Raw genomic sequence first — 111,558 nt, forward strand, 5'->3', positions numbered from 1 at the left:
CCTTCAGCCACTTGGTGACCTCCAGACCCGAGATTTCGGGCAGCTGGATGTCCATCAGAATCAGGTCTGGCTTGTTTTCGCGGGCAATGGACAGCGCCGACAGACCCTCACGGGTCTGCAGGGTCTCGTAACCCTGGGCTTCGAGCAGATCATGAAAGAGCTTCATGTTCAGCTCGTTATCCTCCACGATGAGGACCTTCTTCGTCATCCTTACCCCGACCATGCGGTCACGTGGCGACGCCTAGGGATTCGCGCCGTCTTCCAGAACCTGATCGCACGGATATCCTTAAGCCCGCGCTAATCGCGTTCAGCCCTAACGATCCGAGCTCATGGAACCGCGTTACTCCGACCTTCAGGCCTGCGTTATCTCACCCACCGCGCCTTTGGTCATCGTCGACGTCGACGAGGTCCTGGCGCAGTTCATGCGCGGGTTTGGCGCCTTCGTCGCCCGTCACGGCTTCGAGCTGCGCGTCGACCGCTTCGCCCTGTTCCAGAACATCTATCGGCCAGGGGAAAGCCAGCACCTGGACATGATCGCCGGCAAGGCCCTGTTCGACGATTTCTTCCGCGACGGGGCGGATGATCTGGACCCCGCGCACGGGGCGGCCGACGCCCTGGCCGACCTGTCGACCCGCGCCGAGGTGGTGATCCTGACCAACGCGCCCGAACACGGCCGCCTGGCGCGGGCCCGCTGGTTGAAGACCCACGGCTTGGACTATCCCCTGATCATCAACAGCGGACCCAAGGGCCCGCCCGCCGCTGATCTGGCGGCGCGCACGTCGGGTCCGGTCGTCTTCATCGACGACCTTTTGCCGCAGCTCGAATCGGTGGCGGAGAGGGCGCCCCAGATCGGACGCTTCCAGATGGTCAGCGATGAGCGCCTGCGCCCCTTCGCCCCGTCCGCGCCCGATCGTCATGCCCGTATCGATGAATGGCCGACCCTGAAGGTCGCCATCGAGGAGCGCCTTTTCCCATGATCCGTTTCGGCGTCGACTTTGGTGGCACCAAGATCGAGGTCGCCGCGCTGAACGCGGCCGGCGACTTTGTGGCGCGTGTGCGCAAGCCCAATCCCGGCAATTACGACGAAGCGCTTGAGGTCGTGGCCGCGCTGGTCGCGGACGCAGAGTCGATGGCCGGCGGCAGCTGCGCGCGGTTGGGTCTGGGCATTCCGGGTTCGATCTCGCCCCGCACCGGCCTGATCCGCAACGCCAACAGCACCTATCTGAACGGCCGCCCGTTCGGCGAGGACCTGGAGACGCGCCTGGCGCGTCCGGTGCGGATCGCCAACGACGCCAACTGCCTGGCTCTGTCCGAAGCCGCCGACGGCGCGGGCGCGGGCGCCTCCGTCGTCTTCGCCGCCATCGTCGGCACCGGCTGCGGCGGCGGAGTCGTGGTCGACGGCAAGATCATCAACGGCCACAACGGGATCGGCGGCGAGTGGGGTCACGCCCCCCTGCCCTGGCCCAAGCCCGAGGAGTATCCGGGTCCGGACTGCTGGTGCGGCCGCAAGGGCTGCCTGGAGACCTGGATCGCCGGCCCCGCCTTCGCCCGCGACGCCGGCTTCGCCAACGGACAGGCGGCGATGCAGGCGATCGGCGAAGGCGACGTGAAGGCCAGCGCGGCGCTGGATCGCTATGTCGACCGCCTGGCCCGCTCCCTGGCCGTGGTCTGCGATCTGATCGACCCCGACGTCATCGTCTTGGGCGGCGGCATGTCGAACGTCGACGCCCTCTACGAGCGCCTGCCCGCCGCCATCGCGCCGCACGTGTTCTCCGACATCTTCGAGACCCCGGTGCGCAAGGCTGTGCACGGCGACAGCTCGGGCGTGCGCGGCGCCGTCTGGCTCTGGCCGCCGGAGGTCTAGCCGCCACCATGAAGTCCCTGTGCCGCGACTGCGGGTGGACCGGCGCGACCAAGGTCGCGCGGTGTCCCGCCTGCGCCTCGCCGCGCACAGTGTTCCATGAAGAGCTGGGGACGCTCTCCATCGCCCATATGGACTGCGACGCCTTCTACGCCTCGGTGGAGAAGCGCGACGACCCGTCCCTGCGCGACCTGCCGGTGATCATCGGCGGCGGCAAGCGGGGGGTGGTCACCACGGCCTGCTACATCGCGAGGATGAGCGGCGCCAAGTCGGCGATGCCGATGTTCAAGGCGCTGAAGCTGTGCCCCGACGCCGTGGTCATCAAGCCCAACTTCGCCAAATACAAGGAAGAGAGCCGGCGCATCCATGAGAAGCTCGACAGGCTCACCCCGCTGATCCAGCCGCTGAGCCTGGATGAGGCGTGGATCGACCTGACGGGCACCGAGCGCCTGCATGGCGCAACCCCCGCCCAGATGCTGGCCAGACTGCAGGCCGAGATCGAGCGCGATATCGGCCTGACCGTTTCGGTGGGCCTGGCCCCCAACAAGTTCCTGGCCAAGATCGCCTCGGAGCTGGACAAGCCGCGCGGCTTTTCGGCCATCGGCGCGGCCGAGGCGCAGGCTTTTCTCGCCAACAAACCGGTCAGCATCCTGCCGGGCGTGGGACCGGCCACCGTCGCCTCCCTGGCCGAGATCGGCCTGCGCACCGTGGGCGACATCGCCGCCGCCGACCTGAAGCTGCTGGCCAATCGCCTGGGCTCGGGCGGCATGCGGCTGCACCGGCTGGCCCACGGCCAGGACAGCCGCATCGTCGATCCCGACCAGGCCCGCAAGACGATCAGCGCCGAGACCACCTTCAACGACGACCTGCACAAGCGCGAGGACCTAGAGGACGAACTCTGGCCGCTCTGCGAAAAAGTCGCCAAGCAGGCCCGCCAGGAAGGCGTCGCCGGCCGCGTGGCGACGTTGAAGCTGCGCACCCCCGACTTCAAGATCCATACCCGCCGCCGCACCCTGGCGGTGCCGACCCAGACGGCTCGCACCCTGTTCCAGGTGGCCCGCGAGCTCCTGTCCGCCGAACCGCGCGGTCTTGCCTACCGCCTGATCGGCGCGGGGCTGACCGAGTTCGTCGACGCCGACACCGCGGGCGCTGACATGTTCGCCGACGAAGAGCGCCGGGCCCTGAAGAGCGAAACCGCCATCGACGCCCTGCGCGGCAAGTTCGGCGCCGCTGCGGTGGTCACCGGTCGCGCGCTCAAGGGGCGGTGACGTCCAGCCTTGCACGAGGCGACCTTGAGCCCCATTTCGACGCTTCACCCTCGGAACCGTTCGCGCGCGGCCTTCGCTCTCCCAAACGTGAAGCCGAAAACCGAGGCGCCCCTGTGCTAAAGCGGCGCAGCGGTGCTTCGGGCTCTTCCAAAGCCGCCGCGTTTCCATATCTAATTCAGGCAGGCGGGTGATTTGCCCGCCGGGAGAGAACAAGTCGATGGCCGAGCGGAAGCAAGGCGGACAAGGCAACGGCGTTGGGTCGTCGGTCGTCACGGAAGTGAAGCCGAAGACGCAAAAGCCTTCGCTCTATCGAGTTCTGATTCTCAACGACGACTACACACCGATGGAGTTCGTCGTCTACGTGCTCGAGCGGTTCTTTAACAAGTCGCGTGAAGACGCTACTCGCATCATGCTGCACGTTCACCAGAACGGTGTCGGTGTCTGCGGTGTCTACACTTACGAAGTCGCAGAAACCAAGGTCGCGCAAGTCATCGACTCGGCGCGACGTCATCAGCACCCCCTGCAGTGCACCATGGAAAAGGACTGAGGAGCCTCCCCCGTTGCCCTCTTTTTCGCGCCCCCTGGAAGAGTCCCTGCACCGCGCCGTCGCGTACGCCAACCAGCGTAAGCACGAGTACGCCACGCTGGAGCACCTTCTGCTTTCCCTGACCGACGACGAGGACGCCGCCGGAGTCATGCGCGCGTGCGACGTCGATCTCGCCGCGCTGAAGAAGAGCCTGTCGAACTATCTCGACGTCGAACTGACCTCGCTGGTCGTCGACGACGAGGAGGACGCCAAGCCGACCGCCGGCTTCCAGCGCGTGATCCAGCGCGCGGTGATCCACGTCCAGTCGTCCGGCCGCGAGGAAGTGACCGGCGCCAATGTGCTGGTGGCCATCTTCTCCGAACGCGAAAGCCACGCCGCCTACTTCCTGCAGGAGCAGGACATGACGCGGTATGACGCGGTGAACTTCATCGCTCACGGTATCGCCAAGAAGGCCGGCGCCTCCGAGCCCAAGAGCGTCAAGGGCGCGAGCACGGGCTCCAACGCCACCGAGGAGGACGGCGACAAGTCGACCACCAAGACCGGCGGCGAGGCGCTCGAAGCCTACTGCGTCGACCTCAACGAGAAGGCCCGCCAGGGCAAGGTCGACCCGCTGATCGGGCGCGCCAACGAGGTCGAGCGCGCAATCCAGATCCTGTGCCGCCGCACCAAGAACAACCCGCTGCTGGTCGGTGATCCGGGCGTGGGCAAGACCGCCATCGCCGAGGGCCTGGCGCGCAAGATCGTCACCCATCAGGTCCCCGAGGTGCTGGAAGGCGCCACCATCTACTCGCTCGACATGGGCGCGCTGCTGGCCGGCACCCGCTATCGCGGCGACTTCGAGGAACGCCTGAAGCAGGTGGTCAAGGAGCTGGAGAACCACCCGAACGCGGTGCTGTTCATCGACGAGATCCACACCGTGATCGGCGCGGGCGCCACCAGCGGCGGGGCGATGGACGCCAGCAATCTGCTGAAGCCCGCCCTGGCCTCGGGCACGCTGCGCTGCATGGGCTCGACCACCTACAAGGAGTTCCGCCAGCACTTCGAGAAGGATCGGGCCCTGGTCCGTCGCTTCCAGAAGATCGACGTCAACGAGCCGACGGTGGAAGACACCATCAAGATCCTCAAGGGTCTGAAGACCTACTACGAGGACTTCCACAAGCTGAAGTACACGGCCGACGCCCTGAAGGTCGCCGTCGAGCTGTCGGCCAAGTACATCACCGACCGCAAGCTGCCCGACAAGGCGATCGACGTGATCGACGAGGCCGGGGCTTCGCAGATGCTGCTGCCCGAGAGCCGCCGCAAGAAGACCATCGGCGTCAAGGAGATCGAAAGCGTCGTCGCCAAGATCGCCCGCATCCCGCCGAAATCGGTCAGCAAGTCCGACACCGAGGCGCTGAAGGAGCTGGAAAGCGATCTGAAGCGCGCCGTGTTCGGTCAGGAAGAGGCCCTGAGCCAGCTGGCCGCCGCCATGAAGCTGGCCCGCGCCGGCCTGCGTGAACCCAACAAGCCGATCGGCTCGTACCTGTTCAGCGGCCCGACCGGCGTTGGCAAGACCGAAGCCGCCAAGCAGCTGGCCCTGACCCTGGGCATCGAGATGCTGCGCTTCGACATGTCGGAATACATGGAGCGCCACACTGTCAGCCGCCTGATCGGCGCGCCTCCCGGTTATGTCGGGTTCGACCAGGGCGGTCAGCTGACCGACGCGGTCGACCAGCACCCGCACGCCGTCGTCCTGCTCGACGAAATCGAGAAGGCGCACGGGGATGTCTACAACATCCTGCTGCAGGTGATGGACAATGGAACGCTCACCGACAGCAACGGCAAGAAGGTCGACTTCCGCAACGTGGTCCTGATCATGACCACCAATGCGGGGGCCTCGGACGCCCAGCGCAACTCGATCGGCTTTGGCCGCAGCAAGGTCGAAGGTGAAGAAGAGGCCGCCCTCAAGCGCCTGTTCACGCCCGAGTTCCGCAACCGCCTGGACGCCGTCGTGGCCTTCAAGCCGCTGAGCGCCGACATCATCCGACAGGTCGTGCAGAAGTTCGTCATGCAGCTGGAGGCCCAGCTGGCCGATCGCAACATCACGATCGAACTGTCCGACGACGCCGCCGACTGGCTGGCCAAGAACGGCTTCGACGAGCTCTACGGCGCGCGTCCGCTGGCTCGGGTCATCCAGGAGCACATCAAAAAGCCCCTGGCCGACGACATCCTGTTCGGACGCCTGGTGCGCGGCGGCCACGTCAAGGTCGTGCTGGTCAATGGCAAGATAGAGTTCGAGATCGACTCCTCGACCGCGCCGAAGGCCGGCAAGGCAGACGAGACCGAACCGGCCATGGCCGAATAGGCCGACTGTCAGCCCTCAAGCGAAAGACCCGGAGCGATCCGGGCCTTTTTGCTGTTCGCTCGCTGGAAAATTGTGGACGAAACGAGAACAAACGGCTAGCGTGTGGTCATGACCACGATCGGCTTCGACACGCTCAGCGCCTCCAAACGGCTTCGTGACGCCGGCATGGACCAGCCCGTGGCGGAGGCCATTGTCGAACTGGTGCAGCAGACGACCATGCTTCCCGACATCAGCGACCTGGCGACCAAGAGCGAACTCGCCGCAACGCGCGCCGATCTCCAGACGACCAAGGCCGAGCTTAAGGCCGACCTGAAAAACGAGATCGCTCTGGTCAGGGCCGACATGGCCTTGATGGAAAGCCGCCTGCGCGTCGATCTCAGTGAAAAGATCCGCCTTCAGGGCTGGGCGATCCTGGGCGGCGTGGCGGTGCTGATGACCATCTCCACCGCCCTGATCAAGCTGACCCCTTAGAGCCTGCCTGGTTTAGATGGAACCATCTAAACCAGATAAACAGGCTATAAAGTCAAACACTTAGCGCCGCGCTGATCTTGTCCGCCAGGGCTTTCAACTCGGCGACATCGGCCATGCCGCCTTCGCCGTGACGCCCAAGCGCCTCGCCCTCGTAACGGGGGATGACGTGGAAGTGCAGGTGAAAGATCGTCTGGCCGGCCGGCGCGCCGTTGAACTGGGTGACGACCACGCCGTCGGGCTTCAGAGCGGCGACCACCGCCTTGGACAGCGTCTGGGTCGCGGCGATCAGGTCGGCCAGCACATCGGGCTCGACCTCGAGAAGGTTACGCGCCTGGCTGACCTTGGAGATCACCAGGGCGTGGCCGCGCGACTGGGGGAAGACGTCCATGAAGGCCAGGACCTTGTCGTCCTCGAACACCTTCACGCTGGGGATCTCGCCCCGGATGATCTTGGCGAAGATGTTGCCCGTGTCGTAGCGTCCGTCGAGGCTCATGACCGTCTCCCTGTGCGGAACGGTGGTAGCAAACGCCAGGGGGCGCGCAAACCATGGACAGCAAGCCCCAGGGCCTGACCGAGCAGCAGCGGAAATGGTTCACCTCGGTTCGCGCCAATCTGGAGCGCGAAACCGGCAAGACCCTGGAGCAATGGGTCGAGATCGTCCGCCGCGAATGCAAAGAAACCAAGCCCAAGGCCCGCACCGACTGGCTGAAGGCCACCTACGGGATCGGCCAGAACCGCGCGGCGACGATCTTCGGCGTAGCCTTCCCGGCCGAAATGGGGTGGGACGACGCGGACGGCCTGCGTGCGGCGCTGTGGACCGATCCGGCCTCGACGGCTGTCCTGGCCGCCCTGGAGGCGGCGATCGCCGACCTGCCCGACGTCGTCACCGGTCAGCGCAAGGCCTTCACCGCCTGGTCGCGCAAGAGCCAGTTCGCCGCCGCCAAGCCGCTCAAGGGCGGCGGCGTCGCGCTGGGCCTCGCGCTGACGCCGGACACCTCCCCGCGCCTCGCCGAACCCCGCAATGAAGGATGGTCCGAACGCCTCAAGGCCAAGTGCGTACTGGCCTCGGCGGGCGATGTCGATGCTGAGCTGGCGTCGCTGCTTAAGGCGGCTTGGGAACGGTCGTAGAATCCCTCCCCCCTTCCCCATCAAGGGAAAGGAAGCACAGCCCTCCGGAGGATTTGCACTGTCCCTCCCTTGACTTCCGTAGCGAAAGAAAACGAACACTGTCGGCATGACGCTCTACACCGACCTCGTCGCGGCCATCGCCTCGACCGAAACCGGCTTTTCCGCCCATGTCTCCGACGACTGGAAGCAAGGCCGCACCACCTATGGCGGCTTGAGCGGCGCCTTGTGCGTCGAGGCCGCCCTGCGAGCCTTTCCCGAGGCCCCTCCTCTGCGCTCGGCGCAATTCGCCTTTGTCGGCCCGGCGGCCGGCGAGTTGGCGATCTCGGTGCGGCCGCTGCGGCAGGGCAAGTCGACGCTGTTCGTCGCCGTCGATCTGATCGGCGAACAGGGCGTGGCCACCCATGGCGTGCTCACCTTCGGCGCGGCGCGGACCTCAGCCATCTCGTACGAAGAAGTCCTCTGCCCGCCCGTGGCGCCGGCCGGCGCCTGCGAGCTGTTCTTCCCCGAAAATCGCCAGGGCGCGCCGCACTTCTCGGCCCAGTTCGAGGTGCGCAAGGCCGGCGGCACGCGCCCCCTCGCCGGAGGTGAACCGGAATACCTGCTGTGGATCCGCCACCGCGATCCGGCCGCGACCTCGATCTCGGCCCTGGTGGCGTTGGCCGACATGCCGCCGCCGCCGGCCATGGCGCTGTTCCCGCAGTTTGGGCCGATCTCGACCATGACCTGGTCGCTGGATATCGTGGGCCTGCCCGAGCCGGACGACGACGGCTGGCGGCTGCTGCGCACCCGCGCCGAGACCATCGGCGACGGCTATTCGACCCAGGAAATGCATCTGTGGGACGCCAAGGGCCGCCCGCTGGTCCTGGCGCGACAGAACGTGGCGATCTTCGTCTGATCACGCACGACTGTGGCGGTTGGCGCTTGGCGAGCGGAGATTTTTGACCCCATGCTCGCGGCCGTCCGGCCGCCGGAGTCGCGGCCGCGTTTGGGGAAACGCTTCATGACCAAGTTCGCCATCCTGGCCGGCGCGGCCGCTATCGCCCTGCTCGCCGGAAACGCCTGCGCCCAGATGTCCGAAGAGGCGACCAAGGCGGCCCTGGCCACGATCCAGCAGCGCAACCCCGTCCTGCGCGCCGTGATCGCCACCAATCCCAACGCCCTGAGCGACGCCCGCGCGCTCGACGCCGAGCGCAAGGCCGGCAAGGTCCGCTCGGCCCTGCACGGCGCGCCGATCCTCTTGAAGGACAATATCGAAAGCGCCGATCCGCTGCCCACCACGGCCGGCTCGCTGGCGCTGAAGGACAACATCACCGGCCGTGACGCGCCGGTGGCCAAGCGCCTGCGCGACGCGGGCCTCGTTATCCTGGGCAAGGCCAACCTGTCGGAGTGGGCCAATATCCGCTCCAACCACTCGATCAGCGGCTGGAGCGCGGTGGGCGGCACGGTGCGCAACCCCTACGCCCTGGACCGCAGCGCCTGCGGCTCGTCCAGCGGCTCAGGCGCGGCGGTGGCGGCGGGCCTGGCGCCGCTGGCCATCGGCACCGAGACCGACGGCTCGATCACCTGCCCCGCGGCGATCAACGGCCTGGTGGGCCTGAAGCCGACCGTGGGCCTCGTTTCGCGCACCCACATCGTGCCCATCAGCCACAGCCAGGATACCGCAGGCCCGATGACCCTGACGGTCGAGGACACGGCCAAGGTGCTGACCATCATCGCCGGCTCCGACCCGACCGATCCGGCGACCAAGGAGGCCGACGCCCGCAAGACCGACTATGCGGCGGGCCTCTCCAAGACCGCGCTGAAGGGCGTCAAGTTGGCCGTGGCCCGGTTCTACACGGGCTACTCGCCCAAGACCGACGCGGTGTTCGAGCGGGCGCTGAAGGACCTGGAGGCCCAGGGCGCGACCCTGATCGACGTCAAGGACTTCGACGAAGGTCCGATCGGCCGCGCCGAGGGCGTGGTGCTCTACACCGAGCTCAAGGCGGACTTAGCCGCCTATCTCGCCTCGACCGATCCCAAGAAGGTCCCCACCCGCACCCTGGCCGACCTGATCGCCTTCAACAAGGCGACCCCGAAGGAGTTCGAATGGTTCGGCCAGGAAAGCTTCGAGCGGGCCGAGAAGACCAAGGGCCTTGAAGATCCCGAGTATCTGAAGGCTCTGGCCGACTCCAAGCGTCTGGCCGGCCCCGAGGGCATCGACAAGATCCTGAAAGACACCGGCGCTGTGGCCATCATCGCCCCGACGACCGGCCCGGCCTGGACCATCGATCCGCTGAACGGCGACAACTACGGCGGCTCCTCGACCACCCTGCCCGCCGTGGCCGGCTATCCGCACCTGACCGTGCCGATGGGCGACGTATCAGGCCTGCCGGTCGGACTGTCGTTCATCGGTCCGGCCTGGAGCGAGAAGCTGCTGCTGAACCTGGGCTACGCCTACGAGCAGGCGACGAAGCACCGCAAGGCGCCGACCTTCAAGGCGACGATCGCGCCCTAGCTGCTGTGATCGGCGATGATGCGCCAGCCGCCGGGCTCCAGGGCCATGATCAGGCTGGTGTATCCCTTGGCCGAGGTCCCGTTGGGATAGGCCAGCGCCCACCGGCCCACGTACAGCGCGTGGGTCGGGTCCAGAAGGCGGAAGTCGACCGATGTGAAGGTCAGGACGCCGCGCTTGGCCGGGTCGCCGAAGTCATACTTGGCCTTGTAGCGGGCCAGCATGGCGGCCTTGCCGCGCACCAGGCCTTCCTCGGTGACGAAGCTGGTCTCGGGGGCGTCCGAATAGCTGGCCATGAAGCGGGCGACATCGCCGGCGTTCCAGCCGGCGGCGCTGTCGGCGATCACGGCTTCCACCGCCCGCTGCTGCGGCGACACCTCGGCGCAGGCCAAGGTCGGCGCAAGCAACAGCGCCAAGATCGACAGGAACTTCAGCATCAGGGCCTCTCCGGCGGACGCACCGCTCCGGTCAGTAGCGCGGCCGGATCGCCTCAATCGGCGGCGGCGGCGGCGTCACCTTGGCGCGGCTGGGGGTCGACGGCGACGGCGGACCATGGGGTCGCGGCGACGCGCAGGCCGTCAGGCCCGCCACGAGGACGCCGACGACCAGCACCGTCCTCAGCATCCGACGAGGCCCGCGCCGACGAAATTACGGTTCGCGCCGACGCCCACGCCGCCGAAGTGCTGGCCCGCAGCGATGCCGACGCCGATCGCGCCGGGCGGGGTGGCCAGGGCCACGCCATAGCCACCGGCGGGGGTGAAGATGCCGAGGCCCGACTTGAAGCAGCGGTTGTCGCCGCGCGGGTCCCAGACCTCGACCTTGCCGTCGGCGCGGGTGAAGGCCCAGCGCTCGCCGCGCTCGTCACGGCCCGAGACAACCAGCTGTCCCGGCCGCGTGGCGTCGACGCCATAGGCCTGGCGGCTGAAGCCGTCGACCGAGCAAGAGGAGACCAGGCCCGGACGGCTCAGATCGCCGGCGAACTGGGCGGCCGAACCCGTCTGGGCGTTGTAGGCCGAAACATCGGTGCCGGTTCCCCGGCCACTGTTGACGAAGACCTGCGTCCCGGTGGCGCTGTCATAGCTCATGATGTCGGGCGCAGCGCCCGTCATCGGCGCACCACAGACCTCGCGTCCACGGCCCGGACCGCCAGGACCGCCCGGACCGCTCTGGGCCCAGGCCTGCGTCGCCACGAGGCTGGACACCGTCGCCAGCGCGCAGAGGGAAACGGCCAGCCGGCTACGAACAGACTTGCTCATCGAGGAGCTCCCCCTTGTTGAGGCGCGGGAACAGGCTCGCCGGCGGGCGGCGGACCGGAAAGCTCGGCCGGCGCCTGGGCGGTGACCCCGGCGGCGATCGCCGGCGCAGGCCAGTAGCTGTCGAAATCCAGTCGAGCGCGGTCACGCGGCGTGCGGTAGAGCTCCGGCGCCTCGAACCACGGGCGGCAGGTCAGCTCGCCGTTGAAGAAGCCCGTGACCAGGGCGCGGCAACCTTCGGGGCGCGCATAGACGCGGTTGTCGACCGCGCGCACCTGACCGCCGGCGTCGGCGTAGATACCCGAGCGCATGACGCCCATGATCTTGTTGTTGGACGCGAACACGATGCCCGACGCGGCATAGATGCCCACATCCACGGCCTCGAGCTCACCCTCGACCACGCGCAGGTTGGCGTTCTCAAGCGTGACGGCCCAGTCGCTGTCGCGGACCACCGGACGCAGCAGCGTCGTCTCGTCGCCGCCGCCGACATAGATGCCGCGCGAGAAGCCGTCGACATACAGGCCGTCGATCTGGACCAGCTGCTGGCGGTTCATGCCGGCGATGATGAAGCCGGCGGAGTTGCGGGTTCGCGAGGAGCCCGTCCAGTCGCCCAGACGCACGACGCGGACGCCGCGCAGGCGGCTGTCGCCAGACGTTTCCAGGGCCGCGCCGATGGCGGTGGCGGCAATCTCGACGTCAGCGGCCATGATCGTGCCGGTCGCCTTGACCACCGGCTGGCGCGTACGGCCGATGAACGTGCTCTGGGCCAGCTCAATGCGGCTCTCGCCCACGTCGAAGGCCGAACCCTCGCCGTCATAGCGGACGGTCACGCCGCGCATCGCGATCTCGGTGGCGCGGCCGACAATGCACGAGGCGGCGCCGGCGCGGGTGGCTTCAATGCCCAGACCGTCCAGAACCACATACCGCACGCCGGGCTGGATCTTGATGCAGGGCTGACCGCTGCCGGCGATCAGGATCGGACGCGTGCGGCTGGGCGAATAGTCGCGCACCACGATGCTGATCGCCTTGGTGATGTTCAGCGAGTCGACGCAGGCGCCGCCATTGGTCGAGGTCAGGGTCAGCACGTCGCCTTCATAGAGGCGATAGAGCGTGTCGGAGATCTGGCCCGGATAGGCGTAGTCGCAGTTGATCTCGCGCGAGACATAGGCGTAGCCGCCATTGTTGTACGGAACAACGCAGCGGCCCTTCGAGCGGATCGTACCCCGCGGACAGGGCTTGGGCCGCACGTCACGCACCTTGCAGCCGTGAGCCAGATTGGGCTGCAGCAGCAGGCCAAAGCAGGGACGGATCTGCTGATCGATCTTGGCGTCCGGCGAGGCGACGGCCAGTTCGGGCGCGGAGGCGACGGCGGCGCCAAGGGTCAAGGCGGCCCAAAGCGCCAGCAGGCGGCTGAGGCGGCGCATCTAGTAATTCCCTTCGTTATACGGACGCCCGCCCCGGTCGGAGCCAGGCTGGTCCTGTCGCGGGTCACGGTCGTCGGCGCGCGGCGCGGCGCGGTAATCGTCTGCGCCATAGATCGGCCGCGGCTGCGGACGCTCGCCCGCCGCACGCGGCGGACGCGAGACCTGCGCCAGCAATTGCTGCAGACGCCAGGCCGAGGGCTTGAAGCCGGCCAGGGCGCCGTCGATCTGGTAAACCACCGCCTTGGCCCGGTCCTGGTCGGCCACGCCCTGCAGACCCAGCGAGAAGAAGGTCGACATGGCGTACTTGGCTTCCGCCGACCCCTGGCGCTCGGCCTCCTCGTACCAGTGATAGGCGCGGGCGTAATCGCGCGGCACGCCGACGCCCTCCGAGTACATCACCGCCAGCACCAACTGGGCCTTGGACGAGCCATTGACCGCCGCGTACTGCACGGCGCGCACCTTCTCGATCGGGGCAAGACGACCGGTGTTCGGACGACCGATCATGCTCTGCAGGGTCTGCACCTCGGTGACGCTGAGCATCTTCTCGTCCAGCACCGCCGTAGGGATCACCCGCAAATAGGCCAGCGACTCGCCAACATGGACGAACGGTAGTTCAGCGATGCGATAGAGCGCCGACTCGCGCGCCTCGCCCGACAGGTCCGCCTCGTCGGAGTGAGGAACGCCAGAGTCCGGCGATTCGGGCGGATAAAACTCGTAGGGCGGAATCCAGCGCTTGGCCTTGGTCTCCACGAACGAGCCGTAGGAAGCGCGCTGCGGCGAGGACCGTTCGAAGTCCTTCAGCATCACATAGGCCGACACGTCGCCGGTCTGCACCGCCAGGTAATTGTAGAGATAGGCGTCGACGTCGTTGCGGCGGAACAGATCCAGGGCCGCCGGCGCGCCAGGCTGGCTGGGCTTGCCGTAGGCCTCGATGGCCTGGAGGTTATCCGAGGGTTCCCCGAACGGGCCGAAATAGCCGTCGTGCATCCGCGCCAGGGTCCGGAACCCGTCAGCGCTCTGGGTCGAGAGGATGTAGATCACGCGGTTGCGGACCTTCTCGCGCTCCTCGGTCGACATGCGCGAGAGCAGGCGGTCCAGCGCGCCATAGGCGCTGCGTCGCTCGAAAGCGCGGCAATCGTCAAAGCGCGAAACCGCCCGCGATTCCTTGCCGCGACGCTCATAGGCGGCGATCGGCGCGTAGCCGCCGGAGTTGGCGAGCGCCATGGCGTACCAGACGGCCGCCTCGACCGGATCTTCCAGGTTCTTGTCGACGGCGCGCTGGCCCTCATAGCGTCGCGCCAGTTCAAGCTGGGCGAAGAAATCGCCTCGGAAGCCACCCTGGCGAAGCGCCCGGATTTCCTGCTGCTGCTGGTTGAACTGCCCCGAGACACCCTGCGCGACCTGCGGACGCGGACAGGCGCTGGCGCGCTTGTGGAACCAGAAGTTGGGGCCGGTGTCACACCCGACGAGCGGAATCACCACCGCTGCGACCACGAGCCCCACAGGCGCTCGGCGCAGCAAAGAGGCGCGGCTGGCGACCAGGCGCCCCGCTGCGTCGCGGAGCGTGCGAAGGCGCGCAATTGCGTCCCCGGCCTCGCGCATGAATCCCCCTTCAGCCGTCGCCGTTAACTATAAAACAACGATCTCTCATGTGCCCGGGATTGGCCACTGTCAAGGTCAGCTCAACCGACCGGGCAATGAAGTCTTCTTCGTGACAGCCAAGGTTCGCTTGGCACGCGAATTTGGGGGATTTTCGCACGTTTCCGCGCAGCGGAAACAACTAGACGAAGTGTCGACGAGCCGCCCACTAACCTAGTCAGCGGGCGACTCGCCTCGTTTCAAGTCGTGTGAAGATTCGACGAAATCAACGTCCGGTCGGCATGTCCTTGAAAGCGACGTCCTTGTCCACGCGAACATCACCCGGCAGACCAAGGACCCGTTCGGCGATGATGTTCTTCAGGATTTCGTCGGTGCCGCCGGCGATCCGCAGGCCCGGAGCCCACATCAGGCTTTGCTGGAAGGCCGCCTCGGCGGGCGCGACCTCGGGATCGGATAGGATGCCGTACTGGTCCTCCATCTCGACCGCCGTATTGGCCAGCTCCTGCAGCTGATTGGCCGAGATGATCTTGCCGATCGAGCTTTCCGGTCCCGGCGTCTGGCCGCGCGACAGTGCGGTCATGGTGCGGAAGCGCGTGAACTTCAGCCCCTCGGACTGCACGTACCAGTCGGCCAGCTTTTCGCGGAACGACTGATCCTTGAGCGAGGGGCCGGTGGGCCCCGCCAGCTCGCGGGCCAGTTTCATGATCTCGCGATAGTTGGGACCCGCCGAACCGCCGACCGCCAGGCGTTCGTTCATCAGCGTGACGAGGGCGACCTTCCAGCCGTCGCCGACCTCACCCAGGCGCTGGCTGTCCTTGACGCGCAGATCGGTGAAATAGACCTCGTTGAACTCGCGCCCGCCCGACATCTGGTGGATCGGCCGGCACTCGACCGCCGGATCCTTCATGTCGATCCAGAACATGGTCAGGCCCTTGTGCTTGGGCACGTCGGGGTCGGTCCGGGTCAGCAGGATGCCGTAGTCGCAATAGTGCGCGCCGGTGGTCCAGACCTTCTGGCCGTTGATGACCCACTCGTCGCCGTCCTTGACGGCGCGGGTGCGCAGGGCGGCGACGTCAGAGCCGCCCGCCGGTTCCGAGAACAGCTGACACCAGATCTCCTCGCCGCGCACGGCGGGGCTGACGAAGCGCTTCTTGGTCTCGCCGTCGGAGAAGGCCATCACCGTGGGCACGCACATGCCCAGGCCGATCGTGAAGTAGCCGTAGCCGAGCCCGGCCTTGGTCTCTTCCTGGCCAAAGATCACCGACTGGATCGGCGTGCCGCCGCCGCCGCCGATCGCGGCGGGCCAGGTGATGCAGGCATAGCCGGCGCTGGCCTTGGTGGCCTGCCATTCCTTGGCGGCGGCCATGTGCTCGGGCGTGTTCGGCTTCAGTTCGCCCCACTTGGCGCGGTGCGCGGCGGCGTTCTCGGCGAGCCAGGCGCGCGCCTTTTCACGATAGGCGGCTTCTTCGGTGGAATCGTTGAAATCCATGATCTTCCGCTCCTTAAGCCGCGTTTTTCTTTTCGAGTTCAGCCACCAGCCGCTCTTTCCAGACCTTCGGCGCCCCAGCCACGAGGCTCAGTTGGCGCGAACGGCGGTAATAGAGGTGGCAATCGACATCCCAGGTGAAGCCCATGCCGCCATGGACCTGGATGTTCTCCTTGCTGGCGAACCAGAAGGCTTCCGAGGCGGCGATGCGCGCGGCCGAGGCGGCGACCGGCAGTTCCGGCGCACCGTCGTTCAGGGCCCAGGCGCCGTAGTAGGCGTTGGAGCGGGCGACCTCGTTCTTGACGTACATGTCGGCCAGCTTGTGCTTGATGGCCTGATAGCCCGCGATGACACGGCCAAAGGCGTAGCGCCCCAGGGCGTACTCCTTGGCCATCTCCAGGCAACGGTCGGCGCCGCCCAGTTGCTCGAACGCCAGCAGTACGGCCGCGCGGTCGAGAATCCCCTGCACGACCTCGAAGCCCGCACCGGCGTCACCGACACGCTCAGCGGGCGCGCCGTCGAACGCGATCTTGGCGACGCCGCGCGTGGGCTCCAGGCTCTTGAGGGTCTCGCGAGACACGCCGGCGCCCTTCAGGTCGACCAGGAAGAGGCCCGGGCGGCCGCCTTCCGAGGCCAGCACCAGCGCGATATCGGCGACATCGCCGTCGGTGACAGGGATCTTCGTCCCGCTGAGCTTGCCGCCCTCGACGCGGCACTGCAGCGTCGCCGGCCCGACGACGCCGGGGCCTTCAGACGTCGCCAGGCAGCCGATGACCTCACCGGCGGCGATGCGCGGCAGGATCGACGCCTTCTGGGCGTCGGACCCGTAGGCCATCAAACCTTCGGCGAGCACATAAACAGTGGAGGCGAAGGGGATCGGCGCCACGGCGCGTCCAAGCTCTTCGGCGATCGCGCACAGTTCGACGCGGCCCAGACCCAGGCCGCCATGTTCTTCGGGGATGCAGGCGCCCAGCCAGCCCTGCTCGGTGACGCCCTTCCAGAGCTTTTGGTCGAACGAGCGGTCGGCGTTGTCGAGCACGCCGCGAACCACGCCGACGTCGCAATGCGCGGCAAGGAACTTGCGCGCCTCCTCCTTCAGGAACTTCTGATCGTCCGAATAGTCGAAATCCACTGGAACCTCCCTGACTGCGCTCTCTGGCGCGTCACACAAGGCACACTGAACGACGTTCACGCGAAGGGAAAGATTGACCCGGCGTCAAGAATTTCAGGTTCTTATGCCTACAGTTTCACAAGCTCGGACCCGTCGCGCGCCATGGCCAAGACCGTCTTCCAGAAGAACCAGCGGGTCTGGGTCGACAGCGTCGGGTGCTGGGCGGTCGTCGAGCGGATCGTCCCCGTCTGGGCCAAGGGTTTCGACGAGCCGGTTCGGGTGACATACGACGTCGGCCTGGGTCGCGAGTTTCAGGCTCAGGAACTGAAGCCCGAGGACAAGGTCGACCCGCAAGAGAGCGGCATGGCGTCGAACTGGCGCGTGCTTCGGGCTCGCAACAAGTGGCAGCAGGAGGGCGACTGCGCCCATCATCCCTATCCGGGGACCTATCCCGTCGTGGTCACCGACCCCAACGACTGGGGCGGCTGGCGGACCCCCGGCGCGGAGTATGATCGCGACCCGTACAAGATGGAGTATCAGGCGCGGCTGATCGCCAGTGCGCCCCGGCTTCAGGCGATCGCCCGTGAAATCCTGACCCTCGTGGCCGACAACCCCGAGGACGCGCCGCCCGCGCTAAGCGCCCTGGCGGAGAAGGTCATGACGGTGGAGCGCTACCTGCAAGAATCGCCGTCGGCGCCGCCCTCCGGCGACTAGGCCGTGTCCTGACGCGTCACCATTAATTCGATCCGGGTCGTCAAGGTCCCCTCGCGAAGGCCAGCCAGCGGGATTAAGTAGGACGAATGCGCACCGACACGCCCCAAGCCGTGAACCTCGCGGACTATCGCCCGTTCCCGTTCGCCATCGAGACCACGCGACTGGTCTTCGACCTGCACCCGACCCGGACACGCGTCAGCGCCGAGCTTTCGGTGCGCAGGACGGGCGGCAAGAACGAACCGCTCGTGCTGAACGGCGAACGGCTGAAGCTGGTGTCGATCGCGATCGACGGCCGCCCGTTGGCTGCGGGCGAGTATGGTGTCGATGCGGAACGTCTGACGATCGCCGAGGCGCCCGACGCCTTTGTGCTGACGACCGAGGTCGAGATCGATCCGTCGTCGAACAAGGCCCTGATGGGCCTCTACATGTCCGGCGGTCGCTTCTGCACCCAGTGCGAAGCCGAAGGGTTCCGCACCATCACCTATTTCCCGGATCGTCCTGACGTGCTGTCGCGCTACAGCGTCCGGATCGAGGCCGACGGCAAGTTCCCGCACTTGCTGAGCAACGGCAATCCTGTGTCTTCGGGCTCGCTGGACGGCGGGCGGCACTTCGCCGAGTGGTCCGACCCGTTCCCCAAGCCAAGCTATCTCTTCGCGCTGGTGGCCGGCGATCTCGACGTCCTGGCCGACAAGTTCATCACGATGAGCGGCCGCGAAGTCGCGTTGCGGGTGTTCGTGGATCCCGGCCAGGCCTCGCGCGCCGCCTATGCGCTGGACAGCCTGAAACGCGCGATGAAATGGGACGAAGAGGCGTTCGGTCGCGAATACGATCTGGATCTCTTCATGATCGTCGCCGTGCGCGACTTCAACTTCGGCGCCATGGAGAACAAGGGGCTGAACATCTTCAACAGCTCGCTGCTCCTGGCCGATCCCCAGACGGCGACCGACCTCGACTATGAGCGGATCGAGGCCGTGGTCGCCCACGAGTACTTCCACAACTGGACCGGCAACCGCATCACCTGCCGCGACTGGTTCCAGCTGTGCCTGAAGGAAGGCTTCACCGTCTTCCGCGACCAGGGCTTCAGCGCCGACATGCGCGGCGCGGCCGTGCAGCGGATCAAGGATGTCCGCGCCCTACGCGCCCGCCAGTTCGCCGAGGACGCCGGTCCCCTCGCCCACCCCGTCCGTCCGTCCAGCTATCTGAAGATCGACAACTTCTACACCGCGACCATCTACGAGAAGGGCGCGGAGATCATCCGGATGCTGAAGGCCATCCTGGGCGCGCCAGCGTTCCGGAAGGGCTGCGACCTCTACTTCCAGCGCCACGATGGCGAAGCGACGACGGTCGAGGCGTTCATCGCCTGCTTCGCTGAGGCGTCCGGCCGTGACCTCTCCGGCTTCTTTGGCTGGTACGAGCAGGCGGGTACGCCGTCGGTGATGATCGAGACGGCCTATGACGCCGCCGCCGGCGCGCTGACCTTGACCCTGACCCAGAGCACGCCCCCGACGCCTGGCCAACCTGACAAGAAGCCGCTACCGATCCCGATCGCCATCGGCCTGCTGGCTGCGGACGGACGCGTTCTTCGCGACACCGAGATCGTGCTTCTCGACCAGGCCCAGATGACGGTCCGTTGGGACAGCATCCCCGAGCCGCCGGTGCTGTCGGCGCTGCGCGGGTTCTCCGCGCCGGTGAACCTGTCGACCGACGCCCGCCCGTCGGATCGCTACGTCCTGTTCGGGTCCGACACTGATCTCTTCAATCGCTGGGAAGCCGGCCAGACCCTGGCGCGGGATCTGATCCTGACGCGTGCGGCCGGCGCACCCGATGAGGTGGGCGAGGAGCGCTACGCCGACGCCCTGGGCCGGGCGCTGGTCGATGACGCCGCCGAGCCGGCCTTCAAGGCCCTGTTGCTGGCGCTGCCCTCCGAGCCCGACCTCGCCCTGATGTTCGAGGCCGCCGATCCCGCCGCCCTGCACGCGGCGCGTGACCATCTTCGCACGCGCATCGCGGTGCACCTCGGCGACCTGTTGCGTCGCCTGCACGGCGAAATGCAGATCAACGGCGAGTTCTCCTCGGACGCGGCCGCAGCCGGTCGTCGAGCGCTGCGCAACGCCTGCGCCGAAGCGCTGTCGGCCGACCCGCACGCCGAGAACCTCGCGCGCCTGCTCGGCCATTTCGGCGCGGCCCGCAACATGACCGACATGATCGGCGGGCTCTATCCGATGGTCGCCATGGGCGGCGTGCCGCGTGAGAAGGCGCTCGAGAGCTTCCACCATGCCTGGCGGACCGAGCCTCTGGTGCTGGACAAGTGGTTCGCGGTGCAGGGCCGCGATCCGAACCCCGATGCGCTGGAACGCGTAATCGCCCTGACCCAGCACCCGGATTTCGAGCCCACCAACCCCAATCGGTTGCGCGCGCTGGTCTCGACCTTCGCCAACTTCAACCCGGCGCGGTTCCACGACCCCAGCGGCGCGGGCTATGCGTTCCTGGCGGACGAGATCCTCAAGGTCGACGCCTTCAACCCGATGACGGCGGCGCGACTGGTCGAGCCTCTGGGCGGGTGGCGTCGTTACAAGCCCGAACTGGGCGACCTGATGCGCGCCCAGCTGGAACGCATCGTGGCCCACCCCAACCTCTCCAAGAACGTCCTGGAACTGGCCAGCAAGGCGCTCGGCTGACGAGTCTTTTGCGATGGTCGGCCACTCGGGATTGCGACCAATAGGCTCAACCGTTCGAAATCCGCCGCTTCGGCGGTGACGCGAACGGCGGCGGTACGCTAGATTCACGACTTGGCGAAGTGACTCGCCATGGGGATCCACGGGAGTCGGGCGCGTTGAGCAAGGGCATGGGCAGACACGGGGGGCCGGCGGCAGCCGGGCCGACCGCGCCGTCGGCCGTGCGCGCCAAGGCTGTCAACGCGCCGTCGCAGGTGTTCGTCCGTATCGCGATCCTCGCGGCGCTGCTGCTCCTGGCGGTCTATACGGCCTTTGGCGTGCATCGCTTGCAACGCGAGGCCATGGCCCAGCCCGGCGGCGCACCGCTGGCGGCGAAGGCTGACCTGATCGCCGGCCGCGTGGACGCCAATCTGGCGGCGCAACGCGCGGGCCTCTCGGCCGCCGCCGACCTGCTGAAACGCGATCCCGGCGCGACGATGGACGCCGCCGAGACGACCCTGCGCGCCGCCGGCGGCGAAGCTGCGGCCGTGGCCGTCGTCAGCGAGGCCGGCGTTGTCGCGGTCGCCGGTCGCGACGACGGCGCGGATTGGAAGGCCGCCGCCCTGGCCGCCGGCGCTTCGGGCCGGACCAACTGGGTCGGCTCGGTCGGAGAGACGGGTCGTCTCTATGTCGCCACCACGACGAGCTTGGATCGTGCGCGCGCCTTCGTGATCGCCAGCGGCGACGCCTCGCGCCTAGTCGCCGATCCCGAGAAGGGCGAGAGCGGCGCCCTGGCCCTGCCGGACGGCAAGCTGATCGCCGCGCGCGGACGCGGCGTCCAGGGGGCCGGCGCGCTTCGCGAAGCCTTTGCGCTCTCGATCGAGGATCTGGGCGATGGCCCGGCCGCCGTACGCGGACAGGCCGCCGACGGCGCCTTGCTGGACGTCGCCGTTCGCCCGGTGGCGCAGGGCGCCCTGCTGGCGGTCGCCGCCGCGCCGACGCGATCGGTCGCCAACCTGGATCGGCAGGTCATGGAGGGCGCCTTCAGCCTCCTCGTGCCGCTGGGCGTCGGCATCGCCCTGGCGCTGCTGCTGATGATCCAGAGCCGCAAGGCCGAGGTGGCCCATCGCGAGTTCATCGACAGCGAACGCCGCTTCCGGCTCGCCGTGGAAGCCGCGCGGTGCGGGATTTGGGAATGGGACCTGAACGGCGACCAAGTCTATCTGTCCGATGTCACCGGCGCGATGTTCGGCTGGGGCGGCGGCGGCGTGGTCTCCGGCCAGGATCTTCTGGAACGGATCTCGATCGACCACCGCGAGCGCGTTCGTCAGGCGCTGGCCAACGCGGCGATGTACGGCGCGTTCGACGTGTCGTTCCGGGTCCCGGCGAGCGAACAGGGCGCGCGGTCCCTGTGGATCGACGCCCGCGGCCAGGGCTTTGGAAAGCCAGGCTCGGAAGGTCACGCCCGCATCATCGGCGTGGCGCTGGACGTCACCGAGGAGCGGATCGCCCAGGCCCGCGCCCAGGCGGCCGAGAACCGACTGCGCGACGCCATCGAGAGCGTGTCCGAAGCGTTCGTGCTCTGGGATCGGCAGGGTCGCCTGCTGATGTGCAACCGCAACTATCGCAGCGTCTTCTCGCTGGAGCCCAAGATCCTCAAGCCCGGCGCGGCCCGGGCCGAGGTCAACCGCTTCGCCGCCCTGGCGATCAAGCAGGACCACCCTGCGCCCGACGGCGCCAAGGGTGTTCGCGAAGCCGAAATGATGGACGGCCGCTGGATCCAGATCAGCGAACGCCGCACCGCCGAAGGCGGTCTTGTCATGACCGCCGCCGACATCACGGCCATCAAGACCCAGGAAGAAGCCCGTCGTCGCAACGAGGAACAGCTTCAGAACGCCGTCGCCGGCCTGGAACGCAGCCAGGAGCAACTGGCCGAGCTGGCGCGCAAGTACGAGACCGAGAAGGTCAAGGCCGAGAGCGCCAACAAGGCCAAGAGCGAATTCCTGGCCAACATGTCTCACGAGCTGCGGACACCGCTGAACGCCATCAACGGCTTCTCCGAGATCATGATGAACGAGATGTTCGGACCGCTCGGCGACCAGCGCTACAAGGGCTACAGCCAGGACATCCACTCGTCGGGCCAGCACCTGCTGGCGCTGATCAACGACATCCTGGACATGTCGAAGATCGAAGCCGGCAAGATGAACCTGAAGTTCGAGTCGATGCATCTGGAAGACGTCGCCGAGGACGCGGTTCGACTGGTGCGCAATCGCGCCGAGGCTGCGGGCCTCAAGCTGGACATCGACTTCCCGCAGCTACCCGAGATCGAAGCCGACTATCGCGCCGTCAAGCAGGTGCTGCTGAACCTGCTGTCAAACGCCATCAAGTTCACGCCGCGCGCCGGCAGCGTGACGGTGCGCGCCGAGGTCCGTCGCGATCCGTTCGGCGACCTGATCAAGGTCTCGGTGACCGACACCGGCATCGGCATCGCCAAGGAAGACCTGGCGCGACTGGCCAAGCCCTTCGAGCAGGTGGAAAGCCAGTTCTCGAAGACGACCCAGGGCACCGGCCTAGGCCTGGCGCTGACCAAGTCGCTGATCACCATGCACGACGGCGTGCTGGAGATGCACTCGACGCCGGGCGAAGGCACCACGGTCAGCTTCACCCTGCCTGTCCGCCACAGCGATCAGAAGATCACTCGCGACTTCGTGGCGGCCTGAGGCGAGACCTTCCCTGGGGCGGCCTTGGGGCTTTCATCGCAGCCAGACAGGCTCTAAGCGGAAAGCCGTGATCCCCGCGCTCGACATCGATAGCCTCGAACATCGCCTGGTCGCCGGCGACCGCGCCGCCCTGGCGCGCGCCATCACCCTGGTCGAGAGCCGCCGCCCCGATCATCAGGCCGCCGCGCGGACCCTGCTGTCGCGGCTGATGCCCCGAACCGGCCAAGCGCAAAGGATCGGGATCACCGGGGTGCCGGGCGCGGGCAAGTCGACGACGATCGAGCGCTTCGGCTGCAATCTCGTCGAGGCGGGCCACAGGGTGGCGGTGCTGGCCGTCGATCCCTCGTCCGGCCGCCACGGCGGGTCGATCCTGGGCGACAAGACCCGGATGGAGCAACTCAGCGTCCAGCCGAACGCCTTCATCCGCCCCTCGCCCTCGGGCGGCGCCCTGGGCGGGGTGGCGCGCAAGACCCGCGAGGCGATGCTGCTGTGCGAGGCCGCCGGCTTCGACGTGGTGATCATCGAGACCGTAGGCGTGGGCCAGTCCGAGACGGTGGTCGCCGACATGGTCGACATCTTCCTGGCGCTGCTCATTCCCGGCGGCGGCGACGAACTGCAGGGCATCAAGAAGGGCCTGATCGAACTGGCCGACCTCCTGGTCATCAACAAGGCCGACGCCGATCCGGCCAAGGCCGAGCGCTCGGCCCGCGACTATCGCAACGCCCTGCATATCCTCACCCCCGCCCATCCGGACTGGACGCCGCCGGTGCTGACCGCGTCCGGCCTGACCGGCCAGGGGCTGGATGTCCTGTGGACCCAGATCCTGCGCCATCGCGAGGTGATGAGCGCAAACGGGGCCCGCGCCGCCCGCCGCGCCGACCAGGACGCGCGCTGGATGTGGGCCATGGTCCGCGACCGCCTGGAAGACGCCTTCAAGACCGCCCCGGCCGTGGCGGCGCTGGTTCCGGAGCTCGAAACCGCCGTGCGTCAGGGCGAGGTTCCCGCATCGGCGGCGGCCGACAGGCTGCTGGCGGCGTTTGGGTTGTGAGGGACACCAATCCTCCCCCCAGCGGGGGAGGTGTCGGCGCAGCCGACGGAGGGGGAAGAGGCAGGGCTCGCAGAACTTCCCCCTCCGGCGCTTTGCGCCACCTCCCCCGCTAGGGGGAGGATTGGGTTATCGCGGGTTCGCGCCAAATCTCCTCCCGCTCTGATGGACGAGAAGACAAACCTCAACCCGCCTGCGCCGCCCGCTCCCACTCTAGGAACTCCGGCGTCTGCAGCAGGCGATCCGAATAGCCCTGCGCCGCGCCGGCGTCGCCATAGTCGGCCAGGCGGACGTCGTAGGTGCGGAACCGCGTCGCCACCGGCGTGTAGAACGCATCAGCGATCGACCAGTCGCCCAGCAGGAACGGACCATGCGAGCGGGCCAGCAGCCCGGTCCACAGCGCCACGATGCGGCGGACGTTCTTCTGCGTGGCTTCGGAGAGGTCGAGCGCCCGGGGCGGCTCGTCCAGCGCCATCGGGCATTCGCCGCGCAGCGCCTGAAAGCCCGAATGCATCTCGGCGCACGCCGAACGACCCAGCGCGCGCAGCACCGGATCGTCCGGCCAGAGCTTCGCGTCCGGATACCTTTCCGCCAGGTACTCGCAGATCGCCAGCGAGTCCCAGATCACCAGATCGCCGTCGCGTAGGGCCGGCGCCAGGCGGCTGGGCGAGATGCGGCCGATGTCGTCGCCGGTGGCCTCACCCCGGCGCAGCTCGACCTCGATCTCGGTGAACGCCGCGCCCGCGCGCTTGAGCGCCAGCCAGGGCCGCAGCGACCAGCTTGACCACCGCTTGGTGCCGATCACGAGTTCCACGCCACGCTCCTGAAAGCTGTTTCGAAAATGCCGGATGGCGTTCCGGCTTAGCCTGCGTTTATGGTGCGCTCAACGATTAGAACAAATGTTCGAGGGAGAGAGAGTCCATGGCGCAACCCGCCACGCCGTCGCCCGTTATCGCGCCCGTATCGACGGCCTATCGTCGATATGCCCTTTGGGTGCTGCTGATCATCTACACCCTGAACTTCCTGGACCGGCAGGTGGTCAACATCCTGGCCGAGCCGATCAAGCGTGACCTCGGCCTGGCCGACTGGCAGCTGGGCATGATGACCGGCCTGGCCTTCGCGATCTTCTACACCGTGCTGGGCATTCCGATCGCCCGGATGGCCGAGACCAAGAACCGCCCCTACATCATCGGCATCTCGGTCGCGGTTTGGAGCGCCTTTACGGTGGTCTGCGGCTTCGCCCAGAACTTCTGGCAGCTGATCCTGGCCCGGATCGGCGTGGGCGTCGGCGAGGCCGGCTGCACCCCGCCGGCTCACTCGCTGATCAGCGACTATGTGCCCAAGGAAAAGCGGGCCAGCGCCATCGCCTTCTATTCGATCGGCACGCCGCTGGGCACCCTGGCCGGCATGGCGATGGGCGGACTGGTGGCCGACGCCTATGGCTGGCGGGTGGCCTTCATGGTCGCCGGCGCGCCGGGCCTGCTGTTCGCGCTGGTCGCCGCCTTCACCCTGGTGGAACCGCGCAAGAAGCTGGCCGCCGAAATGGCCGCCCGCGCCAGCACTCAGATCAGCTTCGCCGCCGCCCTGGCGGTGCTGGCCACCAAGAAGACCTTCTGGCTGGTGGCCCTGGCCGCCTCGGTCAAGGCGTTCATCGGCTATGGCCACGCGCCCTTCACCGCCTCGTTCTTCTTCCGCGTCCATGGCGTCGAGATCGCCGAACTGGCCGCAAGCTTTGGCCTGAAGTCGGCCGGCTTCCTGGGCCTGGCCCTGGGCCTGATCGGCGGCACCGCCGGCGTGATCGGCGCCTGGCTGGGCGGGGTCTTCGCCGACCGTCTGGGGGCCAAGGATCTGCGCGCCTACGTCACGGTGCCGGCGATCGCCTCGCTGATCACGATCCCGATCTTCGTCATCGCCATGAGCCTTGAGGCGCCGATGGTGGCGATCAGCCTGCTGGCGATCAACGCCCTGCTGGGCACGCTCTGGTATGGTCCGGTCTATGCGACCGCCCAGAGCATCGTTGACCCGGCCCTGCGCGCCACGGCCTCGGCCGTGCTGCTGCTGATCATCAACCTGATCGGGCTGGGCCTGGGTCCGCTGGCCGTCGGCTTGCTCAGCGACATCCTGGCTGGACCGGTGGGACTGGGTGAGGCTCAGGGCGTGCGCTGGGCCCTGATCATCTCGGCCAGCCTGGGACTGGTCGCGTTCGGCCTGTTCTGGGCCGCCCGCAAGACCATCCGCGACGAGATGGTCAGCTGACTGAAAATCCTCCCCCAAGCGGGGGAGGTGTCCGCTCGAAGAGACGACGGAGGGGGAAGCGGCAGGTTCAACAGAACTTCCCCCTCCGGCCTTCGGCCACCTCCCCCATCGGGGGAGGATTTTACCGCCCGAAAATCCCCTCTGGCGCTTTGGCTTCCGCTCGGTCACAGTCCCTCAAACAATTAGAACAAATGTTTGAACGGGAGAGACACAGGATGGCCGAGGCCCACGCGTCCGGCGGTGATCGGCCGCTCTACTCCAATGGCTACAAGGCTGCGGTGCTGGGGCTGCTGCTCGCCACCTACACCTTCAACTTCATCGACCGGACCATCATCTCGACCATCGGTCAGGCCATCAAGGTCGACCTCAAGCTCACCGACACGCAGTTGGGCTTGCTGGGCGGGCTCTATTTCGCCCTGCTCTACACCATCCTGGGCATTCCGATCGCCCGCCTGGCCGAGCGCTTCAACCGGGTGACGATCATCTCGGTGTCGCTGGTGATCTGGTCGGGCTTCACCGCCCTGTGCGGCGCAGCCGCCAACTTCGCCCAGCTGGCCCTGTTCCGCTTTGGTGTCGGGGTCGGCGAGGCCGGCTGCTCGCCGCCCAGCCACTCGTTGATCAGCGACTATTACGAGCCCAAGAAGCGGGCCACGGCCTTGTCGATCTATTCTTTCGGCATCCCGCTGGGCACGATGTTCGGCGCGGTCGCCGGCGGCTGGCTGGCCCAGGAGTTCAGCTGGCGCGTCGCCTTCGTCATCGTCGGCCTGCCCGGCATCCTGCTGGCGGTGATCGTCAAGCTGGTCGTCAAGGAGCCGCCGCGCGGCCATTCCGAGATCGTCGAACGCCCGCTCGAAGCCGAGGACGTCGTGGTCGAGCCCGCCAAGCCGGCGTTCTCGATGGCCAACGAGTTCAAGGAGCTGTGGGCGGTCACCAAGATCCTGTTCGGCAAGTGGCCGGTTCTGCACATGGTGCTGGGCGTGACCATCGCCTCGTTCGGCGCCTACGGCTCGGGGGCCTTCGTGCCGTCGTACTTCGTCCGCGCCTTTGACCTGGGCCTGGCCCAGGTGGGCCTGATCACCGGCCTGATCGGCGGCTTCTCGGCGGGCGTCGGCACCCTGGTCGGCGGCTTCCTGAGCGACTGGGCCGGCAAGCGCAGCGCCAAGTGGTACGCCCTGACCCCCGCCATCGGCCTGATCCTGTGCACGCCGATCTATATTCTGGCCTATCTGCAGACCGACTGGCAGACCACCGCCCTGATCCTGCTGGTCCCCGGCATCTTCCACTACGTCTACCTCGCCCCGACCTTCGGCGTTGTGCAGAACTCGGTCGAGCCGCGCCGCCGGGCCACGGCGACGGCCCTGCTGTTCTTCTTCCTGAACATCATCGCCCTGGGCATCGGCCCGGTCTTCACCGGCTGGCTCATCGACCACCTGGCGCAATTCCACTTCAACAACCCCGGCGGCGGCGTGATCGCCAGCGTGCTGGGCTCGTTCGGCGGCGAAGCGGGCCAAAGCTTCGCCAGCGCCTGCCCGGGCGGCATCGCGCCCAAGGGCGCTTCGGCCGAGCTGGTCGCCCAGTGCAAGACCACCCTGTCGGTGGCCAGCCAGCAGGGCATCATCGTCTCGCTGTGCTTCTACGCCTGGGCCGGCCTGCACTACGCCCTGGCCGCGATCGGCATGGTCAAGCACTTCGAGGCGCGCAAGGCTTGAGGTTGAAAATCCTCCCCCGGCGGGGGAGGTGTCGGCTCAAAGAGACGACGGAGGGGGAAGAGGCGAGGTCGGCAGAACTTCCCACTCCGTCCGCTGCGCGGACACCTCCCCCGCTGGGGGGAGGATTGGCCTAAGTAATAAGCCTCTTCCCTTGACTCAGCGACCTGCCCGGCCGAAACGCCCGCCCATGATCAGCCGCTACGCCCGCCCCGAAGCCGCCGCCATCTGGTCCAGCCAGACCAAGTACAAGATCTGGTTCGAGATCGAGGCCCACGCCGCCGACGCCATGGCCGAGCTGGGAGTCATCCCCAAGCTCGCCGCCGAGACGATCTGGGAAAAGGGCCGCGACGCGGTCTGGGACAGCGACCGCATCGACGAGATCGAGCGCGTCACTAAGCACGACGTCATCGCCTTCCTGACCCACGTCTCCGAGATCGTCGGCCCCGAAGCCCGCTTCCTGCACCAGGGCATGACCAGCAGCGACGTGCTGGACACCTGCTTCGCCGTGCAGCTGTCGCGCGCCACCGACCTCTTGCTGGAAGACGTCGATCTGGTCCTGGCCGCGCTGAAGCGCCGGGCGCTGGAGCACAAGATGACCGTCTGCGTCGGCCGCAGCCACGGCATCCACGCCGAGCCGATCACCTTTGGCCTGAAGCTCGCGGGCTACTACGCCGAGTTCCAGCGGGCCAAGGAGCGCCTGGCGATGGCCAAGTTCGAGATCGCCACCTGCGCGATCTCGGGCGCCGTGGGCACCTTCGCCAATGTCGACCCGCGCGTCGAACAGCACGTCGCCGACAAGATGGGCCTGGTCGTCGAGCCGGTCTCGACCCAGGTGATCCCGCGCGACCGCCACGCGGCCTATTTCGCGGCCCTGGGCGTCGTCGCCTCGTCGGTCGAGCGCCTGGCCACCGAGATCCGCCACCTGCAGCGCACCGAGGTGCTGGAAGCCGAAGAGCCGTTCGATCCGGGCCAGAAGGGCTCGTCGGCCATGCCGCACAAGCGCAACCCGATCCTGACCGAGAACCTGACGGGCCTGGCGCGCCTGGTCCGCTCGGCCGTGGTGCCGGCCATGGAGAACGTCGCCCTCTGGCACGAGCGCGACATCAGCCACTCGTCGGTCGAGCGCGGCATCGGTCCGGACGCCACCATCCACCTCGACTTCGCCCTGCGCCGTCTGGCGGGCGTGATCGAGCGCTTCAACATCTATCCCGACAACATGGCCAAGAACCTGGACAAGCTGGGGGGTCTCGTTTTCTCCCAGCGCGTCATGCTGGCCCTGACCCACAAGGACGTCTCCCGAGAGGACGCCTATGCGGCCGTGCAGGGTAACGCCATGAAGGTCTGGCGCGGCGAGGGCCGGTTCCTCGACTTCCTGAAGGCCGATCCGGTCGTGTCCAAGGCCCTGACCGCGACCGAACTCGAAGAGCTGTTCGACCTTGGCTATCACACCAAGAACGTCGACGTGATCTTCCAGCGCGTCTTCGGCGAACAGGGCTGAGCATGAGCCAGCCGCCGGTCCTGCGCCTCAATCCCGCGCTGGATCCGGCGGCGTTCGCGCCCGCCTACGCCCGCGACGGCGTGGTGCGCATCCCCGAGGTGTTCGAGCCCGAGGTCGTCGATCGTCTGGCAGGCATCCTCGAACAGACCATCGACTGGGACATCATCTGCTCGAATGAGCGCGGCGGCGCCGAGGTGATCAGCCGCGCGCGCCGGGCCGAGCTGGGCGATCAGGCTGTGGCCGACCGCCTGCACGCGGCCACCCTGCGGGCCCGCAGCGGCTTCGCCTATGTCTATCTCGGCTATCCGATGATCGACGCCTTGGTGGCGGGGCGCGACCCCGGCCACCCGATCCACGCCCTGACCGCGTTCCTGAACAGCCCCGCGTTCATCGCCTTCGGCGCGGCCGTCACCGGCGAGACCGGCGTCACCAAGATCGACGGCCAGGCCACCTGCTATCGCCCCGGCGACTTCCTCACCCAGCACGACGACACCGGGGTCGGCGAGCGCCTGGCCGCCTACACCCTGGGCCTGACGCGCCAGTGGCGGCCAGACTGGGGCGGTCAGCTGCTGTTCCACGACGACCAGGGTGACGTGACGCGCGGCTTCGCGCCGGCGTTCAACGTCCTGACCCTGTTCAAGGTGCCCCAGTCGCACTCGGTGGCGCCGGTCGCGCCCTATGCCGGGGCCCTGCGCCTGACGGTCACCGGCTGGCTGCGCAACGATCCGCCCAATGGACGCGGCTAAGCGGGGCTTCCCGCCGGTCGTCGACGCCAAGACTCGCGTGCTGATCCTCGGCAGCCTGCCCGGCGACGCCTCGCTGGCGGCCGGACAGTACTACGGCCATCCGCGCAACGCCTTCTGGCGGTTGATGGAGGGGGTGATCGACGCGCCGCTCGTCGCGCGCGCCTACGAGGATCGCCTGGTCACGCTGCGGGCGCACGGCGTCGGCCTCTGGGACGTGATCGAGACGGCGCGGCGGCCCGGCAGCCTGGACGCGGCGATCCGCGAGCCCGCAGCCAATGACCTCATGGCCTTGATCGACACCCTGCCCGCGCTGCGGCTCGTGGCCTTCAACGGGGGAACCGCCGCCAAGCTTGGGACCCGGCTGATCGGCGACCGCGTCGCCACCCTGGCCCTGCCCTCCTCCAGCCCCGCCTATGCGGCGCGGACGTTCGCGCAGAAGGCGGCGGCCTGGGCCGCGCTCCGCGACGGGCTAGCCGAGACTTACAGTCGTCCTCACCCTGAGCCTGTCGAAGGGCCAGGACGGCCACCACGGCGTGGGCTCCCGGCGTCAAGACAGCCATAGAAAAAGGGCCGCCCCGGTTGGGAGCGGCCCCTTGTCTTGTCCAGAGCGACGCTCCGAACGCCTACTCAGACTTGATCTGCTCGCGGGCTTGGGCCAGCAGCTCAGCCATCTTCATGCGGACCTCGCCCTCGGTGGTCGAGACGCCGGCGCCCTTCAGGTCCTCGAAGACCTTGCGCAGCACGTCCTCGTCGCCCGGCTGTTCGAAGTCGGACTTCACGACGGCGCGCGCGTATTCTTCCACAGTCGCCAGGCCCATCAGGCCGGCGGCCCATTCGCCCAGCAGGCGGTTACGGCGCGCGGTCGCCTTGAACTCCAGTTCCTGGTCGTGCGCGAACTTGCGTTCGAAACCCTGTTCGCGTTCGTCGAAGGTGGTCATGGAAGCCTCAAAGTCGCCAGCCTGTTGAGTCAGATCGGTCGATCTGGCCCAATAGGCTCTAATTCCAAATCATTTTGAGCATGATGGTCGCCAAAACCGGCGTCCACTTTCGGCTATCATGCTCCTACGCGGGCTGCATATATCGTGGCGCTCGTCGCTGCAATCGGCGGATAAGCCGCAGGCGACGTTTCGTATCTATCGTAGACCAAACTCCCGCCGTTAGTTTGCGAACACCGGCTCATTCGGGTACGGTCGTGAGGAATTTTTAAGTGAGCGGCCTTGAGTCGAACGCCGCGCGCAGCTATCGGCCGCGCGCGCTTTTCGTTTTCCGGGAAGATCCTGGGCTGAGGCGGCGCGCGATTCCGGAAAGGGCCTCGACGAGAGCCATGACGACCCGTCGCAAGAAGATCTACGAAGGCAAGGCCAAGATCCTTTACGAGGGGCCAGAACCCGGCACGCTGATCCAGTACTTCAAGGACGACGCCACGGCCTTCAACGCTCAGAAGAAAGCCGTCCTCGAGGGCAAGGGCGTCATCAACAACCGCATCAGCGAGTACATCATGACTCGCCTGAACGGCATCGGCGTCCAGAACCACTTCATCCGCCGGCTGAACCTGCGCGAACAGCTGATCAAGGAAGTCGAGATCGTTCCGCTCGAGGTCGTGGTGCGCAACATCGCCGCCGGCTCGATCGCCACGCGCCTGGGCCTGACCGAGGGTCAGCCGCTGCCGCGCTCGATCATCGAGTTCTACTACAAGGACGACAAGCTCGGCGACCCGATGGTCACCGAGGAGCACATCACCGCGTTCAACTGGGCCGCCACCCAGGAAATCGACGACATGATGGCCATGGCCCTGCGGGTGAACGACTACCTGTCGGGCCTGTTCGCCGGCGTCGGCATCACCCTGGTGGACTTCAAGGTCGAGTTTGGCCGCATCTACGAGGGCGACTTCAGCCGCGTCATCCTGGCCGACGAGATCAGCCCCGACAGCTGCCGCCTGTGGGACACCGTGACCAACGAGAAGCTGGACAAGGACCGCTTCCGCCGGGATCTGGGCAATGTCATCGAAAGCTACACCGAGGTGGCTCGCCGCCTTGGCATCATGAAGGAAATGCCGACCGTCATTCAGGGCGGCGTGCACTAGAAGCCTTCGGCGTTCGTCGCGACGCCCGCGTCGCGAAGGGAGAAGTTAGAGTGAAAGCCACCGTCCACGTGTTCCTGAAGCCCGGCGTTCTCGACGTTCAGGGCAAGGCTGTCGAAAACGCCCTGCACGGCCTGGGCTGGCCGTCGGTCAAGGACGCCCGCGTCGGCCGCGTCATCGAGTTCGACCTGGACGCCACCGACGCCGAAGCCGCCAAGGCCGAGGTCAAGACCATGTGCGAGAAGCTGCTCGCCAACACGGTCATCGAAAGCTACCGCATCGACGTGGCCTGAGGGCTGTCACCAATCCCTCTCTCTTTGAGAGAGGGAGGGGCCCGCGCCGAAGGCGTGGGAGGGTGAGTGGTTTCGTCCTTCCGGATTTCGCTCTTTCAACTCGGTCGCGCGGCTTGACCTGTGCGGCGTCGTAGCGGGCAGCAGTGACGCTCCGCCTTGGTCCTCTCGTGGCCTTCCGATACGTCGTAACCACTCACCCTCCCACCGCTTCGCGGCGGGTCCCTCCCTCTCTCAAAGAGAGAGGGCTTCTGTTTTGCCCCCGAAACTGACCCGCAACGTCACCAGGCTGGTCCGCCGGATCGGTTCCAGGTCCATGCCGGGATCGATCAGCAGCTGGGTCGAGACACCCAGCAGCAGCGACCCCACCATCAGCGCCGCCGCGTCAGCGTCGAGATCCGGCCGGATGACACTCTCGGCCTGACCTCGAAGCACCATCGCTTCCAGACGCTGCTCGGCCTCCTTGTGGGCGGCGGCGAAGGGCGCGCGCAGGTCGGACATGTCGCCGACAGCCCCCGCCATCATCACGAAGTAAGCCCGTAGCTCCCCGTCCTGCGACAGGGTGGTCAGGAACGCGTCGACAAAGCCCAACACGGCCTCCAGACCGTTCATCTGGTCGAGACGCCGGTCGTCCATCTGCGCCTGAAGCCTAGCCTGCAGCCTGGCGATCAAGGCCTCGATCAGCCCGTGCTTGGACCCGAACCGCTGGGTGGCCAGACCCCGGCTGTACCCCGCCCGCGCGCCGATGTTCTCGAAGGTGGCCGCCGCCACCCCCTGTTCGGCGATCAGTTCGGCGGCGGCGCGCAGCAGTTCGGCCTCAGACTGCTGGCGGCGGTCGGACTGGGTGCGGCGCTCGGGGACCTTAAGGGACGATGTCATCTTGCCGAACTTAGTTATTTGTTGGACAACAAGCAAATAATTGAGATGGCCGCAGAGCCATCCTCGGGAGGAACCAGGAGGCCTGCATGACGATCTCGACCGACATCGCCAACACCATTATCGACCCCAAGGCCTATGCCGACGGCGACCGGATCGACCAGGCCTTCGCCCATCTGCGCCGCGAAGCGCCGCTGGCGGTCGCCCAGCCTGACGGCTTTGATCCGTTCTGGGTGGTCACGCGCCACGCCGACATCCTGGAGGTCGAGCGCCAGAATGAGCTGTTCCACAACGGCGACCGCGCCACCGTCGTCACCACCATCGAGGCCGACAAGAAGGTGCGCGAGATGATGGGCGGGTCCCCTCACCTCGTCCGCTCGCTGGTGCAGATGGATAACCCCGACCACTTCGCCTACCGCAAGATCACCCAAGGCGCGCTGCTGCCGCAGAACCTGCGGGCGCTGGAGGCTAGGATCCGCGAGATCGCCCGCGGCTTCGTCGACCGCATGGCCGAGCATGGCGACCGCTGCGACTTCGCCCGCGACGTGGCGTTCCTCTATCCGCTGCACGTCATCATGGAGGTGCTGGGCGTCCCCGAGAGCGACGAGCCCCGGATGCTGAAACTGACCCAGGAGCTGTTCGGCAACGCCGATCCGGACCTGAACCGCACCGGCAAGTCGGTGACCGACGTCGGCGAGGGCATCGACAGCATCCAGTCCGTGGTCATGGACTTCATGATGTACTTCAACGCCATCACCGAGGATCGCCGGGCCAATCCGCGCGACGACCTGGCCACCCTGATCGCCAACGGCAAGATCAACGGCGAGCCGATGGGGCACCTGGAGGCGATGAGCTACTACATCATCGCCGCCACAGCCGGCCACGACACCACCTCGTCGACCACCGCCGGCGCGCTGTGGGCGCTCGCCGAAAACCCCGACCAGTTCACCAAGGTCAAGGCCGATCCATCGCTGATCCCCGGCCTGATCGAAGAATCGATCCGCTGGGTCACCCCGGTGAAGCACTTCATGCGCACCGCCACCGCCGACGCCGAACTGGGCGGCCAGAAGATCGCCAAGGGCGACTGGATGATGCTGTCCTATCCGTCCGGCAATCGCGACGAGGCGGTGTTCGAAGACCCCTTCACCTTCCGCGTCGACCGCACGCCCAACAAGCACGTCGCCTTCGGCTACGGCGCCCACATCTGCCTTGGCCAACACCTGGCGCGCATGGAGATGCGGGTGCTGTGGGAGGAGCTCTTCGCCCGCCTCGATCATGTCGAGCTGGACGGCGCGCCCACCCGCATGGTCGCCAACTTCGTCTGCGGGCCCAAGTCCGTGCCGATCCGCTTCAAGATGCACTGAGGCGGCGGCGATGAGCGCGGAACCCTTCAAGGTCTGGCAGTGCCGCACCTGCGGCTACATCTATGACGAGGAACAGGGCGACCCCGGCGAGGGTCTCGCGGCCGGCACCCGCTGGGCCGACATTCCCGCGGGGTGGCTGTGCCCGCTCTGCGGCACGCCGAAGTCGGATTTCGACATGATCGAGCTTTGAGGGTCGACGGGGCGCTCCGGCGTAGGCGAAGCCGGTCTTTGGCCCTGTAAGCGGGCCTGTTGATGGTCTGGTTGAGTTGGGGAGCGAACCATGCTCCCTCTCCCAAAGGGAGAGGGTTGGGGTGAGGGGTTACGGTGTCTGACGGAGCGCCGGCACGCCGGATAGCCTCGTAACCCCTCACCCTCCCACCGCTTCGCGGCGGGCCCCTCCCTCTCCCTTTGGAAGAGGGATTCATATCCGCCCACGGTCGAAGTCCACCATCGGCATCCTGCCGACCACCGGACCTTAAGATCGTCACCGCCCGTCGGTTGACACCCGCCCTTATGGCGGGAACCTCTGGGTCAGCTGCCCGTGAGGCCCGAGCGGAAGGGAGACCGTCGATGAGCGCCAAGTTCCACTTGGCTCAGGTCAATGTCGGGCGGCTGAAGGCGCCGATCGATCATCCGATGATCAAGGACTTCGCCGAGAACCTGGATCGCATCAATGCGCTCGCCGAGGCCTCGCCGGGCTTCGTCTGGCGCCTCACGGGCGAGGGCAACAACGCCACGGACCTGGCGATCGACAGCGATCCGCTGTTCATCCCGAACCTGTCGGTCTGGAGCGACATCCCCTCGCTCGGCGCCTTCGTCTATCGCAGCGGCCACGTCGCGATCATGCGCCGCCGCCGCGAGTGGTTCGAGCATATGGACCTCTACATGGCGCTGTGGTGGGTCCGGGCCGGCCACACGCCCACCGTCGCGGAAGCCCTGGAGAAGCTGGCGCACCTGGAAGCCCACGGCCCGACGCCGACGGCCTTCACCTTCAAGGTCCCCTTCCCCGCCCCCGGCGGCGAGGCTGTGGCGCCTGAGCTGGATGAATGCGCGTAAGTCGCCAGAGCGCCCCCTCCGTCACGATGCTTATCCGCATCGCGACACCTCCCCCGTTGCACGGGTGAGGAGGACGGTCCTTTCTCCTGCCCCGCTTGCGGGGGAGGTGGCGCGGCGCCGATAGGCGACGTGACGGAGGGGGCGCTTTAAAGCGCTCGCCCCCTGACATCCCGCCCGAACGGTGCTACACGCCCGCGCCATGAAAGCCGCCGTCATCGTTTTTCCGGGTTCGAACTGCGATCGTGACTGCAAGGTCGCCATCGAGCGCTCCGCTGGGGCGCGTGTCGAAATGGTCTGGCACCAGGAGACGGCGCTGCCGGACGACCTGGACCTGATCGTCCTGCCCGGCGGTTTCTCGTACGGCGACTATCTGCGCTGCGGCGCCATGGCCGCCCAGAGCCCGGTTATGAAAGAGGTCGTCTCGGCCGCCGGCAAGGGCGTGGCCGTGGTCGGCATCTGTAACGGCTTCCAGGTGCTGACCGAGGTTGGCCTGCTGCCCGGCGCCCTGCTGCGCAACGCGGGCCTCAAATATGTCTGCAAGCCGGTCGAGCTGGACATCGTCAACGGCCAGACCCGCTTTACGGCGGGCTATGGCGAGCAGCGTCAGGCGGTGATGACCGTCGGCAATGGCGAGGGCAACTACTTCGCCGACGAAGAGACCCTCGACCGTCTCGAGGGCGAAGGCCAGGTGGTGTTCCGCTACAAGGAAAACCCCAACGGCTCGGCCCGCGACATCGCCGGCATCGTCAACAAGGGCGGCAACGTCCTGGGCCTGATGCCCCACCCCGACCGCGCCTTCGACGCCGATCTGGGCTCCGAAGACGGCGCGGTGCTGTTCCGCAGCATCTTCCAGAGCGCTTAGTCGCTCCGCCCCTAGATCGCGCGGGCGACACCCCAAGCATCCTCGCACCGCTGGTCGGCGCGATAGACGAAAAGGGCCGGCGGATTGACCGCCGGCCCCTTCTCGTTAGCGGCCGCCGGGCTTAGCCGCGTCCTTGCCAACGGCGTCCGGGCTGGGCGCCGTCTTGCCGGGAGCCACCTCGGCGCCGGGCTTGAGCCCCTGCTCGGCTTGGCGCTCGCCGGTCTTCTGTTGCTGGTCGGGCGCCTTGCGGTGCTGGTCGTTCGGTTGTTGTTGCGGGGTATGGGTCGGTTCGGCCATCGGACTTGTCCTTGCTGCTGACCGCGCGCTATCGACGCGGACAGGGAAAGAACGGCTCCGGGCGCTGCCTGTTCCTCCGAACAGGCCACTTAACTGCGGTTAAGCTTCAGAATTTTCGTGATTTTTTCGATCACCCACCCCTTTATGCAAGGCGCGTCCGCCCTGCGGCCCGTCGGCGCGCCCTGCCCCTCTCTCCAAGGCAAAGCTTCGCCTTACACGGGACAATCAGGGTTAACTCGCACCGCCTGAGGGAGATGTGTGGAACAAAAGTTCCCCCTCAGCGACACCTAGCGCCCAGAAAAAGAAACGGAAGGCTGCGGCGGGAGCCTTCCCCGACACGCAGGGTTAAAACACGATGGCCGATCCCGAAGTTCGGTTTCCCGAAACCTATGTCAGCGGCGTGCCCGTCTGGGCCCGGCGCCGAAAGCGCTCGGGTTTGCATCCGATCATGAGCACGCTCGTCCTGCTGCTGGCGCTGTTCGGCGCCGTGGTGATCGGCGTCTCCTTGCGTATGGGATCGGTCGAAAAGGGCGGCGTGGTCATTGATGGCTGGATCGCCTTCGCGCACCAACAGGCCAAGGCGACCTTCGGCGAGCTGTCTGGCGAGCCGGCCAAGGTCGAGACGCCGGACACGATGGACGAGCCCCCCGTCGGCCAGTCGGGTCGCAAAGGCGGCTGATAATCCCGTCACGACCTGGTCCTCGCCGGTGGCGGAATCCCTGGTAGCGCGCTAGAACGCGCCCCCATGAGCACCTCCTCCACGCCCTCCGCGAAGCCCATGGCCGAGATGGCCGCCGAGTTCGGCCTGAAACCCGCCGAATATGACGTTGTCCTCAAGCGCCTGGGGCGTGAGCCCAACCTAGTGGAATTGGGCGTCTTTTCGGTGATGTGGTCCGAGCACTGCTCGTACAAGTCCTCGAAGAACCAGCTGAAGAAGTTCCCGATCGACGGGCCGCGCGTAATCTGCGGTCCGGGCGAGAACGCCGGCGTCATCGACATCGGCGACGGCGACGCGATCATCTTCAAGATGGAGAGCCACAACCACCCCTCCTACATCGAGCCCTATCAGGGCGCGGCGACGGGCGTGGGCGGCATCATGCGCGACGTCTTCACGATGGGCGCGCGGCCGATCGCGCTCTTGAACGCCCTGCGCTTTGGCGATCCCAGCCATCCGAAGACCAAGCGTCTCGTCGACGGCGTCGTCGCCGGCATCGCCGGCTACGGCAACTGCGTGGGCGTGCCCACCGTCGCGGGCGAGACCAACTTCCACAAGGGCTACAACGGCAACATCCTGGTCAACGCCATGTGCGTGGGCCTGGCCAAGGCCGACAGCATCTTCTACTCGGCCGCCCCGGGCCCGGGCCTGGCGGTCGTCTATTTCGGCTCCAAGACCGGCCGCGACGGCATCCACGGCGCGACCATGTCCTCGGCCGAGTTCTCCGAGGACTCCGAAGAGAAGCGCCCCACCGTCCAGGTCGGCGACCCCTTCGCCGAGAAGCTGCTGATCGAGGCCACGCTGGAGCTGATGGCCACCGGCGCGGTCGCCGCCATCCAGGACATGGGCGCGGCGGGCCTGACCTCCTCGTCGGTCGAGATGGCCGGCAAGGGCGGCGTCGGCATCGAGCTGAACATGGACATGGTCCCGCAGCGCGAGACCGGCATGAGCGCCTACGAGATGATGCTGTCGGAAAGCCAGGAGCGCATGCTGGCGGTCCTCAAGCCCGGCCGCGAGCAGGACGGCCACGCCATCTTCGAAAAGTGGGGCCTCGACGCCGCCGTCATCGGCTACACCACCGACACCGGCCGCCTGGTGCTGAAGCACCACGGCGAGACCGTCTGCGACGTGCCGCTGGCCCCGCTGTTCGACGACGCGCCGCTGTATGACCGCCCGTGGGTCCAACCGGCCCTGCAGCCGCGCCTCGACCCCGCCGCCGTCCCCGCGCCGATCGACTGGAACGCGGCGGTGCTGAAGATCGTCGGCTGCCCGGACATGGCCTCCAAGCGCTGGCTGTGGGAGCAGTACGACCGTCACGTCATGGCCGACACGCTGGAAGACAGCGCCACCGGCTGCGACGCGGGTATCGTGCGTATCCACGGCACGGGCAAGGCCATCGCCGTGACCAGCGACTGCACCCCGCGCTATGTCCAGGCCGACCCCTACGAAGGCGGCAAACAGGCCGTCGCCGAAGCCTGGCGCAACCTGACGGCCGCCGGCGCCCTGCCGATCGCCATCACCGACAACCTGAACTTCGGCAGCCCCGAAAAGCCCGAGACCATGGGCCAGATCGTGCGCGCCACCGACGGCATGGCCGAGGCCTGCCGCGCGCTGGACTTCCCGGTCGTGTCGGGGAACGTGTCGCTCTACAACGAGACCAACGGCGTCGCCATTCCGCCGACGCCCACCGTCGGCGGCGTGGGCCTGCTGGAGGACTACGACCTGCGCACGGGCTTCGGCAATGTGGCCGAGGGCGACACCCTGGTGCTGGTCGGCGAGACGCGCGGCGAACTGGGCGCCTCGATCTATCTGCGTGAGATTCTGGGTCGCGAAGACGGCGCCCCGCCGCCGGTCGACCTGGCTCTGGAGCGCAAGACCGGCGACTTCGTGCGCGGCCTGATCAGCTCGGGTCTCGTCGCGGGCGTCCACGACCTGTCGGACGGCGGTCTGCTGGTCGCGGCGGCCGACGTGGCCCTGGCCAGCAAGATCGGCGTCACCCTGAACGCCACCAGCCAGACGCATGCTCACGCCTATCTGCTGGGCGAAGACCAAGCCCGCTATCTGATCGCCACGCCCGACCCGGACGCGGTGCTGGAAGCGGCGAAAGAGGCGGGCGTGCACGCCAACGTCGCGGGCGTCGCGGGCGGGGAAGCGTTCGCGTCGGATGGTCTGTTCAGCGTCTCACTGGACGCCCTGCGCGCCGCGCACGAGGCTTGGCTGCCGGGCTATATGAGCGCGCCGAAGGCCTGAGGGTTTACCCCCTGAGCGCGCGGCCTGTTCAGGCCGCGTGCGACCTTCCTGACCATCGCGCGACCGCCTCCAGCAGCTTGGCGGGGCTGATCGGCTTGCCCAGGTGGTCGTCCATGCCGGCGGCCATACAGTTGGCGACCTGTTCAGGCAGGACATTGGCGGTCATGGCGATGATCGGCGTCGAGGCGCCGCGGGCGCCTTCCATGGCGCGGATCTCGCGGGTTGCGGTCAGGCCATCCATCATCGGCATCTGCACGTCCATCAGCACCAGATCGTAATGCCCCTGGCGCATGGCCTCCACACCCGCGACGCCGTCATTAGCGGTCTCAATGGCGACGCCGAAGGGCTCTAGAATGGCGCAGATCAGCTCGCGATTGACCGCATTGTCCTCGACCAGCAGCAGCCGTACGCCCGCATCGGCGTCAAGGGGCGAGGTTTCCACAGCCTCCTGGGTCGGCAGGTCAGCCAGCGGGCCGCGCACCTCGAACCAGAAGGTCGAGCCCTGGCCCTCGACGCTGTCGACGCCGATACGGCCGTCCATCCGCTCGATGATCCGCCGCGAGATGGCGAGACCCAGACCCGTGCCGCCAAAACGTCGCGAGACGGCGGCGTCAGCCTGGGAGAACCGGTCGAAGATGTTCTCGCGATGCTCTGGCGCAATACCGATGCCCGTGTCGGTGACCTCGCCACGCAGCACGGCCTGATCGCCGTCGATCGTCTGGCGCAGGGCGACCGTGATGGCGCCGTGCGACGTGAACTTCACCGCATTGGACAGGAAGTTCAGCAGCACTTGGCTCAACCGTGGCCCATCGAGGTTCATCGGCTTGAGGCCCCGAGGGGCGCGCACCTCGACCGCCAGACCCTTGGCCTCGGCGCGTTCAGCCACAAGGCCCGCGCAGGACGACGCCATGGCGGCGGGATCGAACGGCGCAGGATCCAGTTCCAGCCCCCCCGCCTCAAGGCGGGAGAAGTCCAGCACATCGTTGACCACGCTGAGCAGGGTGTTGCTGGCGTCCAGGATATGGCCGACCTGACGGGCGGCGATCTTGTTGAGATTGCGCGAGCGACGCAGCACCTCGGCAAAGCCGATGATCGCCGTCAGCGGGGTGCGCAGCTCGTGGGTCATGTTGGCCAGGAAATCGGACTTGGCCGCCGACGCCGCCTCGGCCATTTGCAGGGCCTTGGCGATGTCCAGTTCAAGGCGCTTACGCTCGGTGATATCGCGCGAGGTGACCAGCAGAATGCCCGACCCGTCGCCCAGCAGAGAGTAGGTGCTTTCGACCCAGATCCGCGAGCCATCCTTACACAGGCTCTCGTAGTCGGCGCTGACCGGCTCACCGCCCGGTTCAAGGCTGCGGATGATGCCCTGCACCCGCCTGAAGTCAGCCTCGCCCACCAAGGCCGCGGGAGGCAGGGCCATGAACTCCTCAAGCGTATAACCCGTGATGCGCTCGATGCTGGGCGAGCTGTAGAGCCGCTCGCCCAGGGGGGACCAAAGGGCGACATGGTCGGTCAGATTGTCGCCCAGCAGGCGGTAGAGGCGATCGACCTCGCGATACTTGGCGAGCGCGACCTCAGCGTCCTCGATGGCGTCCTGCTTGGCGTCGAGACTGGCCTTGAGCTCGGCGTGCATGGTTTCGAGGCGCAGGCGCTGGCCTGCCAGCCAGTACGACAGAGGCGCGGCGATGATGGTCGAGATAACCAGCGTGGCTATCGGAACATAGGCCGCAGGCTCGTTCAGCAGCAGGATCGTGACGATGTAGTCCATCGCCATGGCGACGCCCACAATGAGGCAGACCGCGGGAACGGCTCTGAGGATCCGGACTCTGATGGCGGCCGGGTTGATCGCGGGGCTCCTGAGGTCGTCGGAATCACGATGACGCCCCAAGAGTAGGGACAGATGTCCCCCCCAGCCAGAGCGGAGACAATCCGTCGCGGCCAAGATCGTGGCCGAAAACAGCTAAATCAGCGGCCAGCGCTCTTGGCGACATCGTCCAGCGAGGCGTCCAGCGCCCGGCTGGCCTGCACCACCGTGGTCACCGAACGCTTGAAGAAGTCCTGCGGGATCGTCGCGAAGTCATCGCTCGGGCGGTGGTACTCGGGGTGATCCTCGACCCCGAAATAGACCCACGGCACACCCTTCTCGCCGAAGGCGTAGTGGTCTGACTGCGTGGTCCAGTTGTTCTGGGGTCCGTCGGCGTCGGTGTCATGACCCAATTTCAGCGCTACCGGCGCGGTCGCGGCGACGCGCTCTAGGATCGGACGCAGGACCGGGAACGGCGACGCGCCGGCGACGAAGAGTTCGTTCTTCGTGTTCTTGCTGAGCATGTCGAAATTGATGTTCAGCGCGATCGACTCCCGGGGAACCGGGGGCGCGGCCATGAAGGCCCGCGCGCCGCGCAGTCCGCTCTCCTCGGCGTCGACCACCGCGAAGAGGACATCGTGCTTGGGGCGCTTGGCCTTGAAGGCCTCGGCCACCGCCAGCAAACCCGCAACGCCGGACGCATTGTCGTCAGCGCCGTTGTAGATCTCGCCGTTGCGGACGCCCAGATGGTCGTAGTGGGCGGTGACCACCATGACCTTGCCAGGCTTGGTCCCCTTGATCCGGGCGATCAGATTCACGCCCTGCACGGTCGAGCCGTCTCGCTTGGAGAAGCTGAAGCCATGCTCAAACCGGTCGCCGACCGGCGCCAGCCCAATCTCGGCGAACCGCGAGAGAATGTAGGCGCGCGATTTTTCCGAGCCGGGCGTGGCCACGCCCCGCCCCTGCATATCGTCAGCCGAGAGGATACGGACATCGTCGAGCGCCTTGTCGCCAGGGCCAGCAAAGGCCGGGGACGCGAGCGTCAGGAAGACAGCGGCGAACAGACTCAAGGAACGGCGAGAAGCGATCATGGGCGCTACATGGCCCGGAGCGGGCGCCACATTCAATTAATTCTCGGTCATAACGATGAGTGGTTTTATAACTAGGGTTGTAACCTGTGGGCCCGGGGTATGGCCGTTTTTAAGGAATCCCGGTCACATAGGTCGTTGAAGGATCGGAGTAGCTGACCCGTGCCCATGTCTCACGCCGAGCTCGAAGCCCGCCTGGTCGCGGCCTTTCCGGATTCCGAGATCGTGCTGACCGACCTCGTCGGCGACAACGACCACTGGAGGGCTCGAATCGTGTCGCCGGCCTTCAAGGGCCTGCCGCGTGTTCGCCAGCACCAGCTGGTCAACCGAGCCCTGGCCGACGTTCTGGGCGGGACCCTGCACGCTCTGGCCCTCGAAACCGCCGCCCCCACCGAATAGGAGCCTTCGCACCGTGCGCTATCGTCCCTTCGGTTCCACGGGCGTCGCTGTTTCGGCGTTGACCCTGCGCCTGGCCGATAACCCTCGGCTCCGGGCCAATGATTGGCGCGCCCTTGTGTTCACGGCGCTCGAGAACGGCGTCAACAGCTTCCAGATCGACGGCGACGCGCCCGAACTGCTGAAAGGCGCGGGCGAGGCCTTTGCGTCGGTCGAGCGTCACCTGCTGTTTCTGACCTGGCGGCTCCGTGGCGACGCCAAGCAGCTTGGCCCGCATACGCTGGACGCTTTGAAGCGATCGGCCTTTGAGGGCCTGTCGCTGGACTATCTGGATCTGCTGCTGATCAACGATCCGCAATCGGCGTCGCTGCCCATGGCTTTCGAGTCCGGCCTCCAGGACCTGCAGAAAGGGCGTGCGCTCAGGGGGCTGGGCGTCGCCAGTCGCGGCGATATCGATCCGGGCCTCCTGGCCAACGACTTGGTGACCGCCGTCTCGTCGCCCTACAATCTCTCGTCGGGATGGGCCGAGCGCCACCGCATTCGCCAGGCCTCCCAGAACAATTTCGCGGTGATCGGCGAGGACTTCTGGCCCCAGGCCCTGCGAGAAGTCGCCGACAAGGCTCCGCCCAAGCCTTCGTTCTGGCAACGACGCACCGATCCGCTGGCCGATGTGGGCGGCTACGAGTTCCTGACCAACACCCCCGGCTGGAGCGCCGAGGACATCTGCCTCGGCTACGCCCTGACCGAGCCGTCGCTCGCGACGGTGCGCGTCACCGCCGATAATCGTCAGGAGATCGAGCGCCTGGCCGCCGTGGTCGAGCGCGACCTGCCCACCGGCGTGTGCGCCCAGATCGAGATGGCCCGTTTCTCGGCCCAGGAACGCGAGAAGGCGGCCCGTCGCCCTTGACCCCGGCGCGCGCGGCGCCTAGCTGACAGAAGTCTCCTAGGATACCGACATGACCGACGCCGCCGCCTCCCCCGCCCTGGACTTCATCGCCAAGACCGTCGCCGATCACCCGGTGGTGGTGTTCATGAAGGGCGTGCCGGATCAGCCGCGCTGCGGCTTCTCGTCGGTGGTGGTGCAGATCCTGGATCACCTGGGCGTCGAGTTCGTCGGCGTCGACGTCCTGCAAGACGAAGACCTGCGCCAGGGCGTCAAGACCTTCACCGACTGGCCGACCATTCCCCAGCTCTACGTCAAGGGCGAGTTCATCGGCGGCAGCGACATCGTCCGCGAGATGTTCCAGTCGGGCGAGCTGAAGACCTTCCTGACTGAACAGGGCTTGATCGCCGCCTAAAGGCGGCCGTCTCGGCATGAGCCGCCTGTTCGTCCCGCCGTCGGACGCCTACACCCTGACCTTCACGCCCAAGGCGTCGGACATCGACGCCAACGGCCATGTCAACAACGTGGTCTATCTTGGCTGGGCGCAGGATCTGGCCATCACCCATTGGGACGCCTGGACCACGCCGGAGGAGCGCGCGCCCTGGAGCTGGGTCGCGCGCCGGCACGAGGTCGACTATCGCCGCGAGCTTCTGCCCGGTGAAGTCGCTACGGGATACACGTGGGTGGGCGAGCTTAAGGGTCCGCGCTTCGAACGCTATATCCGCATCGATGGGCCCGACGGCGAGATGTGCGCCCAGGTCCGCACCGACTGGGTGCTGATCGACATCGCCGCCAAGCGACCCGCCCGCGTGCTGCCCTGGATGATCGAGCGCTTCACGCCGAAAGGCTGAAGTAGACGCCGCAAGCCTCCCGCCCCGCTTGCGGGGGAGGGCTCACGCTCGTCGAATATCTCAAATCGACCGACCTCCCCGGCGAATGCCGGGGCCCAGATTCATCCGGAGAGGTTTGGGCTGACGCGCCATCGGGACCAGCCAAGATCGTTCACGCTTGTGGGTTCGATCTGGATCCCGGCATTCGCCGGGAAGGTCGGGTTTCTGGAGGGGCTAGAGGCTGTTACCGACCCTAGCGGGACGCCCGGCGCCGTGCGTCCTTCGAGGCGCGCTCAGGAGCGCGCACCTCAGGATGAGGTGTTCAGCAAAGCCGTCCTCATCCTGAGGTGCGAGCCGCAGGCGAGCCTCGAAGGACGCACCGAGCCCCCGTCTGGGAGCGCCTCAGAACCTCTCCGCGCGTTCAGGTTCGTGGCGCGATGGGGTTGGCCACGACGATCCGATCCCGCGCCGAAAGACCAAGGTCCACGTAGCTGAATGACAGCGTCGCCTCCCCCTTGGCCCCGCGACAGGTCTCCAGCCGCCGACGCGCAAAGGCGACCACCGCGCGGCCCCGATCGCGATCGACCCGAAACACGAAATCAGACTTCGCCGCGCAGCCTTGGGATCGCACGCGGATCGACAACCCCTCGCGGCCAGGCGTCACGGACAGCAGGGGTTCAAGTTCCGGCCAGGTCTCGCCAGGTTCGGGCGTCGATAAGGTCGGCAGGGTCGCGCAGCCCGCCAGCGAGAGGGCGGCGAGCGTCCACATGAAAACTCTGCGTGAAGGCACGCCGCTCACCGATCCTCAAAGCGCATGATCCGCCTTGAGGATCGCAGCAGCGCAGCGCGCTGACCAGAGGCCCAGATCAGCTCCAGGGGCCGCCGCGCTCGCCGCTCAGCGGCACGCTGGACGACGTCGTCGCCGCCATAACCGGGCGACGCGCGCCCCGCTCCACGCCCAGGCGCATCAGGGCCTCGACGCGGTTGTGGGTCGCCGGGTGGGTCGAGAACAGGTTGTCAGCGCCCTTCCCGGCCAGCGGGTTGATGATGAACATGTGGGCGGTGGCCGGATTGCGCTCGGCCTGGACGTTCTCATAGCCGCCGCGGGCATAGGCCTCGATCTTCTGCAGCGCGCGGGCCAGAGACTCAGAGTCGCCGGCGATCTGCGCGCCGATGCGGTCGGCTTCGTACTCGCGCGCGCGGCTGATGGCCATCTGCACCAGCATGGCCGCGATCGGCGCCAGGATGGCGATCAGGATCGCGCCGATCATGCCGCCCAGGCCGCCGCCGTTGCCCTCTTCGTCGCGCGAACCGCCGAAGAAGAAGGCGAAGTTGGCCAGGGCCGAGATCGCGCCGGCGATGGTCGCCGTCACGGTCATGACCAGGGTGTCGCGGTTCTTCACGTGGGCCAGCTCGTGGGCCATGACGCCACGGATCTCCTCGCGCGTCAGAAGCTGCAGCAGGCCGGTGCTGGCGGCCACGGCGGCGTGATCGGGGTCACGGCCGGTGGCGAAGGCGTTAGGCTGGGCGCTGTCGATGACCGTGATGCGCGGACGCGGCAGGCCGGCCGAGCGGGCCATCTCGACCGTGTCGATCACATAGTTGCGGATCAGCGGCTCGGGATGGCTCTCGTCGACCTCGACCGCGCCATAGGTCCGCAGCACGATCTTGTCGGCGTTCCAGTACGAGAACGCGTTCATGGCCAGGGCGAAGACCAGCGCGATCATCATGCCGGTGGCGCCGCCGATCAGGAAGCCCGCGCCCATGAACAGGGCCGTCAGGCCCGCCAGCAGCGTGTAGGTCTTGAAGTGGTTCATCGTCTTTCGTCAGTCGAAGATGTCGAACAGGTCGAAACGCTTCTTCTTGTGGTGGCCATAGGAGCCCTGGCGACGGTAGTCGTCGTCGTCGTGGCGCTTTCCGCTATGCCCATGCCCATGCCCGTGGTCATGGTGATGATCGGGCCGGCTGTAGGGCTTGGGCTGGCCATAGACCGCCTGGGTCTCGTCACGCTCCATCGCCATCAGCTTCTCAAGCTCGCCCCGGTCCAGCCAGACACCCCGGCAGCGCGGGCACATGTCGAACTCGACGTTAGAGCGCTGCACGGACTGCATCGAAGCGTCGCAGTTGGGGCACATCAGAAGCGGCATAGGAACCTCCGGTCCAAAAAAGGATGCTCGGGTGTCCTCGATGCGAGGCGGCGCCTTTTGGGGAGGGGGGCTAGGCGGCCGGACCCAGACATCGAGAACACCCGATGCGGTCCGACATCACAAGCGCTTGCATCGCTCGCCAGAGGGGCCCGGTCCCGCTGAACCGCAATTAGGCGCCCGCGCGATCCGGTTCAAGGCCTTGGCGCAACAAAAAAGGCCCCGGATCGCTCCGGGGCCTTCTCCGTATCGGTTCGGATCCGACGCTTACGAAGCGTAGAATTCGACGACGAGGTTCGGTTCCATCTTCACCGGATACGGAACTTCCGAGAGTTCCGGAGCGCGGACGAAGGTGGCCGACAGGCTCTTGGCGTCGACCGAGACGTACTCGGCGAAGTCACGCTCGTTCGAGGCGACGGCTTCGAGGACCAGAGCCATGTTGCGCGACTTTTCGCGGACCTGGATCACGTCGCCGGCCTTGCAGCGGTACGACGGGATGTTCACGCGCTTGCCGTTCACGGTCACGTGGCCGTGGTTCACGAACTGGCGGGCGGCGAACACGGTCGGCACGAACTTGGCGCGATAGACGATGGCGTCCAGGCGCGACTCGAGCAGAGCGATCAGGTTCTCCGAGGTGTTACCCTTGCGACGGGCGGCTTCCTCGTAGGTGCGCGAGAATTGCTTCTCGGTCAGGTTACCGTAGTAGCCCTTCAGCTTTTGCTTGGCGCGCAGTTGCAGACCGAAGTCCGAAACCTTGCTCTTGCGGCGCTGGCCGTGCTGGCCGGGACCGTACGAGCGCGAGTTGACCGGGGACTTCGGACGGCCCCACAGGTTTTCACCCATGCGGCGGTCGATCTTGTACTTGGCGCTATGGCGCTTCGACATAGTCAGTCTTTCAAAACGATCCGGGCCGGCTCCCCTTTCGGGGCGCGATCGCAACGGCGGCTTCGGGTCAATCCGTCATAAGGTCATCGCGCCGCGCGGCGAGCCGGCGGCTTGAAGGCGCGGTTTATGGGGGAGCGGCGGCGGAGAGTCAATCTTCCGCCGCCCTTGGGCTTACGGCCGCACCAGCGGGTTGCGCACGCGGATCTTGCCGCCGCGCTCGACGCCGAACGCGTCCAGCGGATAGCGCAGCTCCACCCCCTCGGCGATCAGGGCGCGGCAGTTGTCGGGGCGCTTGCGCACGAACGAGAAGCTGGTCAGGCCATCGCGGCGCTGGGTCTCGACCGAGAAGTCCTCCTGGCGCGTGCAACCGTTGGAGCTGACACGCACCACCAGATCGGCGCCGTCGACCCGCGCGGCCATGAGGGGGTCAAGCGGCTGGCCGCTTCCCTGCACTGTCACCGGCTCATGCCGGACGTCGTCGGCGTCGATGATCACACAGGCCGAGGTGCTCAGGCCCAGGGCGATGACGGCGGCGATCGATGCGAGTTTCATGCTGGTGTCCCCTCTTTTTGGTCAGCTTGACCGTGAGAGGACCGCTCGCCGCCTGAACCCAGGATGAATTACGAAAAAGTCACAACCGGGCGGCGTGCCGGATGCGGACGATATGCACCAGATCGTCAGCCACATAGTAGCGGATCACATAGGGCGGAACGACGACCAACTCCCGGAGCGTCGCTGTTGCCAGGCGGCCGCGCTCGGGATGCTCCGCTAGGCTGTCAGCAGCGGTCTTGAGCCGTAGAGCCATGCGCTGGGCCGCGAGCGGGCTGAATTGGCCAATATAGTCGCGGATAGCCGTCAGATCGGCCAGCGCACGCCAAGTCCAGACTACTTGCGCCACGTCTCGGGCGCGGGCTTTTCTTCGGGCGTCCCCCAAGTGTCGAGCCAGGCGGAGACCTCTTCGTGGGGCACAACGCGGCCGGCTGCTATGTCAGCCATGCCTTCCGCATCGGCGGCCTCTTCGGCTTCCGCGTCAATCTCGAAGATGGACGGCTCGGGGACCATGAGACGAGCATAGCATATCGCCATACCCTCTCAATGCCGCCCCGGGGTCACAGCCTTTGAGCGTGAAACGCCAGGTGATCGCCGATGAAGGTCGAGATGAAGAAGTAGCTGTGGTCATAGCCGTCCTGTCGGCGGACCGTGACCTTGCGGCCGGCCTTGGCGGCGGCGGCTTCGATCAGCTGCGGCTTCAGCTGGTTTTCCAGGAAGCTGTCGGCCAGGCCCTGGTCGATCAGGATGTCGTCGAACCCAGCGCCCCTGCCGTCCTCGATCAGAGCGCAGGCGTCGTAGGGACGCCAGGCGGCGCGGTCGGGTCCGAGATAGGCGCTCAGCGCCTTGTCGCCCCACGGGCAGTTCAGCGGCGAGACGATGGGCGAAAACGCGCTGACCGACTTGAAGAGCTCGGGGTGCTTGAGCGCGATGGTCAGGGCGCCATGGCCGCCCATCGAGTGTCCGAAAACCCCCTTGCGCGCGCCGTCCAGCGGGAAGGCGCCCTCGACGGCCGCCAGAAGATCGCCGGTGACGTAGGAATGCATCATGAAGTGCGGCGCCCACGGCGCCTGGGTGGCGTCGACATAGAAGCCCGCCCCCTGCCCCAGGTCATAGGCCGGATCGTCGGCGACGCCTTCCCCGCGCGGAGACGTATCAGGCGCGACGATCGCGATCCCGTGCTTGGCCGCGTGTTCGTAGACCCCCGACTTCACCGTGAAATTGTCCTCGGTGCAGGTCAGGCCCGACAGCCAGACGAGGTACGGGAAAGGGCCCTGCCCGTCCGGAACCCACACCGTGAACTTCATCGGCGTGCCGGTGCTGGTGCTGTCGTGGCGGCAATAGCGGAGGGTTCCGCCGTGGACGCGGTGGGTGGAGAGGGTTTCGACGGTCATGGGCTTGCTCGATCGTTCCTTCTCCCCTTGCGGGAGAAGGTGGCCTGCGAAGCAGGTCGGATGAGGGGTCTCTCAGAACCGTCCGCGAAACCCCTCATCCGTCGCCTGCGGCGACACCTTCTCCCGCAAGGGGAGAAGGGGGAAGTTCCTAGAACGTCACCACGGTCCGGATGCTCTCGCCCGCGTGCATCAGGTCAAACGCCTTGTTGATCTCGTCCAGCGGCAGGACGTGGGTGATCATCGGGTCGATCTGGATCTTGCCGTCCATGTACCAGTCGACGATCTTGGGCGTGTCGGTGCGGCCGCGCGCGCCGCCGAAGGCGGTGCCCTTCCAGACCCGGCCGGTGACCAGCTGGAACGGACGGGTCGAGATTTCCTTGCCCGCCTCGGCCACGCCGATGATGATGCTCTCGCCCCAGCCGCGGTGGCAGGCTTCCAGCGCCGTGCGCATGACGCCCGTATTGCCGGTGGCGTCGAAGGTGTAGTCGGCGCCGCCGTCGGTGAGGGCCACCAGGTGCGCGACGAGATCTCCCGACACGTCCTTTGGGTTGACGAAGTGGGTCATGCCGAACTTGCGGCCCCACTCTTCGCGGTCCGGATTGATGTCGACGCCGACGATCATGTTGGCGCCGACCAGCTTCAGGCCCTGGATGACGTTCAGGCCGATGCCGCCCAGACCAAAGACGATGGCGTTGGCGCCCGGCTCGACCTTGGCGGTGTTGGTCACCGCGCCCACGCCCGTCGTCACGCCGCACCCGCAATAGCAGGCGGTCTTGAACGGCGCGTCGCGGCGGATCTTGGCGACCGCGATCTCGGGCAGGACCGTGTAGTTCGAGAAGGTCGAGCAGCCCATGTAGTGATAGATCGGCTGGCCCTTGTACGAGAAGCGGCTGGTGCCGTCCGGCATCAGGCCCTTGCCCTGGGTCGCGCGGATCGCCGTGCACAGGTTGGTCTTGCCCGACAGGCAGCTTTTGCACTGGCGGCATTCGGGCGTGTAGAGCGGGATCACGTGATCGCCGACCGCCACGCTGGTCACGCCCGCCCCGACCTCGACCACCACGCCCGCGCCCTCGTGGCCCAGGATCGAGGGGAAGATGCCCTCGCTGTCGAAGCCGTCCAGAGTGTAGGCGTCGGTGTGACAGACGCCGGTGGCCTTGATCTCGACCATCACCTCGCCGGCCTTGGGGCCTTCCAGGTCGACCTCGACGATCTCCAGCGGCTTCTTGGCCTCGAACGCAACAGCGGCGCGGGTCTTCATCGAGATGTCTCCCTCAGGGTGTTTCGGCGATCTTGGTACGCCTGTGCGGCCTTGTCGATAATCCCGCACGACGCAAAACATTGTTGCAATAGCGGGATAGTCAGCGCACCTGTCCGACATGAGCCGCTGGGACGGGATCGACGAATTCGTGGCGACGGCCGAGGCGGAGAGCTTCTCGCGCGCCGCGCGGAGGCTGGGACTGTCGACCTCCGGCGTCAGCCGCGCCGTCGCCACGCTGGAGGAGCGGTTGCAGACCCGCCTGCTCTACCGCACCACGCGCCGGGTCAGCCTGACCGACGCCGGGCGTGCATTTCTGGCCAGGGCGCGACGGCTGATCGCCGAGCGCGACGAGGCCCTGGCCTCGGTCGGCGAGGACGACGGCGATCCGCGCGGCCTGCTGCGGATGACCTGCTCGACGGCCTATGGCGAGCGCTTCGTGGTTCCGGCGGTGAACCGCTTCATGCTGTCCCACCCCAAGCTGGCCCTCGAGATCGACCTCGACGACGCGGTGCGCGACATCGTCAGCGAAGGCTTCGACCTGGCGATCCGTTTTGGTCGGCTGACCGACAGTCGCCTGATCGCCAAGCGCCTGGCCTCGCGCACCCGGCGTCTGTGCGCGGCCCCGTCCTACCTGACCCGGGCGGGGACGCCGCGCTCGATCGCCGACCTTGCGGGTCACGTCTGCATCCTGGGGGCGGCGGATACCTGGCCGTTCCGCGACGGCGAACGCGAGATCGCCTTCAAGCCGCAAGGACGCTGGCGCTGCAACAGCGGCCAGGCGGTGCTGGACGCCGCACTCCTGGGATTGGGCGTTTGCCAGTTGCCGAACTTCTATGTCGACGCGGCCATCAGCGACGGCCGCCTGGTTCCGCTGCTCGAAGCCAACCGGCCTGCGGACGAGGGCGTATGGGCCGTCTATCCGCACCTGCGGCTTCTGCCGGCCAAGGTCCGACTGCTGGTCGAGCACCTGGAAGAGGCTCTGAGCGGCCAGGGTTAGACCTTGACGATCGCGGGAAACCGGAAGCGCCCGTCCAGCATCTCGGCCTTGGGCAGATAGGCGCGAAGATAGAGGGCGAAGGGACCTGCCGTGGGCGCGGGCAGCCAGTTGGCCGTCTTGTCGCCGCCCGGATCACTGCGGCCGATCCAGATGTCCAACGACCCGTCGGCATTGCGCTGAAGGCCCTTTGTGCGGTCGCCGATCGTGTAGCGATGGATCGGGTTGTCGGTGAAGAAGAACTGGCCGTCGGCCGTCGCCTCGTACATCGACAGCGACCAGAAGCCGTCCAGCGGCAATTGCGCCGGTAGGGTCAGGCGATAGAGGCCCTCGCCCGCGAAGGTTCCAGAGCCATCGTCGCCCGCGGCTTTCAAGTACATGGCCTCGGCCACCGGCAGCGCGCCCAGCCCCTGCAGGGCGACGATGGCCCGATAGACATAGTCCTGGCCATAGTCGCCCAGATTGGCGCGTGGAGACGACCAGCCGTTGATGAAGGTCTGCCGCCCCTGGGCCAGAAGGGTGATCATCCGCGCCTGCTGGACCCCCGTCGCCGCAGCGGCCTCATCAAAGGGGCCCGCGCCCAGGAAGGCGGCGGTGCGCTTGAGGATCCGCAGGTCGGTCGGCGGGGCCGGATTGCTGGCCAGCAGCGCGCGCGCCGTGGCGAAGTAGTCGGCGGGCTTGGCGTCGCGCGTGGCGTAGGCGGCGACAGGCGCCCCCGCCGGTCCCTTGAGGCTGAAGCCGTCCTGCGCCTTGTGGGCGGCCACCAGATCCTCGCCGCCGTCGGTCAGGGCCCGGATCAGGAGCCAGGCATGCGGCGTCGCGATCCGCGTGGGATTGGGCCCGCTCGACGCCTGCCCAGGCCCGACCAGGGTGAAGGTCCCACCCTCGCCCCCGACGGTGCGGGTGCTCAGCACGACGTTGTTGTTGGTGAACATGTCCATCACCGCCACCGAATAGTAGCGCTGGCCCAGCGACGGGATGGTCAGGGTGACGGGCCCCTTGGTCAGGTCCAGGAAGGCCGACGAGTACAGCGTGTCATTATTGGGCGTGGTCACCCAGCGGGCCTTGTGGTCCGACAGGGTCCGGGTATGGGCCAGGGCGTTGATCGCCGCGCCGGGGTTTTTCAGCAGCCGCGCCCGCGTCGTGGCCATCTCGATCAGCGGCAGGGCGTAGAGATAGGCCTCCCGCGCCGCCTTGGCGTCGCCCTCGGCGGCCTGGACGGCCGACACAAGCGCGGGCGAAAGGCCCAGCGCGCCGGCCATGGCCAGCCATTCCCGACGGTTCATTCCGCCCTCCCCAACATTTGTTTGAGAGCAGTTGAACGCGGGACGTCGCACGGCGCAAGCGCCGTGCGACGCTGTTTGGGTTCAGGCGGCGTGCGAGAAGCGCGCGGCGTGGACGGCGGTTTCCAGGGTGATGATCGTGGCGTCCACCCGGTCGTGGGCGTCCGAGCCGGTCACCTTCTTGGCGGCGGCGGGCGACAGAGCCTCGCGCAGGTGGCCCAGGGCGCGCGGCGGCGCGATCAGGATCACCTGGTCGATGCTGTTGTGCGAGATCACCGCATCAACGCGCTTGGCGATATTGTTCAGAAACGCCTTTTCGGCGCGGTCGTGAGCGTCGCCGCTGTGGGTGATGTGGCTGGGCGCGCCGTGGTCGTGGTGCTCCTTGACGTCCGCAAGCCACTCGGGGCGGTCATGCAGCGGTCCGTCGATGCGACGCTGCTCCAGCAGTCGCGCGCGGCGGCCGTCGGCGACAACGACCAGGGTGATGGCGTCGGGGTTCATGGCAGGCTCCTTGCTGGATCACGAGCCTGACGGTGCGCCCGGAAAGACCGCGCGCGGATGATCGAGGTCAAAATCCGCGAGGCGGCGCGCCCTTAAGGAGCCTCTTTCTTGGCCTTCTCGGCGAGCTTGGCCAGCACCCGGCCACGCCCCTTGCTGAGCGCGGTGATCACGCCCCGGAAGGTGCGGACCTCCTGGTCGCTCAGACGCGCGCGCGCCAAGGGCGCCCGCAGGTTGCGGACCATCGACGGCTTCTTCTCGGGCGGATGGTAGAAGCCGGCCTTCTCAAGCTCGTCCTCCAGGTGCCCATAGAGACCCAGCAGCGCGGCCTGATCGGCGGGCTCCTCGACGTTCTGCTCGAACTTGCGCCAGGGACGGTCGTCCTGGGTCATCTTCCATTCGTAGGCGTTGATCGACACCGCCTGGGCCAGGTTCAGCGAGCGGAAGCGCTCGTCGATCGGGATCGAGACGATGGCTTGGCACAGGGCGATGTCATGGGTCTCCAAGCCGGCCCGCTCGCCGCCGAACAGCAGGCCGACGGCGCGCCCCTGGGCCACCTCTTCGGCCAGGTGGCCGGCGCTTTCACGCGGCGTGTAGACCGGCAGGCGCGTCTCACGCGGCCGCGCGGTGGTGGCGTAGACCAGCTTCAGGTCAGCGATCGCCGCCTCGAGCGTGTCGAACACCTTGGCGTCGTCCAGCGGCCAGTGCGCGCCCGAGGCGCTGGCCCACGCGCGCTCCTGAGGCCAGCCATCGCGAGGCCGAACCAAACGCAAGTCCGACAGGCCGAAATTGGCCATGACCCGGGCCACCGAGCCGATGTTCTCGGCCAGTTGGGGCTCGTTGAGGATCACGCAGGGCGGAACGGGCTTGGCGGGGGCGTCGGTCATGAGCGTCCTTTGCCGTCGACCGGCGGCTGGATGCAAGCGCTTCTAGCGATGCGCTCGCGCCAGCGCCTCCAGCAACTGGGCCGGATGCAGCGGCTTGGCCAGGTGCAGGTCGGCGCCCGCAGATCGCGCGGCGGCGACGTGCTCCTCCATCGCGTTGGCGGTCAGCATGACGACGAGGATCGGCCACGCGCCGGACGCCTTCTCCCGCGCGCGGATCGCGCGGGTGGCCGACAGGCCATCCATCACCGGCATCTGCATGTCCATCAGCACGGCGTCGAAGCGCCCCTGCTCCAGCGCGTCCAGAGCCGCCTGACCGTCCTCGACCATGGTGAGGTCCACCCCGAACGGCTCCAGCACGATCTCGACGACCTTGCGGTTGGTGGGGTGGTCCTCGGCCACCAGCACCCGCATGCCTTCCAGCGAGATCTCGCGATCCTCTTCGACCGCCACATCGGCGACCTCGGCGCAGCGCGGGAGCGGCAGGACGACCTCGAAGCGCGCGCCCTGCCCAGGCACGGCGTCGGCGCTGATCGATCCCTGCATCATCTCGGCCAGGGCCGCGCAGATCGACAGGCCAAGGCCCGTGCCGCCGAACTGGCGGGTGATCGACTGATCGGCCTGAACGAAGCGCTTGAACAGGCGATCGCGCACGGCGTCGTCGAAGCCCACGCCCGTGTCGCGAACCACGAAGCGAAGCGCCTCGCCCTGGCGGTCGACCTCCAGCGAAACCTCGCCCTTCGCCGTGAACTTCACCGCATTGGCCAGCAGGTTCGACAGGATCTGGCTGATCCGTCCCGCATCGCCGTCATAGGCCCCTTCGGCGTCGGGCGACACCGACCAGCGGAGCGACAGCTGCTTGGCCTTGGCCGCCGCAGCGTGCAACTCGGCCATGCTCCGCACCAGTTGCACCAGGTCGAACGGCGCGGGACTCAGCTGGAACTGGCCGGCCTCGATCTTGGAGACATCAAGGATGTCGCCGAGAACCTGCTCCAGCAAACGGCCCGACGAGGTTACGAGAGAGGCCAGTTCGCGGCGCGCCTGGGGGTCTTCCTCCTCGGCCAGGCGATCGCCGATGGCGATGACGCCGTTCAGCGGCGTGCGCAGCTCGTGGGACATGTTGGCCAGGAACACCGACTTGGCCTGGTTGGCTCGCTCAAGCTCGGCGGTGCGCACGGCCACCCGCTGCTCCAGCGAGCGGAGCAGTTCCTCGTTGCGCTCACGCTGTCGACGCAGCGCCCGGGCCAGGGACCCGATCTCGTCAGGCCGCGCCTCGAACGGACGCGCGGCGGCGGGGTCCCCCTGCTGCTGGGCGTCGGCCAGGGCTTCCAGCGGGGCGGCGACCATCTGGTGGGTCAGGCGGTAGAGCAGCAGCACCTGCAACAGGACGCCGAAGAAGCCGAACAGCAGCACCCAAGAGGCGGTCTTCAGCGACGACCAGACGATGTCGCTGGATGGAAAGCTCATCAGAAACCACCAACCCGGCTCCACCAGGCGGCCATAGGCCACCAGGCGATCGCCGTCGGGCGACAGCACCGCCCCCACGTCGCGCTTCTCCGCACGTATGCTGGCGATCAGGTTCTTGAGTTCGTTCTCAGCCTCGAACCGACGCAGCAGGTCCGCGTCGACAAAGCCGTTCCGCTGGAGGCCTTGCGCGGCCACGACCTCGCCGTCATCGGCGACGATCATGTTGGATCCGCCCGGCAAGGCGTCGGCGACGGCGCGCAGGAGGTAGGAGTCGAGCGACAGGCTGGTGCCGAACGCGCCCATGAACTGACCCTTGTAGTAGAAGGGCGTCATGCAGGCCGCGTTGAGCCCCCGGCCGCTGGGGTCGGAGATCAGCCGGCGCAGCTTGGTGCACTTCATGACCCGCTCCGGATTGTTCTCCGGCAGGGTCAGGGTGGTCATTTCCTCCTTGGAGATGTCCAGCGTGTTGGGCGCGTCACGCCGGTAGTACTGAAGCCGGTCCTGGCGAAGCGGCCCGAACATCACCAGACGCGTCTGCGGCGTGAAGAAATAGAAGTTGTCGTAGTGGCGGATCTGCGCCTCGCCCGTGGTCGCCACCACATCGGCGGCCGCGACGAACAGGGCCTGTTCCGGCGGGCTTATCGTCGCAGCATCGCGCAGATAGGCGCCAAGGCCATGGGTGTAGTGGCCGCCGGTGCGGACGCCGTCGTAAAGCTTCGGCTCCGAACGCCGGGTTCCGTCTCCCTTTTCGGGATAGAGGCGCTGAAACTCCGCCCCCATCGGCTCATTGGCCGTGTGATCAAGACGTCGGGTCAGCGACTCGCTGGCCGCGTCGTGAACCTTCACCAGATCGGAGAACAGCCGGTCCTCAGTCTTGACCCGCTCACCGACATATTCGGCCAGATGCCGCGTCTGGGTGTCGGCGGCGCTTTCGCGCACAAAGATGAAGGCCGCCGCCGTGGCGACGCTGGTCACGGCGATCGACAGGATCGCCACCGTGGTCAGCAGCCGCCGCGCCAGCGGCGCGGTCACTCCGGCGATCGCACCCGAACCTTTGTCCAAGCCTGCTCCCTGGCCCGCCCCGGACCTCTTCACCAAAAACCGGATACCGGAACGCTGAAGTTAACAGCGGCGTCGCACCGTTCGGCTTTTCCCCCGCGACGCAACAGTCTATAGCCTCCCGGTCCGCGCCGCGTGCTGGCCCTGTGCGCCAGAACGCCGCAGGCGCGCCACCGCCAGAGGAACATCCCCGCAATGGCCAAGATCAAAGTCGCCAATCCCGTCGTCGACATGGACGGCGATGAAATGACCCGCATCATCTGGAAGCTCATCAAGGACAAGCTGATCTTCCCGTACCTGGACCTGGAACTGGACTATTACGACCTGTCGGTCGAGAACCGCGACGCCACCGACGACCAGGTGACCATCGACGCGGCCAACGCGACCAAGAAGCACGGCGTGGCCGTCAAGTGCGCGACCATCACGCCCGATGAGCAGCGCGTCGAAGAGTTCAAGCTCAAGAAGATGTGGAAGTCGCCGAACGGCACGATCCGCAACATCCTGGGCGGCGTCATCTTCCGCGAGCCGATCATCTGCCAGAACGTGCCGCGCCTGGTGCCGGGCTGGACCCAGCCGATCATCGTCGGCCGTCACGCCTTCGGCGACCAGTACCGTGCGACCGACTTCAAGTTCCCCGGCAAGGGCACCCTGTCGATCAAGTTCGTCGGCGAAGACGGCCAGACCATCGAGCACGAAGTGTTCAAGGCTCCGGACGCCGGCGTCGCCATGGCGATGTACAATCTCGACGAGTCGATCCGCGACTTTGCCCACGCCTCGTTCGCCTACGGCCTGAACCGTGGCTATCCGGTCTATCTCTCCACGAAGAACACGATCCTCAAGGCCTATGACGGCCGCTTCAAGGACATCTTCCAGGAGATCTACGACGCCGAATACGCCGAGAAGTTCAAGGCCGCCGGCATCCACTACGAGCACCGTCTGATCGATGACATGGTCGCCTCGGCCCTGAAGTGGTCGGGCGGCTACGTCTGGGCCTGTAAGAACTACGACGGCGACGTCCAGTCGGACATCGTCGCCCAGGGCTTCGGGTCGCTGGGCCTGATGACCTCGGTGCTGATGACGCCGGACGGCAAGACGGTGGAAGCCGAAGCCGCCCACGGCACGGTGACCCGTCACTATCGCCAGCATCAGAAGGGCGAGAGCACCTCGACCAACTCGATCGCCTCGATCTTCGCCTGGACGCGTGGCCTGGCCCACCGCGCCAAGCTGGACGACAACCAGGACCTGGCCAACTTCGCCGCCACCCTGGAGAAGGTCTGCATCGACACCGTCGAGAGCGGCTACATGACCAAGGACCTGGCCCTGCTGGTCGGCGACAAGCAAGGCTGGCTGACCACCGAAGGCTTCCTCGACAAGATCGACGAGAACCTGAAGAAGGCCATGGCCTAAAGCCTCTGGGCTCATAGCCCGTGAGCGAAACGCCCCGGAGGTCCGCCTCCGGGGCGTTTTTCTTGGCCGCGCCTCAGGCGCCCCTGACGCGCGAGCGGTCTTGCGAGCCGGGCCGAGACCTGATCTATCCGGCGTTAACCATTCGGGGGCGTGGCATGACTCTGCAGAAGCGGATCTGGGACCTGATCGTTCTGGCGATCTTCGTGTTCGCCACCGCTTTCGCGACCGCGCCGTGGTTCGCCTTCCGCGCCCTGAAGGCCGCCGCCCAGTACGAGGACGTGCAGGCGATCGGCGAGCTGGTCGACTTCCCCTCCGTGCGCCGCAGCCTGACCGCGCAGCTGGTCGTCGACGCGCCGGCCGCCAAGCCCGAGGCCCCGTCCCTGTGGCGAGATCCGATGAGCGTCTTCAAGAAGGCCATCGAGCCGATCGCGCCGCCCGAGCCCAAGGTCGACCGCTACCTGACCGTGGCCGGCGTTTCTGCCCTGACGCGCGGCTATGCGCCCGGCAAGGCGCCGCCCGCCTCCGCCCGCGACGAGAGCCTCAAGGGCCAGATCCGCGACACCCTGCGCGGCCCCTATCCCGGCATCGCCTATTGGGATCCCAACCGCGTGCGCATCTCGGTCAAGCGCCCGGACGCCACCCGCAAGGTCACGATCTTCACCTTCGAGCGCAAGGCGCTGTTCACCTGGAAGCTCGTGCACATCCGCCTGCCGGGCGACGAGCGCCAGGGCTGATCGACGGATCGTGCTCGTCCTCGACGTCGCCGCCCGCGTCTGGCCGTTCTTTCTGCTCGTAGCCGCAGGCGTCGCCCTCAGCCGGCTGCGCCTGCTCGACGCGCGGATGACCCAGGGCCTGTCGGCCTATGTCTATTGGGTGGGCTTCCCGGCTCTGCTGATCCATTCGCTGTCGCGCCTGGGCCGGCCAGGCCCCGAGTTGTGGTCGGGACTTGCAGCCTATGCGGCCGTCGGGCTGGCGGTGATGGCGAGCCTGGTCGCCGGCGGTCGCGCGCTGGGCTGGAGCCGTCCTGAGCGGGCCGGGGCCGCGATGGCCGCCGGCGTGGGCAACAGCGCCTTCCTCGCCGTCCCCGTCACCGCCGCCGTCCTGGGCGCCGAGACCGCGCGCCTGGTGGCCGGCGCGATCGCGGCCGACTTCGTCGTCCTGGCGGCGGCGGGCGTCGGCCTTCTGGGTTGGGCCGCCGGACGCTCGGTGTGGCGTGCGATGGCGCAGGCCTTTCAGAACCCGGTCGTCATCGCTGCGCTGCTGGGCCTGCTGCTGGCGCTGCTGAATCTCGCCCTGCCCCAGCCCCTGGATCGCGCCATCGGCCTGGCCGCCGCCTCGGGCAGCCCGGTGGGGCTTGTGGCGCTTGGCGCGGCGCTGGGTCTTCCTCAGACCGAGGACGAGCCCGGCCCTCGCGCCGGGCCCGTTGTTCTGGCGGCTCTGGCCAAGCTCTTGGCGTTCCCGCTGCTGGTCTGGCTGGCGATCGGCCTGACCCCGGCCCCCGCCGAGTTCCGCGCCGGCGCGACCCTGGTGGCGGCCGCGCCGACGGCGGTGAACGTCTTCATCCAGACCCGCGCCTATGGCGTGTGGCCGCGCGGCGCGGCGCGGATCGTGGCGCTGACAACCGCCCTCGCCATCGTCTCGCTGTCGCTGGTGCCGATCCTGCTGACAGCCCGTGTCAGCTAGGCCGCTAAGGTCCTCGGCAGGAGGACACCCTGATGATCAGCTACATCACCATCGGCGCCAGCGACCCCGACCGGGCCGGCGCCTTCTATGACGCGGCCCTGGGCGCGCTTGGCAATCAGCGGCTTTGGCGACAAGGCGACTGGATCGGTTATGGGCCGGACCCGGAGCACGCCACGGTGATGATCTGCTCGCCCGAGAACGGCGAACCCGCCAAGGCGGGCAACGGCATCATGATCGGCCTGAAGGCCGACTCGCCCCAGCAGGTTGACGCCTTCCACGCCGCCGCCCTGGCCCACGGCGGGGTCTGCGCCGGCCCACCGGGTCTGCGTCCCACTTATGGCGAAGGCTACTACCTGGCCTATGTGCGCGATCCCGACGGCAACAAGCTTTCGGCGTTCTTCAAGGGCTGAGGTGGACGGCGTCCGCCGCGTTCTGGCGGACGCCTTCTGTCAGGTCCTGGGCGAGAGCGGCAGGAACAGATCCGTCACCGCCTCGTGTTCTGGAACGTCCGGAAAGAAGCTGACCCGCTGGGCGAAAAACGGCGCGTCGCGCGGCTCGCGTCCGCTGCGCGGCAGCCATTCGCCGTAGAGGAACCGAGAGGCGGCGCGCAGGTCGTCGCTGGAGCCGATCTGGCGCAGCACGGCGCACGGGCCGCCCGGGATCACGCCCGACGTAACCCCGTCTGGGTTGGACGCTACGCGCGCGGTCGCCGCGCACAGGTCCAGCCGATACTGCTCGGCTGGCGTGTCGTCCGGATCATCATGAAAAACGTTGAACGTCGCGCTCACACGCGGCGGTAGGCCGGCCGCCCTGCGCCAGGCGATGAACCGGCGGATCGTATCGCCCAGCAGAGCCGGATCACCCTCGTGCCGCATAACGGCGACGGGGGTATCGGGAAAGTCGACGATTCGGACATCGTCGTCGGTGAAGGTCATGGTCTGTCTCCTGGCTTGAACCAGCGGCGACTGCGCCGCATGCCAAGGCTCCCAGCGCGGCGCTCGACGGAACGATGAAGGGCTCTGCTCGAACAGCCGGCGAAAGGCGCGACTGAACGCTTCGGGCCCCTCGTAGCCGCTGTCGAGCGCGATCCCCAGCACGCCGTCCCGCTCGCGAAAGGCCAGGCGATAAGACGCCCGCTTCATTCGCGCCAACTGGACGTAGGCGGCGACGCCGATCCCGTAGAGGCCCGAGAACTGACGCTGAAAATGGTGACGCGAGAAAGCCGCGACCGCCGCCAGGACCTCGACGCTCAGGTCCTCGTCCAGGTGCGCGTCGATATGATCGAGCACCCGGCGCATCCTGGCGTGATAGTTGTTGGCGACGTCCTGGTTCATCCGCACCTCCTTGGCGTAGACAGACCTAAGGCCCTCGGTTGTCGCGGACCTGACTGATCGTGCGGTTTTGGCGGGAGACGAGTCGGCCGTGTTCTTACCGATTCTAGGCGCTCGATGCGGATGGAAATCCTCGTCCTTCGACAAGCTCAGGATGAGGATTTTATGCGAACCTACGCCAACAGTCGTCCTCACCCTGAGCCTGTCGAAGGGCGAGGACCGCGCCCCCGACGCCATCAACATCCCCGTCAAAGCCGCCGACAAAAAAGCCCACCGCTCCGCGACGGAGGGTGGGCCTTGTTGTTCAGCGTGAGCGCTTCGAGCCCTAGCCCGCCAGCGCCGCCTTGACGGCCGCCAGGCCCTCTTCGGCCTTGCTGTCATCCGGCGCGCCGCCCTGGGCGAAGTCGGCCTTGCCGCCCGCGCCCTGCCCGCCCATGGCGATCACGGCGGCCTTGGCCAGGTCGGCGGCGCTGAACTTGCCCGTCAGGTCGGCGGTGACCGCCACCGTGACGGCGGCCTTGCCGTCAGACGTACCGACCAGAGCCACGACGCCGCTGGTCAGCTGCTTCTTGAACTCCTCGGCCACGCCGCGCAGTTCCTTGCCGCCGACGCCGTCCAGGACGCGGGCGATCAGGGCGGTGCCATTGACGTCTTCGGGACCCGAGGCCGCGCCGCCGCCGCCCAGGGCCAGCTGCTTCTTGGCCTCGGCCAGCTCCTTCTCGAGACGTTTGCGGTCGGCGATCAGGGCGTCGACGCGGGTGGCGACTTCGGCGACCGGGGTCTTGAACTGGTCGGCCAGCGCCTTGGCGACGCCCGCCTGGTCCAGCAGGAAGCGGCGGGCCGCCTCGCCGGTCAGGGCCTCGATGCGGCGCACGCCGGCGGCGACGCCTTGCTCGGAGACGATCTTGAACAGGGCGATGTCGCCGGTGCGGGCGACGTGGGTGCCGCCGCACAGTTCGACCGAATAGGCCTTGGCTTCATCGGCCAGAGACTTGCCGAGCGTCAGGACGCGGACGCTGTCGCCGTACTTTTCGCCGAACAGCGCCACGGCGCCGGCCTCGATGGCCTCCTGCGGGGCCATTTCCTTGGTCTCGGCGGGGACGTTCTGGCGGATGACCTCGTTGACCTCGGCCTCGATGCGGTCGAGCTCCTCAGCCGTCAACGGACCGCCGTGGCTGAAGTCGAACCGCATGCGCTCGCCATCGACCATCTGGCCCTTCTGGGCGACGTGCGGGCCCAGCACGTGGTGCAGGGCGGCGTGCACCAGGTGGGCGGCCGAGTGGTTCGAGCGGGTGGTGTGACGACGGTCGGCGTCGACGCTGGCGACGACCTGGTCGCCGACCTTCAGGTCGCTCGCCAGTTCGACGCGGTGGACGTGCAGCTCGCCGGCCTGCTTCTGGGTGTCGAGCACGCGGCTCTCGCGGCCATGAGCCTCGATCACGCCGGTGTCGCCGGCCTGGCCGCCGCTCTCGGCGTAGAAGCTGGTGCGGTCCAGCAGCACCTCGACGGTCTGACCGGCCGAAGCGCTCTCGACCTCGGCGCCGTCGACGACGATGGCCTTCACCACGCCGGTGGTCTCGGTGGTCTCATAGCCGACGAAGTCGGTGGCGCCGGCCTTTTCCTTGATCGAGAACCAGGCGGCCGCCGCGCCTTGCTGGCCAGAGCCCGCCCAGTTGGCGCGCGCCATCTCGCGCTGCTTCTGCATGGCCGCGTCGAAGGCGTCGGTGTCGACCGTCAGGCCCTTGGCGCGCACGGCGTCCTGGGTCAGGTCCAGCGGGAAGCCATAGGTGTCGTAGAGCTTGAAGGCGGTCTCGCCGTCCAGCACGCCGCCGGCGGCCAGGTTGGCGGTCGCCTCGTCCAAGAGCCCCATGCCGCGACCCAGCGTGGTGCGGAAGCGCTCTTCTTCCTGGCGCAGGGTCTCGACGATCAAGGCCTCGGCGCGGCGCAGTTCCGGATAGGCCTGCCCCATCTCGGCCACCAGGGTGGGGGCCAGACGGTGCATCAGGGGCTCGCTGGCGCCCAGCAGATAGGCGTGACGCATGGCGCGGCGCATGATCCGGCGCAGGACGTAGCCGCGGCCTTCGTTCGACGGCGACACACCATCGGCCAGCAGGAACGAGGACGAACGCAGGTGGTCGGCGATCACGCGGTGCGACGGCGCCTGGGCGCCCTCGGCCTTGACGCCGGTCAGATCGACGCTGGCGGCGATCAGGGCCTTGAAGAGGTCGATGTCGTAGTTGTCGTGCTGGCCCTGCAGCACGGCGGCGATCCGCTCCAGGCCCATACCGGTGTCGATCGAGGGCTTGGGCAGGCTGATGCGCTCACCGCCGGCCAGCTGCTCGAACTGCATGAACACCAGGTTCCAGATCTCGATGAAGCGGTCGCCGTCTTCATCGGGGCTGCCGGGAGGGCCGCCCGCGATGTGGGGGCCGTGGTCGAAGAAGATTTCCGAGCACGGGCCGCACGGGCCGGTGTCGCCCATGGACCAGAAGTTGTCGCTGGTGGGGATGCGGATGATGCGGTCGTCGGACAGGCCGGCGATCTTCTTCCACAGGTCGGCCGCCTCGTCGTCGGTGTGGTAGACCGTGACCAGCAGCTTGTCCTTGGGCAGCTTGAACTCGCCGGTCAGCAGGGTCCAGGCGTGTTGGATCGCCTGTTCCTTGAAGTAGTCGCCGAACGAGAAGTTGCCCAGCATCTCGAAGAAGGTGTGGTGGCGGGCGGTGTAGCCGACATTGTCCAGGTCGTTGTGCTTGCCGCCGGCGCGGACGCACTTTTGCGAGCTGGCCGCGCGCGGATGGGCCGGGGTCTCGGCGCCGGTGAACACGTTCTTGAACGGCACCATGCCGGCGTTGACGAACAGCAGCGTCGGATCGTTCTGCGGCACCAGCGGCGCCGACGGCGTCACGGCGTGATCGGCCTTGCCGAAGTAGTCGAGGAAGGTGCTGCGGATCTCGTTCAAGCTGGGCATGAGCGTCTCAAGTCTTGCGTACCGGTCCGGCGAGCGGCCGGAAGTCGGCCGCTGCATAGCGCGGTTTTCGGCGAAGGGGAAACCGAGTCGAAGGTGGGGCCGCCCAAGGATGCGGAAAAGGCCGACATCGGCGCATCCAGCGCATGCTCGCTCGCGGCGTCTGCATGCCGCAAGCTAGAAGCCCCCTAGGCCGTTACAACCCGCCCTTCCCTCGCTTCGACCGGCCAAGGCTTGAGCCGCGCGCCAGTGCAAGGACCGCCGACGCAGGCGCCGTCCTCGACCTTGAACACCGCCCCGTGCCAGGAACACAGGATCAGCCCGCCGTCCGGCGTCAGGTAGCGGTCCAGCTCCTGGGCCAGCGGCAGGCCGGCGTGCGGGCAGCGGTCGACATAGCCGAACACCGCCTCGCCCCGGCGCACCACGAAGCCGTGGAAGCGCGCCTCGCCGATCTGCAGCACGTAGTTGCGCGCGCCGCCGTCAGGGATCAGGTCCAGCGGGCCAAGATTGATCCCGGCCCGCGTCTCCCAGATCCGCCCAACTGCCGCGGGCGCGGTCTCGTCCGTCAAATGCGTTCGACCGTCTGCTCGATGGCGCCGAAGATCGAGTGGCCCTTGGCGTCCTTCATCTCGATGCGGATCGTGTCGCCGCCCAGCAGGAACGGCGTCTTGGGCGCGCCGTGCAGGATGGTCTCGACGGTGCGCACCTCGGCGAGGCACGAATAGCCAAGGCCGCCCTCGCTGATCGGCTTGCCGGGGCCGCCGTCGGCGTCGCGGTTGCTGACCGTGCCCGAGCCGACGATGGTGCCGGCGCAAAGGCTGCGGGTCTTGGCGGCGTGGGCCACGAGCGTGCCGAAGTCGAAGGTCATGTCGACGCCGGCGTCGGCGCGGCCGAAATCCTTGCCGTCCAGCTCGACCAGCAGCGCCCCGTGCAACTTGCCGTCCTTCCAGGCCTCGCCCAGGGCGTCGGGCGACACCGCGACCGGCGAGAAGGCGCTGGCGGGCTTGGACTGCAGGAAGCCGAAGCCCTTGGCCAGCTCGCCCGGGATCAGGTTGCGCAAGGACACGTCGTTGCACAGCATCACCAGGCGAATGGCGGCCAGGGCCTCCTCGCGGGTGGCGCCCAGCGGCACGTCATCGACGATCACCGCTACCTCGCCCTCAAGGTCGCAGCCCCAGCTGGCGTCGGCCAGCGGAATCGGATCGCGCGGGGCCAGGAAGCCGTCCGACGCGCCCTGGTACATCAAGGGATCGGTCCAGAAGCTCTCGGGCATCTCGGCGCCGCGCGCTTTGCGCACCAGCTGCACGTGGTTCACATAGGCCGAGCCGTCCACCCACTGATAGGCGCGCGGCAGCGGGCTCAGCGCCTCATGCTCGTGGAAGCGCTCCTTGGGCACCGCGCCGTGCTCGAGGCTCTCGGCCAGGCCCGCCAGCATCGGCCCGCAGCGCTCCCAGTTGTCGAGCGCGGCCTGCAGGGTCGGCGCGATCGTCCCGGCGTCGGTGAACCAGGCCAGGTCGTTGGAGACCACCACCAGACGGCCGTCGCGACCACCCTTGAGAGACGCCAGCTTCATTCGGTTTTCCTCCAGGACTTCAGATTTTCAGCCATCCCCCCACATCGCCGAAGCGCGCGCAAGCCGGATCGAGGCCAGCGCGCGTCCTTACGGGAGATCGCAAGCAGGATTTGGGTCAGGACAGGCGGGCCTTGGGGAAGCCGGTCCAGCAGGCGTCGTAGTCGGACTGCAGGGCTGCGGACTCCAAGGCGAGATGCGTCGGGCGGAACACCCAGCGGCTCTCGAACATAAAGGCCATGGTCCCGTCGATCTTGTGCGGGGCCAGGACCGCCTCGGTCGCCTTCTTGTGGCTGGCGACGTCGGGGCCGTGATCGCTCATGCAGTTGTGCAAAGACGCGCCGCCGGGGACGAAACCGCCCTCCTTGGCGTCATAGGCGCCGTGGATCAGGCCCATGAACTCGCTCATCACGTTGCGGTGGAACCACGGCGGACGGAACGTGTCCTCGGCGACCATCCAGCGCGGCGGGAAGATCACGAAGTCGCAGTTAGCCGTCCCCGGCGTGTCGCTGGGCGAGGTCAGGACCGTAAAGATCGACGGATCAGGGTGGTCATAGCTGACCGTGTTGATCGTGTTGAACCGCGATAGGTCATAGCGATACGGCGTCAGATTGCCGTGCCAGGCCACCACGTCCAGGGGGCTGTGATCCCAGGTCGCGGCCCACAGCGCGCCCTGGAACTTCTGGATCACTTGCGTGGGCGTATCGATATCCTCGAAGGCCGCGACCGGCGCTTCGAAGTCACGCGGATTGGCCAGGCCGTTGGCGCCGATGGGCCCCAGCTCGGGCAGGCGGAAGGCCGCGCCGTAGTTCTCGCAGACATAGCCGCGCGCGGGCCCTTCGACCTCGACCCGGAAACGCACGCCGCGCGGGATCACCGCGATGTGGCCGGGGCCGGCCTTCAGCACGCCCATCTCGGTGACCAGGGTCAGCTCGCCCATCTGCGGCACGATCAGCATCTCGCCGTCGGCGTTGTAGAACACCCGGTTCTTCATCGAGACGTTGACCAGATAGACGTGCGCGGCGATGCCGCCCAGCGTGGCGGCGTCGGCGTTGCCCGCCAGGCTCACCAGGCCGTCGACGAAGTCGGTCGGCGCGGCGGGAATCTCCAGCGGGCTCCAGCGCAGGCGGTTGGGCGTGGCTGGCCCTGGAAAGGCCGAGACCAGCTTGTCCTGCGCATAGGGCTGATAGGCCTCGTGGCCGGCGCTGGGCCGCAGGCGGTAGAGCCAGGTGCGACGGTTCTCGTGACGCGGCGCGGTGAAGGCCGAGCCCGACAACTGCTCGGCATAGAGGCCGAACGGAACCTTCTGCGGCGAATTGCGTCCGACCGGCAGAGCGCCGGGATGCGCCTCGGTTTCGAAATAGGAGCCGAAGCCGGTTTGGTAGCGGAGGTCCATGTGCGTTCCCGTGCCTTGTTCAGCACTTTTCCCGTGTCATCCCGGACGCCCTGAAAAGGGCGATCCGGGACCCAGGGGGTGACGGAACGCTATGCGCGCCGCCCCTGGGTCCCGGCTCTACGCTACGCTTCGGCCGGGATGACACCGAAAGGTATTTTGAGGCCTCAGCCTTACGCATCCAACGTGATCACGCCGCGGCGGATCTGGTCCAGTTCGATGCTCTCGAACAGGGCCTGGAAGTTGCCGTTGCCGAAGCCTTCATTGCCCTTGCGCTGGATGATCTCGAAGAAGATCGGACCAAACAGATTCTCGGTGAAGATCTGCAGCAGCAGGCCTTCCTCGCCGACGGCGCCGTCGATCAGGATGCGGTTCTTGCGCAGGCGCTCCAGGTCCTCGCCGTGGCCGGGGACGCGCTTGTCGACCAGCTCGTAATAGGTCTCGATGGTGTCCTGCAGCTTCACGCCCCGCGCGCGCAGCTTCTCGACGGTCTCGTAGATGTTGTCCGTCGTCATCGCCAGGTGCTGGATGCCCTCGCCGTTGTACTGGCGGATGAACTCTTCGATCTGACTCTTGTCGTCCTGGCTCTCGTTCAGCGGGATGCGGATGGCCTTGTCGGGCGCGATCATCGCCTGGCTGAACAGGCCCGTCGCCTGGCCCTTGATGTCGAAGTACTTCTGCTCTTCGAAGCCGAAGATCTGGTTGTAGAAGGTCGACCAAGTGCGCATCTGGCCACGCTTGACGTTGTGGGTCAGGTGGTCGAGCAGATCGAGGCCGACATTGTTCTTGGCTTCGGCCAGGGCCGCGCCCGGAACCTGCTCCCAGGCGTCATAGATCGTGCCCGCATCGCCATAGCGGTCGACGAGATAGAGCAAGCTACCGCCGATGCCTTCCAGCACCTTGGCGTCCGCGCCCAGCAGCGAACGCGAGGCGTCGGCCGGCTTGGCGCCGCGCTTGACGGCGTCCGCATAGGCTTGCTCGGCGTTCTCGACGCGGAAGGCCATGCCGTTGGCCGACGGGCCGTGGTCGGCGCGGAAGTCGGCGACCTGACCGGTCGTCTCTTCATTGACGATCAGGTTCACGCGGCCCTGCTTGTAGCGGGTCGCGGCCTTGGTCGGGTGCTTGCTGGCGGCGACGAAGCCCAGTTGCTCGATCAGGGCCTTCATGGCCGCCGGATCGGGGCTGGTGAACTCGACGAACTCGAAGCCGTCGAGGCCCAGCGGGTTCTGGTCGGTGACGAGGGTCATGCGGGCGTCTCCGTGTGTGCTTAGAGCGAAAGGGCCGCCGGCAGGGCGGCGATCAGGGCGTCGTTGTCGGCCGGGCGGCCGATGGTGATCCGGACCCAGCCGCCGGCGACGGGCGTCGGCCGGATGATGAGCCCCTGGTGCAACAAATGCGCGGCGGTGGCTTCGGGACCCGCCGGCGAGCGCAAGAACACGAAGTTGGCGTGGCTTTCGGTGTGCTCGACGCCCATATCGTCCAGCACCGCCTCGACCCGGCCGCGTTCGGCGATGGTCAGGTCGACGGTGCGCTTCAGATAGTCCTGGTCTTCCCAGGCGGCCAGGGCGGCGGCCTGGCTGACGGCGGTGACGTTGAAGGGCGGGCGGATGCGGTCCAGATAGTCGACCAGCTCGGGCGAAGACGCGACGCCATAGCCCATGCGCAGGCCAGCCAGGCCATAGGCCTTGGAGAAGGTGCGGGCCGACACCCACGGGCCGCCCCAGGCGTCCAGCATGGCGAAGGTGTCGAAGGCCTCGTGATACTCGCGATAGGCCTCGTCGACGAACACGACGGTCGAGCGCGGCGTCGCGGCGAGGATCGCCTGGAAATCGGCCGCCTTCAGCGCATTGCCCGTCGGGTTGTTGGGCGTGCACAGCACCAGGAGCTTGGGGCCCAGCGCCGCAGCGGCGCAGACGGCCGGGACGTCGATGTCGAAATTCGCCAGACGCGGCACGTCGATGATCCGCGCCTCGGCGCAGCGACCGAAGATCTCATAGGTCGGGAAGGTCGGGCTGGACAGCAGGATCGAGTCGCCCGGGTGCAGCACCGCACGGAACACATAGTCGATCAGCGCCTCGGACCCCGGCGAGACCACCACGCGCGCCGGCGAGACGCCGAGACGCGCGGCGATCGCCGCGCGCAGCACGTCGCTGTGTGGATCGGGATAGATGTGCGGCTCGGCCATCGCGGCCATCACCGCCTCGGCGACCTTGGGGCTGGGGCCCAGGAGGTTCTCGTTGCTGGCCAGCTTGGAGAAGGCGCTCAGGCCCGTGCGACGGGCGGCCTCGGCCAGGGTCATGCCGGCCTTGTAGCCTTGCACGCCTTCCAGCGCCTGGCGCATCGGCGAGGCCCAGGCGGGCGTCAGGGGCTTGCGATCGAGAACCAGCATGCGGCCGCGCTCCAACGAGATGGGAGCGGCAGCTTATCGCGAAAGCCGAGACAGAACGTGGCGATTATGACCACGCGCCAGGCCATAACGGTCACGATATGCCAATGATCTGGATCAATTAGCGCAGTAAGTGATCAGGCGACATAATCAAGCGGCAGCGCCGTCTGATCCTTGATGGTGTCGAGCACGAACGAGGAGCGGACGTCCTTGACGGCCGGCATCTTCAGAAGACGCTTCATGGTGAAGTCGGCATAGGCGTCCAGGCTGGGCACCACCACCCGCAGCAGATAGTCGTAGCCGCCCGTCATGGCGTAGCAGCCGACGACCTCCGGCTCGCGCAGCACGGCCTGTTGGAAGGCCTCGGCCGCCTCCTCGCTGTGCCGGTCGACCTGCACCTCGACATAGGCCAGCACGTCCAGCTTGGCCTTGCGGCGGTCAAGAAGCGCCACATAGCCACGGATCAGACCCGAGGCCTCCAGTTGCTTTACCCGCCGCAGGCAGGGGCTGGGCGACAGCCCCACCCGTTCGGCCAGATCGACGTTGGAGATCTTGCCGTCCTCCTGAAGGATCTGAAGAATCTTCCGATCGGCGCGCGTGAGCTTCATCGTGACCGGTTTCCAGGTGAAGTTGGCATATCGTGACAAGATAGCGGATTTCGCGGCCATGTGGGAGACGCCGCTTGCGCACGGCCGCGCTTCCCGCTCTACCATCCGAAACAAATCTAGCGCGAGGACCCCCGCATGCCCGAGAGCCCATTCGCCATCCCTTCCGGCAACAAGCCCCCGTTCAAATCGCCCTTCCAGAGCAAGGGCAAGCAAGCGGTCGCCATCAGCGTCGGCGTCGTGCTGCTGCTGCTGAGCTCCTGCGTCGTCGTCACCCAGAGCTCGACGGTCGAGCCGGGCAATGTCGGCGTGAAGATCCGCACCCTGGGCGCGTCGGCCGGTGTCGACCCCGAGCCCCTGCCCGCCCGCTGGTACCTGCGCGGCATCGGTGAGCGGATCATCCAGTATCCGGTGATCCAGCGCACCTATGGCTACACCCGCGAAGCCGATGAGCGCGGCAACGAGAACGAAGAGATCACCTTCTCGGACAACACCGGCCTGCCGATGACGGCGGACATCTCGGTGACGCTGCAGGTCAATCCGGCCTCGGCCCCGAGCCTCTACCAGACCTACCGCCTGTCGTTCGACCAGTTGCTGGACGGCCCGATTCGCAACGACGTGCGCTCGGCCGTCGCCGCCGAGGCCGAAAAGGTCGGGGTCGAGACGCTCTACAGCGGCGGCCGCCAGATGGTGATCCAGAAGGCCTACGCCCGGGTCTCCAGCAAATGGGCCCGCCACGGGGTGAATATCAGCCAGCTCGACTGGATCGGCTCGATCCGCTACCCGCAGGCGATCATCCAGCAGATGCAGGCCAAGACCCAGCTGGAGCAGGAGGCCCTGGCGGCCAAGGCGCTCGAAGCCAAGGAAACCGCTCTGGCCAACGCCGCCGTCGCCAAGGCGCGCGGTGAGGCCGAGGCCATCCGCATCAAGGGCGAGGCCCTGCGCGCCAACCCGCAGGTCCTGCAGCAACTGGCCATCGAAAAGTGGAACGGCGAGATGCCCAAGGTGACCAGCGGCGGCACGCCGTTCGTCAAGATCGACTAAGCGGGGCGGCGGCGCGCCGGATGCTGACAAGCTTCGACGCGCCGCCCTCCATCTTCCGCCGGTCTGCGGAAGAACGACATGCGTTATGACTTCGAAGCCGAAATCTGGCGATCCAGCGGCGCGAGCGGATGGTTTTTCGCCACCCTCCCCATCGAGGTCGCCGAGGGTCTGCGCGCCTTGCATGGCCCGCGCGCCGGCTTTGGCTCCCTCCGGGTGCGCGCGCACCTCGCGGGCGTGAATTGGGACACCTCGGTGTTTCCCGACGCGCGATCCGGAAGCTTCCTCCTGCCCCTGAAGGCCCAGGTTCGTCAGCGCACCGGCGTCACGGCCGGCGACCGGGCGGCGATCCGCATCGACCTCGCGATCTAGGCCTCGGCGCGGCCTGCAGGAGCTTCATGAGCGATAATTAAGTTCCCAGGCAGGCGGTTCTGCGCGACGAGCGTCGGGCGATCGCCGACGACATGCGGCGGATTTCGGAAGAGCGGGGGCTCACCTTGAAGACCGTCGAACTCTACGGGCCAAGAGCGCCCAGGCACCGTCGCACGTGGACGGCGGCGGCTGTTCCGCTGATCATCGTCTTCTTCGTCGTGGGCCAGCTGGCCACGGTCCTCGGCGTCCTGATGCCGATGGGCTTCCATCAGGTCGATCTCGAAAGCCAGTGGCTGCCGATGGCGATCCAGCTGGCCGGCTTTGGCTTTTCCGCGTTGCTGCTGCTGGCCTGGGTCTGGCTGTTCGAGCGCCGCTCGCCCTTGGTGCTGGGCCTCAACGGTGAATTTGTTGGACGATACACGCGGGGCCTGCTGGTCGGGTGTGGCTTCCTGCTCAGCGTCATCGGCCTGATCTGGGCGACCGGCGGCTACCGTATCGAAGGGTTCGGCGTGTGGACCGCGCCCTCGCCGATGCTGTTCCTGCCGATCCTGGCCCTGTTCGCCGGTTTCGTGATCCAAGGCGGCACAGAGGAGCTCCTGATGCGCGGCTGGCTGATGCAACTTGTGGCCTCACGCCACGGCTTGGTCATCGCCATCGTCATAAACAGCGTGCTGTTCGCCATCCTGCACGGGGGCAATATCGCGCCGTCGAAGGAACTGGCCTTGGCCCTGGTCAACCTGATCCTGTTCGGCGTGATGATCAGCCTCTACGCGATCAAGGAAGGCTCGCTCTGGGGCGTCTGCGCCTGGCACACCGCCTGGAACTGGCTGCTGGGCGTCGGCTTTGGCCTTGAGGTCAGCGGCGGTCGGATGGCCGTGCAGAGCCTGGTGATCGACCTCGCCCCGAAGGACAGCGCCCCCTGGTGGCTGACCGGCGGCGCGTTCGGCCCCGAGGCCAGCGTGGTGACGACCATCGTCCTGCTAGCGGGCTGCGCCTATTTCGGCGCGACCGGTGCGCTCGCCACTGCCCGCGCTCGCTCGACGGCCTTCGTGGGCTGACACCGCCCCTCCGGTCGCGCGCTCTGGGAGTAGGTTCCAGCGCGCTGACCTACAACGCCTCACAGTAAAAGCGACCGGGCTCCGGGCCCTCGGGATAGAGCATAGAGAAGCGATAGAGGACGAGCGTCCATTCGGCTTCCTCGAGGCTCACCCCGAAGCGCGCGGCGACCCATTCGGGCGTCGGCTCCTGAAGCACGCCGTCGGCGTCCAGCGGTGGCGCGGTCCTCACCACGGCGCGAACGGGTCGGGCAGCTTGGCCCAGGCCTTGGGGCCGAACCCGAACTGCAGGTCCGACAGCAGACAGGCGTCGAAGCCGCGCGTCAGAGCCTCGCGATCCATGTTCTGGCCGATCAGCACGATCTCCTGGCGACGGTCGCCATGGATCGGCTTCCAGACCTTCTCGATCGCCGCTCGCCACGCCGGGTCGTCGGGCCACTGATCGCGCGGCGCCGTGGCCCACCAGCGGCCATGCGGACCAAACTGGGTGACCGCGCCCGCCTGGCTCCAGCCGCCGACCCGGTCGGGGCGCGTCGCCAGCCAGACAAAGCCCTTGGAGCGGATGACGCCGGGCCACTCGCTTTCCAGCCAGGCCTTCAGCTTCTCGGGATGAAAGGGCTTGGAAGCGCGATAGACGAAGTGGCTGATGCCGTATTCCTCGGTCTCGGGCAGCACCTCGCCCATCAGCGCCTTCTGCCAGCCCGCCGCGCCTTCGGCCCGGACCGGATCGAAAAGACCGGTGTCGAGCACGTCGTCCAGCGCGACGGCGCCGCGCTCGGAGCGAACGATCCGAGCCTGTGGATTGAACGTGGCGATGATCGCCTCCAGCTGGCCCAGCTCATCGGCGGACACCAGATCGGCCTTGTTCAGCACGATCACGTCGGCGAACTCGATCTGCTCGACCAGCAGGTCGACGACCGTGCGCGTATCGCCCTCCCCTGCGGTCTCGCCGCGATCAGCCAGCCGGTCGCGCGAACTGTAGTCCCGCAGGAAGTTGAAGGCGTCGACCACGGTGACCATGGTGTCGAGCCGCGCCACGTCCGACAGGCTCTGCTCGGCCTCGTCGCGGAAATCGAAGGTGGCGGCCACTGGCATCGGCTCGGAAACGCCCGTCGACTCGATCAGCAGATAGTCGAAGCGGCGCTCGGCGGCCAGGCGCCGCACCTCGTTCAAAAGGTCCTCGCGCAGCGTGCAGCAGATGCAGCCGTTCGACATCTCGACCAGAGCTTCGTCGGTGCGCGACAGGTCCGCACCGCCTTCGGCGACCAAGGCCGCGTCGATATTGACCTCGCTCATGTCGTTGACGATCACCGCGACCTTCTTGCCCTCGCGGTTAGCCAGGACGTGGTTCAGCAGGGTCGTCTTGCCGGCGCCGAGAAAGCCCGACAGGACCGTGACCGGCAGGCGGCGGTCGATCCTCGCGACCGCCTGGGAAGGCGCAGCACTCATGGGAAGATCCGATATGTTACGTTATAACATATTGACCAGCTCCGCAGCGCCCGACAAGCAAAATGTTATACTATAACACACCCCGCTGGACGGAAGCGGCGCGCCCTATTTCGCCGCTTCGATCTCCGCGCCGAGCCAAGCCGTGCGGAACGCCAGCTGCGCCTCGGTCGGCTTGAGATCGGCCCTTTCGAAGCGCACCACTTCCAGCGTCGGGTCGGCGGCGATGGTCAGCGGCGCCTCACGGACTTGCCCCCGCTGGATGAACTGCACGGTCGTCGCCTCGCCCGGCTTCAGGCGGTCCAGCGCATCGGTCCAGTCGCTCTCGTTGGCGAACACGAAGCGGCCGATGCTGACGATCCGGTCGCCGACCTCCACCCCGGCGCCGTAGAGCGGGCTGTTCGGAACGGGCGGCGCGTCGAGCAGCAGCTCCGAACCGTTCACCTTGACGCGCGCGGCGCCCAGCCAGGCCTTCTTGGGGGCCTTCTGGCGCAGCTTGAGCCCGGCCCGCTCCAGCAGCGGTGCGAAGTCCGGCAGGGCCGAGCCCTCGATGCTGGCCTTGAAGAAGGCGTCGGCGAAGGCCTGATCCCCGGTCGTCTTGGCCAGGGCGGCGCGGACGTCAGCGGGCGTGTAGGGCTTCTCGGTCGCGCCATGGGCGCGCCACATCTGCTTCATGAAGTCGTCGAGGCTGAGCGGCTTGTCGCGTCCGCGCAACTGCAGGTCCAAGGCCAGGCCGATCACCGCGCCGTACGGGTAGTACGAGGTGAAGATGTTCGGATTGACCGGATCCAGCGCCGCAGCCGCATCGACGAACGGCGCGCGCAAACTCATCTCCTGCGGCGAGCCATAGAGCCGACCCGGACCGTTGACCACGCCGTTCAGCGTGCCGGAAAGACCGGTGAGGAACTCGTCCATCGTCGACTGCCCCGCGCGACGGATCAGCAGTGGGCCGTAGTACTGGGTGAAGCCTTCGGCGAGCCACAGGGACGGCGTCGGGTTGGCCTTGGTGAAGTCGAACGGCTCCAGCTCGGCCGGGCGGATGCGCTCGACGTTCCAGGCGTGGAACAGCTCGTGGCTGGCCGTGCCCAGCTGGCTGAAATTGCCCCGGAACAACGAGCGAGGCTGGCTGATGAAGGTGGAGTTGCGATGCTCCATGCCATCGCCGGTGATCTGCGGCATGTAGTCGGCTATGAAGGTGTATTCGCCGTAGTCGAACTTGGGCAGTTCGCCGAACACCTTGATGTGCTCGGGCACGATGGCCTTCAGCTTCTCGGCGAAGGTGTCAGCATCCGCCTCCGTTCCCGTATGATGCAGGGCCAGGCGGAAGGTGTAGTCGCGCCCCTTGTCGGTCACCTTCCACTCGCGCACGGTCATGGCGCTGAGCTCGGTGGGGCTGTCCATGAAGTACTGCAGGTTTGGCGCCCAGAAGCTGTCGGGCTGACCCGTCACCGGAGGCAGCTGGGTGGCGATCTTCCAGCTGGGATCGGCGCGCTCGAAGCGAACGCGGATCGGCTTGTCGTCATAACCGACCGCCCACAGGAAGGTCGCCGGCATGTTCAGGTGAGCGTGGGTCGTATCGATCTGCGAATAGGTCCCATCACCGCGATCGGCATAGAGGGTGTAGGTGACCTTCACCGTTCCATCGTGCCCCGAAACCGACCAGCCATAGGGCTCGGCGCGGTCGACCTTCAACGGCTTGCCCGCGCCGTCGACGGCGGTGACCTGATAGACGTTCTTGGCGAACTCATGGATCGCGTAACGCCCGGGCGACGACCGCGACATCCGAAGTTGCAGGGCGCCCTTGGGGACCTTGCGGAACGTCGCCGTGATCCGGGCCTCGCGGTGCGTGGCGTTCGGGAAAGCCACTTCGTACTGCACAGGGGCTGCAGGCCCCGGGTCCTGCGCGGCCGCCGCGCTGGCCGTGGCCAAGGTCAAGGCCGAAAGGCCGAGCAGAAGCTTACGCATGATTTCCCCTCGCGATCGCGGGGCGAACTGTGGCCAACCCCGGCGAGAGTCGCAAGGCGAGCACCCAAAGCAAAACGCCCCGGGAGCAATCCCGGGGCGTTTCGTCAGGTCTTGTCGGTCTTTCAGTTGGCCAGGCGGCGCAGGAACGACGGGATCTCCAGATCCTCGGCGTCATCGGCCTGCGGCGTCTCGATCGGCTGCAGCTGCGGGCGGGCGCTCTGGGCCGAGCGGGCCTGGGGCTGCGGCGCCGAGGCCTGTTGCTCGTAACGCTGGCGACCACCGCCGAACATCGAGAAGAACCCGCCCTGCTTCTGGGGACGACGCTCTTCGTAGTAGTTGTTCTCGGGGAACAGCGGCTCGTCGGCGACGTCGTCGACCAGCGGATCGACGATACGGCTCACCGGCCGGGCCGGAGCCGCGGAAATACGCGGGTCTTCAGCTACAGTCGGCTCGTCGTAGTAAAGCTCGGCTTCCGGCTCAGGCTGGGGGGCCGACATCACGATCTCGGGTTCCGGCGCGGGCTCGGGCGCGAAAGCCACGGGACGCTCGACCGGGCGCGCGGCTTCGTAGCGGGCGGTCGGACGAGCCGGCTCAGGCTGCGGCGCGGGACGCGAGGTCTCGGCGATCAGCGGGGCGGCCGAGATGTTGCGCGACACGGGCTTGGGCTCGATCTGGGCGATCGAGGCGCCGTCCATGCCGGTGGCGACCACCGACACGCGGATCACGCCTTCCAGCGACGGATCGAAGGCCGCGCCGAAGATGATGTTGGCTTCCGGATCGACCTGGTCGGAGATCGCATTGGCGGCCTCGTCGACTTCCAGCAGGGTCATGTCCATGCCGCCGGTCACGTTGACTAGCACGGCCTTGGCGCCCTTCAGCGAGACTTCGTCCAGCAGCGGGTTGGCGATGGCGTTCTGAGCGGCCATCAGGGCGCGGTCTTCGCCGGTGCCCTCGCCGGTGCCCATCATCGCCTTGCCCATCTCGGTCATGACCGTGCGGACGTCGGCGAAGTCGAGGTTGATCAGGCCCGGCAGGACCATCAGGTCGGTGATCGAGCGCACGCCCGAGTGCAGAACCTGGTCGGCCATGCCGAACGCTTCGGCGAAGGTCGTGCGCTCGTTGGCGACGCGGAACAGGTTCTGGTTCGGAATGACGATCAGGGTGTCGACATAGCGCTGCAGCTCCTGGATGCCGCTGTCGGCCAGGCGCATGCGGTGACGACCTTCGAAGTGGAAGGGCTTGGTCACGACGCCGACGGTCAGGATGCCGCGTTCACGGGCGCACTTGGCGATGATCGGCGCAGCGCCGGTGCCGGTGCCGCCGCCCATACCGGCGGTGATGAACACCATGTGAGCGCCGTCGAGGTGCTCGCCGATCTCGGGGAAGCTCTCTTCGGCCGCGCTCATGCCCACCTCGGGGTGCGCGCCGGCGCCCAGGCCCTGGGTGATTTGCACGCCCAGCTGGATGCGACGGTCCGTCTTGGCGAACTGAAGCTGTTGAGCGTCAGTGTTGGCCACCACGAACTCCACACCTTCGAGGCCCGCCTCGATCATGTTGTTCACGGCGTTGCCGCCAGCGCCGCCGACGCCGAAAACCACGATACGCGGCTTCAGCTCGGTCGTACGCGGCGCGGAAAGAGAAATAGCCATGGGACCCTCGCGTCCTTACGCCGAAATCGTCAAATTAGACCTCGGCGACACCCAATCGCCGGGGATGCCTCGACGATCGTGTTAACAGAACAACCACCATCGTTAATCGGCGGTTAACTGCATAATCTGAGTCGTGGTCCGGTCGAGCGGGACCGTTGGATAAATTGTGGTCTATCAACAGAATCCCCCAATGAACCAAAGGTCCTACGGGGATCCACAGGCGCGTGCGACCGAACGCCGCTGAGGCTCAAAACCTCCGTCTACAACCGCTTCCAGGCAGCAAAAGGCCCGGTCAAGACGCTCGACCGGGCCCTAAAAGTTAAACTGTAGTGTTACTCACGCTTTAAGACTTCGCGCGCTTTTGTCGCGGCTTAGAGATTGTCGCGCAGCCAGGCGGCCGCCTTGGCCATCGGGCTGGCGTTGGGGTCGATGGGACGCTTGCGAGCCACGCCGCCGGCCAGGGCCTTGGACGAGACCGCCTCGCGCGGGCCAAAGGCGGTACGGTGCAGGACGCCGGCGGCGGCGCAGAAGGCCGGGCCCGACGCGGCGTCGGCCAGATGCGGCACCCGGCGCGGACGACCCAGGCGAACGGGACGGTCGAAGACGCGCACGGCCACTTCGCGCACGCCGGCCAGCTGGCTGGCGCCGCCGGTCAGCACGATGCCCGCGCCCGGCTCGACCGGCGCGCCCGAGGCCTTCAGGCGCTCGCGCAGCAGTTCCAGGGTCTCTTCGACGCGCGGCTGGATGATGCCCTTGAGCAAGCTGCGCGGCGCGATCACCGGACCCGCGCCCGGATCGTCGCCACGCGGCGGCGCCTCGATCATCTCGCGGTCCTCGTTGGCCGAGGCGATGGCGCTGCCATGCAGGGTCTTGATGCGCTCGGCGCCCACGACCGAGGTCTGCAGGCCGCGCGCGATGTCCTGGGTCACGTGACCGCCGCCGACAGCCAGGCTGTCGACGTGGCAGAGCGCGCCATTGTTGAACACCGCCACCGAGGTCGAGCCGCCGCCCATGTCGATGCAGACGGCGCCCAGATCCATCTCGTCCTCTTCCAGGGCCGCCAGGGCCGAGGCGAAGGGCGCAGCGACAATCCCCTCGAACGACAGGTGGGCGCGCTCCACGCAATGGGCCAGGGTGTGGAAGATGTTCTCGTTGACCGAAACGACCAGCAGCTCCAGCCCCAGGGCGCGGCCGAACATGGCGCGGGGATCACGGATGCCCCGCTGACCGTCGACCGACCAGGCGATGGGCAGGAGGTGGATCGGCTTGCGGCCCGGAATGCGGACCTGGGCCAGGGCCGAGGCGATGGCGCGCGACAGGTCGCCGTCGCCGATCGGACGGGCGCCCAGCGAGACCTGGGTGTGCACGCGATGGCTGGCCAGCTGGCCGCCGGCGGTGCAGACGCTGACGCCCTGGACGCTGACGCCGGCCACGGTCTCGGCGCGCTCCACGGCCTGGGCGATCGCCTGGGCGGCCTCGTCCAGATTGACGATCGCGCCGCCGCGCACGCCGCGCGACTGCACATAGCCCACACCCGCGGTCGTCAGAGTGCGGTTATCCCGGTGGACGCCGTCAGCCTTCATGATGAAGCACGTCACCTTCGACGCGCCCAGATCGACGGCCGCGATGGCGGGCTGGCGCACGAGCGTCGCCTTCAGGCCTTCACGGGCCTGTTTCCGATCCTCCATTCGCGACATCGCTATTGCCACCTCAGCCCATCACGTCACTTACGCCCCGTCAGCCGCAGGCTGCCCGGGCAGCACCGCGTCGCGGGGTCTCACAGCCACCATTTCGGGGTCGCGCAGATCAATCCGCGCAAAACCCATGTCCAGGATTCGCTGCCTTTGGTCGAGCTGATCCAATTGAATCAGCGCGGATTCTTCGTCGATGGCCGGCAGCTGGATCAGCGAGCCGTCCTTCAGCCGCAGGTCCCAGCGGCGCTCGTCCACCCGGACCATCGCTTCCAGCCGGTCACGCAGGCGCGGACGCGAGGCGACGGCCGGCAGGATCAGGCCGGCGGCCTGATCGGCGCCCTGCCCCACCACCAGCGGCAGCTGCGGGAACCGCGCCGGATCGGCCTCGGTGATGACCTGACCCTCGCTGTCGATGACCTTCATGCGGCCGTGATTCTGCCAGACCGCCAGAGCCGGCCGTTCCTCAACCGCGATCAGCACGGTGTCGGGCAGCATGCGCACGACCTTGGCGTCCTTGACCCAGCCCACGCCCTGGACGCGGTCCCGCACGTCGGCGAGGTCCATGCCCAGGGTCGGCTGGTCCAGGTACAGGCCCGAAGCCTTGAGGATATCGGCCTGGGCGGTCGCCGAGGCGCCGCGGATATGGACGGTCTTCAGCCTGAAGCCGGCGGAGGCGAAGGTGTTGTCGACGCCGCGGACCATGGACGCGCCGAGGCGCTCGGCGCGATGGCCGGTCGCGAGCATCACCACAAGACCAAGACCCAGGGCCGCGCCGGCCACGCTGAGGGCCACCGTGGGCGACAGGCCCACGCCGCGCGCGGCGTGCAGCTTCGCAGCCGGCTGCGCCTTGCGGGGCGCCGGCTTACCTTTACTCGGACTTGCGGGCGCTTCGGCCCGGGGTCGCCTAGGCTTAGGCGGTCCCCCCCGCACTACAGCGGGCATAAGCGTCCTCCACGATCCACAAAACTAACTGGTCAAACGGGATCCCGACGTGGTCGGCCTGCTCGGGAGCGAGCGAGGTCGGCGTCATGCCAGGCTGCGTGTTGACCTCTAGAAGGACCAGAAGGTCGTTAATGTCGTCATAACGGAAGTCCGACCGGGTTACCCCTCGGCAACCAAGAGCGGTATGGGCCAGCTCGGCCATCCGCATGGCGCGATCCCTTACAGCATTGGGGATTGGGGCCGGGAGGACGTGGATTGAACCGCCTTCAGAGTACTTGGCTTCGTAGTCGTAAAAACCTGTGGATGCACGGATATCGGTCACCGCCAGCGCTCTGGGACCATTTGACTCACCCAGAACGGCGACCGCCAGCTCCATCCCCTGGATGTAGGGTTCGACCATGACTTCCTCGCCAAAGGTCCAGGACGGCGCGCCGACCTCCTCGGGCGGACGATTGGCGCCTTCCTTGATGATGAAGACGCCCACCGACGAGCCTTCGGCGTTCGGCTTCACGACATAGGGGGGCTGCAGCACATGGTCGCGTGCGACATCGTGTCGGTTGAAGAGCCCCCCGCCCGGCACCGTGACGCCGGCCGCGGCCAGCACAGCCTTGGCCTTGGCCTTGTCCATCGCCAGGGCCGAGGCCAGCACGCCTGAGTGGGTGTAGGGCAGCTTCAGCGTCTCCAGCACGCCCTGGACGCAGCCGTCCTCGCCCCATTCGCCGTGCAAAGCGTTGAAGACCATGTCCGGCTTGGTCGCCGTCAGCACCTGGGCCACATCCGGGCCTGGATCAATGCGGGAGACCTTGGCGCCCAGCCGCTCCAGCGCCTCGGCGCAGGCCGCGCCCGACACCAGACTGACCTTGCGTTCCGACGAGGGGCCGCCGAGCAGGACGGCGATGTGGCGGCCGGCCAAAGGGGCGTCAGCTTGGGGCTGCTGGGTCATTTTCCGGGAGACTCTTTGGAAGGCTGTGACGTTCAGCCACTCCTAGTCAGCCCGAGCGCGCCTGCCAACCGCAAGACGCTGAACCAAGTCATGTCATCCCGGCCAAGCGCGAAGCGCGCAGAGCCGGGACCCAGGGGCCACCGCATTGCCGTTGGCCCCTGGGTCCCGGACAGCCTCTCCGAGGCTTCCGGGATGACACCAGTTTGGAACCTAGACCGACGCCTACTTCGCCGCCGGAGCCGCCGGCTTCAGCGCGCGGAAGTCGACGTCGCTGTCGGCCACCAGATAGACCAGCGAGGTCCAGGCCGCGACGTTCTGGGCCAGTTCGGCGGGGCGAACCTTGTCCAGCGTGTCGTCCATGGTGTGGTGGTAGTCGAAGTAGCGGCTGGCGTCCTGGTTCAGGTTGATGACCGGCACCCCGGCCCGCTCGATCCCGGCGACGTCCGCGCCCGCGCCGGCGGCGGGGGTGCGATCGACATAGATCTTCAGCGGGGCCAGCACGCTGGCGGCGGCCTTGACCACCGGATGGTCCAGCGAGCCCGCTGGAACCTGCAGGCTGTAGATGCGGTCCGCGCCCGTGTCGCTCTCGCCGGCCAGCACCATGTTAGACAAGGCGTCCTTGTTCGCCGCCAGATAGGCCTCGGACGACCCGCCGCTCTCTTCGGAGCCCCACATCACCACGCGGATCGTGCGCTTGGGACGCTTGGGCAGGTCGCCGATCAGCTTGGCCGCCGCCGTGGTGATGGCGATGCCGGTGGCGTCGTCCAGGGCGCCGGTGCCGACGTCCCAGCTGTCCAGGTGGCCGCCGATGACGATGACCTCGTCCGGCTTCTCCGAGCCCTTGATGTCGCCCGAGATGTTCCAGGCCACGTTGTTAGGATTGACGCTCGACTCCAGCTTGAGCTTCACCCGCATCGGGACCTTGCGCGCGGCCAGACGCTCCAACTGCTCGGCCTCGGGAACGCCGATCGCAGCGGCCGGGATGGTCACCACACCCTCGCCGCTGGCGGTGCCGCCGGTGTGCGGAACGGTGGAGTCGGACGTCGAGATCGAGCGGATCAGCATGGCGACCGCGCCACGCTTGGCGGCCTCAACCGGGCCGATCCGGCGCGAGACGCCCGCCGCGCCATAGCCGGCGCCGTTCTGGGTGCGGACCATCGGCTGGGTGATCACCACGATCTTGCCCTTCAGCGCGCCGTCCGGCGCGGCCATCATGTCGGCGACGGTCTTGAACAGCGCGACCTCGGCCTCGATGCCGCCGGCCGGCGTCGACACCGTGCGGCCCAGACCCACCGCGCCCAGCTTCATGGCGTAGGGTGCGACCAGCTCGGCGCTCTCCTCGCCCCGGCTCCAAGAGGGCTTGGCGAACTCATCGACCTTGATGTTGGTGAAGCCCAGCGCCTTGAACTTGGCGACCGACCAGTCCTTCGCCTTGGCCATGGCCGGCGAGCCGACGAGGCGCGGGCCGATATTGGTGGTCAGGTCCTCGGTGATGTCCCAGGCCAGATAGTCGCGCAGGGCCTTGTCCCGCAGCGCTTCGGCGGTCTTGAGGTCCTGGGCGTGCGCAGCGCTGCAAACAAGAGCGAAGGCGGCGGAAGCAATCAACAGACGACGGAACATGTGCAAGGTGTCTCCCCAAAGGCGGGCGAGTCATAACACCGGTTCGGGCCAGGGGGAGTCAGCAATGGGGCTGGGGGGCGATGGAGGCACCACGCGCTGCTCATAATCCTCCCCCAGAGGGGGAGGTGGTCCGAAGGACCGGTGGGGGAAGAAGCAGGCTTGGTCGAACTTCCCCCTCCGTCCGCTTCGCGGACACCTCCCCCGCTAGGGGGAGGATTGGGTCACTACCCCGCCCGTCCGATCCGCTTGATTTCCCAGTCGAGCTGGACGCCGGTCTTGGCCAGGACGTCGGCGCGCACGGCCTCGCCCAGGCCCTCGAGATCCGCCGCCGTGGCTTCGCCGGCGTTGATCAGGAAGTTGCAGTGCAGAGGCGAGAACATCGCCCCACCGAACGGTTTCCCGCGCCAGCCGGCCTCGTCGACCAGCTTCCAGGACGAGTGCCCCGGCGGGTTCTTGAAGGTCGAGCCGCCGGTCTTTTCGCGGATCGGCTGGGTGGTCTCGCGGCGCGCGGTGATCTCGGCCATGCGGGCCTTGATCGCCTCGGGTTCGTCGGGCGTTCCTTCGAAGATCGCGTCCAGCACGATCACCGGCTCGCCGTCCTGCAGGGCGCTGTGGCGATACGTGTAGTGCAGGTCCTCGACGCTGAGTTCGCGCACGACGCCGGCGCGGTCCATCACGCGCACCGACTTGACCACATTGACCGTCTCGGCGCCGTAGCAGCCGGCGTTCATAATCACCGCGCCGCCGATCGTGCCGGGCACGCCGACATAGAACTCCAGCCCCGCGATGCCGGCCTCCGCCGCCTTGCGGGCCAGGATGGCGTCGGGCACGGCGCTGCCGGCCTTGATGCGGTTGTCGCCCAGGGCCTCGACCCCGTTGAAGCCCTTGCCCAGACGGATGACCACCCCGTCGACGCCGCCGTCGCGGACCAGCAGGTTCGACCCCACGCCGATGGCCATCACCGGCACGCTGGGATCCAGGCTTTTAAGGAAGTCCGACAGGTCCTGCTCGTCAGCCGGCAGGAACACCACGTCGGCCGGACCGCCGACACGGAACCAGGTGAACGGCGCCAGCGGCTCGTCGATCAGCAGCTTGCCGCGGACAGTCGGGAGTTGGGTCTTCCAGGTCATTGCGTTGGCCGGCTGTGTTGTTGCGCGAAGAAGTCCGCAGCGGCATCAAAACCGCCAGCCTCGTTCGCCATCAAATCCCAAAACCTACTGTCGGCCGAGCACACGTCGCATTCAGGTCCATGATCCACGCCGTGCGCTTCTTCGAAGGCATCCAAGGCGTCGTTGCGCTCATCGCGATCTCGCGGATAGCTCGGCCCCAACCATGCCATAGCTTCTTCCACCAGATCCGCTGAGCGCGGCATTCCGATGGCCCTGAAGCCCGCTACAGCTTCCGGCGCAAGCACGCCGGTTGAGTTCGAAAAGAACTGGGAGAAACCACCATTATGAACCTCGCTCTGTAGCCAGTGCGTGGCGAGAAGATGTTTCGACGGCGTCGGCACAGCTGAAAATCCGGCGAGAAACACTTCCGGTCCGTCATAGATGCTGACCGCATCCCAGTACGGATCAACGAGCGCCCAGTATCTTGGGGGCTGCTTCCTTCGAAGCGATGCCAACCAGGTCTTCCAGCTCACTTGGTCAGCGCTTCCAGCTGTCCCGGCAAGGCGTAGGACCAGGTGGTGATATCGCCGGCGCCCAGCAGCACGACCAGGTCCCCGCTGGTCGCCTCGGCGGCGATCAGGCGCGGCAGGGCCGTCGGGTTCTCCAGCGGGAGCGCGCGGCGGTGGCCGAACTTCTTGAGGCCCGCGACCAGGGCGTCGCGATCGACGCCCGGAATCGGCTGCTCTCCGGCGGTGTAGACATCGGCCACGATCACCGTGTCGGCGTCGTTGAAGCAGCTGGAGAACTCGGTCATCAGATCGCGCAGGCGCGTGTAGCGGTGCGGCTGAACCACGGCGATCACCTTGCCGGTCGACACCGCGCGGGCGGCCTTGAGCACGGCGGCGATCTCGACCGGGTGGTGGCCGTAGTCGTCGACCACGCGGATGCCGTTGGCGACGCCCGTGGTGGTGAAGCGGCGCTTGACCCCGCCGAAGCCGGCCAGGCCCTTGGCGATCGCTTCGGCGTCGACGCCCAGCTCGCGCGCCACGGCCACGGCGGCGGCGGCGTTCAGCACGTTGTGGTGGCCGGCCATCGGCATCTTCAGGCCGTGATAGCGCACGACCTCGCCGTCGCGCGGCGAGACCACGATGTCGAAGGTCGCGCCCTCCGGACCCATGGCGATGTTGGAGACCCGCACCTCGGCCTGCGGGTTGGTGCCGTAGGTCACCAGGCGGCGGTTCTCGATCCGCGCGGTCAGGGCCTGCACTTCCGGATGATCGGTGCAGACCGCGGCGAAGCCGTAGAACGGGATGTTCTGGATAAAGTCCTGAAAGCCCTTCTTCACCGCCTCGAAGTCGCCCCAGTGGTCCAGGTGCTCGGCGTCGATATTGGTGACGATGGCCACCGTCGACTTCAGGCGCAGGAACGAGCCGTCGCTCTCGTCGGCCTCGACGACGATCCAGTCGCCCTCGCCGACCTTGGCGTTGGTGCCATAGGCGTTGATGATGCCGCCGTTGACGACGGTCGGGTCCAGGCCCCCAGCGTCCAGCAGGGTGGCGACCATCGAGGTGGTGGTCGTCTTGCCGTGCGTACCGCCGACGGCGATCGAGAACTGCAGGCGCATCAGCTCGGCCAGCATCTCGGCGCGGCGCACCAGCGGCAGGCGCTTGTCGCGGCCGGCGACCATCTCCGGGTTATCGGCCTTGACCGCCGTGGAATAGACGATGGCCGACGCGCCCTCGACGTGGGCGGCGTCATGGCCGATGAAGATCCGCGCGCCCAGCTTTTCCAACCGCTCGGTATTGGCGCTGGCCTTGGCGTCGCTGCCCTGAACGGTGTAGCCGATACGGATCATGATCTCGGCGATGCCGGACATGCCGATGCCGCCGATGCCGATGAAGTGCACGGGGCCGAGTTCGAAGGGTACGGGGCGTCGACGCTGGATCATGAAAAGCCGATTAGACCAATTCCGCGCGACGCGAAACGCCCTGTTGGCGCTGGTTGTGTGGACAACGCCGGCGCTCGCCCAAACCGCCTCCCCCGCTACGCTTCCGGCCCCGCTTGAGCTGCGGCTGGCCGACGTCGGCCGCTTCGCCGTCTTCGTCGATCTGACCAGCGTCCGGTGGACCGGCCGCACCGCGAAACTGCGCGTGCTGCAGGTCACCGAGGGCGGCTTCAAGGCCGGGGCCGAGGAATACTGGGGCGGCTGGCGTCACGAGGTCATCGACTGCGACGCCCGCACCATCGCCCACGCCGGCTTTGGCAGCATCCGCGCGGGCGGGCGCGAAGGCCCGGTCACCGGCCGCCAAGGCCCGCCCGCCCCGATCCCGCCCGGCGGCGCCGACGACGCAGCGGCCAAGGTGGTCTGCGACGGCTGGAAGCCGTTCGCCGGGGTTCCGGTGGCGACCAGCGTCGAGCAGGCGGTGGGCCTGGCCCGGCCGCTGATCGAGACGGGGGCGGAGCCTTGAACTTCCTTTAACGCTGTCATCCCGGACAAGCGCGAAGCGCGCCGATCCGGGACCGCCGGAAGCGCGGCGCTCAGGCGTCGGTCCCGGATCTTCGCCGTGCCGGCTCGTCCGGGATGACATCGAAAATGAGAAGGCACGGGTTCGCGCCCTCGCCGGTTTGACCAGCAAGTTGAGGAGGCGGCGGAGCGTCCGGGCCAGGCCCGGATGAGGATAGTGGGAGTACCGTTTCGGCCGTGGCCGGAGCGCTCGGTGCGGTTGTTATTCGATGAGCCCTCGGGGCGCGGGGTTTTTAGAGGCCCCAGGCGGGCGGAAGGGAAGCGCCCCCTCCGGACCGCGCGGGCGATTTCAGCCCGCGCCTGCAGCGCTCGCCGCCGTCGCCGGGCTGTCCACGAGCGCGTTAGCGACCGATTTGCCCGGCGAAACCCCTGCGGGGATTACACACCTCGAACCGATCTCCGCCGGGGACTGCATCGACAACGGTCAGGCGAGCACGACCCGCACAACCGCCTCCACCGCCCGTCAGGTCGCCAGCTGGACGCCCTCCCCTTGCGATGAAGCGGGGAGAAGTATGCGGCCGTTTTGCAGGGGGCTGCGTCGATTTTGGATCGTGACGCTGGGTGGCGGGGTTAGGGCGTTGAATTTGTTTGGGGTGGAGGGGCGTCTGCCCCCTTGGGCGAACGGGCATAGGACAGTCTGGAACTGATGTGTCTACGCCGCTACCGAAAATCCGGAAGCCTGGAGCACCTATTCAGCCGCTGCGATAGCGCAAGGTGTCGACAATCATCTGGAACGGCAACAGGTTCTGGCGGCGGCTTGGATAGTAGAGGAAATAGCCATCAAACAATGGCGACCACTCATCCAGAACCTGCTCTAGGGCGCCCGATGCCAAATGCATCTCGACGGTGCTTTCCGGCACATACGCAATGCCAAAGCCGCTCACCGCCGCGTCGATCATGGCGTAGGAATTGTTGAACGTCAGCTGTCCCTCGACCCTGACCCGAAGCGACTTTCCAAGCCTCTCGAACTCCCAAGCATAGAGGCTGCCTGAGGTCTCATGACGCATGTTTATGCAACGATGCCGGATCAAGTCCTGCGGGCGTTCGGGACGGCCGCGGGCGGCGAAATAGTCCGGCGAGGCCACCGCAATGAGCCGCCAATCAGGGCCAATTCGGACAGCAATCATGTCCTTCTCAACGCTCTCGCCCAGCCGAACGCCAGCGTCGTAGCCTTCCTCAACGATGTTGCGGAAGGTGCTGTCCAGACATAACTCCACGCTGATATCGGGGTAGGCGTGCAGTAGCGGCTTCAGCTTGGGCCACACCACGGTGGCCAGTGCATGGTCCGACAGGGTGAGGCGGATGGATCCCGACGGTTTGTCCCGGAACGCCGTGAGCGCAACAATCTCTTCATCGATCTCACTCAATCGGGGCGTGATCGTCTGTAGCAGTCGTTCGCCCGCAGTTGTCGTGGCGACATTGCGCGTGGTCCGCGTGAGGAGCCGGATCCCCATCCGCGTTTCCAGCTGTTTGATCGCATGGCTAAGCGTCGATTGCGCCACACCCAGACGCGCGGCAGCCTTCGTGAAGCTGCGCTCTTCAGCCACCGCTTGAAACCAGGTCAGCTGATTGAAGTCGGTTCTTTCCAAACGAGCCTCCTGCGCAACGCTACATTATTTGATCCAGTCGATTAGTTCATGCCGATTCAGACGGATAATCATTGGCGTGACCACCGCTAAATTAGCGGTCCCATGATCGAAGCACCGGATCTCCCAAACCCCTCCGCTCCTGAGAAGCCGAACCCGATCATGGCCGCCATGCCTGCGGCCCTGACGAGCAGTTGTCATCGCCGTCCCAAAACAACGCTTCGCTGTCCGTCCCCCCCAGCGATGAAAGGAACGCCATGACACCGCCCTACATGTCCACGCGCCGGAAGCTCCTGAGAGTCGGCGTCGCCGCTACGCTCTTGCCTCAACCCCTTTTGGCGCAGGTGCGCCAGTCCCCAGAAAGGTCTCTAGCCGTGCCCTTGCAACCTGATGGCTACACGTTTGCGCTGTCTCCCGACGTCTCCAGAACCCCGGTGCGCTATCGCAATCGCTATGGGATCGAGATTGCGGGCGACCTCTATCGCTCCAAGTCCTTCAACAGCGCCCACAAGCACAGCGCGCTTGTGGTCGGACCTCCCCATGGCGGGATAAAGGAGCAGGGCGGCGGCATCTATGCCCAGGAAATGGCAAAGCGCGGCTTCGTCGCCCTAGCATTCGACCCCTCATACAATGGCGAGAGCGGCGGCTCACCGCGCAACATCACCTCGCCTGAACTCTTTGCGGAAGATTTCAGCGCCGGAGTCGATTTTCTTGGAACCCTGCCAGAAGTAGCCCGAGATCGGATCGGTGCAATCGGCATTTGTGGGAGCGGAGGATTTCTCCTCAGCCAAGCTGCTGTCGACATCCGCATCCGGGCGGTTGCCACCACCTCCATGTATGACATCAGCCGGATGTTGCGAAATGGCTGGGAAGACAGCGCGACCGAGGCTGACCGTCGCGGCACACTCAACAGTCTTGCAGCCCAGCGCTGGGCTGACGTTGATCACGGCCGTCCGCAATTGCAGCCCACCTTCCCGGACAAGATGCCCTCTGGCGGGCTAGATCCAATCACCCAGGAGTTCTTTGATTACTACGTCGCCGACCGGGGCCGTCATCCGCGCTCGATCGGCGGATTTACTCTGACGAGTGGCATGTCACACATCAATTTCGGCCAGCTTCGGCACATAGCCGATATCGCTCCGCGACGCATTCTTCTGGTCACCGGCGATCAGGCGCACAGCCGGTTTTTCACCGAGACTGTGCACAAGCAAGCGCCGCAACACAGCGAGCTGGTCGTCGTGTCAGGCGCACGCCATATCGACCTTTATGATCGCGTGGACCTGATACCGTTCGACAAGTTCACGGCGTTTTTCAAGGAGCAGCTGTCTTAGGACCAAAGGCCAGCTGCGATAGTCCCCCAACGCCCCTTCCCAGCCGACGGAAGGGTGTGATTGGGGGGCCAATCCTGTCCAGAAAGGTCTGAGACGCTCCTCACCCAAACAAGTTGCAACGCGTGAGGGCGTGAGGGACGCGTCGTCCGTTCTACCAGATCAGCCAACGCCTCAACAACAGATGGCCATGGCCTCGACGGTCAGTTCGTCTTTCAGGGGTCATCAGGACCGAGCCCTCTTCATCGGCGCCGCCACCGGCGTCTCGCTGCCCGCCTGACGCCCATCCGCCGGCCAGGCCGATCTTGCCCACGCAACGAAGTAAGGTCCGGGCCGTTCAGTTCAGTGTTAGCGTGGTCGCCGGGCGCCCGGCGGGGGAAAAGGCATGAGCATGACCCTGAGACGCATGGCCATGACCGCAGTGTTTGCGGCAGTCTTTCTGGGAACCGTGGCCATGGCCGTTGAAGAACCCGTCTTTAAGGTCGTCCTCCACGAGGGCGACTTTGACGTTCGCGACTATCCGGCCCTGGTGGTCGCCGAAGTGACCGTCAGCGGCGATCAGAAACAGGCGGCCAATCGCGGCTTTCGACTGCTGGCCGGCTATATCTTCGGCGGCAACAGGACGCGCCAGAGCATCGCCATGACCGCGCCGGTCGCCCAGGCGCCGGCCAGCCAGACCATCGCCATGACGGCGCCGGTCACCCAGACCCAAAGCGCCGGCCAGTGGGTCGTGAGGTTCACCATGCCCAGCCGCTACAGTCTGGAAGCCCTTCCTGAGCCGAACGACCCCCAGGTGAAGCTTCGCCTCATTCCGCCGTCCCGCCTGGCGGTGCTGCGCTTCTCGGGCCTGGCCGGAGCGGACACGGTCGAGGCCAAGACCGCTGACCTGAAGAAACGCCTGTCTGCCCACCAGTTGCAGGCGACCGGGCCCGCGACGCTGGCGCAGTACAATCCGCCCTGGACCCCATGGTTCATGCGCCGCAACGAGGTGATGATCCCCGTCGCCCCCTAAGCGCTCAGCCCAGTCGGCGGTCGCCGCGTGTGGCGGTCTCCCTCGCCCCCCTCACCCCGCCATCACCCGCGCCTCATAGATCATCACCGGCGCGGCCCCAGCCTCGATGCGCACGCGGGCCGGGGCGGCGCCGGGCGGCAGGGGCAGGTCGAGCGGGAAGAAGCCGTCCTGCCCCGCGGCCGGGGTCCGGAACTGGCCGATGACAGCGCCGTCGACCCGGACCGTGGCGGTCTGGCCGGTGTCCTGGCCCCAATAGATCAGTTGCAGGGTCAGGGGGCCGGGGCGGCGAGCCAGAGTCATGTCCAGCCAGCCGCCGGGGCGCAGCTTGCGGCTGCTGCGGCCGTTGATCTGCATGATCTCGCTGTCGCGCGCGGTGACCTGATGGTCCACCTCCGGCTGCTGCTCACCCAGATAGACCACGTCGACGGTGCGGGCGGCCGCCGCGATCAGCGCCTGCTCAGCCGCCAGAAAAGCCGGCCCCTCGGCACGCCAGCGGGCGGGGGTGAAGACCGGGGCGTAGACGGCCGTGCGGCGGTCATAAAGAGCGTAGAACGGCGAGAACCGCGCCGTTCCGCCCTGGGCCGTCGGTGCGGAAAAGACGTGGGGGTTTGCTGCCCCCGCCGGCTGCAGCAGGGCGTGCGCCGCCCCCTCGCCCACCAGGGCGGGGACCGGCTGCTCGAACGGACGCTCGTCTGGCCCCAGGTCGGCGGCCAGCACCAGCGGGCCGCTGAGAAAGGCCACCAGGTTGGGATCGTCGGGCGTCGGCTCGGCCCGCACGGCCATCGGCAGCATCAGGGTGACGCGGTCGCCGGCCTTCCAGCGGCGCGACAGGCGGGCATAGCCGTCGCCCCGGGTCTGGATGGGCGTCGGCGCGCCGTTGACCGACAGCCGGGGCGCCGCGCACCAGGCCGGCAGGCGCAGGGCGATCTCGCGCAGCCCACGCGGCGCCCGGGTCACGGTCAGGTCCACCTGGCCCGACTGCGGGAACGCGGTGTCCAGATCGATGGCGAAGTCATCGCCCGGCAGGTCGAGGCGCGAGGCGATGAACAGGTTCAGATACAGGGCCTGGCCGCCCCGCCACCAGATGGAGTCGGCGTGCTTGGCGTGGCTTTCCATGCCCGAGCCCACGCAGCACCAGAAGCTGTCCTCGGGGGTGGAATAGCTGCGCCGACCGCCCGCCGCCATCGGCATGAAATAGACGAACATCCCGTCGCTGGGCCGCTGGTGAGCCATGATGTGGTTGAGCTGGGCGCGCTCGTAGTCGTCGAACAGCGCCCCGTCCGGCGCCCAGCTCCACAGGCGCCGGGTCAGTTTCAGCATGTTGTAGCTGTTGCACGCCTCGCAGGTGGTTTCGCTCAGGCGCGTGGCGATGGCGTCCGGCGGGCCGAAATGCTCGCGGTCGGAATTGCCGCCGATGGCATAGCTGTGCCGGCGGGTGACGGTCTGGTGGAAGAAGCGCGCGGTCCGCGCCTCGGCGGGGTCGCCGGCCACCTCATACAGCCGGGCCAGGCCGATGATCTTGGGGATCTGGGTGTTGGCGTGCAGACCGGCCAGTTCGTCGCGGCCCTGGGCCAGGGGATCGACCAGCTCCCGATGGCGCAGGCGGCGCGCAATGTTCAGCCAGCGCCGATCGCCGGTCAGGGCGTAGGTTTCGGCATAGGCTTCGCACAGGCCGCCGTGCTCGGCGACGAGGATGGCCTGCACCTGGTCGTCATTGAGCCCCTCGAGGATGGTCGCCAGATAACCGGCCAGGCCCAGGGCGACGCCCAGCGCGCCCGGCGTCGCCGCCAGCCGGTGGGCGTCCAGCAGGCCGGCATGGATCTTGTGCCAAGTGTAGATCGGCACCCAGCCGTCATTGAGGCTGAAGCGGTTGGCGCGAATGTCGCCGCGCCGCAGTTCCTCGAACACCGCCTTGCCGCCGACCGGGTCGGCCTGGCCCCAGCGAGTGGTTCCGCCGACATAGCCGTCGCCGTGGGCGGCCTGCACGCGGGCCAGCTGCGCCACGGTGTAGGCTAGGCGCTGGCTCAGCACCGGATCGCCGTCGTTGGCCACCTGCAGAGCGCAGGCGCTCAAATAGTGGCCCAGGGTGTGGCCCGCGATGCTCTGAGCTTCCCAGCCGCCATAGACCGGCGCCTTGACCGGCAGGCCCGCGCCCAGATGGAAATTGTGCAGCAGCCGATCAGGCTGCAGCGAGACCAGATAGGCGCGATTGGCTCCCTGGGCCTGGGCGAAGATCGAGGGCTTGAGCGTGACATGGCGAGCCGGCACCGGCGTGGCCAGCACGCGCCCTCCGACCTCGGCGCCGACCGCAGGCTGAGCCAGGGCCGCCGTGGCGCCAGCCAGGCCCAGGACGCTTGACGCCAGCAGGATCGTCCGACGGGTCAGGCCCGCCGCGGCTGCTTGCTGCTCCATGGCCCACCCGCCTTTTGTCCGACAATTAGCGGCAAAAGAGCATGGGCGCGGGGGCCGTTCAAGACCGGCGACTAGGACGCTCGCCTTAGCGCGCCGTCTTCTCCACCAGATCCGCCAGTTCCTCGGCCGCGTTCGGCTTGGCGGCTGACCGCGCCCCCGCCGCCATCTTTTCCAGGCGTTCGGGCTTGGACAGCAGGGCCTTCAGCGCCGCGGCCATCACGTCGACGGTCAGTTCATCCTCGAGGCACACGGCCGCGCCGCCGGCCTCTTCCAGCAGGCGGGCGTTGAAGCGCTGGTGGTCGTCGGCGGCGATCTTCAGCGGAATCAGGATCGAGGGCCGGCCGGCCACGGCCAGCTCGGTGCAGGTCGAGGCGCCCGAGCGGCCGATGACCAGGTGCGACTGGCGGAGATACCCGGCCATGTCGCGGAAGAACGGCGCCACTTCGCACTCGACCATGGCGTTGCGATAGACCTTGCGGGCCTGCTCCATGCTTTCGGCCCGGGCCTGCTGGAACACTTTCAATCGGCCGCGCATCTCCTCGGGCAGCTTGGCCACCGCCTCGGGGATCAGTTCGGAGAGCAGGCGCGCGCCCTGGCTGCCGCCGGTGACCAGCACGCGAAGCTGCACCTCGGGCGCCAGATAGGGCACGTCGAACAGCGCGCGCACCGGCGGACGCACCGGATTGCCAACCACATGGGCGCAGGCCTTCACGGCGGGGGTGGCCTTCTCCAGGATCGGGAAGGCGCAGGCCACTTCATTGACGCGCGGGGCCAGGAAGCGGTTCACGCGGCCCAGCACGGCGTTCTGTTCGTGGATGACGGTCGGGCGGCCCTGCGACAGCGCGCCCAGCAGCGCCGGTAGCGCCGGATAGCCGCCGAAGCCGACCACGACAGCGGGGTCGAGACGCTTGAACGCCGCCCGGGCCTCCATCACCCCCTGCAGGACCACGAAGCCGGCCTTGATCATGCCCAGCGGGTCGTTCGACTTGGCGGTGGCGGCCGACAGGGCCAGCCGCTCTTCGGCGGGGAACTTGTCGGCGTAGAGGGCGCCGCGATCGTCGGTGGCCAGCACCACCCGCCAGCCGCGCGCAGCCAGCGCCTCGGCCAGGGCCTGAGCGGGGAACATATGGCCGCCGGTTCCTCCGGCGGCGACAACAGCCAGCTTGCTCATCAGGCGTCCGCGCGACCGAAGCCGAACTCGCCGCTCGCCCCATAGGCGCCGGGGCGTTTGCGCAACAAGGCTAGGGCCATGCCCAGCGTTAGTCCCATCGCGAGCATCGAGGAGCCCCCGTAACTGATGAACGGGAGCGTCATGCCCTTGGTTGGGATCATGTTCAAGTTCACCGCGATGTTGATCAGCGCTTGCTGGCCCACCAGAACGAACAATCCGGCCGCCGCGACCTGCTCGAACGGGTCATTGAGCTTCATGGCCTTGTAGAGGCCGCGCACGACGACGAAGGCGAAAAGGCCGATCAGCGACCAGGAGAAGATCAGGCCGTACTCCTCGGCCGCCACCGAATAGATGAAGTCGGTGTGCAGGTCGGGCACGTGGCGCTTCATGACGCCCTCGCCCGGACCGCGTCCGAAGAGGCCGCCGGCGCGGATGGCCTCGGCGGCGCGCGTGATCTGGTGGGTGTCGGCCTGATCGGGGCTGAGGAACTTCTGCACCCGCGCATGGACGTGGTCGAACAGGAAATAGGTCGACCCCAGCCCCGCCAGCGCCACCCCGCCCAGCCCCATGATCCACGAGATCGGCACCCCGGCCATCCAGAAGGCCGCGCCGAAGGCGATGGTGATCAGCACGGTCTGGCCGACGTCGGGCTGGATCAACAGCAGGGCCACGGCGATGAAATAGAGCAGGAAGGCGATCGAGACGCCGGGCACGCCCTCGCCCTTCTGGCCCTCGGCGAACATCCAGGAGACCAGCACGATCAGGGCCGGCTTCATGAACTCCGACGGCTGCAGGGTAAAGCCGGCGAACTGTAGCCAGCGCGTCGCGCCCTTGGCGTTGTGGCCGATGAACGGCAGGGCGATCATCACGGCGATCGCCCCAAGATAGATGAAGAACGCGGCGCGGCGGATGTCCCGCGGCGACAGCATCGAGGTGATCAGCATCAGCACCGACGAGGCGGTGGCGAAAAAGCACATGCGAAGGGCGAAGTGGAACTGGTCGTCGATGCCGATCCGCTGCGCCGCAGCCGGGCTCGACGCAAACGACAGCAGCATGCCCAGCGTGACCAGCAGGGCCGTCGCGCCCAGCAGCCAGCGATCCGTCGTCCACCACCACAGGCCGAGCGCGGTGCGGTCGGTGCGGGCGAAAGCGTGGGTCGCGTTGGAGGCCATGGGCGGAGAGTCGGGTCGGAGGGTTAATCAAACCTTGCCGGGCTGGTCTAACCCCGTGGACATGCGGCGAAAAGCGCGGGAATAGGAAGCCATGGCCTCCTCCGACGACCTCCGCCAGCTGGAAACCATCACCGACGCCGAGCAGCGCAACGCCCTGGCCTTGCGCTTGGCCCAGACCGGAACGCCGGGCCTGGACGCGGTGCTTGTCAAACTGATCCAGCGCCCCGACCTCGCCGACAAGCGCGCGCGCCTCGTCCATGCGCTGAGCTTCGTAGACTGCTCCGACCATGTCGCCCTGCTGGTCGAGCTGGTCGCCTCGGGCGGTTACGAGGTGGCGCACGAGGCGCTTCAGGCGCTGGAAACCGTCGACGAAGCGGACGCCGACGAGGTGGAGAAGGCGCGCGGTGTTCTCGACCGAGCGCGGAGCGTGGCCAATCTCGAAGGCTGGCGCGAAGCGCTGCTCGAGGAACTGGCTGAACTCTTCGACTGAAGTCTATCCCCCGAACGTCCTGAAAAGGACGCGCACGTCAAACCGGCGCTTGTATTCTTCGCGCATGGCGTGATCATTGGCCTCTCGGGCAGGGACGTGGCGTGGCCGAAGAAACATCGGACAAGACTGTTCTGGAGGGCGCTGGGGCTTACTTCCTCAGCGTGGTCGAGGCTAGCCAGGACTGCATTCGCGTCATCAGCGCCGACGGCTATCTCGAATACATGAACGCCCAGGGCAAGTTCCTGCTTGAGATCGAGGATTTCGAGGGGCGCAATCGCCATCAGTATTGGCCTGACATGTGGCCGCTCGAGAGTCGCGACACCGTCGAGCAGGCTCTGCGCGCGGCGATGGCCGGCAACGCCGTGGCCTTCCGGGCACCCTGCCCCACGGCCAAGGGCGCGCCCCGCTGGTGGGACACCACCGTCTCGCCGATTCTCGAAGGCGGCCGTGTCATTCGCGTGCTGGCCACCTCGCGCGACGTCACCGGCGAGCGCCTGGCGGAGAGCCATCGGCAGCTGCTGGTCAATGAGCTGAACCATCGGGTGAAGAACACGCTCGCCACCGTCCAGTCGATCGCCAACCAGTCCCTGCGCAACGCGGGTGTGGACGCCTCGGTGCGCGACGCGCTGGAGGGTCGCTTGATGGCGATCGCCGCCACGCACAACGTCCTGACCGACCAGAACTGGTCCGCCGCCAGCCTGCGCCAGATCGTCGATGGTTCCGTGACGCCCTATCGCGCCAATCCAGGACAGCTGACCATCAGTGGCGATGACCTGAAGGTCTCGCCCAAACCGGCCGTCGTGATGGCCCTGGCGTTCCATGAACTGGCGATCAACGCGCTGAAGTACGGCGCCCTGTCGGCGCCCGACGGCCATGTCGACATCCACTGGTCGGTCGATCCGGACGACCAGTTGCTGATCGAGTGGGCCGAGCGCGGCGGCCCCACAGTGCGCCCGCCCGAGCGCCGGGGCTTTGGCTCGCGGATCGTCGAACTGGCCCTGCCTAACGAGCTGGGCGGCAAGGTCGACCTGGACTATCGCCGCGACGGCCTGCGCTGCTCCATCCGATCGCCGCTCTCGGCCCTGGACAAGAACGACGCATTCATGCCGCTGGGGTGAGCCTCACCCCGTATCCCCGGTCAGTTCGCGGCGGGCCTTTTCCAGTTCTTCGGCGTAGCGGCGGGTGACGTGGGCTTCGGTGATCAGGCCGATGACCTCCCCGCCCTCGTCGACCACGGCCAGTTCGTCGGCGCCGGTCTCGTCAAAGGCGGTCATGATCGCCTTGATTGACAACTCGGGAGCCAGGGCCACGCGCGTGTGAGCCGCCAGGGCCGCCACCGTGGCGTCGCGCTCGGGCGGCTCGGCATAGACGGCCGCCGTAGCGACGATGCCGGCGTAGCGCCCCGTCTCGTCCGTCAGCACCGCCCGCTTGGTCGAGCCCAGCGGGAACCGGCGGCGGAACTCGGCCAGGCTCGTGCCGGCCGCGATCGTCTTCACGTCTCGGCGCATCATCTTGCCGGCTGTGAGATTGCGCATCCAGCTGACGTCGTGGGCGCTGCGGATCGTCTCGCCGCGCAGGTGCAGCCGCCAGGTCGAGAACGAATAGCCGAAGGTCTCGCGCACCACGGCGCTGGCGATCAGCGAGGCGGCTAGGGTCGCGCCGGTGACGGTGAAATCGCCCGTGGCCTCCAGCACCAGGAACGACATGGTGAAGGGCCCGCCGACAATCGCCACGCCCAGAGCGCCCATGCCGACCAGCGAGGCCGCGATCGGGTCTAGGTGCACAGTCCCCGTGGTCATGTTCACCACCAGGGCGAAGGCCTGCCCCATCAGCGCGCCCAGAAACAGGGCGGCGAAGAACAGGCCGCCCCGGAAGCCCGAGCTCAGTGACACGATCGAGGCGACCGCCTTCATCAGGATCAGCACCAGCAGCACCTTCAGCGGCAGGTCGCTGTTGAGATCCAGGTGCAGCGCGCCGTGGCCGCCGGACAAGGTCTGGGGCGTCGCCAGGGCGAGAGCGGCAAGCGCTACGCCCCCGATCGCGGGCTTCGACCAGCGCGGCAGGGGCGCCTTGATCGCCCACCCATCGGCCACAGCCACGGCCCGCATCAGCGCCACGCCAAAGAAGGCGGCCAGCAGACCCAGCAGGCCATACAGCGCGTAGTCGGCTGGAGACGAGATGGCGACCACTGAGGTCTTGAGGAGATAGGGCGTGGAGCCCAGGGCCTTGGCGACCAGAACCCCGGCGAGGGCGGCCGCCGCCACCGGGGCGATGTTGGCGACCGTATAGGCGCCGATGACGATCTCGAACGCGTAGAAGGCGCCGGTCAGCGGCGCACCGAACGCCGCCGCGATCGCCGCGCCGGCCCCCGCGCCGACCAGAATCCGCAGATCGCCTCGGCGCAGGTTCAGCCTCTGCCCCACCCACGAAGCCGTCGCGCCACCGGCCTGGGCGTAGGCCGCCTCGAGCCCCACCGACGCGCCCGAGCCGTTCGAGATCAAGGTCTGCACGCAGATGATCAGACTGTCGCGGATCGACAGCCGCCCGCCGTGCAGGGCGTTGGCTTCGACGGGGTCGACGGCGTGGTTGGGGCGAAAGCGCAGGACCGCGGCCGTGAACAGGCCCAGCACCAGCCCGCCCAGCGGAATGGCCAGCAGCCGCCAGGGCTCGATCATGACCTGGGCCGACAGGCGTTCATTGGGATCGAAATTGAAGATCGCGACCTGGGTCCCGTGCGCCAGCGCGCCCAGAGCGACCGCCAAGGCGCCGGCCACCAAGCCCACGACCGTCGCCACCGCGATAACCCAGAGTTCGGAGGAGCGCGTCCGGCGGCGCAGCCAGGCCAACCATGGCAGGGCCTGGCGACCGGCCTCGCGCAAACGCGCGCGATCGATGGCCGCCACACGCAGAACAGAGCGCCAGGGAGGCGAAGCGGCCTTGGCGGACTCCGGTTCGGGGGCCTCGGCCGGTTCGGTCATCGCCTAGGCGACAGCGGCCTTGCCGCCGCCCGCCGTCAGCCCGTTCACGGCGGCGCGGAACGCCTCGCCCCGGGCCTCGAAGTCGCTGAACTGGTCAAACGAGGCGCAGGCCGGCGATAGCAGCACGATCGCCTCCTCGCCGCTGGCCGCCGCGTCGGCATAGGCCTGTTGCACCGCCTTCTCCAGCGTCCCGCTCAGCACGCACTCGGCCTTGCCGGCCAGGGTCCAGGAGAACGGCTCGGCGGCCTCGCCGATCAGATAGGCCTTGGCGATGCGCGGGAAGAGGTCCTTCAGGTCGTCGATGCCACCGGCTTTCGCCACGCCGCCGGCGAGCCAGTAGAACTTGGGATAGCTGGACATCGCCTGACGCGCGGCGTCGGCGTTGGTGGCCTTGCTGTCGTTGACGAAGCGGACCTTGCCGATCTTGCCGACCGTCTCCATCCGGTGCGCCAGGCCCGGGAAGGTCATCAGGCCATCGACGGCATCCTGCATCGAGATGCCGATCGCGCGCGCCGCGGCGTAGGCGGCCGCGGCGTTCTGCCAGTTGTGACGGCCCGGCAGGCTGCGGGCGCGCAGGATGTCGGCGACCTCGACCACGCGCTCGCCCGTGGCGTCATAGAGCACGCCTTGCAGCGCATAGACGCCTCGCCCCATCGCCTTGCCGGCGCTGATCGGCCAGATGGTGCGGCGGTTGGCGGCGGTGATCTCGGTGCAGATCTGCTGGCACCAGGCGTCGTCGACGCCGATGATCGCGGTGTCGCCCTTGCCCTGGTTCAGGAAGATCCGGCGCTTGGCGGCGATGTAGCCGTCCATGCCGCCGTGGCGGTCCAGGTGGTCGGGCGAGATGTTCAGCAGCACCACCGCGTCGGGCTTCAGGCTTGAGGTCAGGTCCAGTTGGTAGGACGAGAGCTCCAGCACATAGACCGCGCCGCCGTGCATGTCCTCAAGGCCCAGCACGCCCAGGCCGATATTGCCGCCGACCCGGGTGTCACGTCCGGCCGAAGCGCAAAGGTGGCCGATCAGGGCGGTCGTGGTCGACTTGCCGTTGGTGCCGGTGATGGCGATGATCTTGGGGCGCTTGTGGGCCGGCGCGGCGTTCACCGTGCGGGCGAACAGCTCGACGTCGCCCAGCACCTCGACGCCGGCGGCCCTGGCCTTCTCGACGGTCCAGTGCGGCTTGGGATGGGTCAGCGGCACGCCCGGCGACAGCATCAGGGCGGCGAACTGACTCCAGTCGGCGGCCTGCAGGTCGACGACGGCGAAGCCCTCGGCGGCGGCCGCCTCGCGGCTGGCCGGCTTCTCGTCCCACAGGGCGACCTTGGCGCCCCCCGCGATCAAGGCTCGCGCCGCCGTCAGGCCGGTTCGGCCCAGGCCGAACACAGCGACGGTCTTGTCCTCGAAACCGCGGACGGGGATCATCAGTACGCCACTCCTTACCGCAACTTCAGCGTGGCCAGGCCGATGAAGGCCAGGATCATCGACACGATCCAGAAGCGGATCACCACGGTGGATTCAGGCCAGCCGAGCTTTTCAAAATGGTGGTGGATCGGGGCCATCAGGAAGACGCGCTTGCCGGTCTTCTTGAAGTAGGCGACCTGGATCATCACGCTCAGCGCCTCGGCCACAAACAGGCCGCCGACGATGCCCAGCACCAGCTCATGCTTGGCGCAGACGGCGATCGCGCCCAGCGCGCCGCCCAGGGCCAGAGAGCCCGTATCGCCCATGAAGATCTTGGCCGGCGGGGCGTTGTACCAGAGGAAGCCCATGCCGCCGCCGATGATGGCGCCGCACAGCACCGCCAACTCGCCGACGCCCGGCGCGAAGTGCAGGTTCAGATAGTCGGCGAACTTGTAGTTGCCCACCAGGTAGGCGATCAGGCCGAAGGTCGAGGCGGCGAACATCACCGGCACGATGGCCAGGCCATCCAGGCCGTCGGTCAGGTTCACCGCGTTTGAGAAGCCCGCGATCGTGAACGCGGCGAAGGCGACGTAGAACCAGCCCAGATTGATCACCAACGCCTTGAAGATCGGGAAGACCAGGCTGGTCTCCATGCCGGGCGTCATCGGCGACTTGGGCGCGAACAGGATCAGGATCACCGTGGCGATGATCGCGACGATGAACTGGGCCACCAGTTTCTGGACGCTGGAAAGGCCGGCCGTCGTCTGCTTGGTGACCTTGGCGTAGTCGTCCATGAAGCCCAGCAGGCCATAGCTTCCGGTGATCAGCAGCACGACCCAGACATGGACGTTGCGCAGGTCGGCCCACAGCAGGGCGGCGACGAACAGGCCCGCCAGGATCATGAAGCCGCCCATGGTGGGCGTACCGGCTTTTTCGGTGACGTGGCGTGCGATGCCGTCGGTGCGGATCGGCTGACCCTTGCCCTGCTTGGCCTTCATCCAGCGGATGAAGCGCGAGCCCATCGCCACGGCGACGATATAGGCGGTCAGCATCGCCATACCCGACCGGAAGGTCAGGTATTTCAACAGGTTCAGGGCTGGAAAGTGCTCTTGCGAGCGCGCCAGCCATTCGTACAGCAGGTACAGCATCAGCCCTGTTCCCCAAGATCGAGCGCGGCCAAGGCGGCGGCGAGCACGCCGGCCTTGGAGCCGTTCGACCCCTTCACCATCACCACGTCGCCGGGCTGCACGGCCCCCGCCAGCACCGACGTTAACTTTTCAGTAACCTCCGCGTAGCCGCCCCGCCGAGTCGGAGGAAGCGCCTCCCACAGCGATTTCATGTGGACGCCTGCCAGAAAAACGGCGTCCACGTTGGCGGCCGCGATCGGCTCCGCAAGCTCGGCGTGAAACTGCGCGCTGCCCTCGCCCAATTCGAGCATATCGGTCAGCGCCACCACCCGGCGGCCGGCGACCTTGCGCGCGCCCAGGGTCTTGAGCGCGGCCTGCATCGAGACCGGATTGGCGTTGTAGCTTTCGTCGACCAGGGTGAAGGCGCCGCCGGGAATACGGATCGTCTTCTCCGCGCCGCGCCCCTCGATGGGCGCGAACGCCGCCAGCGCCGCAAGGGCGGTCTCGCGGGGCACATCCAGCGCTTCCAGCATCAGCAGCACGCAGAGGCTGTTGGGGCCCCAATGGACGCCGGTCTGGTGGATCGGGAAGGTCAGCGCCTCGCCCCGCAGATCGACCGACACGGTCGCGCCTGCGCCCTCCACTTGGAAGCCGGTCAGGCGGGCGGTCGCCCCGGCCGCTTCGCCGAAGCTCCAGACGGTCGCGCCGACCTTCTCAGCCTCGCCCTTCAGGAAGTCGAACCAATGATTGTCGGCGTTCAGCACCGCGATCCCGCCGGGTTGCAGTCCTGCGAGGATCTCGGCCTTGGCGCGCGCGACGCCAGCCTCGCCGTCTGAGAAGTTCTCGATATGCACGGGGCCAACGGTGGTGATCGCCACCGCATGCGGCCGCACGAAGCCCGACAGCGGGACGATCTCGCCAGCGTGGTTCATGCCCACCTCGAACACCGCCCGTTCGGTGTCGCGCGGCATCCGCGCCAGGGTCAGCGGCACGCCGATGTGGTTGTTGTAGCTCTTGACCGAGGCGTGGGCCTTGCCCGCCAGACGCAGCCCCGCCTCGATCGCGCGGGTGACGCTGGTCTTGCCGACCGAGCCGGTCACCGCCCCACGCTTGCACTGAGGCGCGCGCTCCCGCGCGGCGACGCCCAGGGCCTCCAGCGCCTTGAAGGTGTCGGCGACCATCACCGCCGGCGCGTCGACCGCGCGCGCCGCCAGCACGCCCGCTGCGCCGTTCGCCACTGCTTGCGGCACGAAGTCATGACCGTCACGCACGCCGACCAGCGGCACGAAAAGGTCGCCCGGCTCCACCGTGCGGGTGTCGATCGAGACGCCGGAGACGGCGAAGCCACCGGCGACCTGGCCGCCGACAGCCTCAGCAATCTCGTCAGCGGTCCAAAGGGCGTCAGGCATCTACACCCTCCAGCGCTTGCAGGGTTTCGGCCACGTCGTCGAACGGATGCACGACGCCGGCGACAATCTGGCCCTGTTCGTGGCCCTTGCCGGCGACGACCAGCACATCGCCCTCGCTCATCAGCGCCACGGCGGCGCGGATGGCGGCGCGGCGGTCGCCGATCTCGCGCGCGCCTGGCGCGGCTTCGAGGATGGCGGCGCGGATCGAGGCGGGATCTTCCGAGCGCGGATTGTCGTCGGTGACGATGGCGATATCGGCGAGCTTCGCGCCGATCGCGCCCATCAGCGGCCGTTTGCCCCGGTCGCGATCGCCGCCCGCGCCGAACACCGCGATCAGCTTGCCGGCGGTGTGCGGGCGCAGGGCCTCCAGCACCGTCTGCAGACCATCGGGCGTGTGGGCGTAGTCGACATAGGCTTCGCCGCCCTTGGGGCCGCGCCCCACACGCTGCAGGCGGCCCGCTGCGCCCTCCAGGGTTTCCAGAGCCTTCAAGACCTTGGCGCTGTCCTCGCCGGCGGCGATGCAGAGCCCCGCCGCGACCAGCACGTTCGACGCCTGGAAGGCGCCGGCCAGCGGCAGCTTGAGGTGATGAACCACGCCCTCGGCCTCGACGACCAGGTCCTGGCCGGCGGGCGTGGGCGTACGCGACAGCAGTCGCAGCCCCTGCCCTTCCTCGCCGACCGAGAACACGCTCTGGCCCGAGGTGACGGCGGCGGCGGCGAAGTCCGGGAAGGCCTCGCTGTCAGCGTTCAGCACCGCCATCGCTCCCGCAGGGGTAAGCGTGTCGAACAGGCGCAGCTTGGCGGCGCGATAGGCCTCCATCGAGCCGTGATAGTCGAGGTGATCCTGAGTGAAGTTCGTAAAGCCTGCGGCGCTCAGCTTGACGCCGTCGATGCGACGCTGGTCGACGCCGTGCGAACTGGCCTCCAGCGCCAGATGGGTGACACCCATGTCGGCGAGGCGCGCGATCATCTCGGCGACGTCGCCGGCGTCGGGCGTGGTCAGGCCCGGCGGGGTCAGTTGCTGGTCCGGCTGGCCGGGCTGGCTGACCACCACACCCAGGGTGCCCATGCTGGCGGCCTTGTGGCCCAGCTTGGTGAAGATCTGACGGCAGAAGCCGGCCACCGAGGTCTTGCCGTTGGTGCCGGTGACGGCCACGCACATCGCCGGCTGCTTGCCCCAGAAGGCGGCGGCGGCCAGGGCATAGGCGCGGCGGGCGTCCTCCGAGCGGACCACCGGCACGCCCAGCCCTTCCAGCCCACCTTCCGGCGCCAGGATCGCCGCCGCGCCCTTGGCCACCGCGCCCTCGGCGAAGTCGCGACCGTCGACCTTGGTCCCCGGCAGAGCGGCGAACAGCCAGCCGGTCGTGACCTTACGGCTGTCGGCGGTGACACCGGCGATCACCGGATCCGTCGCGAAGGGACGGTTGAACAGGTCGGACAGTCTTTTGGTCATAGGCCCGCCTCCGGCGCGGCGTTCTTGGGCGAGTTGGCGATGGTCACCAGCTCGGTCTTGCGTTTGACGCCGAGGAACGGCGCGATGCGTTCGATGACCCGGCCCGCAGCCGGCGCGGCGACCCAGCCGCCGGTCGAGAAACCGAACGAATTGGCGTTGCCCTTCGGCTCGTCCAGCAGGATCAGCACGAAGTAGCGGTCGGCCTCCAAAGGGCCGTCCGTCGGGAAGGTGGCGGCGAAGGACGAGACCTGACGCTGATGATTGTAGCGCCGGATCGCGGGGTCGTACTTCTCGCCCGTGCCGGTCTTGCCGCCGACCGAGAGCCCGGGCACGTCGGCCTTGCCGCCGCTGCCGCCCTCACCCGGCACGACATTGGCGCGCATGATCTTGAGCATCTCGGCCGAGGTGTGCTCGGACAGCACTCGCCTGCCTTCGGGACGCACGCCCGGCGGCAGTTTGCGGATCGTCAGGGGCCGCATCTCGCCACCGTTCAGCAGGGCGTTCATCGCCTGGGCCAGGGCCAGCGGCGAGATGTTCATGCCATGACCGAACGAGGTCGAGGCCACGGTGTCCTGATCCCACTTGCGCGGGGTCAAGGGGCGCGCCGACTCCTGCAGCTCGACCTTGGCCGGCTTGGTCAGGCCCAGATTGGTGAAGTACTGACTCAGGCGCTGGCCGCCCACGCGCTCGGCCAGCATCGCCGTGCCGATGTTCGACGAGTGCTGGAAGACCTCGACCAGGTTCAGCACGGCCTTGGTGGCGTGATAGTCGTGGATCGTCCGATAGCCCAGCTTGTAGGGCTCGCGGGCGTCGAAGGTCGAGGCGGCGGTGGCCACGCCCGTGTCGAGACCGATCGCCACGGTGAAGGCCTTGAAGGTCGAGCCCATCTCGTAGACCGAGGCCGCCGCGCGGTTGAGACGCTGGTCGTCCGTGGCCCCGCCCGCCTTGTTGGCGTCGTAGTCCGGCCAGCTGGCCATGCCCAGGATCTCGCCGGTATGGACGTTGGTCACCAGACCCACCGCGCCCTTGGGCGTGAACTCCTCGGCGGCCTTGCGAAGCTCGTCCTCGAGCGCGGCCTGCACACGCACGTCGATCGACAGCTGGGTGGGCCCACCCTCGCCGCCGGCGGCCTTGCGGATCGGGTCGTCCAGGGCGCGCTCGGCGCCGGCCAAGCCCTTGCCCCCGCTGTCGACGAAGCCGATCAGGTGCGCGGCCGTCGGCCCCAGCGGATACATCCGCCGCTCCTGCTCCTCGAACGTCACACCCGGCAGGCCCAGATTGAAGATGGCGTCCTTTTCGTCCGGCGTCAGACCGCCCAGAACAAAGGCGCGGTGATCGCCGAACACGGCCTTGTCGAGCCGCTTGGCCGGAACCTGCGGCAGCGCCCGGCCCAGGGCCGCGCGGGTTTCCTTGGCGTCCCAGACCTCGCGCGGATCGACGTAAAGCGCGTAATGCGCCAGATCCACGGCCAGCAGCTTGCCGTTCCGGTCGACGACATCGCCCCGCGCGCCTTCGACGCCCTGGGCATAGCCGCCCCCCTGCCCGGCGCGCGAGAACAACGCCGACCAGCCCGCGCCAAGGCTCACCCCGACAAAGCAGAAGCCGAAAAAGCCCATGACCAGGAAGATGCGGATCCGCGTGTCGTCTTCAGGCCGCGCGGCGGCGCGCGAGCGCTCAAAGGCGTGCTCCAACCGCCAGACACGCTCCACCACCCAGCGCCAGAGCGGGGAGTGAACGCCGCCGGGACCCAGGTTCGAGAGGCTCATCGCAACGCCCCCTGGACTTGAGGCGGCGGCGGCAAGGCGTCATCCGGCAAGACTTCGGGCGCATCGGCGGCCAGCGCCTCAGGCGCAACCGGGGCTGCGGCGATGGGCGTCTTGGGCAGTTCGCGACGACGCGCCACGTCAATGAGAGCGTCTTCGGTGATCTCGCGATCAGGCGCGATCGGCTTCAGCTGCATCATCCGCGCCAGCTGTTCGATGCGGCGCGGCTGTTCGAGGTGCGCGACCTCGGCCTCCAGCAGGCGCTTGCGGGCGGCCTCCTCCTCGATCTCCTGTTCGATGCGGGCGATCTCCTGGCGCTCGCGACCGGCGAAGGTCTTGGCCAGGTAGACGCCCGTGACCAGGCTCAGCAGGATGCACAGACCGACCACCTCGACGACCCGGAAACCCCGGACCCGGCGATTGAAGACGCCAGCCGCCGTCACGCCGAAGCCTCCCAGACCGGAGCGTCGGTGCGGACGGCCGCGCGCAGCTTCGAGGAGCGCGCGCGCGGATTGACGGCCAGCTCGGCTTCGCTCGGCGCAATGGCCTTGTTGGAGATCAGCTGAAAGCTGGGCGCGGCGCCCGCTGCCACGGGCGGCGCGTGGCGCGATCCGCCCGGCGTCTTGCCCGCCCGCTCGGCCAGGAAGGCCTTGACGATGCGATCTTCGAGCGAATGGAACGTGACGACCACCAGGCGACCGCCCGGCTTCAGCACACGCTCAGCGGCGGCGAGTCCGGCCTCCAGTTCGCCGAGCTCGTCGTTCACTGCGATCCGCAAGCCCTGGAACGAGCGCGTGGCCGGATGGACCTTGGCGCCCTTGCGCCCGCCGACGGCGCGCTCGATCACCTCGGCCAGGTCCAGGGTGCGCTCGAACGGACGCTCCTCGCGGCGACGGAGGATGAAGCTGGCGATGCGGCGCGAGGCGTGCTCCTCGCCATAGACATAGAGGATCTTGGCCAGCTCGGCGTGATCCAGGGTGTTGACCAGATCAGCGGCGGTCGGACCCGTATCGCCCATCCGCATGTCCAGCGGCCCGTCGCGCATGAACGAAAAGCCGCGCTCGGCCTGGTCCAGCTGCATGGACGAGACGCCCAGATCCAGCATCACGCCCTCGACGCTCTCTGGCCCAAGCTCGTCGAGCATTTCGGAAAATCGGGCCTGCACCAGGCGGAAGCGGTCGGCCGGCAAGTTCGCGGCGAACTGGCGGACGGTCGGGTCACGATCGAAGGCCACGACAGAGGCGCCGGTCGGCAGCACCGCGCGGGTGTAGCCGCCCGCGCCGAAGGTGCCGTCGACGACGACGTCACCGGGCTTGGCGTCCAGCGCCTCGACCACCTCGTCGAGCAGGACCGAGATGTGCGGCGCGGCGCTCACGCCGCCCCGCCCGCGAACTTGGCCGCGCGCTGCTGGGCGCGCAGGGCCGCCAGACCTTCCCGCGCCAGATCACGCTGCTGCGCGCGATGGGCCTGGAAGGCCTCGCGCGACCAGATCTGAAAACGCTCACCCATCCCGACGACGGCCACCGAATCCGTAAGGCCGAACATGTCGCACAGTTGGTCGGGCAGCGTAATGCGACCAGCTGTATCAAAGGTCAGCTTGGCCATGCCGCCCAGGATGCTGGTCTCCAGCGCCGTGCGGGTGCGATCGCCGAACGGCATCTCCTCGATCACCGCCTGATAGCGATCAAACAGCGCCTTGCCGCCCGCCTCCAGGCAGTCGGCTTCGATCGAGGGGAAGCAGAAGATGCCGTCGAAGGGGCCCGAGACGGCCGCGCGGAATTCCTGCGGCACGACGATGCGCCGCTTGCTGTCGAGCTGTTTCTCGAACGTCGAGAGAAACACTGAAGCTTAAACCCCGCCAAACCCGCGCCGGTCAGCGAGCCACCACTCTCGCCCCGACGAGAATTGGGTTAACATGGGATGAACTGGGATACAATGACACCAGGGGCCATTTCATCGGGATTTCAAAGATGTCACACCCCTTGCTCACGGCGCGCGAAAGTTAATCCACAGAACATACACAGAACTCGTGAGTGAACGGGGCGCGCGGTGTCAGTTGAGCCCGTGGCTGGCGCAGGGAAAATCCTCTCCCCGTGGGAGAGGTGTCGGCGAAGCCGACAGAGAGGGGATAGGCGGGCGCGCGAAGCCCTTCCCCCTCCGGTCGCTTCGCGACCACCTCCCCCGCTGGGGGGAGGATTTAGACGGACCAGATGATCTGTAAGCCGGGTTCTGTTCCGCCCCCGAAAGGACGGCGACGATCATTCCTCTAGGCCGGCCATTGCTGGACGGCTCTCGCGACCTACCCGGATCCTCTCAGCCAGTGACGGCCTAGTCGACGCGAGGCCGACGCGGGATCCCTATTCGGTCTTGCTCCAGGCGGGGCTTGCCATGCCGTCCCTGTCACCAGGTCCGCGGTGGGCTTTTACCCCACCCTTTCACCCTTCCCGCCCCGTAGGGAGGAGGTTTGCTTTCTGTGGCGCTATCCCTGGGATCGCTCCCGGTGGGCGTTACCCACCGCCTTGTCACCGTGGAGCCCGGACTTTCCTCGGCGTCCGAAGACGACGCGACCGCCCGATCATCTGGTCCGGGACGGTGTTTGACCGGGGATCGGGCGCAGGTCAATGTTTCATCCGTCCTCCCCGGACAAGTGGCGGCGAAGCGCCCTTCACCGGAGCCTTTCGCGCTCCAAGCGCCGCAAGCGCGGGAGGTCGGACCGCATTTCCTGGATCAGCCAAAGCATGAAGGCCTGCACCGTGGCGCTGGCGCGATCTTCCTTGCGGCAAACGACAAAATAGCCCCCCGCATCGACCGGGGGATGCTTCAGGGGCGCGACCAGCTGATTGGCGTTCGGCGCATCGAGCACCAGCGGCAACAGCCCCAGAAGCACGCCGCGCCCTTGGGCTGCGGCGTCAATCGCAGACGGGACATTGTCGAAGGTCAGCGTGCGCCCAGGCTTCAGGCCCTTGCAACCGACCGCTTCGAACCATTCAGGCCAGCCGGCTCGGCCGACGCTGAGGTCGATCACGTTGGCGCCGGCCAGATCCGCCGGCGCGCGCACGGCCTGCGCCACCTCGGGCGTGCACAGCGGCGTGGCGCGCAGATCCAGCAGCTTGCGCCCGAACAGGCCCGGGGTGACGGCCGCGACATTGCGGATGGCGACATCGGCCTCGCCCTTCTCCAGGTCCACCACTCGCGCGTCGGTGTCGATCGACAGGGAAAGGTCCGGGTGCAGCGCTTCGAAGCGCGCCAAGCGGGGCACGAGCCAGACATTGGTGAACAGCGGCAGCGCCGCGATGCGCAGCCTTGTCGAGACGGACTGTCGTTTGGCCTGGCTAAGCGCCGTGTCGATGTCGAAGAAGGCTTGAGACAGTCGCGCGCTCAGGGTCTCGCCCAGCGGGGTCAGGCGCACTTGCCGGACCTGGCGAACGAACAGGGGCGCGCCGACCCAAGCCTCGACGGCCCGCACCTGGTGGCTGACCGCCGAGGGCGTCAGACCCAGCTCCAGGCCCGCATCCCGAAAACTCTGCCGCCGCGCCGCTGCGGCGAAGGTGCGTAGGGCGGCGAAACTGGGGGCGTCGCGCTTCATAGATGAAACTCATTCACCTATCCGCCCTCAAACTCAAGCGTCCAGGCTTGGGTCGGCCAGCTAGTCTCCTCGTCCAGAGGAGACATCATGACCTTACCACCACCCCCGCCCAGTCGACCCGTACTGCGGACATTCGGCTTTTGGCTGTCGGTTCCGCTGGCGCTTCTGCAAGCCGTGAACGTGGCGCGCGCGCTGTCCGATCCGACGGGCTTCGCCACCTATTATGGCGTGCCGGTCGACGGCGCGGACGCCATCGCCTGGGTGCAGGTCTACGCCCTGCGGACCGCCTTCGTGGCGGCGCTGGTGGCGATCTTCCTGGTCCGGCGAGATCTTCGTGCGCTCTTTTGGATCGCGATTGCGGCGCTCATCCTGCCCTTGGGCGATGCGTGGCTGACCCATCAGGCCGGCGCAGCGTTCTCTATCGTGGCGCGCCATCTGGCGACGGCGGGATACTTGGCCCTGACGTGCTTTGCGCTGTTCGTCGCCCATCGCAACGCGACGCGCGCCGCATGACCGGGAAGCTCAATCGCCTGGCCACGCGCCTGGACACGGCGGGCGCCGTCGGGCGCATGCGCCGGCATCGTGAAGGCTGGCCGGCTCGCGCCTCCGAAGGGGTCGCCTTCTTCCAATCGCCCAAGGTGCAGTATCGCTATCGCGAAGCCGGAACGGGTCCGACGATCGTCTTCAGCGTCGATCCGCCGATGACGCTTGAAGTCTATGACGCCCTGATCGCGACGTTCGCGCCGCGCTTTCGCGTGATCGCCTTCGAGCTGCCGGCAATGGGCTTCTCGGCGGCCGCCGAGGACTATCGCTTCGGGTTTCGCGAAACCCATGACGACCTGGCGATCTTCCTGAGGGCTGTCGCAGGCCCCCGCGCCATCCTGGCGTTCTCCTGCGTCGCCGGTCATGCCGCTGTCGATATCGCCGCGCGCCATCCCGACCTCGTTTCCTGCCTGACCTTGCTGCAGGCCGGCGATGTCGCCGCTTTCACGGTCTGGAAGGCCGCCCGCGATCCCAAGGGCGTCCTGGCGACGCCGATCCTGGGCCATGTCGCGATGCGCCGCATGGCGCCCAAACGCATGCCGGCCTGGTACGCGCTCTCGGTGGGCAAGGCGGATATGATCAGCGAGCTGTGCCGGTGCGCCGAGCGCTCGTTCCAGCACGGCGCCCAATGGTCGCTCGCCAGCGCCTACCAGTGCTACATGGATCCCGCCGTCGAACTGCCGCGGCCCAACCAGCCCCTGCTTTCGATCTGGGGCGGCGCTGATTTCTCCCACCCCGCCGGCAATGAGCATTCCATCCGGAGGCTTCGTCCGGATGCGGTCTGCGTGACGTTTGACGATCTGGGTCACACGCCCGAGCTTGAAGATCCGATACGGGTCTTCGACGCCATTGTTCGCTTTTGTGAGGCGCCCCAGACCCGTCCATGAGGCGAGAGACGC

General features: G+C 67.4%; 109 protein-coding genes, 1 other RNA gene and 4 pseudogenes (1 of these 114 only partly in view). 48 read left to right on the forward strand and 66 right to left on the reverse strand.

The window, feature by feature from the left end; all coding sequences use genetic code 11:
- Positions 1-208: the 5' portion of a cell-cycle response regulator DivK gene (gene divK, locus CVUC_RS04345; protein WP_012640499.1), read on the reverse strand. 170 nt of this gene lie to the left of the window's left edge; 208 of the gene's 378 nt are visible here — the first part of the coding sequence; its start codon is at positions 206-208; its stop codon lies beyond the left edge, outside the window.
- Positions 209-329: 121 nt separating this feature from the next.
- Between divK and CVUC_RS04350 the strand changes: the two genes are divergently transcribed.
- From CVUC_RS04350 to CVUC_RS04380, 7 genes are all read left to right on the forward strand, one after another.
- Positions 330-977, forward strand: coding sequence for a hypothetical protein (locus CVUC_RS04350; protein ID WP_010920322.1), 648 nt, complete (start codon positions 330-332; stop codon positions 975-977).
- On the forward strand, positions 974-1,864 hold the full coding sequence (locus CVUC_RS04355) for an ROK family protein (protein WP_096033801.1): 891 nt from the start codon (positions 974-976) through the stop codon (positions 1,862-1,864). The genes CVUC_RS04350 and CVUC_RS04355 overlap by 4 nt, the downstream gene beginning before the upstream one ends.
- 8 nt (positions 1,865-1,872) lie before the next feature.
- On the forward strand, positions 1,873-3,129 hold the full coding sequence (locus tag CVUC_RS04360; protein ID WP_096033802.1) for a DNA polymerase IV: 1,257 nt from the start codon (positions 1,873-1,875) through the stop codon (positions 3,127-3,129).
- Entirely contained in the window at positions 3,126-3,320 is a 195-nt protein-coding gene (locus CVUC_RS04365; protein WP_012640500.1) for a hypothetical protein, read from the forward strand. The genes CVUC_RS04360 and CVUC_RS04365 overlap by 4 nt, the downstream gene beginning before the upstream one ends.
- A 26-nt stretch (positions 3,321-3,346) precedes the next feature.
- Positions 3,347-3,676, forward strand: a complete 330-nt coding sequence (gene clpS / locus CVUC_RS04370; RefSeq protein ID WP_012640501.1) for an ATP-dependent Clp protease adapter ClpS — start codon at positions 3,347-3,349, stop codon at positions 3,674-3,676.
- A gap of 13 nt (positions 3,677-3,689) precedes the next feature.
- A complete protein-coding gene (clpA, locus tag CVUC_RS04375; protein WP_096033803.1) occupies positions 3,690-6,020 on the forward strand; it encodes an ATP-dependent Clp protease ATP-binding subunit ClpA in 2,331 nt (776 codons plus the stop codon).
- Positions 6,021-6,128: 108 nt separating this feature from the next.
- Positions 6,129-6,491 carry a hypothetical protein gene (locus tag CVUC_RS04380; protein WP_096033804.1) on the forward strand — a complete coding sequence of 121 codons (363 nt, stop codon included), beginning with the start codon at positions 6,129-6,131 and terminating at the stop codon, positions 6,489-6,491.
- A gap of 52 nt (positions 6,492-6,543) precedes the next feature.
- On the opposite strand, the gene CVUC_RS04385 is transcribed toward CVUC_RS04380, so the two are convergent.
- Positions 6,544-6,984 carry an HIT family protein gene (locus CVUC_RS04385; protein ID WP_096033805.1) on the reverse strand — a complete coding sequence of 147 codons (441 nt, stop codon included), beginning with the start codon at positions 6,982-6,984 and terminating at the stop codon, positions 6,544-6,546.
- 53 nt (positions 6,985-7,037) lie between these two features.
- Here CVUC_RS04385 and CVUC_RS04390 point away from each other — a divergent pair, with 53 nt between their 5' ends.
- From CVUC_RS04390 to CVUC_RS04400, 3 genes are all read left to right on the forward strand, one after another.
- Positions 7,038-7,619, forward strand: a complete 582-nt coding sequence (locus CVUC_RS04390; protein ID WP_096033806.1) for a DUF4287 domain-containing protein — start codon at positions 7,038-7,040, stop codon at positions 7,617-7,619.
- 106 nt (positions 7,620-7,725) lie between these two features.
- Positions 7,726-8,514, forward strand: coding sequence for a thioesterase family protein (locus CVUC_RS04395; protein WP_096033807.1), 789 nt, complete (start codon positions 7,726-7,728; stop codon positions 8,512-8,514).
- Between the two features lie 12 nt (positions 8,515-8,526).
- Positions 8,527-10,113 (forward strand): amidase, encoded by a 1,587-nt coding sequence (locus tag CVUC_RS04400; protein ID WP_164468162.1) that lies wholly within the window; start codon positions 8,527-8,529, stop codon positions 10,111-10,113.
- Here CVUC_RS04400 and CVUC_RS04405 read toward each other — a convergent pair.
- From CVUC_RS04405 to CVUC_RS04430, 7 genes are all read right to left on the reverse strand, one after another.
- Positions 10,110-10,604, reverse strand: coding sequence for a YybH family protein (locus CVUC_RS04405; protein WP_096033809.1), 495 nt, complete (start codon positions 10,602-10,604; stop codon positions 10,110-10,112). The two genes, CVUC_RS04400 and CVUC_RS04405, sit on opposite strands and share 4 nt — an antisense overlap.
- Positions 10,579-10,734, reverse strand: a complete 156-nt coding sequence (locus CVUC_RS19825; RefSeq protein ID WP_164468164.1) for a hypothetical protein — start codon at positions 10,732-10,734, stop codon at positions 10,579-10,581. Before CVUC_RS19825 ends, CVUC_RS04405 begins: the two co-directional genes overlap by 26 nt.
- A complete protein-coding gene (locus CVUC_RS04410; protein ID WP_096033810.1) occupies positions 10,728-11,366 on the reverse strand; it encodes a hypothetical protein in 639 nt (212 codons plus the stop codon). Before CVUC_RS04410 ends, CVUC_RS19825 begins: the two co-directional genes overlap by 7 nt.
- On the reverse strand, positions 11,363-12,787 hold the full coding sequence (locus CVUC_RS04415) for a hypothetical protein (RefSeq protein ID WP_010920334.1): 1,425 nt from the start codon (positions 12,785-12,787) through the stop codon (positions 11,363-11,365). Before CVUC_RS04415 ends, CVUC_RS04410 begins: the two co-directional genes overlap by 4 nt.
- Positions 12,788-14,389, reverse strand: coding sequence for a tetratricopeptide repeat protein (locus CVUC_RS04420; protein ID WP_010920335.1), 1,602 nt, complete (start codon positions 14,387-14,389; stop codon positions 12,788-12,790).
- Between the two features lie 262 nt (positions 14,390-14,651).
- Positions 14,652-15,875, reverse strand: a complete 1,224-nt coding sequence (locus CVUC_RS04425; RefSeq protein WP_010920336.1) for an acyl-CoA dehydrogenase family protein — start codon at positions 15,873-15,875, stop codon at positions 14,652-14,654.
- A 13-nt stretch (positions 15,876-15,888) separates the two neighbouring features.
- Positions 15,889-17,004: an acyl-CoA dehydrogenase family protein gene (locus CVUC_RS04430; RefSeq protein ID WP_096033811.1), complete on the reverse strand. Its 1,116-nt coding sequence runs from the start codon at positions 17,002-17,004 to the stop codon at positions 15,889-15,891.
- Positions 17,005-17,145: 141 nt separating this feature from the next.
- Here CVUC_RS04430 and CVUC_RS04435 point away from each other — a divergent pair, with 141 nt between their 5' ends.
- The 4 genes from CVUC_RS04435 to meaB all read left to right on the forward strand — a co-directional run bounded on the left by CVUC_RS04435 (position 17,146) and on the right by meaB (position 24,119).
- Positions 17,146-17,697 (forward strand): hypothetical protein, encoded by a 552-nt coding sequence (locus CVUC_RS04435; protein WP_012640507.1) that lies wholly within the window; start codon positions 17,146-17,148, stop codon positions 17,695-17,697.
- Positions 17,698-17,783: 86 nt separating this feature from the next.
- Positions 17,784-20,375, forward strand: coding sequence for an aminopeptidase N (gene pepN / locus CVUC_RS04440; RefSeq protein WP_096033812.1), 2,592 nt, complete (start codon positions 17,784-17,786; stop codon positions 20,373-20,375).
- Between the two features lie 167 nt (positions 20,376-20,542).
- Positions 20,543-23,071, forward strand: coding sequence for a cell cycle histidine kinase PleC (gene pleC, locus CVUC_RS04445; RefSeq protein WP_010920340.1), 2,529 nt, complete (start codon positions 20,543-20,545; stop codon positions 23,069-23,071).
- Positions 23,072-23,138: 67 nt separating this feature from the next.
- A complete protein-coding gene (meaB, locus tag CVUC_RS04450; protein WP_096033813.1) occupies positions 23,139-24,119 on the forward strand; it encodes a methylmalonyl Co-A mutase-associated GTPase MeaB in 981 nt (326 codons plus the stop codon).
- 181 nt (positions 24,120-24,300) lie between these two features.
- On the opposite strand, the gene CVUC_RS04455 is transcribed toward meaB, so the two are convergent.
- Positions 24,301-24,930, reverse strand: coding sequence for a glutathione S-transferase family protein (locus CVUC_RS04455; protein ID WP_096033815.1), 630 nt, complete (start codon positions 24,928-24,930; stop codon positions 24,301-24,303).
- A 107-nt stretch (positions 24,931-25,037) separates the two neighbouring features.
- On the opposite strand from CVUC_RS04455, the gene CVUC_RS04460 reads away from it, so the two are divergent.
- The 5 genes from CVUC_RS04460 (at position 25,038) to CVUC_RS04480 (ending at position 30,887) form a co-directional block, all read left to right on the forward strand.
- Entirely contained in the window at positions 25,038-26,372 is a 1,335-nt protein-coding gene (locus CVUC_RS04460; protein ID WP_096033816.1) for a spinster family MFS transporter, read from the forward strand.
- 215 nt (positions 26,373-26,587) lie between these two features.
- A complete protein-coding gene (locus tag CVUC_RS04465; protein WP_164468166.1) occupies positions 26,588-28,081 on the forward strand; it encodes a spinster family MFS transporter in 1,494 nt (497 codons plus the stop codon).
- A gap of 187 nt (positions 28,082-28,268) precedes the next feature.
- Positions 28,269-29,579, forward strand: a complete 1,311-nt coding sequence (gene purB, locus CVUC_RS04470; RefSeq protein WP_096033818.1) for an adenylosuccinate lyase — start codon at positions 28,269-28,271, stop codon at positions 29,577-29,579.
- Between the two features lie 2 nt (positions 29,580-29,581).
- Complete coding sequence (locus CVUC_RS04475; protein ID WP_096033819.1) at positions 29,582-30,325, forward strand: 2OG-Fe(II) oxygenase family protein; 744 nt, start codon at positions 29,582-29,584, stop codon at positions 30,323-30,325.
- Positions 30,312-30,887: a DNA-deoxyinosine glycosylase gene (locus CVUC_RS04480; protein ID WP_096033820.1), complete on the forward strand. Its 576-nt coding sequence runs from the start codon at positions 30,312-30,314 to the stop codon at positions 30,885-30,887. Before CVUC_RS04475 ends, CVUC_RS04480 begins: the two co-directional genes overlap by 14 nt.
- 61 nt (positions 30,888-30,948) lie before the next feature.
- Here CVUC_RS04480 and CVUC_RS04485 read toward each other — a convergent pair whose 3' ends face one another.
- A complete protein-coding gene (locus tag CVUC_RS04485; protein ID WP_096033821.1) occupies positions 30,949-31,263 on the reverse strand; it encodes a DUF1476 domain-containing protein in 315 nt (104 codons plus the stop codon).
- Between the two features lie 386 nt (positions 31,264-31,649).
- On the opposite strand from CVUC_RS04485, the gene purC reads away from it, so the two are divergent.
- A complete protein-coding gene (gene purC, locus CVUC_RS04490) occupies positions 31,650-32,408 on the forward strand; it encodes a phosphoribosylaminoimidazolesuccinocarboxamide synthase (protein ID WP_096033822.1) in 759 nt (252 codons plus the stop codon).
- Positions 32,409-32,458: 50 nt separating this feature from the next.
- Positions 32,459-32,698 carry a phosphoribosylformylglycinamidine synthase subunit PurS gene (gene purS / locus CVUC_RS04495; RefSeq protein ID WP_010920350.1) on the forward strand — a complete coding sequence of 80 codons (240 nt, stop codon included), beginning with the start codon at positions 32,459-32,461 and terminating at the stop codon, positions 32,696-32,698.
- Positions 32,699-32,929: 231 nt separating this feature from the next.
- Here purS and CVUC_RS04500 read toward each other — a convergent pair whose 3' ends face one another.
- A complete protein-coding gene (locus tag CVUC_RS04500; protein ID WP_096034796.1) occupies positions 32,930-33,574 on the reverse strand; it encodes a TetR/AcrR family transcriptional regulator in 645 nt (214 codons plus the stop codon).
- An 86-nt stretch (positions 33,575-33,660) separates the two neighbouring features.
- On the opposite strand from CVUC_RS04500, the gene CVUC_RS04505 reads away from it, so the two are divergent.
- The 6 genes and pseudogenes from CVUC_RS04505 to purQ all read left to right on the forward strand — a co-directional run bounded on the left by CVUC_RS04505 (position 33,661) and on the right by purQ (position 36,853).
- Entirely contained in the window at positions 33,661-34,935 is a 1,275-nt protein-coding gene (locus CVUC_RS04505; RefSeq protein WP_096033823.1) for a cytochrome P450, read from the forward strand.
- Positions 34,936-34,945: 10 nt separating this feature from the next.
- Positions 34,946-35,125, forward strand: coding sequence for a rubredoxin (locus CVUC_RS04510; RefSeq protein WP_096033824.1), 180 nt, complete (start codon positions 34,946-34,948; stop codon positions 35,123-35,125).
- A gap of 76 nt (positions 35,126-35,201) precedes the next feature.
- Positions 35,202-35,414 (forward strand): annotated as a pseudogene (locus CVUC_RS04515) (hypothetical protein).
- A gap of 91 nt (positions 35,415-35,505) precedes the next feature.
- Positions 35,506-35,991, forward strand: coding sequence for a DUF3291 domain-containing protein (locus CVUC_RS04520; protein ID WP_164468168.1), 486 nt, complete (start codon positions 35,506-35,508; stop codon positions 35,989-35,991).
- Positions 35,978-36,115, forward strand: coding sequence for a hypothetical protein (locus CVUC_RS04525; protein WP_101685793.1), 138 nt, complete (start codon positions 35,978-35,980; stop codon positions 36,113-36,115). Before CVUC_RS04520 ends, CVUC_RS04525 begins: the two co-directional genes overlap by 14 nt.
- Positions 36,116-36,190: 75 nt before the next feature.
- Entirely contained in the window at positions 36,191-36,853 is a 663-nt protein-coding gene (gene purQ / locus CVUC_RS04530) for a phosphoribosylformylglycinamidine synthase subunit PurQ (protein ID WP_010920354.1), read from the forward strand.
- A gap of 105 nt (positions 36,854-36,958) precedes the next feature.
- Here the strand turns inward: purQ and CVUC_RS19830 are convergent, their stop codons facing one another.
- Positions 36,959-37,150, reverse strand: a complete 192-nt coding sequence (locus CVUC_RS19830; protein ID WP_024265816.1) for a hypothetical protein — start codon at positions 37,148-37,150, stop codon at positions 36,959-36,961.
- A 355-nt stretch (positions 37,151-37,505) separates the two neighbouring features.
- Between CVUC_RS19830 and CVUC_RS19835 the strand changes: the two genes are divergently transcribed.
- Both CVUC_RS19835 and purL read left to right on the forward strand, forming a co-directional pair.
- Positions 37,506-37,829: a hypothetical protein gene (locus CVUC_RS19835; RefSeq protein WP_024265817.1), complete on the forward strand. Its 324-nt coding sequence runs from the start codon at positions 37,506-37,508 to the stop codon at positions 37,827-37,829.
- Between the two features lie 66 nt (positions 37,830-37,895).
- Positions 37,896-40,115: a phosphoribosylformylglycinamidine synthase subunit PurL gene (gene purL, locus CVUC_RS04545; protein ID WP_096033828.1), complete on the forward strand. Its 2,220-nt coding sequence runs from the start codon at positions 37,896-37,898 to the stop codon at positions 40,113-40,115.
- 28 nt (positions 40,116-40,143) lie between these two features.
- Here purL and CVUC_RS04550 read toward each other — a convergent pair whose 3' ends face one another.
- Together CVUC_RS04550 and CVUC_RS04555 are read right to left on the reverse strand one after the other, a co-directional pair.
- On the reverse strand, positions 40,144-41,961 hold the full coding sequence (locus tag CVUC_RS04550; RefSeq protein WP_164468280.1) for a PAS domain-containing hybrid sensor histidine kinase/response regulator: 1,818 nt from the start codon (positions 41,959-41,961) through the stop codon (positions 40,144-40,146).
- Positions 41,962-42,080: 119 nt separating this feature from the next.
- Entirely contained in the window at positions 42,081-43,010 is a 930-nt protein-coding gene (locus CVUC_RS04555) for a M20/M25/M40 family metallo-hydrolase (RefSeq protein ID WP_096033830.1), read from the reverse strand.
- A gap of 159 nt (positions 43,011-43,169) precedes the next feature.
- Between CVUC_RS04555 and CVUC_RS04560 the strand changes: the two genes are divergently transcribed.
- Genes CVUC_RS04560 through CVUC_RS04575 form a run of 4 tightly spaced genes read left to right on the forward strand, consistent with a single transcriptional unit; the run spans position 43,170 to position 45,137 of the window.
- Positions 43,170-43,406 carry a BolA/IbaG family iron-sulfur metabolism protein gene (locus CVUC_RS04560; RefSeq protein ID WP_096033831.1) on the forward strand — a complete coding sequence of 79 codons (237 nt, stop codon included), beginning with the start codon at positions 43,170-43,172 and terminating at the stop codon, positions 43,404-43,406.
- 13 nt (positions 43,407-43,419) lie between these two features.
- Positions 43,420-44,310 carry a hypothetical protein gene (locus tag CVUC_RS04565; RefSeq protein ID WP_010920361.1) on the forward strand — a complete coding sequence of 297 codons (891 nt, stop codon included), beginning with the start codon at positions 43,420-43,422 and terminating at the stop codon, positions 44,308-44,310.
- A gap of 49 nt (positions 44,311-44,359) precedes the next feature.
- Complete coding sequence (gene grxD, locus CVUC_RS04570) at positions 44,360-44,701, forward strand: Grx4 family monothiol glutaredoxin (protein WP_096033832.1); 342 nt, start codon at positions 44,360-44,362, stop codon at positions 44,699-44,701.
- A gap of 16 nt (positions 44,702-44,717) precedes the next feature.
- Positions 44,718-45,137: an acyl-CoA thioesterase gene (locus tag CVUC_RS04575; protein WP_010920363.1), complete on the forward strand. Its 420-nt coding sequence runs from the start codon at positions 44,718-44,720 to the stop codon at positions 45,135-45,137.
- Between the two features lie 400 nt (positions 45,138-45,537).
- Here the strand turns inward: CVUC_RS04575 and CVUC_RS04585 are convergent, their stop codons facing one another.
- The 10 genes and pseudogenes from CVUC_RS04585 to CVUC_RS04625 form a co-directional block, all read right to left on the reverse strand.
- Positions 45,538-45,915 carry a hypothetical protein gene (locus CVUC_RS04585; protein WP_096033834.1) on the reverse strand — a complete coding sequence of 126 codons (378 nt, stop codon included), beginning with the start codon at positions 45,913-45,915 and terminating at the stop codon, positions 45,538-45,540.
- A gap of 67 nt (positions 45,916-45,982) precedes the next feature.
- Positions 45,983-46,933 (reverse strand): zinc metalloprotease HtpX, encoded by a 951-nt coding sequence (gene htpX, locus CVUC_RS04590; RefSeq protein WP_096033835.1) that lies wholly within the window; start codon positions 46,931-46,933, stop codon positions 45,983-45,985.
- Between the two features lie 9 nt (positions 46,934-46,942).
- On the reverse strand, positions 46,943-47,263 hold the full coding sequence (locus tag CVUC_RS04595) for a zf-TFIIB domain-containing protein (protein ID WP_010920367.1): 321 nt from the start codon (positions 47,261-47,263) through the stop codon (positions 46,943-46,945).
- Between the two features lie 264 nt (positions 47,264-47,527).
- Positions 47,528-48,145: a 30S ribosomal protein S4 gene (gene rpsD / locus CVUC_RS04600; protein WP_010920368.1), complete on the reverse strand. Its 618-nt coding sequence runs from the start codon at positions 48,143-48,145 to the stop codon at positions 47,528-47,530.
- Positions 48,146-48,316: 171 nt separating this feature from the next.
- Positions 48,317-48,697: a hypothetical protein gene (locus CVUC_RS04605; RefSeq protein WP_010920369.1), complete on the reverse strand. Its 381-nt coding sequence runs from the start codon at positions 48,695-48,697 to the stop codon at positions 48,317-48,319.
- Positions 48,698-48,776: 79 nt separating this feature from the next.
- On the reverse strand, positions 48,777-49,079 hold the full coding sequence (locus CVUC_RS04610) for a type II toxin-antitoxin system RelE/ParE family toxin (RefSeq protein ID WP_096033836.1): 303 nt from the start codon (positions 49,077-49,079) through the stop codon (positions 48,777-48,779).
- A complete protein-coding gene (locus CVUC_RS04615; protein WP_024265819.1) occupies positions 49,031-49,207 on the reverse strand; it encodes an antitoxin protein relB-2 in 177 nt (58 codons plus the stop codon). The genes CVUC_RS04610 and CVUC_RS04615 overlap by 49 nt, the downstream gene beginning before the upstream one ends.
- Positions 49,208-49,254: 47 nt before the next feature.
- Positions 49,255-50,088 carry an S-formylglutathione hydrolase gene (gene fghA / locus CVUC_RS04620; RefSeq protein WP_096033838.1) on the reverse strand — a complete coding sequence of 278 codons (834 nt, stop codon included), beginning with the start codon at positions 50,086-50,088 and terminating at the stop codon, positions 49,255-49,257.
- A 16-nt stretch (positions 50,089-50,104) separates the two neighbouring features.
- Positions 50,105-50,217, reverse strand: a pseudogene (locus CVUC_RS20290) (hypothetical protein); the annotation flags it as partial.
- A gap of 19 nt (positions 50,218-50,236) precedes the next feature.
- Positions 50,237-51,346, reverse strand: a complete 1,110-nt coding sequence (locus CVUC_RS04625) for an S-(hydroxymethyl)glutathione dehydrogenase/class III alcohol dehydrogenase (protein ID WP_096033839.1) — start codon at positions 51,344-51,346, stop codon at positions 50,237-50,239.
- 118 nt (positions 51,347-51,464) lie between these two features.
- Between CVUC_RS04625 and CVUC_RS04630 the strand changes: the two genes are divergently transcribed.
- Entirely contained in the window at positions 51,465-52,343 is an 879-nt protein-coding gene (locus CVUC_RS04630) for a LysR family transcriptional regulator (RefSeq protein WP_096033840.1), read from the forward strand.
- On the opposite strand, the gene CVUC_RS04635 is transcribed toward CVUC_RS04630, so the two are convergent.
- From CVUC_RS04635 to CVUC_RS04650, 4 genes are all read right to left on the reverse strand, one after another.
- Positions 52,340-53,626 carry a DUF1254 domain-containing protein gene (locus tag CVUC_RS04635; RefSeq protein ID WP_096033841.1) on the reverse strand — a complete coding sequence of 429 codons (1,287 nt, stop codon included), beginning with the start codon at positions 53,624-53,626 and terminating at the stop codon, positions 52,340-52,342. The genes CVUC_RS04630 and CVUC_RS04635 overlap by 4 nt on opposite strands.
- An 81-nt stretch (positions 53,627-53,707) precedes the next feature.
- Positions 53,708-54,124 (reverse strand): host attachment protein, encoded by a 417-nt coding sequence (locus tag CVUC_RS04640; protein ID WP_012640514.1) that lies wholly within the window; start codon positions 54,122-54,124, stop codon positions 53,708-53,710.
- Positions 54,125-54,216: 92 nt separating this feature from the next.
- Positions 54,217-55,008, reverse strand: a complete 792-nt coding sequence (locus tag CVUC_RS04645; protein WP_096033842.1) for an RNA methyltransferase — start codon at positions 55,006-55,008, stop codon at positions 54,217-54,219.
- Positions 55,009-55,050: 42 nt separating this feature from the next.
- On the reverse strand, positions 55,051-57,570 hold the full coding sequence (locus CVUC_RS04650; RefSeq protein WP_096033843.1) for an ATP-binding protein: 2,520 nt from the start codon (positions 57,568-57,570) through the stop codon (positions 55,051-55,053).
- A 156-nt stretch (positions 57,571-57,726) separates the two neighbouring features.
- Here CVUC_RS04650 and CVUC_RS04655 point away from each other — a divergent pair, with 156 nt between their 5' ends.
- The 4 genes from CVUC_RS04655 to CVUC_RS04670 all read left to right on the forward strand — a co-directional run bounded on the left by CVUC_RS04655 (position 57,727) and on the right by CVUC_RS04670 (position 61,031).
- Positions 57,727-58,938 carry an NADP-dependent isocitrate dehydrogenase gene (locus tag CVUC_RS04655; RefSeq protein WP_010920379.1) on the forward strand — a complete coding sequence of 404 codons (1,212 nt, stop codon included), beginning with the start codon at positions 57,727-57,729 and terminating at the stop codon, positions 58,936-58,938.
- 155 nt (positions 58,939-59,093) lie between these two features.
- Positions 59,094-59,672 carry a DUF2939 domain-containing protein gene (locus tag CVUC_RS04660; RefSeq protein WP_012640516.1) on the forward strand — a complete coding sequence of 193 codons (579 nt, stop codon included), beginning with the start codon at positions 59,094-59,096 and terminating at the stop codon, positions 59,670-59,672.
- 10 nt (positions 59,673-59,682) lie between these two features.
- Positions 59,683-60,621 (forward strand): AEC family transporter, encoded by a 939-nt coding sequence (locus CVUC_RS04665; RefSeq protein ID WP_096033845.1) that lies wholly within the window; start codon positions 59,683-59,685, stop codon positions 60,619-60,621.
- A gap of 32 nt (positions 60,622-60,653) precedes the next feature.
- Positions 60,654-61,031 carry a VOC family protein gene (locus CVUC_RS04670; RefSeq protein ID WP_012640517.1) on the forward strand — a complete coding sequence of 126 codons (378 nt, stop codon included), beginning with the start codon at positions 60,654-60,656 and terminating at the stop codon, positions 61,029-61,031.
- Positions 61,032-61,070: 39 nt separating this feature from the next.
- On the opposite strand, the gene CVUC_RS04675 is transcribed toward CVUC_RS04670, so the two are convergent.
- From CVUC_RS04675 to CVUC_RS04715, 9 genes and pseudogenes are all read right to left on the reverse strand, one after another.
- Entirely contained in the window at positions 61,071-61,955 is an 885-nt protein-coding gene (locus tag CVUC_RS04675) for an AraC family transcriptional regulator (RefSeq protein WP_164468281.1), read from the reverse strand.
- A 163-nt stretch (positions 61,956-62,118) separates the two neighbouring features.
- A pseudogene (locus tag CVUC_RS20785) lies at positions 62,119-62,226 on the reverse strand (hypothetical protein); the annotation flags it as partial.
- 51 nt (positions 62,227-62,277) lie between these two features.
- Complete coding sequence (alaS, locus tag CVUC_RS04685) at positions 62,278-64,920, reverse strand: alanine--tRNA ligase (RefSeq protein ID WP_096033847.1); 2,643 nt, start codon at positions 64,918-64,920, stop codon at positions 62,278-62,280.
- Between the two features lie 185 nt (positions 64,921-65,105).
- Positions 65,106-65,486: a Rieske (2Fe-2S) protein gene (locus tag CVUC_RS04690; protein ID WP_096033848.1), complete on the reverse strand. Its 381-nt coding sequence runs from the start codon at positions 65,484-65,486 to the stop codon at positions 65,106-65,108.
- Positions 65,483-66,490 carry a fumarylacetoacetate hydrolase family protein gene (locus tag CVUC_RS04695; protein WP_096033849.1) on the reverse strand — a complete coding sequence of 336 codons (1,008 nt, stop codon included), beginning with the start codon at positions 66,488-66,490 and terminating at the stop codon, positions 65,483-65,485. Before CVUC_RS04695 ends, CVUC_RS04690 begins: the two co-directional genes overlap by 4 nt.
- A 115-nt stretch (positions 66,491-66,605) precedes the next feature.
- The gene (gene hmgA / locus CVUC_RS04700) at positions 66,606-67,883 is read right to left on the reverse strand and encodes a homogentisate 1,2-dioxygenase (RefSeq protein ID WP_096033850.1); all 1,278 of its coding nucleotides are present in this window, start codon (positions 67,881-67,883) and stop codon (positions 66,606-66,608) included.
- A 170-nt stretch (positions 67,884-68,053) separates the two neighbouring features.
- Positions 68,054-69,127: a 4-hydroxyphenylpyruvate dioxygenase gene (gene hppD / locus CVUC_RS04705; protein ID WP_096033851.1), complete on the reverse strand. Its 1,074-nt coding sequence runs from the start codon at positions 69,125-69,127 to the stop codon at positions 68,054-68,056.
- Between the two features lie 20 nt (positions 69,128-69,147).
- Positions 69,148-70,284 (reverse strand): histidinol-phosphate transaminase, encoded by a 1,137-nt coding sequence (gene hisC / locus CVUC_RS04710; protein WP_096033852.1) that lies wholly within the window; start codon positions 70,282-70,284, stop codon positions 69,148-69,150.
- A 119-nt stretch (positions 70,285-70,403) separates the two neighbouring features.
- Positions 70,404-70,874 carry an Lrp/AsnC family transcriptional regulator gene (locus CVUC_RS04715; protein ID WP_012640520.1) on the reverse strand — a complete coding sequence of 157 codons (471 nt, stop codon included), beginning with the start codon at positions 70,872-70,874 and terminating at the stop codon, positions 70,404-70,406.
- Positions 70,875-71,009: 135 nt separating this feature from the next.
- On the opposite strand from CVUC_RS04715, the gene CVUC_RS04720 reads away from it, so the two are divergent.
- The 3 genes from CVUC_RS04720 (at position 71,010) to CVUC_RS04730 (ending at position 73,342) form a co-directional block, all read left to right on the forward strand.
- On the forward strand, positions 71,010-71,915 hold the full coding sequence (locus CVUC_RS04720; RefSeq protein WP_096033853.1) for an SPFH domain-containing protein: 906 nt from the start codon (positions 71,010-71,012) through the stop codon (positions 71,913-71,915).
- A 78-nt stretch (positions 71,916-71,993) separates the two neighbouring features.
- Entirely contained in the window at positions 71,994-72,284 is a 291-nt protein-coding gene (locus tag CVUC_RS04725; RefSeq protein ID WP_096033854.1) for a DUF1905 domain-containing protein, read from the forward strand.
- A gap of 125 nt (positions 72,285-72,409) precedes the next feature.
- Positions 72,410-73,342, forward strand: coding sequence for a CPBP family intramembrane glutamic endopeptidase (locus CVUC_RS04730; RefSeq protein ID WP_096033855.1), 933 nt, complete (start codon positions 72,410-72,412; stop codon positions 73,340-73,342).
- A 49-nt stretch (positions 73,343-73,391) separates the two neighbouring features.
- Here the strand turns inward: CVUC_RS04730 and CVUC_RS04735 are convergent, their stop codons facing one another.
- From CVUC_RS04735 to murC, 12 genes are all read right to left on the reverse strand, one after another.
- Positions 73,392-73,571 (reverse strand): hypothetical protein, encoded by a 180-nt coding sequence (locus CVUC_RS04735; RefSeq protein WP_233279787.1) that lies wholly within the window; start codon positions 73,569-73,571, stop codon positions 73,392-73,394.
- Entirely contained in the window at positions 73,568-74,788 is a 1,221-nt protein-coding gene (gene zigA, locus CVUC_RS04740; RefSeq protein ID WP_096033857.1) for a zinc metallochaperone GTPase ZigA, read from the reverse strand. Before zigA ends, CVUC_RS04735 begins: the two co-directional genes overlap by 4 nt.
- A 105-nt stretch (positions 74,789-74,893) precedes the next feature.
- Positions 74,894-76,750 carry a M61 family metallopeptidase gene (locus CVUC_RS04745; RefSeq protein WP_096033858.1) on the reverse strand — a complete coding sequence of 619 codons (1,857 nt, stop codon included), beginning with the start codon at positions 76,748-76,750 and terminating at the stop codon, positions 74,894-74,896.
- Between the two features lie 122 nt (positions 76,751-76,872).
- The gene (ftsZ, locus tag CVUC_RS04750) at positions 76,873-78,399 is read right to left on the reverse strand and encodes a cell division protein FtsZ (protein ID WP_096033859.1); all 1,527 of its coding nucleotides are present in this window, start codon (positions 78,397-78,399) and stop codon (positions 76,873-76,875) included.
- 34 nt (positions 78,400-78,433) lie between these two features.
- A complete protein-coding gene (locus CVUC_RS04755; RefSeq protein ID WP_024265820.1) occupies positions 78,434-78,499 on the reverse strand; it encodes a hypothetical protein in 66 nt (21 codons plus the stop codon).
- Between the two features lie 271 nt (positions 78,500-78,770).
- A complete protein-coding gene (ftsA, locus tag CVUC_RS04760; RefSeq protein ID WP_012640521.1) occupies positions 78,771-80,096 on the reverse strand; it encodes a cell division protein FtsA in 1,326 nt (441 codons plus the stop codon).
- A 30-nt stretch (positions 80,097-80,126) separates the two neighbouring features.
- Positions 80,127-81,035, reverse strand: a complete 909-nt coding sequence (ftsQ, locus tag CVUC_RS04765; protein ID WP_012640522.1) for a cell division protein FtsQ — start codon at positions 81,033-81,035, stop codon at positions 80,127-80,129.
- Positions 81,004-81,978, reverse strand: a complete 975-nt coding sequence (locus tag CVUC_RS04770; RefSeq protein WP_096033860.1) for a D-alanine--D-alanine ligase — start codon at positions 81,976-81,978, stop codon at positions 81,004-81,006. The genes ftsQ and CVUC_RS04770 overlap by 32 nt, the downstream gene beginning before the upstream one ends.
- Positions 81,979-82,200: 222 nt before the next feature.
- Positions 82,201-83,604 carry a M20/M25/M40 family metallo-hydrolase gene (locus tag CVUC_RS04775; RefSeq protein ID WP_096033861.1) on the reverse strand — a complete coding sequence of 468 codons (1,404 nt, stop codon included), beginning with the start codon at positions 83,602-83,604 and terminating at the stop codon, positions 82,201-82,203.
- Between the two features lie 218 nt (positions 83,605-83,822).
- Positions 83,823-84,728 (reverse strand): UDP-N-acetylmuramate dehydrogenase, encoded by a 906-nt coding sequence (murB, locus tag CVUC_RS04780; RefSeq protein WP_096033862.1) that lies wholly within the window; start codon positions 84,726-84,728, stop codon positions 83,823-83,825.
- Positions 84,725-85,240: a DMP19 family protein gene (locus CVUC_RS04785; RefSeq protein ID WP_164512740.1), complete on the reverse strand. Its 516-nt coding sequence runs from the start codon at positions 85,238-85,240 to the stop codon at positions 84,725-84,727. The genes murB and CVUC_RS04785 overlap by 4 nt, the downstream gene beginning before the upstream one ends.
- A complete protein-coding gene (murC, locus tag CVUC_RS04790; RefSeq protein WP_096033864.1) occupies positions 85,237-86,655 on the reverse strand; it encodes a UDP-N-acetylmuramate--L-alanine ligase in 1,419 nt (472 codons plus the stop codon). The genes CVUC_RS04785 and murC overlap by 4 nt, the downstream gene beginning before the upstream one ends.
- Here murC and CVUC_RS04795 point away from each other — a divergent pair.
- On the forward strand, positions 86,654-87,175 hold the full coding sequence (locus CVUC_RS04795) for a hypothetical protein (protein ID WP_096033865.1): 522 nt from the start codon (positions 86,654-86,656) through the stop codon (positions 87,173-87,175). The two genes, murC and CVUC_RS04795, sit on opposite strands and share 2 nt — an antisense overlap.
- 70 nt (positions 87,176-87,245) lie before the next feature.
- Here the strand turns inward: CVUC_RS04795 and CVUC_RS20305 are convergent.
- Both CVUC_RS20305 and CVUC_RS04800 read right to left on the reverse strand, forming a co-directional pair.
- Positions 87,246-87,344 (reverse strand): annotated as a pseudogene (locus tag CVUC_RS20305) (hypothetical protein); the annotation flags it as partial.
- 579 nt (positions 87,345-87,923) lie between these two features.
- Positions 87,924-88,820, reverse strand: coding sequence for a LysR family transcriptional regulator (locus CVUC_RS04800; RefSeq protein ID WP_096033866.1), 897 nt, complete (start codon positions 88,818-88,820; stop codon positions 87,924-87,926).
- A gap of 254 nt (positions 88,821-89,074) precedes the next feature.
- Here CVUC_RS04800 and CVUC_RS04805 point away from each other — a divergent pair, with 254 nt between their 5' ends.
- A complete protein-coding gene (locus CVUC_RS04805; RefSeq protein ID WP_205685751.1) occupies positions 89,075-90,148 on the forward strand; it encodes an alpha/beta hydrolase in 1,074 nt (357 codons plus the stop codon).
- Positions 90,149-90,530: 382 nt separating this feature from the next.
- Positions 90,531-91,157, forward strand: a complete 627-nt coding sequence (locus CVUC_RS04810) for an SOUL family heme-binding protein (protein WP_096033867.1) — start codon at positions 90,531-90,533, stop codon at positions 91,155-91,157.
- Positions 91,158-91,208: 51 nt separating this feature from the next.
- Here the strand turns inward: CVUC_RS04810 and CVUC_RS04815 are convergent, their stop codons facing one another.
- The 3 genes from CVUC_RS04815 to ftsW form a co-directional block, all read right to left on the reverse strand.
- Positions 91,209-93,569, reverse strand: a complete 2,361-nt coding sequence (locus CVUC_RS04815) for a beta-L-arabinofuranosidase domain-containing protein (RefSeq protein ID WP_096033868.1) — start codon at positions 93,567-93,569, stop codon at positions 91,209-91,211.
- An 85-nt stretch (positions 93,570-93,654) separates the two neighbouring features.
- Positions 93,655-94,740, reverse strand: a complete 1,086-nt coding sequence (gene murG, locus CVUC_RS04820) for an undecaprenyldiphospho-muramoylpentapeptide beta-N-acetylglucosaminyltransferase (protein WP_010920408.1) — start codon at positions 94,738-94,740, stop codon at positions 93,655-93,657.
- Positions 94,740-95,912, reverse strand: a complete 1,173-nt coding sequence (ftsW, locus tag CVUC_RS04825) for a putative lipid II flippase FtsW (protein WP_010920409.1) — start codon at positions 95,910-95,912, stop codon at positions 94,740-94,742. The genes murG and ftsW overlap by 1 nt, the downstream gene beginning before the upstream one ends.
- Before the next feature lie 91 nt (positions 95,913-96,003).
- Between ftsW and CVUC_RS04830 the strand changes: the two genes are divergently transcribed.
- Together CVUC_RS04830 and CVUC_RS04835 are read left to right on the forward strand one after the other, a co-directional pair.
- The gene (locus CVUC_RS04830) at positions 96,004-96,402 is read left to right on the forward strand and encodes a hypothetical protein (RefSeq protein WP_010920410.1); all 399 of its coding nucleotides are present in this window, start codon (positions 96,004-96,006) and stop codon (positions 96,400-96,402) included.
- Between the two features lie 101 nt (positions 96,403-96,503).
- Entirely contained in the window at positions 96,504-97,520 is a 1,017-nt protein-coding gene (locus CVUC_RS04835; RefSeq protein ID WP_010920411.1) for a sensor histidine kinase, read from the forward strand.
- Positions 97,521-97,523: 3 nt separating this feature from the next.
- Here CVUC_RS04835 and CVUC_RS04840 read toward each other — a convergent pair whose 3' ends face one another.
- From CVUC_RS04840 to CVUC_RS04890, 11 genes are all read right to left on the reverse strand, one after another.
- On the reverse strand, positions 97,524-99,380 hold the full coding sequence (locus tag CVUC_RS04840) for a chloride channel protein (RefSeq protein ID WP_096033869.1): 1,857 nt from the start codon (positions 99,378-99,380) through the stop codon (positions 97,524-97,526).
- Positions 99,381-99,383: 3 nt separating this feature from the next.
- Positions 99,384-100,799 (reverse strand): UDP-N-acetylmuramoyl-L-alanine--D-glutamate ligase, encoded by a 1,416-nt coding sequence (murD, locus tag CVUC_RS04845; protein ID WP_096033870.1) that lies wholly within the window; start codon positions 100,797-100,799, stop codon positions 99,384-99,386.
- Between the two features lie 14 nt (positions 100,800-100,813).
- Entirely contained in the window at positions 100,814-101,926 is a 1,113-nt protein-coding gene (gene mraY / locus CVUC_RS04850; RefSeq protein WP_096033871.1) for a phospho-N-acetylmuramoyl-pentapeptide-transferase, read from the reverse strand.
- Complete coding sequence (locus CVUC_RS04855) at positions 101,926-103,314, reverse strand: UDP-N-acetylmuramoyl-tripeptide--D-alanyl-D-alanine ligase (RefSeq protein WP_096033872.1); 1,389 nt, start codon at positions 103,312-103,314, stop codon at positions 101,926-101,928. The genes mraY and CVUC_RS04855 overlap by 1 nt, the downstream gene beginning before the upstream one ends.
- A complete protein-coding gene (locus CVUC_RS04860; RefSeq protein ID WP_010920415.1) occupies positions 103,307-104,767 on the reverse strand; it encodes a UDP-N-acetylmuramoyl-L-alanyl-D-glutamate--2,6-diaminopimelate ligase in 1,461 nt (486 codons plus the stop codon). The genes CVUC_RS04855 and CVUC_RS04860 overlap by 8 nt, the downstream gene beginning before the upstream one ends.
- The gene (locus CVUC_RS04865; protein WP_096033873.1) at positions 104,764-106,533 is read right to left on the reverse strand and encodes a peptidoglycan D,D-transpeptidase FtsI family protein; all 1,770 of its coding nucleotides are present in this window, start codon (positions 106,531-106,533) and stop codon (positions 104,764-104,766) included. Before CVUC_RS04865 ends, CVUC_RS04860 begins: the two co-directional genes overlap by 4 nt.
- Positions 106,530-106,973: a cell division protein FtsL gene (gene ftsL, locus CVUC_RS04870; RefSeq protein WP_096033874.1), complete on the reverse strand. Its 444-nt coding sequence runs from the start codon at positions 106,971-106,973 to the stop codon at positions 106,530-106,532. The genes CVUC_RS04865 and ftsL overlap by 4 nt, the downstream gene beginning before the upstream one ends.
- The gene (gene rsmH / locus CVUC_RS04875; protein ID WP_096033875.1) at positions 106,970-107,905 is read right to left on the reverse strand and encodes a 16S rRNA (cytosine(1402)-N(4))-methyltransferase RsmH; all 936 of its coding nucleotides are present in this window, start codon (positions 107,903-107,905) and stop codon (positions 106,970-106,972) included. The genes ftsL and rsmH overlap by 4 nt, the downstream gene beginning before the upstream one ends.
- Positions 107,902-108,372, reverse strand: a complete 471-nt coding sequence (locus CVUC_RS04880) for a division/cell wall cluster transcriptional repressor MraZ (RefSeq protein WP_096033876.1) — start codon at positions 108,370-108,372, stop codon at positions 107,902-107,904. Before CVUC_RS04880 ends, rsmH begins: the two co-directional genes overlap by 4 nt.
- Positions 108,373-108,732: 360 nt before the next feature.
- Positions 108,733-109,113: RNase P RNA component class A (rnpB, locus tag CVUC_RS04885), an RNA gene on the reverse strand.
- Between the two features lie 82 nt (positions 109,114-109,195).
- A complete protein-coding gene (locus CVUC_RS04890) occupies positions 109,196-110,116 on the reverse strand; it encodes a LysR substrate-binding domain-containing protein (protein ID WP_096033877.1) in 921 nt (306 codons plus the stop codon).
- A gap of 87 nt (positions 110,117-110,203) precedes the next feature.
- On the opposite strand from CVUC_RS04890, the gene CVUC_RS04895 reads away from it, so the two are divergent.
- A complete protein-coding gene (locus CVUC_RS04895; protein ID WP_096033878.1) occupies positions 110,204-110,629 on the forward strand; it encodes a DUF4267 domain-containing protein in 426 nt (141 codons plus the stop codon).
- Complete coding sequence (locus tag CVUC_RS04900) at positions 110,626-111,546, forward strand: alpha/beta fold hydrolase (RefSeq protein ID WP_096033879.1); 921 nt, start codon at positions 110,626-110,628, stop codon at positions 111,544-111,546. Before CVUC_RS04895 ends, CVUC_RS04900 begins: the two co-directional genes overlap by 4 nt.
- Positions 111,547-111,558 lie beyond the last annotated feature (12 nt).

The sequence above is a fragment of the Caulobacter vibrioides genome (genome assembly GCF_002858865.1).
GTDB lineage: Bacteria > Pseudomonadota > Alphaproteobacteria > Caulobacterales > Caulobacteraceae > Caulobacter > Caulobacter vibrioides.

Excerpts from the sequence above, each read along its gene's own strand:
- CVUC_RS04475 (WP_096033819.1), top strand. The coding sequence starts at position 29,582 with ATGAGCCAGCCGCCGGTCCTGCGCCTCAATCCCGCGCTGGATCCGGCG.
- CVUC_RS04435 (WP_012640507.1), top strand. The coding sequence starts at position 17,146 with ATGGCCAAGACCGTCTTCCAGAAGAACCAGCGGGTCTGGGTCGACAGC.
- CVUC_RS04720 (WP_096033853.1), top strand. The coding sequence starts at position 71,010 with ATGCCCGAGAGCCCATTCGCCATCCCTTCCGGCAACAAGCCCCCGTTC.
- CVUC_RS04420 (WP_010920335.1), bottom strand. The coding sequence starts at position 14,389 with ATGCGCGAGGCCGGGGACGCAATTGCGCGCCTTCGCACGCTCCGCGAC.
- CVUC_RS04715 (WP_012640520.1), bottom strand. The coding sequence starts at position 70,874 with ATGAAGCTCACGCGCGCCGATCGGAAGATTCTTCAGATCCTTCAGGAG.
- CVUC_RS04805 (WP_205685751.1), top strand. The coding sequence starts at position 89,075 with ATGACACCGCCCTACATGTCCACGCGCCGGAAGCTCCTGAGAGTCGGC.
- CVUC_RS04575 (WP_010920363.1), top strand. The coding sequence starts at position 44,718 with ATGAGCCGCCTGTTCGTCCCGCCGTCGGACGCCTACACCCTGACCTTC.
- CVUC_RS04505 (WP_096033823.1), top strand. The coding sequence starts at position 33,661 with ATGACGATCTCGACCGACATCGCCAACACCATTATCGACCCCAAGGCC.
- CVUC_RS04510 (WP_096033824.1), top strand. The coding sequence starts at position 34,946 with ATGAGCGCGGAACCCTTCAAGGTCTGGCAGTGCCGCACCTGCGGCTAC.
- CVUC_RS04485 (WP_096033821.1), bottom strand. The coding sequence starts at position 31,263 with ATGACCACCTTCGACGAACGCGAACAGGGTTTCGAACGCAAGTTCGCG.
- CVUC_RS04810 (WP_096033867.1), top strand. The coding sequence starts at position 90,531 with ATGAGCATGACCCTGAGACGCATGGCCATGACCGCAGTGTTTGCGGCA.
- CVUC_RS19825 (WP_164468164.1), bottom strand. The coding sequence starts at position 10,734 with ATGCTGAGGACGGTGCTGGTCGTCGGCGTCCTCGTGGCGGGCCTGACG.
- CVUC_RS04840 (WP_096033869.1), bottom strand. The coding sequence starts at position 99,380 with ATGACCGAACCGGCCGAGGCCCCCGAACCGGAGTCCGCCAAGGCCGCT.
- CVUC_RS04635 (WP_096033841.1), bottom strand. The coding sequence starts at position 53,626 with ATGAACCGTCGGGAATGGCTGGCCATGGCCGGCGCGCTGGGCCTTTCG.
- CVUC_RS04895 (WP_096033878.1), top strand. The coding sequence starts at position 110,204 with ATGACCTTACCACCACCCCCGCCCAGTCGACCCGTACTGCGGACATTC.
- CVUC_RS04525 (WP_101685793.1), top strand. The coding sequence starts at position 35,978 with ATGAATGCGCGTAAGTCGCCAGAGCGCCCCCTCCGTCACGATGCTTAT.
- CVUC_RS04380 (WP_096033804.1), top strand. The coding sequence starts at position 6,129 with ATGACCACGATCGGCTTCGACACGCTCAGCGCCTCCAAACGGCTTCGT.
- CVUC_RS04390 (WP_096033806.1), top strand. The coding sequence starts at position 7,038 with ATGGACAGCAAGCCCCAGGGCCTGACCGAGCAGCAGCGGAAATGGTTC.
- clpS (WP_012640501.1), top strand. The coding sequence starts at position 3,347 with ATGGCCGAGCGGAAGCAAGGCGGACAAGGCAACGGCGTTGGGTCGTCG.
- CVUC_RS04425 (WP_010920336.1), bottom strand. The coding sequence starts at position 15,875 with ATGGATTTCAACGATTCCACCGAAGAAGCCGCCTATCGTGAAAAGGCG.
- murB (WP_096033862.1), bottom strand. The coding sequence starts at position 84,728 with ATGACCTGGAAGACCCAACTCCCGACTGTCCGCGGCAAGCTGCTGATC.
- CVUC_RS04480 (WP_096033820.1), top strand. The coding sequence starts at position 30,312 with ATGGACGCGGCTAAGCGGGGCTTCCCGCCGGTCGTCGACGCCAAGACT.
- ftsZ (WP_096033859.1), bottom strand. The coding sequence starts at position 78,399 with ATGGCTATTTCTCTTTCCGCGCCGCGTACGACCGAGCTGAAGCCGCGT.
- CVUC_RS04655 (WP_010920379.1), top strand. The coding sequence starts at position 57,727 with ATGGCCAAGATCAAAGTCGCCAATCCCGTCGTCGACATGGACGGCGAT.
- murC (WP_096033864.1), bottom strand. The coding sequence starts at position 86,655 with ATGATCCAGCGTCGACGCCCCGTACCCTTCGAACTCGGCCCCGTGCAC.
- CVUC_RS19830 (WP_024265816.1), bottom strand. The coding sequence starts at position 37,150 with ATGGCCGAACCGACCCATACCCCGCAACAACAACCGAACGACCAGCAC.
- CVUC_RS04770 (WP_096033860.1), bottom strand. The coding sequence starts at position 81,978 with ATGACCCAGCAGCCCCAAGCTGACGCCCCTTTGGCCGGCCGCCACATC.
- htpX (WP_096033835.1), bottom strand. The coding sequence starts at position 46,933 with ATGAACCACTTCAAGACCTACACGCTGCTGGCGGGCCTGACGGCCCTG.
- ftsW (WP_010920409.1), bottom strand. The coding sequence starts at position 95,912 with ATGGCCTCCAACGCGACCCACGCTTTCGCCCGCACCGACCGCACCGCG.
- purC (WP_096033822.1), top strand. The coding sequence starts at position 31,650 with ATGACGACCCGTCGCAAGAAGATCTACGAAGGCAAGGCCAAGATCCTT.
- murD (WP_096033870.1), bottom strand. The coding sequence starts at position 100,799 with ATGATCCCCGTCCGCGGTTTCGAGGACAAGACCGTCGCTGTGTTCGGC.
- CVUC_RS04615 (WP_024265819.1), bottom strand. The coding sequence starts at position 49,207 with ATGGTCCCCGAGCCGTCCATCTTCGAGATTGACGCGGAAGCCGAAGAG.
- CVUC_RS04815 (WP_096033868.1), bottom strand. The coding sequence starts at position 93,569 with ATGGAGCAGCAAGCAGCCGCGGCGGGCCTGACCCGTCGGACGATCCTG.
- CVUC_RS19835 (WP_024265817.1), top strand. The coding sequence starts at position 37,506 with ATGGCCGATCCCGAAGTTCGGTTTCCCGAAACCTATGTCAGCGGCGTG.
- CVUC_RS04725 (WP_096033854.1), top strand. The coding sequence starts at position 71,994 with ATGCGTTATGACTTCGAAGCCGAAATCTGGCGATCCAGCGGCGCGAGC.
- CVUC_RS04385 (WP_096033805.1), bottom strand. The coding sequence starts at position 6,984 with ATGAGCCTCGACGGACGCTACGACACGGGCAACATCTTCGCCAAGATC.
- fghA (WP_096033838.1), bottom strand. The coding sequence starts at position 50,088 with ATGACCGTCGAAACCCTCTCCACCCACCGCGTCCACGGCGGAACCCTC.
- CVUC_RS04360 (WP_096033802.1), top strand. The coding sequence starts at position 1,873 with ATGAAGTCCCTGTGCCGCGACTGCGGGTGGACCGGCGCGACCAAGGTC.
- CVUC_RS04630 (WP_096033840.1), top strand. The coding sequence starts at position 51,465 with ATGAGCCGCTGGGACGGGATCGACGAATTCGTGGCGACGGCCGAGGCG.
- CVUC_RS04500 (WP_096034796.1), bottom strand. The coding sequence starts at position 33,574 with ATGACATCGTCCCTTAAGGTCCCCGAGCGCCGCACCCAGTCCGACCGC.
- CVUC_RS04355 (WP_096033801.1), top strand. The coding sequence starts at position 974 with ATGATCCGTTTCGGCGTCGACTTTGGTGGCACCAAGATCGAGGTCGCC.
- hppD (WP_096033851.1), bottom strand. The coding sequence starts at position 69,127 with ATGACCCTCGTCACCGACCAGAACCCGCTGGGCCTCGACGGCTTCGAG.
- CVUC_RS04350 (WP_010920322.1), top strand. The coding sequence starts at position 330 with ATGGAACCGCGTTACTCCGACCTTCAGGCCTGCGTTATCTCACCCACC.
- purB (WP_096033818.1), top strand. The coding sequence starts at position 28,269 with ATGATCAGCCGCTACGCCCGCCCCGAAGCCGCCGCCATCTGGTCCAGC.
- CVUC_RS04605 (WP_010920369.1), bottom strand. The coding sequence starts at position 48,697 with ATGAAACTCGCATCGATCGCCGCCGTCATCGCCCTGGGCCTGAGCACC.
- zigA (WP_096033857.1), bottom strand. The coding sequence starts at position 74,788 with ATGAGTGCTGCGCCTTCCCAGGCGGTCGCGAGGATCGACCGCCGCCTG.
- pleC (WP_010920340.1), top strand. The coding sequence starts at position 20,543 with ATGGGCAGACACGGGGGGCCGGCGGCAGCCGGGCCGACCGCGCCGTCG.
- CVUC_RS04865 (WP_096033873.1), bottom strand. The coding sequence starts at position 106,533 with ATGAGCCTCTCGAACCTGGGTCCCGGCGGCGTTCACTCCCCGCTCTGG.
- purL (WP_096033828.1), top strand. The coding sequence starts at position 37,896 with ATGAGCACCTCCTCCACGCCCTCCGCGAAGCCCATGGCCGAGATGGCC.
- CVUC_RS04670 (WP_012640517.1), top strand. The coding sequence starts at position 60,654 with ATGATCAGCTACATCACCATCGGCGCCAGCGACCCCGACCGGGCCGGC.
- CVUC_RS04465 (WP_164468166.1), top strand. The coding sequence starts at position 26,588 with ATGGCCGAGGCCCACGCGTCCGGCGGTGATCGGCCGCTCTACTCCAAT.
- CVUC_RS04890 (WP_096033877.1), bottom strand. The coding sequence starts at position 110,116 with ATGAAGCGCGACGCCCCCAGTTTCGCCGCCCTACGCACCTTCGCCGCA.
- CVUC_RS04830 (WP_010920410.1), top strand. The coding sequence starts at position 96,004 with ATGGCCTCCTCCGACGACCTCCGCCAGCTGGAAACCATCACCGACGCC.
- CVUC_RS04695 (WP_096033849.1), bottom strand. The coding sequence starts at position 66,490 with ATGAAGCTGGCGTCTCTCAAGGGTGGTCGCGACGGCCGTCTGGTGGTG.
- pepN (WP_096033812.1), top strand. The coding sequence starts at position 17,784 with ATGCGCACCGACACGCCCCAAGCCGTGAACCTCGCGGACTATCGCCCG.
- CVUC_RS04625 (WP_096033839.1), bottom strand. The coding sequence starts at position 51,346 with ATGAAGACCCGCGCCGCTGTTGCGTTCGAGGCCAAGAAGCCGCTGGAG.
- grxD (WP_096033832.1), top strand. The coding sequence starts at position 44,360 with ATGACCGACGCCGCCGCCTCCCCCGCCCTGGACTTCATCGCCAAGACC.
- CVUC_RS04795 (WP_096033865.1), top strand. The coding sequence starts at position 86,654 with ATGAAAAGCCGATTAGACCAATTCCGCGCGACGCGAAACGCCCTGTTG.
- CVUC_RS04860 (WP_010920415.1), bottom strand. The coding sequence starts at position 104,767 with ATGACCAAAAGACTGTCCGACCTGTTCAACCGTCCCTTCGCGACGGAT.
- CVUC_RS04595 (WP_010920367.1), bottom strand. The coding sequence starts at position 47,263 with ATGCCGCTTCTGATGTGCCCCAACTGCGACGCTTCGATGCAGTCCGTG.
- mraY (WP_096033871.1), bottom strand. The coding sequence starts at position 101,926 with ATGCTGTACCTGCTGTACGAATGGCTGGCGCGCTCGCAAGAGCACTTT.
- CVUC_RS04745 (WP_096033858.1), bottom strand. The coding sequence starts at position 76,750 with ATGCGTAAGCTTCTGCTCGGCCTTTCGGCCTTGACCTTGGCCACGGCC.
- murG (WP_010920408.1), bottom strand. The coding sequence starts at position 94,740 with ATGAGCAAGCTGGCTGTTGTCGCCGCCGGAGGAACCGGCGGCCATATG.
- CVUC_RS04415 (WP_010920334.1), bottom strand. The coding sequence starts at position 12,787 with ATGCGCCGCCTCAGCCGCCTGCTGGCGCTTTGGGCCGCCTTGACCCTT.
- CVUC_RS04520 (WP_164468168.1), top strand. The coding sequence starts at position 35,506 with ATGAGCGCCAAGTTCCACTTGGCTCAGGTCAATGTCGGGCGGCTGAAG.
- CVUC_RS04855 (WP_096033872.1), bottom strand. The coding sequence starts at position 103,314 with ATGCCTGACGCCCTTTGGACCGCTGACGAGATTGCTGAGGCTGTCGGC.
- alaS (WP_096033847.1), bottom strand. The coding sequence starts at position 64,920 with ATGCCCAGCTTGAACGAGATCCGCAGCACCTTCCTCGACTACTTCGGC.
- CVUC_RS04555 (WP_096033830.1), bottom strand. The coding sequence starts at position 43,010 with ATGATCGCTTCTCGCCGTTCCTTGAGTCTGTTCGCCGCTGTCTTCCTG.
- ftsQ (WP_012640522.1), bottom strand. The coding sequence starts at position 81,035 with ATGCCCGCTGTAGTGCGGGGGGGACCGCCTAAGCCTAGGCGACCCCGG.
- CVUC_RS04460 (WP_096033816.1), top strand. The coding sequence starts at position 25,038 with ATGGCGCAACCCGCCACGCCGTCGCCCGTTATCGCGCCCGTATCGACG.
- CVUC_RS04900 (WP_096033879.1), top strand. The coding sequence starts at position 110,626 with ATGACCGGGAAGCTCAATCGCCTGGCCACGCGCCTGGACACGGCGGGC.
- CVUC_RS04410 (WP_096033810.1), bottom strand. The coding sequence starts at position 11,366 with ATGAGCAAGTCTGTTCGTAGCCGGCTGGCCGTTTCCCTCTGCGCGCTG.
- CVUC_RS04640 (WP_012640514.1), bottom strand. The coding sequence starts at position 54,124 with ATGAACCCCGACGCCATCACCCTGGTCGTTGTCGCCGACGGCCGCCGC.
- hmgA (WP_096033850.1), bottom strand. The coding sequence starts at position 67,883 with ATGGACCTCCGCTACCAAACCGGCTTCGGCTCCTATTTCGAAACCGAG.
- CVUC_RS04675 (WP_164468281.1), bottom strand. The coding sequence starts at position 61,955 with ATGAACCAGGACGTCGCCAACAACTATCACGCCAGGATGCGCCGGGTG.
- ftsA (WP_012640521.1), bottom strand. The coding sequence starts at position 80,096 with ATGTCGCGAATGGAGGATCGGAAACAGGCCCGTGAAGGCCTGAAGGCG.
- CVUC_RS04645 (WP_096033842.1), bottom strand. The coding sequence starts at position 55,008 with ATGACCGACGCCCCCGCCAAGCCCGTTCCGCCCTGCGTGATCCTCAAC.
- CVUC_RS04395 (WP_096033807.1), top strand. The coding sequence starts at position 7,726 with ATGACGCTCTACACCGACCTCGTCGCGGCCATCGCCTCGACCGAAACC.
- purQ (WP_010920354.1), top strand. The coding sequence starts at position 36,191 with ATGAAAGCCGCCGTCATCGTTTTTCCGGGTTCGAACTGCGATCGTGAC.
- CVUC_RS04660 (WP_012640516.1), top strand. The coding sequence starts at position 59,094 with ATGACTCTGCAGAAGCGGATCTGGGACCTGATCGTTCTGGCGATCTTC.
- rpsD (WP_010920368.1), bottom strand. The coding sequence starts at position 48,145 with ATGTCGAAGCGCCATAGCGCCAAGTACAAGATCGACCGCCGCATGGGT.